The 115,343-nt window shown below is 38.0% G+C and carries 112 protein-coding genes and 4 pseudogenes (2 of these 116 running past the window's edge); 100 read left to right on the top strand and 16 right to left on the bottom strand.

Annotated elements, in window-relative coordinates; genetic code table 11:
* Positions 1-389, top strand: partial view of a glucosaminidase domain-containing protein gene (locus ABOA58_RS10245; RefSeq protein WP_350302191.1) — the 3' portion only. 226 nt of this gene lie to the left of the window's left edge; only the last 389 of its 615 coding nucleotides appear in the window; its start codon lies off the left edge, out of view; it ends in the stop codon at positions 387-389.
* Between the two features lie 225 nt (positions 390-614).
* Here the strand turns inward: ABOA58_RS10245 and lexA are convergent, their stop codons facing one another.
* Positions 615-1,238 (bottom strand): transcriptional repressor LexA, encoded by a 624-nt coding sequence (gene lexA, locus ABOA58_RS10250; protein ID WP_101221643.1) that lies wholly within the window; start codon positions 1,236-1,238, stop codon positions 615-617.
* 155 nt (positions 1,239-1,393) lie between these two features.
* On the opposite strand from lexA, the gene yneA reads away from it, so the two are divergent.
* The 16 genes from yneA (at position 1,394) to ABOA58_RS10330 (ending at position 22,368) form a co-directional block, all read left to right on the top strand.
* Positions 1,394-1,705: a cell division suppressor protein YneA gene (gene yneA / locus ABOA58_RS10255; protein WP_137020070.1), complete on the top strand. Its 312-nt coding sequence runs from the start codon at positions 1,394-1,396 to the stop codon at positions 1,703-1,705.
* 19 nt (positions 1,706-1,724) lie between these two features.
* The gene (locus ABOA58_RS10260; RefSeq protein WP_350302192.1) at positions 1,725-2,381 is read left to right on the top strand and encodes a YneB family resolvase-like protein; all 657 of its coding nucleotides are present in this window, start codon (positions 1,725-1,727) and stop codon (positions 2,379-2,381) included.
* A 65-nt stretch (positions 2,382-2,446) separates the two neighbouring features.
* Positions 2,447-2,680 (top strand): DUF896 domain-containing protein, encoded by a 234-nt coding sequence (locus ABOA58_RS10265; RefSeq protein ID WP_241594277.1) that lies wholly within the window; start codon positions 2,447-2,449, stop codon positions 2,678-2,680.
* A 223-nt stretch (positions 2,681-2,903) separates the two neighbouring features.
* Positions 2,904-4,907, top strand: a complete 2,004-nt coding sequence (tkt, locus tag ABOA58_RS10270; RefSeq protein WP_350302193.1) for a transketolase — start codon at positions 2,904-2,906, stop codon at positions 4,905-4,907.
* A gap of 298 nt (positions 4,908-5,205) precedes the next feature.
* Positions 5,206-5,646, top strand: a complete 441-nt coding sequence (sirA, locus tag ABOA58_RS10275; protein WP_350302194.1) for a sporulation inhibitor of replication protein SirA — start codon at positions 5,206-5,208, stop codon at positions 5,644-5,646.
* 84 nt (positions 5,647-5,730) lie between these two features.
* Complete coding sequence (locus ABOA58_RS10280) at positions 5,731-5,946, top strand: YneF family protein (RefSeq protein ID WP_034312934.1); 216 nt, start codon at positions 5,731-5,733, stop codon at positions 5,944-5,946.
* Positions 5,947-6,128: 182 nt separating this feature from the next.
* Positions 6,129-6,992 (top strand): tyrosine-type recombinase/integrase, encoded by an 864-nt coding sequence (locus ABOA58_RS10285; protein WP_350302195.1) that lies wholly within the window; start codon positions 6,129-6,131, stop codon positions 6,990-6,992.
* A 788-nt stretch (positions 6,993-7,780) separates the two neighbouring features.
* The gene (locus tag ABOA58_RS10290; RefSeq protein ID WP_350302196.1) at positions 7,781-8,767 is read left to right on the top strand and encodes a hypothetical protein; all 987 of its coding nucleotides are present in this window, start codon (positions 7,781-7,783) and stop codon (positions 8,765-8,767) included.
* 63 nt (positions 8,768-8,830) lie between these two features.
* A complete protein-coding gene (locus ABOA58_RS10295) occupies positions 8,831-9,574 on the top strand; it encodes a hypothetical protein (RefSeq protein ID WP_350302197.1) in 744 nt (247 codons plus the stop codon).
* Positions 9,575-10,014: 440 nt separating this feature from the next.
* Positions 10,015-10,557, top strand: coding sequence for a hypothetical protein (locus ABOA58_RS10300; protein WP_350302198.1), 543 nt, complete (start codon positions 10,015-10,017; stop codon positions 10,555-10,557).
* 493 nt (positions 10,558-11,050) lie between these two features.
* Complete coding sequence (locus tag ABOA58_RS10305) at positions 11,051-14,170, top strand: Ig-like domain-containing protein (RefSeq protein ID WP_350302199.1); 3,120 nt, start codon at positions 11,051-11,053, stop codon at positions 14,168-14,170.
* 669 nt (positions 14,171-14,839) lie between these two features.
* Positions 14,840-15,412 (top strand): sunset domain-containing protein, encoded by a 573-nt coding sequence (locus ABOA58_RS10310; RefSeq protein ID WP_350302200.1) that lies wholly within the window; start codon positions 14,840-14,842, stop codon positions 15,410-15,412.
* 219 nt (positions 15,413-15,631) lie between these two features.
* The gene (locus ABOA58_RS10315; protein ID WP_350302201.1) at positions 15,632-17,743 is read left to right on the top strand and encodes an Ig-like domain-containing protein; all 2,112 of its coding nucleotides are present in this window, start codon (positions 15,632-15,634) and stop codon (positions 17,741-17,743) included.
* Between the two features lie 503 nt (positions 17,744-18,246).
* Complete coding sequence (locus tag ABOA58_RS10320) at positions 18,247-19,479, top strand: phospholipase D family protein (protein ID WP_350302202.1); 1,233 nt, start codon at positions 18,247-18,249, stop codon at positions 19,477-19,479.
* A 294-nt stretch (positions 19,480-19,773) separates the two neighbouring features.
* On the top strand, positions 19,774-20,358 hold the full coding sequence (locus tag ABOA58_RS10325) for a recombinase family protein (protein ID WP_350302203.1): 585 nt from the start codon (positions 19,774-19,776) through the stop codon (positions 20,356-20,358).
* 291 nt (positions 20,359-20,649) lie between these two features.
* The gene (locus tag ABOA58_RS10330) at positions 20,650-22,368 is read left to right on the top strand and encodes an ATP-dependent nuclease (RefSeq protein ID WP_350302204.1); all 1,719 of its coding nucleotides are present in this window, start codon (positions 20,650-20,652) and stop codon (positions 22,366-22,368) included.
* A gap of 197 nt (positions 22,369-22,565) precedes the next feature.
* On the opposite strand, the gene ABOA58_RS10335 is transcribed toward ABOA58_RS10330, so the two are convergent.
* On the bottom strand, positions 22,566-23,456 hold the full coding sequence (locus ABOA58_RS10335; RefSeq protein ID WP_350302205.1) for a hypothetical protein: 891 nt from the start codon (positions 23,454-23,456) through the stop codon (positions 22,566-22,568).
* 195 nt (positions 23,457-23,651) lie between these two features.
* Here ABOA58_RS10335 and ABOA58_RS10340 point away from each other — a divergent pair.
* Both ABOA58_RS10340 and ABOA58_RS10345 read left to right on the top strand, forming a co-directional pair.
* Positions 23,652-23,759, top strand: a pseudogene (locus ABOA58_RS10340) (YneF family protein); the annotation flags it as partial.
* A gap of 962 nt (positions 23,760-24,721) precedes the next feature.
* The gene (locus tag ABOA58_RS10345; RefSeq protein ID WP_350302206.1) at positions 24,722-24,886 is read left to right on the top strand and encodes a hypothetical protein; all 165 of its coding nucleotides are present in this window, start codon (positions 24,722-24,724) and stop codon (positions 24,884-24,886) included.
* A gap of 196 nt (positions 24,887-25,082) precedes the next feature.
* On the opposite strand, the gene ABOA58_RS10350 is transcribed toward ABOA58_RS10345, so the two are convergent.
* The gene (locus ABOA58_RS10350; protein ID WP_350302207.1) at positions 25,083-25,352 is read right to left on the bottom strand and encodes a hypothetical protein; all 270 of its coding nucleotides are present in this window, start codon (positions 25,350-25,352) and stop codon (positions 25,083-25,085) included.
* A 428-nt stretch (positions 25,353-25,780) separates the two neighbouring features.
* Here ABOA58_RS10350 and ABOA58_RS10355 point away from each other — a divergent pair, with 428 nt between their 5' ends.
* From ABOA58_RS10355 to ABOA58_RS10365, 3 genes and pseudogenes are all read left to right on the top strand, one after another.
* A complete protein-coding gene (locus tag ABOA58_RS10355; protein ID WP_350302208.1) occupies positions 25,781-26,293 on the top strand; it encodes a hypothetical protein in 513 nt (170 codons plus the stop codon).
* Positions 26,294-26,871: 578 nt separating this feature from the next.
* A complete protein-coding gene (locus tag ABOA58_RS10360) occupies positions 26,872-27,135 on the top strand; it encodes a hypothetical protein (RefSeq protein WP_350302209.1) in 264 nt (87 codons plus the stop codon).
* A gap of 158 nt (positions 27,136-27,293) precedes the next feature.
* Positions 27,294-27,380 (top strand): annotated as a pseudogene (locus ABOA58_RS10365) (YneF family protein); the annotation flags it as partial.
* A 319-nt stretch (positions 27,381-27,699) separates the two neighbouring features.
* Here the strand turns inward: ABOA58_RS10365 and ABOA58_RS10370 are convergent.
* From ABOA58_RS10370 to ABOA58_RS10380, 3 genes are read right to left on the bottom strand one after another with little or no spacing between them, the layout of a single operon-like run.
* On the bottom strand, positions 27,700-28,836 hold the full coding sequence (locus ABOA58_RS10370) for a zinc-dependent alcohol dehydrogenase (RefSeq protein WP_350302210.1): 1,137 nt from the start codon (positions 28,834-28,836) through the stop codon (positions 27,700-27,702).
* A gap of 13 nt (positions 28,837-28,849) precedes the next feature.
* The gene (locus tag ABOA58_RS10375) at positions 28,850-29,212 is read right to left on the bottom strand and encodes a spore coat protein (protein WP_350302211.1); all 363 of its coding nucleotides are present in this window, start codon (positions 29,210-29,212) and stop codon (positions 28,850-28,852) included.
* Positions 29,213-29,223: 11 nt separating this feature from the next.
* On the bottom strand, positions 29,224-29,439 hold the full coding sequence (locus tag ABOA58_RS10380; protein WP_350302212.1) for a spore coat protein: 216 nt from the start codon (positions 29,437-29,439) through the stop codon (positions 29,224-29,226).
* Between the two features lie 184 nt (positions 29,440-29,623).
* Here ABOA58_RS10380 and ABOA58_RS10385 point away from each other — a divergent pair, with 184 nt between their 5' ends.
* From ABOA58_RS10385 to ABOA58_RS10410, 6 genes are all read left to right on the top strand, one after another.
* Positions 29,624-29,830 (top strand): hypothetical protein, encoded by a 207-nt coding sequence (locus ABOA58_RS10385; protein WP_137024438.1) that lies wholly within the window; start codon positions 29,624-29,626, stop codon positions 29,828-29,830.
* Entirely contained in the window at positions 29,827-30,126 is a 300-nt protein-coding gene (locus ABOA58_RS10390; RefSeq protein WP_350302213.1) for a spore coat protein, read from the top strand. The genes ABOA58_RS10385 and ABOA58_RS10390 overlap by 4 nt, the downstream gene beginning before the upstream one ends.
* 177 nt (positions 30,127-30,303) lie before the next feature.
* Positions 30,304-30,723: an RrF2 family transcriptional regulator gene (locus tag ABOA58_RS10395; protein ID WP_101221650.1), complete on the top strand. Its 420-nt coding sequence runs from the start codon at positions 30,304-30,306 to the stop codon at positions 30,721-30,723.
* 100 nt (positions 30,724-30,823) lie between these two features.
* Positions 30,824-31,207: an IDEAL domain-containing protein gene (locus tag ABOA58_RS10400; protein WP_350302214.1), complete on the top strand. Its 384-nt coding sequence runs from the start codon at positions 30,824-30,826 to the stop codon at positions 31,205-31,207.
* A 51-nt stretch (positions 31,208-31,258) separates the two neighbouring features.
* Positions 31,259-31,573 carry a thioredoxin gene (gene trxA / locus ABOA58_RS10405; RefSeq protein ID WP_350302215.1) on the top strand — a complete coding sequence of 105 codons (315 nt, stop codon included), beginning with the start codon at positions 31,259-31,261 and terminating at the stop codon, positions 31,571-31,573.
* 83 nt (positions 31,574-31,656) lie between these two features.
* Complete coding sequence (locus ABOA58_RS10410; RefSeq protein WP_350302216.1) at positions 31,657-32,778, top strand: NADH-dependent flavin oxidoreductase; 1,122 nt, start codon at positions 31,657-31,659, stop codon at positions 32,776-32,778.
* Between the two features lie 482 nt (positions 32,779-33,260).
* Here ABOA58_RS10410 and ABOA58_RS10415 read toward each other — a convergent pair whose 3' ends face one another.
* The 3 genes from ABOA58_RS10415 to ABOA58_RS10425 all read right to left on the bottom strand — a co-directional run bounded on the left by ABOA58_RS10415 (position 33,261) and on the right by ABOA58_RS10425 (position 35,504).
* Complete coding sequence (locus tag ABOA58_RS10415; protein ID WP_350302217.1) at positions 33,261-33,605, bottom strand: hypothetical protein; 345 nt, start codon at positions 33,603-33,605, stop codon at positions 33,261-33,263.
* A 728-nt stretch (positions 33,606-34,333) separates the two neighbouring features.
* Complete coding sequence (locus tag ABOA58_RS10420; RefSeq protein WP_137020082.1) at positions 34,334-34,732, bottom strand: DoxX family protein; 399 nt, start codon at positions 34,730-34,732, stop codon at positions 34,334-34,336.
* A gap of 412 nt (positions 34,733-35,144) precedes the next feature.
* Positions 35,145-35,504, bottom strand: a complete 360-nt coding sequence (locus tag ABOA58_RS10425; RefSeq protein ID WP_350302218.1) for a DUF4183 domain-containing protein — start codon at positions 35,502-35,504, stop codon at positions 35,145-35,147.
* A gap of 135 nt (positions 35,505-35,639) precedes the next feature.
* Between ABOA58_RS10425 and ABOA58_RS10430 the strand changes: the two genes are divergently transcribed.
* Positions 35,640-36,020, top strand: a complete 381-nt coding sequence (locus ABOA58_RS10430) for a DUF4183 domain-containing protein (protein WP_350302219.1) — start codon at positions 35,640-35,642, stop codon at positions 36,018-36,020.
* Positions 36,021-36,205: 185 nt separating this feature from the next.
* Here the strand turns inward: ABOA58_RS10430 and ABOA58_RS10435 are convergent, their stop codons facing one another.
* The gene (locus tag ABOA58_RS10435) at positions 36,206-36,379 is read right to left on the bottom strand and encodes an aspartyl-phosphate phosphatase Spo0E family protein (RefSeq protein ID WP_084737866.1); all 174 of its coding nucleotides are present in this window, start codon (positions 36,377-36,379) and stop codon (positions 36,206-36,208) included.
* A gap of 257 nt (positions 36,380-36,636) precedes the next feature.
* Here ABOA58_RS10435 and ABOA58_RS10440 point away from each other — a divergent pair, with 257 nt between their 5' ends.
* From ABOA58_RS10440 to ABOA58_RS10475, 8 genes are all read left to right on the top strand, one after another.
* Positions 36,637-37,344, top strand: coding sequence for a cytochrome c biogenesis protein CcdA (locus tag ABOA58_RS10440; RefSeq protein WP_350302220.1), 708 nt, complete (start codon positions 36,637-36,639; stop codon positions 37,342-37,344).
* Positions 37,345-37,757: 413 nt separating this feature from the next.
* A complete protein-coding gene (locus tag ABOA58_RS10445; protein WP_137018031.1) occupies positions 37,758-38,234 on the top strand; it encodes a CcdC family protein in 477 nt (158 codons plus the stop codon).
* 153 nt (positions 38,235-38,387) lie between these two features.
* Entirely contained in the window at positions 38,388-39,443 is a 1,056-nt protein-coding gene (locus ABOA58_RS10450) for a YeeE/YedE family protein (protein ID WP_350302221.1), read from the top strand.
* A gap of 40 nt (positions 39,444-39,483) precedes the next feature.
* The gene (locus ABOA58_RS10455) at positions 39,484-39,711 is read left to right on the top strand and encodes a sulfurtransferase TusA family protein (protein ID WP_048685981.1); all 228 of its coding nucleotides are present in this window, start codon (positions 39,484-39,486) and stop codon (positions 39,709-39,711) included.
* Positions 39,712-39,839: 128 nt separating this feature from the next.
* Entirely contained in the window at positions 39,840-40,145 is a 306-nt protein-coding gene (locus tag ABOA58_RS10460; RefSeq protein WP_350302222.1) for a DUF3219 family protein, read from the top strand.
* A gap of 80 nt (positions 40,146-40,225) precedes the next feature.
* Positions 40,226-40,654, top strand: a complete 429-nt coding sequence (locus tag ABOA58_RS10465; RefSeq protein WP_137018029.1) for a DUF2621 domain-containing protein — start codon at positions 40,226-40,228, stop codon at positions 40,652-40,654.
* 162 nt (positions 40,655-40,816) lie between these two features.
* The gene (locus tag ABOA58_RS10470) at positions 40,817-41,962 is read left to right on the top strand and encodes an exonuclease SbcCD subunit D (RefSeq protein ID WP_350302223.1); all 1,146 of its coding nucleotides are present in this window, start codon (positions 40,817-40,819) and stop codon (positions 41,960-41,962) included.
* Positions 41,959-45,090 carry an SbcC/MukB-like Walker B domain-containing protein gene (locus ABOA58_RS10475; protein WP_350302224.1) on the top strand — a complete coding sequence of 1,044 codons (3,132 nt, stop codon included), beginning with the start codon at positions 41,959-41,961 and terminating at the stop codon, positions 45,088-45,090. The genes ABOA58_RS10470 and ABOA58_RS10475 overlap by 4 nt, the downstream gene beginning before the upstream one ends.
* A gap of 64 nt (positions 45,091-45,154) precedes the next feature.
* Here ABOA58_RS10475 and ABOA58_RS10480 read toward each other — a convergent pair whose 3' ends face one another.
* Positions 45,155-45,562 carry an Hsp20/alpha crystallin family protein gene (locus ABOA58_RS10480; RefSeq protein ID WP_170971631.1) on the bottom strand — a complete coding sequence of 136 codons (408 nt, stop codon included), beginning with the start codon at positions 45,560-45,562 and terminating at the stop codon, positions 45,155-45,157.
* 991 nt (positions 45,563-46,553) lie between these two features.
* Here ABOA58_RS10480 and ABOA58_RS10485 point away from each other — a divergent pair.
* From ABOA58_RS10485 to ABOA58_RS10515, 7 genes are all read left to right on the top strand, one after another.
* Positions 46,554-48,152 carry a long-chain-fatty-acid--CoA ligase gene (locus ABOA58_RS10485; protein WP_350302225.1) on the top strand — a complete coding sequence of 533 codons (1,599 nt, stop codon included), beginning with the start codon at positions 46,554-46,556 and terminating at the stop codon, positions 48,150-48,152.
* Positions 48,153-48,245: 93 nt separating this feature from the next.
* On the top strand, positions 48,246-49,514 hold the full coding sequence (locus tag ABOA58_RS10490) for an MFS transporter (protein WP_350302226.1): 1,269 nt from the start codon (positions 48,246-48,248) through the stop codon (positions 49,512-49,514).
* Positions 49,515-49,609: 95 nt separating this feature from the next.
* Positions 49,610-50,782 (top strand): thiolase family protein, encoded by a 1,173-nt coding sequence (locus ABOA58_RS10495; RefSeq protein ID WP_350302227.1) that lies wholly within the window; start codon positions 49,610-49,612, stop codon positions 50,780-50,782.
* A gap of 123 nt (positions 50,783-50,905) precedes the next feature.
* Positions 50,906-52,054 (top strand): acyl-CoA dehydrogenase family protein, encoded by a 1,149-nt coding sequence (locus tag ABOA58_RS10500; protein ID WP_137018020.1) that lies wholly within the window; start codon positions 50,906-50,908, stop codon positions 52,052-52,054.
* A gap of 69 nt (positions 52,055-52,123) precedes the next feature.
* Positions 52,124-53,308 (top strand): thiolase family protein, encoded by a 1,185-nt coding sequence (locus ABOA58_RS10505; protein ID WP_350302228.1) that lies wholly within the window; start codon positions 52,124-52,126, stop codon positions 53,306-53,308.
* Positions 53,309-53,393: 85 nt separating this feature from the next.
* The gene (locus tag ABOA58_RS10510; RefSeq protein ID WP_350302229.1) at positions 53,394-53,798 is read left to right on the top strand and encodes a PaaI family thioesterase; all 405 of its coding nucleotides are present in this window, start codon (positions 53,394-53,396) and stop codon (positions 53,796-53,798) included.
* A gap of 62 nt (positions 53,799-53,860) precedes the next feature.
* Positions 53,861-55,468: a long-chain-fatty-acid--CoA ligase gene (locus ABOA58_RS10515; protein ID WP_350302230.1), complete on the top strand. Its 1,608-nt coding sequence runs from the start codon at positions 53,861-53,863 to the stop codon at positions 55,466-55,468.
* Positions 55,469-55,563: 95 nt separating this feature from the next.
* On the opposite strand, the gene ABOA58_RS10520 is transcribed toward ABOA58_RS10515, so the two are convergent.
* The gene (locus ABOA58_RS10520; RefSeq protein WP_350302231.1) at positions 55,564-56,316 is read right to left on the bottom strand and encodes a hypothetical protein; all 753 of its coding nucleotides are present in this window, start codon (positions 56,314-56,316) and stop codon (positions 55,564-55,566) included.
* A 263-nt stretch (positions 56,317-56,579) separates the two neighbouring features.
* On the opposite strand from ABOA58_RS10520, the pseudogene ABOA58_RS10525 reads away from it, so the two are divergent.
* The 6 genes and pseudogenes from ABOA58_RS10525 to ABOA58_RS10550 form a co-directional block, all read left to right on the top strand.
* A pseudogene (locus tag ABOA58_RS10525) lies at positions 56,580-56,696 on the top strand (ATP-binding cassette domain-containing protein); the annotation flags it as partial.
* Positions 56,697-57,003: 307 nt separating this feature from the next.
* Positions 57,004-58,323, top strand: a complete 1,320-nt coding sequence (locus tag ABOA58_RS10530; RefSeq protein WP_350302232.1) for a transcriptional regulator — start codon at positions 57,004-57,006, stop codon at positions 58,321-58,323.
* Positions 58,324-58,364: 41 nt separating this feature from the next.
* Complete coding sequence (locus ABOA58_RS10535; protein ID WP_350302233.1) at positions 58,365-59,843, top strand: M81 family metallopeptidase; 1,479 nt, start codon at positions 58,365-58,367, stop codon at positions 59,841-59,843.
* 24 nt (positions 59,844-59,867) lie between these two features.
* On the top strand, positions 59,868-61,493 hold the full coding sequence (locus tag ABOA58_RS10540; RefSeq protein WP_350302234.1) for an N-acyl-D-amino-acid deacylase family protein: 1,626 nt from the start codon (positions 59,868-59,870) through the stop codon (positions 61,491-61,493).
* Between the two features lie 60 nt (positions 61,494-61,553).
* A complete protein-coding gene (locus tag ABOA58_RS10545) occupies positions 61,554-62,783 on the top strand; it encodes an MFS transporter (RefSeq protein WP_350302235.1) in 1,230 nt (409 codons plus the stop codon).
* 446 nt (positions 62,784-63,229) lie between these two features.
* Positions 63,230-63,805, top strand: a complete 576-nt coding sequence (locus ABOA58_RS10550; protein ID WP_350302236.1) for a hypothetical protein — start codon at positions 63,230-63,232, stop codon at positions 63,803-63,805.
* Positions 63,806-63,963: 158 nt separating this feature from the next.
* Here ABOA58_RS10550 and ABOA58_RS10555 read toward each other — a convergent pair whose 3' ends face one another.
* Complete coding sequence (locus ABOA58_RS10555; protein WP_350302237.1) at positions 63,964-64,380, bottom strand: PaaI family thioesterase; 417 nt, start codon at positions 64,378-64,380, stop codon at positions 63,964-63,966.
* Between the two features lie 1,390 nt (positions 64,381-65,770).
* Between ABOA58_RS10555 and ABOA58_RS10560 the strand changes: the two genes are divergently transcribed.
* The 5 genes from ABOA58_RS10560 to menC all read left to right on the top strand — a co-directional run bounded on the left by ABOA58_RS10560 (position 65,771) and on the right by menC (position 71,511).
* On the top strand, positions 65,771-66,625 hold the full coding sequence (locus ABOA58_RS10560) for a MurR/RpiR family transcriptional regulator (protein ID WP_350302238.1): 855 nt from the start codon (positions 65,771-65,773) through the stop codon (positions 66,623-66,625).
* A 34-nt stretch (positions 66,626-66,659) separates the two neighbouring features.
* Positions 66,660-67,790, top strand: coding sequence for an amidohydrolase (locus tag ABOA58_RS10565; RefSeq protein ID WP_350302239.1), 1,131 nt, complete (start codon positions 66,660-66,662; stop codon positions 67,788-67,790).
* Positions 67,791-67,826: 36 nt separating this feature from the next.
* Positions 67,827-69,311, top strand: coding sequence for an amino acid permease (locus ABOA58_RS10570; RefSeq protein WP_350302240.1), 1,485 nt, complete (start codon positions 67,827-67,829; stop codon positions 69,309-69,311).
* A 156-nt stretch (positions 69,312-69,467) separates the two neighbouring features.
* Positions 69,468-70,298, top strand: a complete 831-nt coding sequence (locus ABOA58_RS10575) for a GNAT family N-acetyltransferase (protein ID WP_350302241.1) — start codon at positions 69,468-69,470, stop codon at positions 70,296-70,298.
* A 97-nt stretch (positions 70,299-70,395) separates the two neighbouring features.
* On the top strand, positions 70,396-71,511 hold the full coding sequence (gene menC, locus ABOA58_RS10580) for an o-succinylbenzoate synthase (RefSeq protein ID WP_350302242.1): 1,116 nt from the start codon (positions 70,396-70,398) through the stop codon (positions 71,509-71,511).
* A gap of 26 nt (positions 71,512-71,537) precedes the next feature.
* Here menC and ABOA58_RS10585 read toward each other — a convergent pair whose 3' ends face one another.
* Complete coding sequence (locus ABOA58_RS10585; protein WP_350302243.1) at positions 71,538-71,660, bottom strand: hypothetical protein; 123 nt, start codon at positions 71,658-71,660, stop codon at positions 71,538-71,540.
* Between the two features lie 204 nt (positions 71,661-71,864).
* Here ABOA58_RS10585 and ABOA58_RS10590 point away from each other — a divergent pair, with 204 nt between their 5' ends.
* From ABOA58_RS10590 to ABOA58_RS10675, 18 genes are all read left to right on the top strand, one after another.
* A complete protein-coding gene (locus ABOA58_RS10590; RefSeq protein ID WP_350302244.1) occupies positions 71,865-72,350 on the top strand; it encodes a peptidoglycan-binding domain-containing protein in 486 nt (161 codons plus the stop codon).
* 503 nt (positions 72,351-72,853) lie between these two features.
* On the top strand, positions 72,854-73,681 hold the full coding sequence (locus ABOA58_RS10595; protein WP_350302245.1) for a MerR family transcriptional regulator: 828 nt from the start codon (positions 72,854-72,856) through the stop codon (positions 73,679-73,681).
* Between the two features lie 127 nt (positions 73,682-73,808).
* Entirely contained in the window at positions 73,809-75,296 is a 1,488-nt protein-coding gene (locus ABOA58_RS10600) for a UbiD family decarboxylase (protein ID WP_350302246.1), read from the top strand.
* 47 nt (positions 75,297-75,343) lie between these two features.
* The gene (locus ABOA58_RS10605; protein WP_350302247.1) at positions 75,344-75,919 is read left to right on the top strand and encodes a non-oxidative hydroxyarylic acid decarboxylases subunit B; all 576 of its coding nucleotides are present in this window, start codon (positions 75,344-75,346) and stop codon (positions 75,917-75,919) included.
* 35 nt (positions 75,920-75,954) lie between these two features.
* Positions 75,955-76,416, top strand: coding sequence for a pyridoxamine 5'-phosphate oxidase family protein (locus ABOA58_RS10610; RefSeq protein WP_434547775.1), 462 nt, complete (start codon positions 75,955-75,957; stop codon positions 76,414-76,416).
* A 278-nt stretch (positions 76,417-76,694) separates the two neighbouring features.
* Positions 76,695-77,528: an alpha/beta fold hydrolase gene (locus ABOA58_RS10615; protein WP_350302248.1), complete on the top strand. Its 834-nt coding sequence runs from the start codon at positions 76,695-76,697 to the stop codon at positions 77,526-77,528.
* 240 nt (positions 77,529-77,768) lie between these two features.
* Entirely contained in the window at positions 77,769-78,455 is a 687-nt protein-coding gene (locus tag ABOA58_RS10620) for a cyclase family protein (protein ID WP_350302249.1), read from the top strand.
* Between the two features lie 14 nt (positions 78,456-78,469).
* Positions 78,470-79,189: a carboxymuconolactone decarboxylase family protein gene (locus ABOA58_RS10625; protein WP_350302250.1), complete on the top strand. Its 720-nt coding sequence runs from the start codon at positions 78,470-78,472 to the stop codon at positions 79,187-79,189.
* A gap of 21 nt (positions 79,190-79,210) precedes the next feature.
* The gene (locus tag ABOA58_RS10630) at positions 79,211-79,900 is read left to right on the top strand and encodes a CoA transferase subunit A (protein WP_350302251.1); all 690 of its coding nucleotides are present in this window, start codon (positions 79,211-79,213) and stop codon (positions 79,898-79,900) included.
* A complete protein-coding gene (locus ABOA58_RS10635; protein WP_350302252.1) occupies positions 79,893-80,525 on the top strand; it encodes a 3-oxoacid CoA-transferase subunit B in 633 nt (210 codons plus the stop codon). The genes ABOA58_RS10630 and ABOA58_RS10635 overlap by 8 nt, the downstream gene beginning before the upstream one ends.
* Before the next feature lie 20 nt (positions 80,526-80,545).
* On the top strand, positions 80,546-81,661 hold the full coding sequence (locus ABOA58_RS10640) for a muconate cycloisomerase family protein (protein ID WP_350302253.1): 1,116 nt from the start codon (positions 80,546-80,548) through the stop codon (positions 81,659-81,661).
* Between the two features lie 75 nt (positions 81,662-81,736).
* Positions 81,737-82,075: a DUF3870 domain-containing protein gene (locus ABOA58_RS10645; RefSeq protein WP_048687694.1), complete on the top strand. Its 339-nt coding sequence runs from the start codon at positions 81,737-81,739 to the stop codon at positions 82,073-82,075.
* 4 nt (positions 82,076-82,079) lie between these two features.
* The gene (locus tag ABOA58_RS10650) at positions 82,080-83,273 is read left to right on the top strand and encodes a thiolase family protein (RefSeq protein WP_350302254.1); all 1,194 of its coding nucleotides are present in this window, start codon (positions 82,080-82,082) and stop codon (positions 83,271-83,273) included.
* A gap of 26 nt (positions 83,274-83,299) precedes the next feature.
* Complete coding sequence (locus tag ABOA58_RS10655) at positions 83,300-84,112, top strand: dioxygenase (protein WP_350302255.1); 813 nt, start codon at positions 83,300-83,302, stop codon at positions 84,110-84,112.
* A 138-nt stretch (positions 84,113-84,250) separates the two neighbouring features.
* A complete protein-coding gene (locus ABOA58_RS10660; RefSeq protein ID WP_350302256.1) occupies positions 84,251-85,618 on the top strand; it encodes an MFS transporter in 1,368 nt (455 codons plus the stop codon).
* Positions 85,619-85,815: 197 nt separating this feature from the next.
* The gene (locus ABOA58_RS10665) at positions 85,816-87,162 is read left to right on the top strand and encodes an MFS transporter (RefSeq protein WP_350302257.1); all 1,347 of its coding nucleotides are present in this window, start codon (positions 85,816-85,818) and stop codon (positions 87,160-87,162) included.
* A 21-nt stretch (positions 87,163-87,183) separates the two neighbouring features.
* Positions 87,184-87,990, top strand: a complete 807-nt coding sequence (locus ABOA58_RS10670) for a sugar phosphate isomerase/epimerase family protein (protein WP_350302258.1) — start codon at positions 87,184-87,186, stop codon at positions 87,988-87,990.
* A 129-nt stretch (positions 87,991-88,119) separates the two neighbouring features.
* The gene (locus tag ABOA58_RS10675) at positions 88,120-88,521 is read left to right on the top strand and encodes a YybH family protein (RefSeq protein WP_350302259.1); all 402 of its coding nucleotides are present in this window, start codon (positions 88,120-88,122) and stop codon (positions 88,519-88,521) included.
* Positions 88,522-88,783: 262 nt separating this feature from the next.
* On the opposite strand, the gene ABOA58_RS10680 is transcribed toward ABOA58_RS10675, so the two are convergent.
* Together ABOA58_RS10680 and ABOA58_RS10685 are read right to left on the bottom strand one after the other, a co-directional pair.
* Entirely contained in the window at positions 88,784-90,217 is a 1,434-nt protein-coding gene (locus ABOA58_RS10680; protein WP_350302260.1) for an aldehyde dehydrogenase family protein, read from the bottom strand.
* Positions 90,218-90,245: 28 nt separating this feature from the next.
* On the bottom strand, positions 90,246-91,880 hold the full coding sequence (locus ABOA58_RS10685) for an acetolactate synthase large subunit (RefSeq protein ID WP_350302261.1): 1,635 nt from the start codon (positions 91,878-91,880) through the stop codon (positions 90,246-90,248).
* A 129-nt stretch (positions 91,881-92,009) separates the two neighbouring features.
* Between ABOA58_RS10685 and ABOA58_RS10690 the strand changes: the two genes are divergently transcribed.
* From ABOA58_RS10690 to ABOA58_RS10825, 27 genes and pseudogenes are all read left to right on the top strand, one after another.
* Positions 92,010-92,138: a hypothetical protein gene (locus ABOA58_RS10690; RefSeq protein ID WP_350302262.1), complete on the top strand. Its 129-nt coding sequence runs from the start codon at positions 92,010-92,012 to the stop codon at positions 92,136-92,138.
* A gap of 135 nt (positions 92,139-92,273) precedes the next feature.
* On the top strand, positions 92,274-92,483 hold the full coding sequence (locus tag ABOA58_RS10695; RefSeq protein WP_350302263.1) for a hypothetical protein: 210 nt from the start codon (positions 92,274-92,276) through the stop codon (positions 92,481-92,483).
* A 15-nt stretch (positions 92,484-92,498) separates the two neighbouring features.
* Positions 92,499-92,732, top strand: a complete 234-nt coding sequence (locus ABOA58_RS10700; RefSeq protein ID WP_350302987.1) for a hypothetical protein — start codon at positions 92,499-92,501, stop codon at positions 92,730-92,732.
* A gap of 436 nt (positions 92,733-93,168) precedes the next feature.
* Complete coding sequence (locus ABOA58_RS10710) at positions 93,169-94,092, top strand: alpha/beta hydrolase (protein WP_350302264.1); 924 nt, start codon at positions 93,169-93,171, stop codon at positions 94,090-94,092.
* 77 nt (positions 94,093-94,169) lie between these two features.
* On the top strand, positions 94,170-95,939 hold the full coding sequence (locus tag ABOA58_RS10715; RefSeq protein ID WP_350302265.1) for a nitrilase-related carbon-nitrogen hydrolase: 1,770 nt from the start codon (positions 94,170-94,172) through the stop codon (positions 95,937-95,939).
* Between the two features lie 135 nt (positions 95,940-96,074).
* Positions 96,075-98,201, top strand: coding sequence for an ATP-binding protein (locus ABOA58_RS10720; protein ID WP_350302266.1), 2,127 nt, complete (start codon positions 96,075-96,077; stop codon positions 98,199-98,201).
* The gene (locus ABOA58_RS10725) at positions 98,176-99,591 is read left to right on the top strand and encodes a sigma-54-dependent transcriptional regulator (protein ID WP_350302267.1); all 1,416 of its coding nucleotides are present in this window, start codon (positions 98,176-98,178) and stop codon (positions 99,589-99,591) included. Before ABOA58_RS10720 ends, ABOA58_RS10725 begins: the two co-directional genes overlap by 26 nt.
* 193 nt (positions 99,592-99,784) lie before the next feature.
* Positions 99,785-100,663, top strand: a complete 879-nt coding sequence (locus tag ABOA58_RS10730; protein WP_350302268.1) for a DUF6282 family protein — start codon at positions 99,785-99,787, stop codon at positions 100,661-100,663.
* A gap of 12 nt (positions 100,664-100,675) precedes the next feature.
* Positions 100,676-102,079, top strand: coding sequence for an FAD-binding oxidoreductase (locus ABOA58_RS10735; RefSeq protein WP_350302269.1), 1,404 nt, complete (start codon positions 100,676-100,678; stop codon positions 102,077-102,079).
* Entirely contained in the window at positions 102,076-103,437 is a 1,362-nt protein-coding gene (locus tag ABOA58_RS10740) for a (Fe-S)-binding protein (RefSeq protein ID WP_350302270.1), read from the top strand. The genes ABOA58_RS10735 and ABOA58_RS10740 overlap by 4 nt, the downstream gene beginning before the upstream one ends.
* A gap of 134 nt (positions 103,438-103,571) precedes the next feature.
* Positions 103,572-104,225, top strand: a complete 654-nt coding sequence (locus ABOA58_RS10745) for an ABC transporter permease (protein ID WP_133349104.1) — start codon at positions 103,572-103,574, stop codon at positions 104,223-104,225.
* A gap of 15 nt (positions 104,226-104,240) precedes the next feature.
* Positions 104,241-105,245, top strand: a complete 1,005-nt coding sequence (locus tag ABOA58_RS10750; RefSeq protein ID WP_350302271.1) for an ABC transporter ATP-binding protein — start codon at positions 104,241-104,243, stop codon at positions 105,243-105,245.
* A 13-nt stretch (positions 105,246-105,258) separates the two neighbouring features.
* Positions 105,259-105,999, top strand: a complete 741-nt coding sequence (locus ABOA58_RS10755; protein WP_350302272.1) for an ABC transporter permease — start codon at positions 105,259-105,261, stop codon at positions 105,997-105,999.
* A gap of 22 nt (positions 106,000-106,021) precedes the next feature.
* Positions 106,022-106,942: a glycine betaine ABC transporter substrate-binding protein gene (locus ABOA58_RS10760; RefSeq protein WP_350302273.1), complete on the top strand. Its 921-nt coding sequence runs from the start codon at positions 106,022-106,024 to the stop codon at positions 106,940-106,942.
* A 1-nt stretch (position 106,943) separates the two neighbouring features.
* A pseudogene (locus ABOA58_RS10765) lies at positions 106,944-107,504 on the top strand (MmgE/PrpD family protein).
* A 53-nt stretch (positions 107,505-107,557) separates the two neighbouring features.
* Complete coding sequence (locus ABOA58_RS10770) at positions 107,558-108,256, top strand: hypothetical protein (protein WP_350302274.1); 699 nt, start codon at positions 107,558-107,560, stop codon at positions 108,254-108,256.
* A gap of 705 nt (positions 108,257-108,961) precedes the next feature.
* On the top strand, positions 108,962-109,222 hold the full coding sequence (locus ABOA58_RS10775) for a metal-sensitive transcriptional regulator (RefSeq protein ID WP_350302275.1): 261 nt from the start codon (positions 108,962-108,964) through the stop codon (positions 109,220-109,222).
* Between the two features lie 40 nt (positions 109,223-109,262).
* Entirely contained in the window at positions 109,263-109,568 is a 306-nt protein-coding gene (locus ABOA58_RS10780) for a monooxygenase (protein ID WP_350302276.1), read from the top strand.
* A 119-nt stretch (positions 109,569-109,687) separates the two neighbouring features.
* Positions 109,688-110,167: a DsrE/DsrF/DrsH-like family protein gene (locus ABOA58_RS10785; RefSeq protein WP_350302277.1), complete on the top strand. Its 480-nt coding sequence runs from the start codon at positions 109,688-109,690 to the stop codon at positions 110,165-110,167.
* A gap of 33 nt (positions 110,168-110,200) precedes the next feature.
* Positions 110,201-110,560, top strand: a complete 360-nt coding sequence (locus ABOA58_RS10790; RefSeq protein WP_413020301.1) for a rhodanese-like domain-containing protein — start codon at positions 110,201-110,203, stop codon at positions 110,558-110,560.
* Between the two features lie 17 nt (positions 110,561-110,577).
* Positions 110,578-110,874 carry a rhodanese-like domain-containing protein gene (locus tag ABOA58_RS10795; RefSeq protein WP_350302279.1) on the top strand — a complete coding sequence of 99 codons (297 nt, stop codon included), beginning with the start codon at positions 110,578-110,580 and terminating at the stop codon, positions 110,872-110,874.
* Between the two features lie 51 nt (positions 110,875-110,925).
* Positions 110,926-111,498 carry a sulfurtransferase TusA family protein gene (locus ABOA58_RS10800; RefSeq protein WP_350302280.1) on the top strand — a complete coding sequence of 191 codons (573 nt, stop codon included), beginning with the start codon at positions 110,926-110,928 and terminating at the stop codon, positions 111,496-111,498.
* 28 nt (positions 111,499-111,526) lie between these two features.
* Positions 111,527-111,922 carry a DsrE/DsrF/DrsH-like family protein gene (locus tag ABOA58_RS10805; RefSeq protein WP_350302281.1) on the top strand — a complete coding sequence of 132 codons (396 nt, stop codon included), beginning with the start codon at positions 111,527-111,529 and terminating at the stop codon, positions 111,920-111,922.
* 47 nt (positions 111,923-111,969) lie between these two features.
* Positions 111,970-113,097, top strand: a complete 1,128-nt coding sequence (locus ABOA58_RS10810) for an MBL fold metallo-hydrolase (protein ID WP_350302282.1) — start codon at positions 111,970-111,972, stop codon at positions 113,095-113,097.
* 41 nt (positions 113,098-113,138) lie between these two features.
* Complete coding sequence (locus ABOA58_RS10815) at positions 113,139-113,366, top strand: sulfurtransferase TusA family protein (RefSeq protein ID WP_350302283.1); 228 nt, start codon at positions 113,139-113,141, stop codon at positions 113,364-113,366.
* Positions 113,367-113,416: 50 nt separating this feature from the next.
* Positions 113,417-114,196, top strand: coding sequence for a sulfite exporter TauE/SafE family protein (locus tag ABOA58_RS10820; protein WP_350302284.1), 780 nt, complete (start codon positions 113,417-113,419; stop codon positions 114,194-114,196).
* Between the two features lie 285 nt (positions 114,197-114,481).
* On the top strand, positions 114,482-115,343 hold the start of the coding sequence (locus tag ABOA58_RS10825; RefSeq protein ID WP_350302285.1) for an Ig-like domain-containing protein. It continues 1,121 nt past the right edge of the window; only the first 862 of its 1,983 coding nucleotides appear in the window; its start codon is at positions 114,482-114,484; the stop codon falls past the right edge of the window.

Below are 115,343 nucleotides of genomic sequence, written 5' to 3' on the forward strand. Positions count from 1 at the left end.
AAGTATGGAACAAATTCAGAAAATACCCATCTTGGGAAGAAAGTCTTCGAGATCTTGCCAATTTATATGTAAAGGGGACTTCATGGAATAGAAGTCTTTATACAGCTGTCATTGGAGAAAAAGATTACAGAAAAGCACTCAAAGCAATATTCGATGCGGGGTACGCCTCGGATCCCAAATATATTGAAAAACTGGTGAACCTTATCGAAACAAGCGATTTAACAAAATATGATGCAAGCATTGAAGAGGTTTATCATATTGTCCAAAAAGGGGATACCGTCTCTGCGCTTGCAAAAGCATACGGTTCTACACAAGTGCAGATTCAACAGTGGAATGGCTTGGTCGATCTTAACCTCATTAAAGTGAACCAAAGATTACGAGTGAAGTGAATTTTAACTGGGAGCGGTAGTTAAAGCTCTCTTTTTTATTGTAATCAGATTGTTACTAAAGTAAATATTAGGCGATAGTATAACTTCCATCCGTAATAAAGGATGTTTAAATTCCCATGAAAACCTGATTCTATTAAAAAATATATCAATATCTACTCTTCCATATGCATATTGAGAGAATTCGGGACATAAATTAAACAAACAAAAAAAGCGCTGTTAGCGCTTTTAGTGTATTTGTCTATATAAGCCTATTACTTTTCCAAGTATCGAAACATCTCGTAAAATAATTGGTTCCATATTCGAGTTCTCAGGCTGAAGCCTTATGTAATCCGGTTCCTTAAAGAATCGTTTTACAGTGGCTTCATCATCTTCCGTCATTGCCACGACGATATCTCCATTATTGGCATTGCTTTGTTGTTTCACGATGACATAATCCCCATCATGAATTCCTGCTTCGATCATACTTTCACCCATGATTTCCAGCATGAATACATGGTCATCATGTGGAACCATGCTTTCGGGAAGCGGAAAGTATTCTTCTATGTTCTCAATGGCCGTTATCGGCATTCCCGCTGTTACTTTTCCAAGTAACGGCACGTTCACGACATTGACTTTGGGAATATTGTTCGCTTCCTCCAAATTCATTATTTCAATGGCCCTTGGCTTGGTTGGGTCACGTCTAATCAGGCCTTTGCTTTCCAGGCGTGATAAATGTCCGTGTACTGTTGAACTTGAAGCAAGTCCCACTGCTTCGCCAATCTCCCGTACGGAAGGTGGATACCCTTTTTGGCGGACCTCTTCTTTAATGAAATCAAGAATATCTTGCTGCCGTTTTGATAGTTTAGTCATTTGTGCACCTCTTCCCCAATGTTCTTTGCTACATTATAGCATGGCCCCCAACTCTATACAAACATAAGTTCGAATTTTGTTGTTGACTGAAACAAACGTTCGTATTATAATTTGACCATAACATACGAACGAACATTCGCTTTGGAGGGATATTTATGAAAAATTTATACAAAAATTATATTTATACGATTCTATTAGCGGGATCAGTATTCATCTTTTCAATTTTATTCTCTTGTACATTGAACAATGATCCAAAAAAGGATTTCCTTTCTATAGAAGTAAGTGAGGGTGATACCCTATGGGGAATTGCCGAAGAATATGAAGAAGCAAATTTGACAAAAAAAGAATTCATTGGTTGGATAGAAGAGCATAATGGAGTCAGGGCGGATTCAATTAAACCTGGTCAAGTCATCGTCATACCGGTTAAAGGGGAAGAACTTGTCCAGAATTTGGCCAGTGAGCAGTAAGTAGTGAAGGTAGGGTATTATGAAGGCGGTAATCTATTGTAGGGTAAGCACAGAAAAAGAGTCACAGGAAACATCATTGGCAAGGCAGGAAGATGAATTAGTCAAATTGGCAGAAAAGATGGATGTTGAAGTCATTTCCATAATAAAAGAGCAGGCAAGTGGTTATGAGTTGAATCGGGATGGCATTTTTGACATGCTCGAACTATTTAAAACTAAAGAAGCTGAAGTACTATTAATTCAGGATGAAACAAGGCTGGGAAGAGGGAATGCCAAAATAGCCCTTTTCCATGTCATCCTTAAAGAAGATGTGAAAATTTATACGCTCTCACATGACGGGGAGCTTGAGTTATCGGATTCGGATGCCATGGTCATCCAGATAGTCGGTATTGTAGAAGAATACCAAAGGAAACTACATAATCTTAAAATAAAGCGCGGGATGATAAGAGCCGTTGAAAAAGGGTACCGTCCTCAAAAAAACCTTCAGAATCAAAGGAATTCCACTGGAAGGGACCGTATGGAAATTCCTATTGAAGAAATTATTAAACTTCGGGCCAATGGATTGACATTTGCAGAAATCGCAGCCACTTTAAGGGGCTTTGGATACAATGTTTCCAAGGCTACTGTGAACAGGCGTTTTCTCGAACATCAACTGAATAAAAAGGAAAGTCAATCTTAGAACTTGTAATTTCGCTTTTTTTTTAATACCATGACAATATCCGGAGATTATGAAGGAGCGAAATTATGTTATCAAAAGAAAAAATAACCCGTATTAATGAACTTTCTAAAAAGGCAAAGACTGAAGGTTTGACGGAAGTTGAGGCGAAAGAGCAAACCCAATTGAGAAGCGAGTATTTGGAAACATTCAGAAAGTCCATGACCGATACGTTGGAGCATGTGAAAGTCGTTGATCCAGAAGGTAATGACGTCACTCCTCAAAAGATAAAAAATATAAAAGAAAAAAGAAACTTACATTAATGCTTGAATTCCTCTCATGGAACGAGGATCCTATTAGCATTTAGGAGTAAAAAGGGAGTGCATGCATGTATGTATTCTCCTATTTAGTTTAATCTAAATAGGGGGCTTCTCTTATTTCTAGAAAATTTTAATATTGAGGCAGTAAATAGTGATTTTAGTTGTGATATTATGCTTGTCACTATAATATAAAGAGGTACATTACAGGAAGGGATGTTTTTACAATATGTTAGATAAATTAGATGCACTTTCTATCAATACGATTCGTACATTATCAATTGATGCAATTGAAAAGGCTAATTCCGGCCATCCAGGTATGCCAATGGGGGCAGCGCCGATGGCGTATAAACTATGGACCGAATATATGAACCATAACCCGAAAAATCCAGATTGGTTTAATAGAGATCGCTTTGTTCTTTCAGCTGGACATGGTTCTATGCTGTTATACAGCCTTCTTCATTTATCGGGCTATGGCTTATCTATCGATGATTTGAAAAGCTTCCGTCAATGGGGCAGTAAAACTCCAGGACATCCTGAATTCGGACATACGGCTGGTGTAGATGCAACTACCGGGCCGCTTGGACAAGGTATCGCAATGGCAGTCGGAATGGCAATGGCTGAACGTCACTTGGCAGAAAGCTATAACCGCGATTCTTATAATGTGGTCGATCATTATACATATAGCATTTGTGGAGATGGAGATTTAATGGAAGGTGTTTCTGCAGAAGCCGCTTCATTAGCTGGACATCTACAACTCGGAAGACTTGTTGTTTTATATGATTCTAATGATATTTCCCTTGACGGCGACTTAAGTCAATCATTTAGTGAAAGCGTAGCAGACCGGTTCAAATCTTATGGATGGCAATATATACGCGTTGAGGATGGCAATGATCTTCAGGAAATTGCTAAAGCGATTGAAGAAGCGAAAACCGACGATGCACGCCCAACATTAATCGAAGTGAAAACGGTTATTGGTTACGGTTCACCAAACCGTTCAGGTAAATCCGCTGTTCACGGCGCACCGCTTGGTGCAGATGAGCTTAAATTGACAAAAGAAGCATATAAATGGACATTCGAAGAGGACTTCCATGTTCCGGAAGAAGTGTATTCACACTTCAATGAAGCTGTTGTTGATGCAGGCGCTCAAAAAGAAGAAGCTTGGAATGAATTGTTCAAAAATTACAAAGAAGCACATCCTGAGTTAGCACAGCAATTGGAGCTGGCCATCAAAGGTGAACTGCCTGCTGAATGGGATCAGGAAATTCCGGTCTATGAAGAAGGTAAAACATTAGCTTCCCGTGCTTCAAGTGGGGAAGTGCTAAATGCGATTGCCAAACGGGTCCCTAGCTTCATTGGGGGTTCTGCGGATTTAGCCGGATCTAATAATACTGCCATCAAAGGTGAGACTGATCTATTACCTGGTAATTACAGCGGCCGTAATATATGGTTCGGTGTACGTGAATTCGCTATGGGTGCGGCTTTAAATGGAATGGCACTTCATGGTGGATTAAAAGTATACGGGGGAACATTCTTCGTATTCTCTGATTATCTACGTCCTGCCATTAGAATGGCAGCACTAATGGGACTGCCTGTAAACTATGTATTCACTCATGACAGCATTGCTGTAGGGGAAGACGGACCGACTCATGAGCCAATCGAACAATTGGCATCATTGCGTGCAATGCCTAACCTAGGGGTAATCCGTCCAGCTGATGGCAATGAAACGGCAGCAGCGTGGAAAGTGGCTATGGAGTCTACAAATAAACCAACTGCCCTTGTACTGACTCGTCAAGGATTGCCAACAATTAAAGACACTTCCGAAACTGCGTATGAAGGTGTTTCAAAAGGTGCTTACATCATCTCTGCTTCTAAGAAAGAAGTAGCCGATGCATTACTTCTTGCGACTGGTTCCGAAGTGAACTTGGCTGTGGAAGCACAGAAAGCTTTAGCGAACGAAGGAATTGATGTTTCTGTTATCAGCATGCCATCATGGGATCGATTTGAAACTCAATCTAAAGAATATAAACAAAGCGTAATCAATCCGGCAGTGAAGAAACGTCTAGCTATCGAAGTGGCTTCACCGTTTGGTTGGGATCGTTATGCAGGTGATGAGGGTGAAATATTGGCCATCAATCATTTCGGAGCTTCTGCACCAGGCGGCAAGATCATGGAGGAATTCGGTTTCACTGTAGAAAATGTAGTTGCTCGCGTTAAGGAAATGCTTAACTAATAGTAATGGAGAACTGACACCAACTAGTTTGGTGTCAGTTTTTTTATCAAAAACAATCCTGATTTATATTGCGTGCTCCTATTCCTAAAGGGAAATCTTCCATTCGACAAAAAAAGAAGAAAATTTCTCCAGCAAACAACATATCTTTTTAGTTTGTCAATATATAATGAGAATAAATAAATTTCGTTTAAATGTGTCAGTTAAAGGGGAAAGTTATCAATAGTGGAAAATAGTGGAGAGGTACCTGGTGGTTAGTTGTTTTCGTGACCAAAATAGGAAAGCTAGGAGGCATTGGCTGATGAGAACCTATCAAATTTATTTAATCGAAGATGAATTTGCCCATCATTATTATGGAAGAGAAAAGCTATTTTTCAATTTGTTTTTGGAGTATATTCAAGCAAAGGGCAGACTGAAGAGTATTTTGCAAAAACAAATCGAATATGTCACCAAAACAGTCCCGATTATCCAGTTGCAGTTAGCTATTGAACAACGTTTGCAAAAAAAGATGAATTATTGGTCTCAAAATGGAAAATACTATTTAGAAAAAACAAACGGATCAAGTAAAGCCGTTTTAATCATTCAGCATGATTCCATTACTCTAAAAGCTGAAGGAGACTATGAAGCGGAGACGGCTTTCTTTGAAAGTATTCGAAAATATGAAGCGAGTTTTCTGGCCATTGATTTTGAACATGAAAAATACGGTTGGTTAAAACCGATAAAAGAAAGAAAATTTGTCTAAATGGGGGACTTTTCAGTAGCGGGTATTGTATAATAACCTTTGGTCTAGTACACTGATGTTAGACAACACGAAGGAGGAAATAGTATGTGGGTTTACATTCTAGTTGGCGTACTGGCATTGATTGCTGGAGTAGTGCTGGGATTTTTCATCGCTCGTAAATACATGATGGATTACTTAAAGAAAAATCCGCCAATTAACGAACAGATGCTGAAAATGATGATGATGCAAATGGGTATGAAACCATCCCAAAAGAAAATTAATCAAATGATGAGCGCCATGAATAAACAACAAACAAAATAAGATAGCATGAAACTTTGATATATCAATGTTTATTGCAATCATTTGTTAAACATATTCTATGCTGTTATAGATTTTGGTTAAACCTTCATCATTACTTTGCTTAGATTATGGTTAATCATTCTTATAATCCAAATTAAGACCACTTTTTGTTGAAAGATTAAGCAGAAGGGTGGTCTTTTTTCGTGTTGTTAGAAGATGTAATAGATGAGTATTTATATCATTGTATGGCTAAAGGATTTACCAAAAAGACAATGATTAATAAGCGACAGGAATATAAGCAGTTAAAGATTTTTTTAAAAGTAAAGAGAGCCATAACAGAACTGGAAACTGTTACAGTTTTTGATTTGAGGGCGTATGTGCGTGGAAAGCAGAAAGACGGTTTGAAGCCACAGAGTATTGTTTCCATGTCAAGGATGGTGTCTGCCTTCTTTAATTGGTGTGTAAGTGAAGAATATTTAAAAGAGAATCCTATGAAGAAAGTGGAAATCCCCAAAGTTCCAAAACTTGTGTTGAAGGGGTTCACTACTGATGAAGTAACAGCTATGATAAATGCCTTTACGTACAAGAATTATATTAGTATCAGAAACAAAGGGATGATTGCTATGATGGCTGACACAGGTATGCGTAGTATGGAAATAAGGGGATTGAAAGTAGAGAACGTAAAGGAATCAACAATACTGGTGTATGGTAAAGGCAATAAGGAACGTATTGTTTTCGTATCACCTGCACTAAAGAGAATCTTGATTAAGTATGAAAGAATGAGAAAAATGTACGTACAAGATAAGATTACAACTGACAATTATTTTCTGTCTTATAAAGGCACAGAAATATCTCATGTTGGTTTGTGGAACATGATTAAAAAAGCAGGGGATATAGTTGGAATTGATGGCAAGAGATTATCCCCACACACATTTAGGCATTTTTATAGTGTTCAATGCTTGATGGCAGGAATTGATATTTATAGCCTTTCACGATTACTTGGACATAGTGATGTGTCTACTACTCAACGATACTTGCATTCTTTAAATGATGAGCAGTTATTGTAAAAAGCTGTGGCATCAAGTCCGTTAATGAATCTAGGCAATAACAAGGAATGAATAGTAATAAGTCGGAAAAAGTAAATTTGGTAGGACAACAGCCTTAACAAGGGATTGTACAAGGGAAAAGGCGTAAAAGTAGTTATCTATACCCTTTGATGGATTCTTTGAAGTCTGTTGTTTAAAGTGAGTATAATTGGTGGTTATTTAAACCAAGATACGTCATATATTTCATTATTAAAGAATGGAGGATGAGTATTTTGGTAAAAAGAATACATGACCTAACAAAACCAGAAATTCAACTTGTTTACAGTCATAGAACTTAGCGATGAGAAAGATAAGAATGGAAAGAAGAAGTGGAAGTGTCAATGTGAGTGTGGAAATATTAGATATATACTTACACCATATTTGTTGAATCCAAATAAATATAAATCATGTGGTTGTGCCAAAGGTCAATTGTTAAGAGAAGCAAGAATACTCATGGGATGTCTAATACAAGGATTTATCATATTTGGGAAGCGATGAAGTACAGGTGTGGAAATCCAAACACGACTCAATTTATGTATTATGGTGGTCGTGGCATTAAAATATGTGAAGAATGGAAAAGTTCATTTAAAACATTTTATGAATGGTCTTTAAACAATGGTTACACAGATGTTTTATCAATTGACAGAATTGATGTTAATGGAAACTATGAACCGTCTAATTGTAGGTGGGCAACTCAAAAATAGCAGATGAACAATTTAAGACGAAACATTGATTTTGATTGGCTCCCGTTTTAGAAGTAAATTTAAAAGATGTTTAAAATTGTGATTTTATCAAAGTTGGAAAGATTTATTTTAATAATTATATGTAAAAAGCAAAGCACACTCACTATAAAAATGGGTGTGTTTCTTGATAGAGGGGCGTGCCTTATCACCAGAAACATGGTTTTGTCTTCAGATTCAATGAGTAGCAGTCCCACCCCCACACTCGAAGTGCTATTTGTAATGATAAGCGTATTAGAGTTTTGTTCTCTAGCCTGTGAAACTCCGTTTCAGCGTACTTTCTTTGATAACAAAATAAACATTACTAATAATATCATTTTCCTTGAAGAGTTTGATTGTATTGTAGATAAACTGTTGTCTAAATACCCACAAGCAGATAAGCATTGTAAAGACGGCACTAGACTATTCTTTGGTGGTAAGGAAATTATTGAACTGAACTTTAATAATAGGTTAAAGGTTAATGATTACTTGAAAAAGAATCCCAATGATTTTGGTGGGACAAAGAAGAATCTAGTAATATATCCTGCCAAAAACACCAAACAGATACAAACCGATGAACACAAACAAGGTAAAGAAACAGCAGATAACATAGAATTAATACAACAAAGAAATATCAAGGAGTTACGAAAGAAAATAAGAACCAAACCAAAAATTGTTTACAGTAATTTCGAGCTTTTCGATTACCTAAAACAACAGGATTTACGTGCATATATAGGAATCCAACATAAACGAAATTTTCTAGACATTTTTCATGAAGAAACTGAACCAAGTGCTTCTATTTTTGAATCCAATAAGAATAATGGACACCAATTATATAAATGTTTTTCAACAAGTAATCCTTTCGATGGAACGATTATCCAAGTTACTGAACGTTTATTAAAATGCTCCATATTGGAAGTGAAAGCATTTCTAATGGAGCTATATCAAGTAGAAATAAAAGAGAGTGAGCAACAAAAAGAGTTAAAAGAAGTCATTGATATATATAAAGAGCTTCTACAATCTGATGATTTAGAATAATTATATCCAAACTTTTACAAAGTATTTAATCGAAATGGTTATTTGCAAGATTTGTACATACTGTTGGATTTGGTTAAAGAGTATTTACCTTCAGGAAAAGACCCTAGATTATTGTTTTTTCACTCCTTAGAAACCATTTCGAAAAAATTTAATAAGAGTAAGAGTGTCACACATACGAGAATGAACTTCCTTACCTTTTTTAATTTGATTTCGAAATTGAATTTTGACGAAATTCCAAAGGAACTTTTTGAATATCAGCTAAAGTCGAAAAAAAGAAAAGGTCATAAGTATTTAAACTCTACATACGAATTGAACATTTATAGTTATCAATTTTTTAATAGACTCGATGACATGTGTGCATTGTGGATAGAAAAAGGGTGTACAACAAAAACGGTGAATTATGAGGGTATTTTAAGGAATTTTGGAAGGGAGGAAGCCGATAGAGTTTTTCCTCAGGATAAGGGAAAAATAATCCCCTCACTCAATAAAGAGGTTGTACATAGAATACATAAAACAACGTTAGAGTTGATAGAAACTTATGGATGGACAACAGAACAAGAGGTATTAGATAATGTTAAGTTGTATTTTAAAGGTCAGCAAGAATTTAAACAAAAACAATTTAAAATCTGTTTTGGCGAATTACTAGACGGTTATGACCTCGAAAGAATCAGGTTAAACAAAGAGCTAAAAAAGAAATTGGAAATAGAAGGTAAGGGTTACGGATTTATAATAAAACGCAGAGAATATATCGAGGAAATAATGATAGATATACCAGAAAGTTACGAAAACCATGAAATTTTCGATTAACCTTAGGTGAAAGCTACATAACACAAATCCTAAAATGGGAAAACGTAATGTTAATCGAGCATTTCAAACACAAAGTAATAAGTTGGAAACCCCATTACTATATGGGGTTTTTCTATATAAAAGTGAGGTTTTACCAAAAAATAGTATTCTGCTCCCACGACATGTTAAATATTTATCACGTGTGAATATTCATAATTAGTCATAAAAGACTGTCTGTTGACACGCTTTCTACGTGTGTTTTTTTATTTTTCGACACGTGGCTATATATCTATTTTAATTTGCTTTTTAATGGTAAAATCATCCTGTATTACGTATAAATAGTTAAATAGGGGAGTGGAGAGGGCAAATGAAATAGTGAAAGCTGTGAAAAAGACTGTTTTATAGCATGTTAAATTTAAAGGGATGCTACAAAAGATTTATCAGAAGAAAAACAAAAGTTAATGGGGAAGGAAGCTATGGGTTTCTGGGCTAATATATCTATCTTATTGCTTCTTGCTACAATAGTTTTTATAATTACTGGCATTGTTTTTCTATTTATGAAAAATGGAAAAGCTAAGAAGGTATTTAAAGCATCAGGTGTTACTTTTTCGGTATTTATAGTAAGCCTTATTTTTTCGGTGGCATTTAATGGTACAGATGATGATTCACCACATACAAATGTTGACACCGATTCACCTTCCGCAAACACTAAAGAGAATAATTCAGATAGTGAAACTGTACCAGAAAACAAACCTACAATTAGCTCTGCTGATTCTAATGATGATATTGAAGGTCAGTCTCCGTATACTGAGGATGAACTTGAAGCAGACCCTAAAGCACCTTCAACATATCCTAATGATTATAATGAAGACGGAGAATTTGTACCAGAAGGTGGACCGACTGATAACCCTGCTGATTACAATTCAAATGGTGAGTACAAACCAGTTGATGATATGACACAAGAAGAAATTCAACAAGAATTGGAAGATATGTTAGGAAATTAATCTGGCTTAACTTATAAGAAAAGAATCTGTTCAGCAACGGTGCATTGCAGACCGAACCAAAAAGACCACAGTAAAGTGGTCTTTTTCTGTAGACTTTAGAGTGCCTGCTGTGAAGAAAGTTTATACGGAGCGATGAACGATAAAACACTAGTTAAAAGAGGTTATACAAGCTGATTAACTTTTTTAATGTATAATGTTAACTCTTTTTTTGGAAATTTTTCTCATCCCCTCATTTATTTTAATATGCTAAAATTAGCATGGTTCTAATTGACTGACTTACCAAAGGAGGATAATAATGGTTAAATGAAATTTAAAATTATACTACAAATCTGTTCTCATTCACTAATACATAGGATAGGTATGCAGTAATTTAATTTGTGGGTCGTTTCCACAACACTCAAAGCTATGCCTACTAGTTTAGCTAAAACTAAAGCGGATAAAGCGATGAGATGTTTAAATAAAAAATAATTGTTTTCGGAAAAGGGGTATATACATGTTTCAAAGGATAGGAAAAATAATGGTAGTCTTATCATTAGTAATGTCTTTTGTATTAGTTAATTCAACTGCTATATTTGCATCAACAGATATTGATACTACGAAACCAACTATTAAAAGTATAAAACTAGATAAAGACACCGTTGAACCAGGTGGTCAAATACGTGTACAAGTAGAAGCAGAAGACCTAGAGTCAGGGGTAAAACAGGTATATGTAAAACTAAAAAGGGCGGTTGGAGGAGTAGAATCAACTATATTTTTGACTTATAATGAAAAAACTCAAAGATACGAGGGAACATTCAACGTTCCTAGTAATGCAGGAAATGGAAAATGGGAACTGTTTTTCATCTATGCGAATGATAAAGCGGGAAATGAGTATTATACAAGTATTAAAGAAGGAAGCGAATTGTATCGAACATTCACAGTAACTGGTGGATTCGATGATACTACGAAACCAACTATTAAAAGTACAAAAATAGATAAAGAAACTGTTCAGGCTGGTGGGCAAGTAGGTATCCAAGTAGAAGCAGAAGATTTAGAGTCAGGTATAAAGACAACATATGTGAAATTGCAAAAAGAAGGTGGGGGTGTAGAGAGAACTATATTTTTGACTTATAATGAAAAAACTCAAAGATACGAGGGAACATACAATGTTCCTAGTGATGCAGGAAATGGAAAATGGGAACTGTTTTTCATCTATGCGAATGATAAAGCGGGAAATGAGTATTATACAAGTATTAAAGAAGGAAGCGAATTGTATCGAACATTCACAGTAACTGGTGGATTCGATGATACTACGAAACCAACTATTAAAAGTACAAAAATAGATAAAGAAACTGTTCAGGCTGGTGGGCAAGTAGGTATCCAAGTAGAAGCAGAAGATTTAGAGTCAGGTATAAAGACAACATATGTGAAATTGCAAAAAGAAGGTGGGGGTGTAGAGAGAACTATATTTTTGACTTATAATGAAAAAACTCAAAGATACGAGGGAACATACAATGTTCCTAGTGATGCAGGAAATGGAAAATGGGAACTGTTTTTCATCTATGCGAATGATAAAGCGGGAAATGAGTATTATACAAGCACTACTAGAGAAAGAAATGAATTGTATCAATCTTTCAATATAGTTAAAGATATCATTCCTCCAAATCTTCCACAGGTTAATGAAATAAATGATAAAGATAAGTATGTGACGGGAACAGCAGAAGCAGGTTCAACGATTACAGTTAAAGCAGGAACGACAGTAATAGGAACAGGGATAGCTAAGGAAGATGGAACATTCTCAGTATCTATAGTTTTACAAAAAGCAGGATCAAAATTAACAATTAAAGCAACAGATAATGCAGGAAATACGAGTGAAACAAGTGAAGTCACCGTAAAAGATGTGACAGCTCCAAATTCACCTACAGTAAATGAAGTAACAGAAACATCAACAAGTGTTACTGGAACAGCAGAAGCAGGTTCAACGATTACAGTTAAAGCAGGAACGACAGTAATAGGAACAGGGATAGCTAAGGAAGATGGAACATTCTCAGTATCTATAGTTTTACAAAAAGCAGGAACAAAATTAACAATTAAAGCAACAGATAATGCAGGAAATACGAGTGAAACAACTGAAGTCACCGTAAAAGATGTGACAGCTCCAAATTCACCTACGGTAAATGAAGTAACAGAAACATCAACAAGTGTTACTGGAACAGCGGAAGCAGGTTCAACGATTACAGTTAAAGCAGGAACGACAGTAATAGGAACAGGGATAGCTAAGGAAGATGGAACATTCTCAGTATCTATAGTTTTACAAAAAGCAGGAACAAAATTAACAATTAAAGCAACAGATAATGCAGGAAATACGAGTGAAACAAGTGAAGTCACCGTAAAAGATGTGACAGCTCCAAATTCACCTACGGTAAATGAAGTAACAGAAACATCAACAAGTGTTACTGGAACAGCAGAAGCAGGTTCAACGATTACAGTTAAAGCAGGAACAACGGTATTAGGAACAGGCACTGTTGATGCCGAAGGTAAATATACAGTAACGATAGAGAAACAAAAAGCAGGAACTAAATTAACAGTGACCGCTACGGATGATGCAGGAAATGTAAGTGAAGTGAAGGAAGTCACCGTAAAAGATGTGACAGCTCCTACAGTACCAAGTGTGAATGCTGTATATGATAATGCTACTGTTATTACTGGTAAAGCTGAATCAAATGCAAAAGTATATGCGATGGTAGGAAGCAAGAAAATTGGCGAAGCAACTGCAAAAAATGGAGCATATACGATTAACATTGCAAAGCAAAAAGCAGGAACAAGCATTTCTGTTTATGCGGTTGATTTGGCAGGAAATAAGAGTGTGAGTAAAACAGTTAAGGTGTTAGACAAAACAGCACCGTCCATTCCAACAGTCAATGCAGTATATGATAATGCTACTGTTATTAGTGGCAAAGCTGAAACAAATGCAAAAGTATATGCAATGGTGGGAAGCAAGAAAATCGGAGAAGCAACTGCTAAAAATGGTGTATATACAATTAAAATCACAAAGCAAAAAGCAGGCACAAGCATTTCTGTTTATGCAGTAGATACAGCGGGTAATAAGAGTGCGAGTAAAACGGTTAAGGTAATAGACAAGACTCCTCCTACAGTACCAAGTGTGAATGCTGTATATGATAATGCTACTGTTATTACTGGTAAAGCTGAAACAAATGCAAAGGTTTATGTAATGGTGGGAAGCAAGAAAATCGGAGAAGCAACTGCAAAAAATAGTGCATATACGATTAAGATTGCAAAGCAAAAAGCAGGCACAAGCATTTCTGTTTATGCAGTAGATACAGCGGGTAATAAGAGTGGAAGCAAAACGGTTAAGGTAATAGACAAGACTGCACCAAGCATTCCAACAGTTAATAAAATAACAAGTAAGACACTAACCGTAACTGGAAAGAGTGAAAAGGGAGCAACTATTTATATTTACAATGGAAGTAAGAAAATTGGGCAAGGAATAGTGGATAGTCGAGGAAACTATAAAGTGAAAATCAAGGCACAAAAGAAGGGGTCAACCTTAAAGGTTTACGCTCAAGACAAATCAGGCAACAAGAGTAAGAGTAAAACCGTAAAAGTGAGCTAGCTAGTATCAAGATAAAGTTAGATAAATTTGCTATGTAAAGCTACCTGTTTATAGATTTTGCGGTAATACTGAACCAAGTATTACCGCTTTTTTTAAACTATGATTTGTAATAAAAGGGTGGGTAAGACAAAAGAAATTTTTTAAACTCACATTTAGAGTGCGTGTAATCTTGGTAAATAAAAAAGGAAGGAAGTCCTCATTAATAAGCAAAGTTTGAACCACGATAGAATAATAGTTTTAGTTACCTTGAGAATTTGCTTTTGTATCTATCCCAATTAGTTATTACAAAAACACCAGAGGAAATTGAAGGTGTCAGACAATCTATAATAAAGTCCAGACAGTCTTATAATAAGTAATCTTTTTGGGAAATTTTTCTCCTCTCCTCATTTATCCAATTATATGATAGTATTATCATGGTTCTAATCGACTAGTATACCTGAGGAGGATAGAAATGGCTAATTAAAAATTATAGAGCCTGTATGTACTATTTCCCTACTCAATCAACAATACATAGAAGTTATGTAGAAAAAATTTGGAGGTCTAGCTAAAACTAAAGCAATATAGATAAGAGAGCAGAGTACGACCGATTGAGCTTTTGTAGGTAGTAACAAAAGGGAATTTATAAAGTGAGATGATAAAAACTCACTATCAGAGAGTTGGAGGTAAATTGTGCGATTAATAAAAATACTATTTTGGTTATGTCTTATATTTTTTGTTATATCACTTTTGGTTTACACTATTCAGTGTATAATTTCTGCTTGGTGGAATATTCTTCTCATTATTATTATCTTATTAACCCTGTGGTGGTATAAAATTCGAAGAAAAAATCAGAAGTCAGTTTGGCAAGGAGTTATAATAATTATTCTTTCTTTACTTTTACTAGCCTGGTTTTTAATTCCTTGTATATTTGGACACTTTAAAGATTTGGAAGAGGAACCTGAAACTGATACCGAAATGAACCATCATCAAGTATTGACCGATGATGAGGAAGATAAAGAGAAAAAACAACAAGCAGAAAAAGAAAAAGAACAACAAGTAGAAAGAGAAAAAGAGCAACAAGCAGAAAGAGAAAAAGTACAAAAACAACAAGCGTGTTCAAACATTCGAGGTAATGTTTCAAGTTCAGGTACTAAGATTTACCATGTGCCCTCAGGACAATTCTATGATAAGACTGAACCTGAAGAAACCTTCTGTACAGAAGCTGAAGCAAAATCTGCTGGGTATAGAAAATCAAAACTATAAATTATTTTGCGGTAATACTGTTTATGTATAACCGCTTTTTTACCTATTTATCTAGATAGCTAGGCAGGATGAAAGAAAGGTTTTAAACACATCTCTCGGTAGAAGTGTTCCAATATCAAAAATATTCTAGACTAGCATTTGGAGTAAACATGAATAATATTACAAAATCCACTTATTTTCGATATAATACTAAAGTAATCAAACATTGGAGGACATTAAATGAAGAATCAGTTAGTAAAACATTTCTTATCCGTTTTTATAATCATATCTTTAGTGTGTTCTTTTACCAATAAGAATGTGTTGGCGAATGCAGATACAACACCACCGATATTGGAAAAAGTAGAGATTAATACCAAAAAGGTACATGCTGGAGAAGAGGTGACTGTTTATATTACTCCAAAGGATGATATATCAGGAGTTCAGTATATAGCTTTGATTAATCAAAGTCCATCAAATACACAAACAGTCGGAAGAAACCTCTGGAGTACTGATGAACAAGGGAGATATGTTTATACATTTAAGGTTGGAGAAAATGCAGAGGCTGGAAAATGGAAGATAAATAGTATTTCTTTAATAGATAATGCTAATAATACATCTACATTTTGGTATGGAACAGACTACATAATTGATTATGAAGTAATAAATCCAAGTGCAGATACAACACCACCGATATTGGAAAAAGTAGAGATTAATACCAAAAAGGTGCATGCTGGAGAAGAGGTGACTGTTTATATTACTCCAAAGGATGATATATCAGGAGTTCAGTATATAGCTTTGATTAATCAAAGTCCATCAAATACACAAACAGTCGGAAGAAACCTCTGGAGTACTGATGAACAAGGGAGATATGTTTATACATTTAAGGTTGGAGAAAATGCAGAGGCTGGAAAATGGAAGATAAATAGTATTTCTTTAATAGATAATGCTAATAATACATCTACATTTTGGTATGGAACAGACTACATAATTGATTATGAAGTAATAAATCCAAGTGCAGATACAACACCACCGATATTGGAAAAAGTAGAGATTAATACCAAAAAGGTGCATGCTGGAGAAGAGGTGACTGTTTATATTACTCCAAAGGATGATATATCAGGAGTTCAGTATATAGCTTTGATTAATCAAAGTCCATCAAATACACAAACAGTCGGAAGAAACCTCTGGAGTACTGATGAACAAGGGAGATATGTTTATACATTTAAGGTTGGAGAAAATGCAGAGGCTGGAAAATGGAAGATAAATAGTATTTCTTTAATAGATAATGCTAATAATACATCTACATTTTGGTATGGAACAGACTACATAATTGATTATGAAGTAATAAATCCAAGTGCAGATACAATTCCACCTAGTCAACCTATAATAAACCAAGTAACGGAAAATTCAACAAGTATGACAGGAACAGCAGAAGTGGGTTCTTCTATTACAATCAAAGCAGGAATGACCGTAATAGGAACAGCGACTGTTGATACTGAAGGCAACTATACGGTTACGATACCAAAACAAAAAGCTGGAACGAAATTAACAGTAACGGCAACAGATGAGGCAGGGAACATCAGTGAAGTAAAAGAAGTGACGGTGAAAGACGTAACAGCTCCATCAGTCCCAACAGTCAATACTGTATATGATAACGCTACTGTTATTAGTGGCAAAGCTGAATCAAGTGCAAAAGTATATGCAATGGTGGGAAGCAAGAAAATCGGAGAAGCAACTGCAAAAAATGGAGCATATACGATTAAGATTGCAAAACAAAAAGCAGGAACAAGCATTTCTGTTTATGCTACAGATACTTCAGTTAATAAGAGTGGAAGTAAAACAGTTAAAGTTATAGATAAAACTCCACCAAGCACACCAACAGTCAATACTGTATATGATAACGCTACTGTTATTAGTGGCAAAGCTGAATCAAGTGCAAAAGTATATGCAATGGTGGGAAGCAAGAAAATCGGAGAAGCAACTGCAAAAAATGGAGCATATACGATTAAGATTGCAAAACAAAAAGCAGGAACAAGCATTTCTGTTTATGCTACAGATACTTCAGTTAATAAGAGTGGAAGTAAAACAGTTAAAGTTATAGATAAAACTCCACCAAGCACCCCAACATTGAATAAAATTACAAGTAAGACAGTAACGGTAACTGGTAAAGGCGAAAAAAGAGTATCTATTTATATTTACAATGGAAGTAAGAAGATTGGGCAAGGAATAGTGGATGGTCGAGGATATTTTAAAGTGAAAATTAAGGCACAAAAGAAGGGTTCGTCATTAAAGGTATACGCTCAAGACAAATCAGGTAACAAGAGTAAGAGTAAAACGGTAAAGGTCAGCTAGTATCAAGATAAAATCAGATAAATTTGCTATTTAGCTACCTGTTTATAGATTTTGCGGTAATACTGAACCAAGTATTACCGCTTTTTTTTATCTATTTATATACCTAGATAGCTAGGATAGATAAAAGAGAGGTTTTATAAGTAAAGTATTCTATCCACACGATAGTGTTAAATATTATCACGTGTGATTCTTATGAAACACATGTCAATTGAGATGTTTCTACGTGTGAATTGTTTATACAACTAATGGGGCATTTAGTGAAAAAAGAAGGACTCTTCTAAGAACGTAAAGAAGTTAAAACTAATATTTTTCATGTAGGTTATATTAACAATTCTGTTTCGAATCTAATCTACACCGATTATAATAATTTTCCTCCCCATTAGTTTTTTTTGGTTAAAACGAAACCTGTATGGGAAAGGGTGAGGGGAAAAATGGTTTTTTACCTCTATCTAAATAAAAAATGTTATATTTAACATATCATTACATATATAAGGCGGAATGTTATGGCGATACAATTGTTACATAAAAATATTGGCGGAGAATTTTTCAAATTCTTAGAAGAAACAACAAAAAACATTTATATTATGTCTCCTTTTATTAGTTATCCTACTGCTCACCGACTAGCCACCTGGTTAGAAGAAACAGAACATAGGATAGATTGTAAAATTATCACTCGATTTAATAGAGAGGAGTTTATACAAGGAGCTAACAGTATTAAGGGATTAGAAAGACTCCTTGAAGCTGGTGCTGATTTATTTGCACTTCAGCACTTGCATACGAAACTATACGTTTTTGATAAGGAAAATATTATCATGGGGTCAGCTAACTTTACATTAAGTGGTTTTTTTAAAAATCACGAATTGGGTTTATTAATCAAAAATGAAATTCAGTTTAGTCAGCAATGTGTGGATTATTTTGTAGAAATATTAACTCAAATACATGAAAAAGGTGATTACAGAATTACAAAGGACTTGCTAAAAAAAGAATTAGAATATGTTACAAACGCTACGACAAGGCTTGGAAAAATGAAAAAATCATCTAATCCTAATGAGTATAATCAAAAGCGTTGGGGTGCGGTTATAGACGTAAATGAAAACTCAATCCAAAGTACTCCCAATTACAATTTCAAAGAACATTTTGACATACTTGAGGATATAACAACCCAAGATTTAAGTGATGAGGAATTATTCACTGGTGCTAGGATAAAATTTGAGGGGAACAGTACTAGCAGAATTTCCAATAAGGATGTTTATGTTAAAAGAAAAAAATTACTCCATGAATATCTTAACAGAACTTTTTACCCTCGAAAGCCTAGCAGTATCCAAGAAGGTGAATACATTTTTATTGCACTTTTAAGTAAAGATAAATACGGTAATGATACTCCGCTTATAGTTGGTTACGCTACTACCTTAGCTTTTAAAGAAGAAAATGTAATAAATGAAACTGACTTTAATTCCAAAAAATGGAATGTTAGGTATCCTTACTATATTCAATTTACAGATGGAAAATTTTTAAAAACACCTATAGAAAATGGAATTTCATTAATAGAATTATGCAATGAACTAAAGCATAAGGTGTATCCAAACACACAAAATTCACCTCAAGTATCAATAACCGAAATTTTAAAAAGACATCACCAAAAAGCCCATATTAAAATCACTAATGAAGCAAAGCGGTTCTTAAAAACGAGATTAGATAAGCTTTTTGATGAACAAGGATATGATTCTATTTTATAGTCCGATGTATTTTAGTTTTTATGAAAGATTATTAACATAAAAGATAGGTTTTATATAGCTATGGGTGCTTTACTTCACTTAGGAGTAAAGCCTTTTTGATGTACTAATTGTAAAGATGTTTGAAAGAGAACAATTTCCGTATTACCTATAGACTAAACATAAACGGTAACGAACATGTGAAAAAGGAAACTTAGATGTATCAAGGGATTCAAGACTTCTGTTCATTACCGTTTGACTATTACTGTAATTATTAATAAAATGTTACTATAGATTAACGGTATTGGAGTGGTTTTAATGAAAACGGTTGGCTATATAAGAGTAAGTAGTGAAGGGCAAAACATTGCACGACAAAAGAAATCATTAAAAGAAGTGGGTTGTACAGAGTTTTATATTGAAAAACTAAGTGGTGCTACAATGGAGCGACCAGAGTTACAAAGAATGCTTGAAGAACTTGAAGAAGGTGACATGGTAATCATCCATGAAATAAGTCGCTTATCACGTTCAACTAAAGACTTACTAGCAATCGTTGAAACTATTCAAAGCAAAGGTGCAGGATTGAAGTCTATTACCGATAAGTGGTTAGACCTCTCTGACGATAACCCTATGAGTGAGCTCCTATTCACTATATTTTCAGGTTTAGCACAGTTTGAGCGTAAGATGATTAAGCAACGTCAAAAGGAAGGTATTGAGATAGCAAAAAGTGAAGGGAAATTCAAAGGACGTAAAACGAAGCTAATTGAAGGAGGTAAGGAAGAACAACGAATGAAAGCGATAATTGAAGCCTATAACAGGGGTAAATCTATTAATGATATTCGCACAACCTTTAAGGTAGGTACAGGAACGATATATAGATTATTAGAGAGGGAAGGTATTAAGTAAAAAGAGGAAGGCAACCAAAATGTTGTTTTCCTCTTTTTATTTTGGTTACTATTTTAAGGTTCATGTTCTTGGAGTAATGCTCACAGTAGGCGAAAAGAAACAGCCATAGAGCTACCAGAAACAAAGTATGGTATGAGTCTGAACCAGAGCTTAACCCTATCTTGTTTTCTGCTAAGGAGCTGGCTCAATAAATATAGTTACAAGAAATAAGTCGTATTTCAGAAGAACAAACACCCATAAAGAGGATATATATGGTAAAATATAGACTAAAATACTTAGGGGGAATGTTTGGTGAGATTAACAAATTTTAGTGTAACAAATTATAAGGTTTTTAAAGATACCTTTACCATTGATTTTTCAAAAGACTCAATTGCAATTTTAACTGGAAGAAATAATACAGGTAAATCTACTATATTAGAAGCTATCAACTGTTTCTTTCAAAAAGCGTCTAAAACAAATGCTATTGCTAATGATTGCTTCTCGGAAGCGAATGAGGAAATTGTACTAAATGCTGTATTTGAGTCTGGTGAAGATAAAATCACCATTATAAAGAAGTATACTGAGGGTACTGCTCCTAAATTTTATGATGGAAGTGGTGATGTAATTAATGGAAGCCACGATTTGAAAGATACCCTTGAAGAAATCTTAAACAATAAACCTTATTACATAACCCCAGCTATGTTACCAGATGATATTAGTGATTTAATTCAAAATATATATACAGAGATACTTAAAAATAATTTAGAAAAAATAGAGGGTAATGAAGGCAACGCAGAAGAAAAAGAATTAGCTGAAGAGTATGCTAAACTCAAAAAGTCGTACCCAGAGTTTTTAAGGAAACTTAAATTAAGTACGGATAGACTACTTGAACAAGTAAGTGGTGATGTTTCCGATAACTTACGAACTTTATTTTCAAACGAACATTTATCTTTAAAAGTAGTAGGTGGAGAGAGTGAAGGTTTTTCAGCATCTGAAATATTAAAGTCTACAAGTTCAAATGTACATATTGACAATAAAAAAAAACCTAATATGCCATTAGCAAATCAAGGAACTGGTTTACAAAGGATGAGTCTAATATACCTCATTCAAAACATGATAGAGAAAAAACTAATGGGTGAAAGTGATAATAAGTTATTACTAATAGATGAGCCAGAAGCTTTCTTACACCCAGAAGCGGTTCGAGCACTAAGTCGTTCCTTATATAAAATTGGTGAAAAAATGCCACTCATGATTTCTACTCATTCTCCAATACTTATAGATTTATCTGAGGGACATACCTCTATTCAAGTATTCCGTGTTGGAGATAAAGAAGCAATTCAATTATATAAATCTATTAGTGACCAATTTGATGCAGATGATATTAAAAATATGAAGATTTTAAACTATGTAGATTCATATGTAAACGAATTTTTCTTTGCGGATAAAGTAGTAATTGTTGAAGGGGATACTGAGTATATTGCTTTTAAACACCTCGCAAAACAAAAGAATGAAAATTTGCACATAATTCGTGCTAGAGGTAAAGATACAATTGGGACTTTGATGAAAATTCTTAATCAGTTTAACTCTAATTATGATGTTTTACATGATGTAGATAATCATACTAAGCACTCCTCTTCAACATTAAAAGGTCAATTTACGAAGTGTAAAAAAATATTTAAACTTAAAGAAGGTAGTAACATAAGGATTTTCTGTTCAATAGCAAACTTTGAAAATGCCATTGATATTGGAGACGTACCAAATAATAAAAAAACGCAGACAATTTATGAAATATTACATGGAATCTCTGATACAGATGAGTTTGCTAAGCCTAGAAGGATAGTAGAGAATTTATTTGAACAAATAATAAACCGAGATGAAGAGAAACCTTTGGATATTGGTTTTCGTAGAATAAATGCTGAACAGGATTATGATGATTTCTTTATTGAATTGATTCAACAAAAAACTGATGAAGAAATGGAAGCGAAGAAGAAAGAAGAGGAAGAAAAAGTAGTTACTCATCTGATTAAATAATTAACTTGTTGACTCAAAGGGTGTCACTTAAAAAGAAGTTCCTTAAATTTAAGGAACTTCTTTTTATATTAAATGAATAGCAACCTATAATCACAGACTTTAAGAGCGTTTTTATGTTTTATTTGGTTACAGAACTGACACATTTTTTGGTCACCGCAATGCTCACATTGCTCACTCAGAGGGGATAATCTTATAATTTAATCTTTTATAACAAGTTTATCTTCTAAATAAATATTCTTTAAAACTATTGGGTTTTCAAAATCTGATTTAACCTCAATAATTTGAATTTCTTTTTTTATTGTATTTTTCTTTTTATCAAAAGGAGCGATAATTATATTATCACCATATTCATCAATAACTAAGTATTCTTGATTATTATGTTTCAACATAAAATAACTTCTTTCAGTCTTAGCTTCATTAATACCTATCAAAGATACAACTGGATTTAATATAAGAAAGAATGAAATGATGAAAAAAACTCTAGCTGTAGGTATATATTTAATTGCATATTTAAAATTAGTAAAAGTAAAACCTTCTTCTTCTATATATTCTACTTTTTTTTGCAATTTATTTTTATAACCTTGTACTTCCTTATGCTGACTTATGGGTGAAACAAAAATCCAGACTAATATTATAAAAAGAATAATTGGTATTACAATGAAATCTTCTAGTAAAAACATTAAAAACATACCTATAATTAATAAAGGTGAAAATGGATACAGTAATAATTTTGTTATAGGTGATGGATATAATTTAATTATTGCTCGGGTGTTATCATAAAGGGAGTAAACAGTAAAAACTATTCCTGCAAAAATTGATACGGCTATTATTATTGTTACAATGTCAACTTGATTAATAAAAATCTCAGTTATACCGTAATATGAATATTTTCCTTTTTGAAATGAATATGCCATAAAATATCCAAATAAAGTACACATTGCAATTAAAAAACTAGTATCAAACCAATTAAATTTGCTATCTTCCACAATTACCTCTGGTACCTCTGGTTTTGATGGTCTTTCATAACTTCTCCTTCTTAAACGTATAACTTGTCTTGTACTATACCTATTTTTATTTGAGTATCCCATCTTAATCTCCTATGCTTAATACTATTGAGTTTATTTTAGCAAAGGGGAGTGAAATTTCCTACCTTTGTTTTCCAAGAGAGATTAACCGAGTTTCTTCTATATATATGAATCCATCATGGACAAGTTAAGAAGATAATGATATATTTTTCTTAACAAAATAAGTGGTCGGATTTAATGATGATAAGGGTTGAGAACCTTAACGAACAAATGCTGAAAATGATGATGATGCAAATGGGTATGAAACCATCCCAAAAGAAAATTAATCAAATGATGAGCGCCATGAATAAACAACAAACAAAATAAGTTAGCATGAATCCTTGATATATCAATGTTCTTGGAAGATTGGATGCAAAATTTTATATAATATCGAAATGGTTGATCCATTTAGACTGAATCCTTCCACCGATTTTATATAAAATTTTGGTTTATCTTTCATTTTTGTTTCTTAAGCCACTTTTTCTGAATGAATGATTCAGTAAAGGTGGTTTTTGTTTTGGAATTGATAGATATAATTGAAGAGTATGATTATCATTGTTTAGCAAAAGGATTTACGAAGAAAACGATGATTAACAAGCGACAAGAGCTTAAACAAATGAGGATCCTTTAAGCAGCTTTTTGTGAGCTTTTGGCCTTTCAACTCACCTCATTGGATTTCCTGTTATATATTCCTCTTTTACACAACAATTTAAAAAAACTGAACCATCTTATGCATCGATATAATACTTGCAGCTTGTAAACCAGCCTTTTGTTTACTCCTAATATAAGCTTTTAAATCAAAGAGATACCATTATGATTGTCAAAGGGAAAGGAATAAGGAGAGGATAGTATTCATCAGTCCGGCTCTTAAAAAGGTACTGATCAAGTATGAAAGATATAGAAAGGAATATATCATGGATAAGGAAATAAAAGAAGATTGTTATTTCCTTAAAATTAGCACATGCAGATAAGCTGGATGAAATGTTGACTTATATCCTAAGCAAGAAGATGGTGAATTATTAATGACCATCAATAGGCTGTTACTAGAAATGAAGATGATCAATGAAAACTTTACATATGGTAATTACAATCAGAATAAGGTCAGTAACTAAATGGATATTAAAGAAGCTTATATAGAAGAATTTTTCAACCTTACAAAACGTACATTCGTTAGACAGACTTGAACGTAAAATTATGATTTATTGGAATAAAGTTAAGACAGTGTGTATTGGAAAAGGTGATGTAACAGAAGAACTAGGCTAACTACCAAGGATGAAATTCAATTAATCATGCAAGTTGAAGATGAGGTAATGATTGAATTAGGTTGTGAGGATAAGCAGGATATAGTTAAGAAGGAAATGTGGAAATACAATAAGAAAGAAGTCAATAAGATTCTAACAGAGAAAGCTAACATTATTAGGAATGTAGGTAAACTTACACGAAATAGCCAATAAAGTTGTTTTCTAGCTCACTTTCCAAGTGCAGGAAAGTTCCTTGGATCAGAACGCTATGAAAAAAGATAATTTGCGTCCAAACTTCAACCTGGATTCCTATAGTGTAGAACTATTAGAAAGAGAAGATTTAGTATTGAAGGCATCCGAGTAATCGGGTGTTTTGTATTTGGATGAACTTTATACATAGAAAAAGCACTTAACCTAAATGGTCGAGTGCTTTTTGAGTCTTATTTAATACTTCTTTATTCTTATTAATGAAAACTTTATTTCTTAATATCATTTCTTTATTATTAAGCTCATCAATCAGTTCGGTAGTATTGTCCAGTTTCTCTAGAAGTGAGACTATTGATGGCATTGCTAATAATTCATGGAAAGCTATGTTTGTTTTAGTAGATAAGATTTTTAGCTCAGTAAGTTGACGAGGAGATAAAAAAGACTCAAATGGTTGCCTTTCATTTATTTCCATGATTGTACCCTCCATATGATGATGAATTATTAAATTGTAATTTAATTATAAAATAGATAAGTTCAATAAATGTATTAATCATGTAAAGATTCGATGAATTGCAGAATAAAGGAGGGATTTGAGTAATTGGGTGTTTTTTTATTTTTGCGAAAATACATAGTCGAAAGTATCACTTTCCCTAAGATACCGTATGGGAAAGATGATCAAATTGAATTAAATGCTAAATCCATAAACTAAGAGATAAGCTGAGAGAGATACCAAAACCATTCAACCCTAGGTCAAGTTACGATGCTCCTAAGATTTATAGAAACCTCAGTGAGAAAATGTTACTGAACTATTATTCGAATAAAACTTTATTTACCATGAAATATATGGTTATGGTAGTTTTATATAGTGGTAAATTTAGACAGGGGAGATGTTAATGTATTATGGGTTTTAAAAAAGGTATGATTTCCATTATTTCTTTTGTTTTATTTGTAGGTATTGTATTTTCACCGATTTCTATCCAAACAAATCAATCGTCGGCATATGCTGCTATTGTTGAAGAAAATGATGAAATTAAGTTAAACTTAGATTATGCTAAAGAAAATGGTCTATCGACTGCTGAAGTTAACAATCTCCAACAGGCACTTATTGGAATTTCTTCAGATGATTTAAAAGAAATTGAAAGCGCAACAGCATCATTAGAGAAAGAAATACTTAAACAAGACGATTTTATTCAAATAAACGAACTATCAGCGTCAGCTATAGGTAGACATTCTCCACCGCCTTCAGGTTTCGAAAAGGCTTTAAAACTTGTATTTGGGGCTGTTGTTGGGATGACTGTTGCTACTTTAATAGTTCAAGACTTGTATAAATTAGGAGCTTATTCTGCTTGCCACAAATGGGGTAAAAAGAAACCTAAAGTTAAAAAGGCATGTAAAGCACTAGGATACTGGTAAAATATCCGAAACTAAGGGGGAAACACATTGTTTGACATACCTGACTTTTCGAGAATAAAAATGCTGAAATTATCGTTACATTCTTTGCTTTTATGCATTTTATTAAGCTTAGTTAGTTTAATTATCAACGATGTTTTTTCAATTATCGTTGATAAAAGAATTAATTTAAATTTATTTTTTATTCCAATAATCATGGTTTTTTGGGTTTTGATAGCAGTTAAAAAACCAACATACCAAAAATGATTTCTGGATAGGAGTCTGGGCACAATGCTCAGACTTTTTATATTTGTCTAAATAAGGGAGTGTTAACCGTGAATCAATTCATGCATGACATGACCCGTATGACAGAAAGAGAGTCTAATTGAGTATTGGTGGTTATGGTTAATATAATTACTATTACAGCAATGTACGGATCGATAGTTAAGTGTAAGTAGGACTAAGAAGTTAAGGACATGATGAGTATGCAACTACTTAAGCTATGCAGTAAGAGTGGAGAACTAATGACTCAAGGTAATGGTGCTATGTGTGATGAGTGTAAGGATAAGGGGAAGGGTCGAATTTAAAAGGGGATATTTAAAATGACAACTCAAACAATTGAAATCAAAAAAATATTCGTATCAGTCGATAATGCTGCACAGTGGATTGTGTTAGAAGAAGAAATGCAAGCAGGGTTCAATTATCGACTTGCTTCAATTGAAGACCTTCATGATTACGTAGCTGGCACAGGTGAGATATTTACATACAACGTTGAAACTGCAGAAGGTGTTGCTAAATGGCATACTGAAGAATTTCACGAAGAGTCTCCAATGGATTACATCTGTAAATATCGGGTGATTAACTAATTAATAACAGATACCTTCCTTTTATTATAAGAGAAGAAAGATAAACCTAAAACTAGTAGTAGGAATAAAAAGTTATAGACAAAATTCAATTTAAAGGTATATTTTTCTCAACAGAAGAAGTGAGCCTAAAGGGAACAAAAAATGTATCAGGGTTTTTCATGATGATGATGCAAATGGGTATGAAACCATCCCAAAAGAAAATTAATCAAATGATGAGCGCCATGAATAAACAACAAACAAAATAAGTTAGCAATTATAAGATAAGCAATTCATAACTACCTTGAAGAGTGAATCTTTCATCATAAATTTTCCTTGTTTTTGCTTTATCTTTCGTTACTAATCCGAAACTTCTTTCTCTGGTGGGAACTAAATCAGAGAGAGGGGTTTTTTGTGTTGGTAGGGGATAAGCAAGAGGGCAATCAGGGAGCATGAAAGGTTTCATATAGAGGAAATCTAGTTCATGAGACTTTCAAAACACAGGATTCATCAAATTCAGAAACTTACTATATTTCATGTATGGTTTCTGAATTTGAGTGCCTGCCCATTCAATTTTACATATAATACTTACGGTTTTAAGACGACTTTAATGCATCCGTCTGTCCTTGTATCGAATACTTGGTAACCATGTTTAGCTTGATCCAATGGTAGTACGTGGGTTACGACATCGCCGGGATCCACTTTTCCTTCGGATATGAGTTTATAGAGATATGGCATATAAGGAATAACAGGAGCTTGTCCGGTCTTAATATCCACGTTTCTTTGAAAAATATCTCCTAGCGGAAATCCGTTATAACGCCCACCGTAAACACCGGTAATTTGAATGGTTCCTGCTTTACGTACGGCTTGGGAAGCAATTACAAGACCACCCATGGCACCTCCGTGTAACTTAAGGCCTGTTGCAAGATATTCCATAGGCGTCATTTTACCGCTCATGCCCGAACAATCAATTACGATATCAGCTCCGCCTTTAGTTATTTCTTTGAGATATTCGCCAACGTTTTCATATTGTTCAAAATTAACCGTTTCAACTTTATTTGTCCTTTTTGCATGTTCTAAGCGATAGTTGAGATAATCGACGGCTATGACCCTTTTCGCTCCTTTAAACCAAGCGAATTTTTGAGCGAGTAATCCAACGGGACCACAGCCCAAAATGATGACTGTATCACCAGGTTTAACTCCTGCATGGTCTACACTCCAAAATGCAGTTGAAGCGGCATCGGCGAGTAATACCAATTTCTCATCTTCGACCTCACAGTCTTCTGGAATCTTAAAGGGAGTGAAATTCCCATAAGGAACCCGCATGTATTCCGCTTGTCCACCCGCATACCCACCTGTTGTTTCTGAATATCCAAAAAAGCCTCCCATTTCCCCATGAGGATTTGAATTATCGCACTGACTTGTAAGATCGTTGTCGCAATACCAGCAGCTTCCACAACTAACATTAAATGGGATGATTACACGATCTCCCTTTTTCAATTTATTTACACCCGGACCAACTTCCTCGACAACCCCCATTGGCTCATGGCCAATAACATAATCCGTTGGCATATTAGGAATCATTTGATGAATCAAGTGCAAATCCGAACCGCAAATGGCTGAAGTTGTAATTTTTACGATAATATCATCTGAATTTTTGATATGGGGATCCTTAACCTCTTTAACCTGCACGTTTTTACTGCCCTGGTAAGTTACGGCTTTCATAAAATTTCCTCCTCTATTTATTCGGCGTCGCAAACATACCGAGTCTATCTGTATCGTTAGGAAATAACTTCATCCCAGCGATGCTGACTGCCATATCAGCTGATTTCAGATCCAATTCAACTTGCTTTCCAACATCATTTGGATAGAGCCAGCCTTTACTTATCATTAAATCGGTTATTGCTGCATGTAAATCAATGGATTGCTCCATTTGCCGGTATAATGCTTTTCGCAATTCTGGACTTGCTGTTTCTGACAAAGCGATACCATACGTATGAATACCGCTTTTGACCGTCAGTAGGAAATCCAGGGCAAAAGAGGAATCTGCCATTTCAGGCATATGTTCAGCACCTTGGGGATCTAAAAAGTCCATTTCCATTAAAGCTCACCTCATTGTTTATAGTTTGTTTGGGCACCTTCGTAAAAAGTCTTTAGTTCATTAATGGCTACTATGGATTGTTGTACGTCCTTTTCCATTAATGCTTTCAAATCATTATCAAAACAAATTCCTTGCATCAATTTGGATTTCATTAAGCATATTGTTTTAAAATTTATTATTTCATGCGTCTCCATGGTCTCGTGAAATGCGAGCTTTTCATTTTCCATTCACTCACCTCCTAAGTCTAGGTAACAAAAGTAATTTTCCCTATTCAACACTCAGGTATACAGAGGACTATATGTTGTTTTCCAATTGGTTTTAACCTTCTAAAAAAATGAAAAGGAATGAATAAGAGCTTTTGAACAACGAAAGATAAGTAAGTGATTGTTACTGAAAGGAGAGATACTTCTAGTGGAAAAGTTGGGACTGCATGAAACGTTAGAACTGCATGAAATATTGAATTTCAAAAGCCTTTGTCTATCAAAAGCTTCTACAATGAATGGGTTAGTCCAAGATACGGAATTAAAAAACATTCTTTTACAAGACATGAGCAACGGAAGAGAGCATATTCAAAAATTACAGGAAATCCTGGTAAACCAAGGCGAGGGAAGACAATGACTAACTTTTTGCAAAATATGGCGGGGATGGGTGGTATGACCGATCAGGTGATTGCTACTGACTTTCTGAATTCTGCCAAATCAGGAATAAGGAATACGGCTTTCGCCATAACAGAAACAGCTTCACCTGAATTGAGGGCTGCATTACGGGAACAGCTTAGGGTTGCTGTAGAAACACACGGGGTCATTAGTGATTATATGATCTCGAAAGGTTATTATCATCCCGGGGATATCAGTGAACAATCACAAGTGAATATAAGAGCGGCAAATACTGCAATTACCCTTTCGCAACAATAAGTAGTAACCAATTGTTGAAGATGGTCAATGAAGCCTCCTATCCTAAGTGGATAGGGGGAATTTCAATGCAATGAAAAAGTAATCAACAAAGTTTAGGACTCGGTTGAGTTTTTTGAGTTGACTTTATCAACTGTAAACATTAAAATTACAGTAATCTCCTTGAGGAGGATGCGAAAAGTGAATAGTGATTTTACAATAGCTGTGCATAGTTTGGTCTATTTAGCTTATCTACCAGATCATATGGCAAGCAGTGAGTCTATCGCAGAAAACGTTTGTACAAACTCGGCAAGGATTCGGAAAATGATGAGCTGCTTAAGAAAAAAGGGATTTGTTAAAACGAAAGAAGGTGTGGGCGGAGGCTATATTCTAGACTGTAATCCTGAAGAGGTAAGTTTGGCAGATATTTATATAACGGTCTCACATGGAACCTTGAAACCGAAATGGTGTACAGGTGATCCGGAGAAAAAATGTGTCATATCCTCCAATACCCAGGTAGTCATGGATCAAATATTCGATGAAGCAGAATTGTATTTTGAAAAATATTTGGAAGATATAACTCTCAGCACTTTTTTGGAAAAAATTAAACAATGTCCGTGATATTGATTTAGTTTTTTCTTTGCACAAAATGTATATTTTATTAATACAGTTAATAACTATAGTTTTAATATTAAATGAACATAAAAGGGGTGTTAAGGAAATGGTTGAAAACAATCTGTTCAAAAATGGGGATTGGGTACAGGGAAAATCAAGAGATGGAGAACTTATCCATGGTTTCGTTGAAAACGTGAGCGATAATCGTGAAATTGTTAAAGTGAATGTGGTGGAAAGTGACAATGAAAAAGCGGTTGGAAAATCGATTTGGATTCCAAGTAGATGGACTGAAAAGCTGCCGGATCTAGAAATCAGTAACGAAACACATCTTTTGGCTTTAATTGATTTGGCTTTACTTTCTAAAGATGAAACATGGTTCATGGAGTTATCCGGTAAATTGGAATCCATCAAAATCCATCCTAAAATGAATGCCAGGAAATCAGAGGCTTTTATCCCGGGAAATAGAATCGCAAATTTTGATTTAAAATAGATGGTGAGTAAAGACCATAAATATTTCGGATAATACAAGGAGGAAATGATCATGACAATAGAACATGTTACAGATGATAATTTTGCTAGTGAAATCAAGGAAGGTTTAGTATTGGTTGATTTTTGGGCACCGTGGTGCGGTCCGTGCAAAATGATTGCCCCAGTTCTTAATGAAATCGATGAGGAAATGGGTGATAAGGTTAAGATCGTAAAACTTAATGTGGATGAAAATTCAAATACGACAAGCGAATATGGAGTGATGGGAATTCCAGCGCTTATTCTATTCAAAGATGGAGAAAAGGCAGATCAAGCTATTGGCTTCCAGCCAAAAGAAGCCATTTCGGCATTAATCGAAAAGTATGCATGATATTTAAATTAGTTTGCGGATTTGATTTGATTTGATTTGATTTATTATACAAACCGGTGGGTTACAAAATGGAGGATTACTAAATGAATTCTAAATATACACCATTATTTGAATCGTTCAATTTAGGAAAGGGAATAGAATTGAAAAATCGATTGGTGATGGCGCCTATGACAAATTTCTCTTCTAATTCTGACGGTACCGTTACCGACGCAGAAGTTAATTATTATGAACGCCGGTCAAGCGGTGTCGGCATGGTTATAACGGCATGTACTTACGTGACGGCTAATGGCAAAGGTTTTCACGGGGAATTTGGCGGAGATCAGGATGAATTGATACCTAGTCTAAGTCGTTTGGCATCAGCGATTAAAGCGAAAGGGGCAAAGGCAATTCTCCAGATTTTTCATGGCGGCCGAGAGGTTCCACCGGAATTAGTAGATGGCGATGTTGTCAGTGCAAGCAATATACCGTCGGAAGGCGAAGGGAAGGCAGTTCCGCGTCCACTTTCTGAAAAGGAAATAGAATCGATCATTCTCGACTTTGGTGAAACCACCCGACGTGCCATTGAAGCGGGATTTGACGGAGTGGAAATTCACGGTGCTAATGGTTACTTGCTTCAGCAATTCTTTTCGCCTCATTCAAACCATCGTGAAGACAAGTGGGGCGGTTCTCTTGAAAAGCGCCTGACTTTTCCATTAGCGGTTGTGGATGAAGTGAAAAAGGCTGTTGCTGAACATGCCAAGGATCACTTCATCGTAGGATATCGTTTTTCACCGGAGGAGCCGGAAACACCAGGAATCACCATGGATGATACTCTAGCATTAATTGATGGACTTGTAACAAAGGATTTGGATTATCTTCATGTTTCATTAATGGATTTCTGGTCGAAAGCAAGACGGGGAGCCGACCTTGACCGACCTCGGATAGAAATTATAAAAGAACGTATCGGAGATCAAGTTCCCGTCATTGGAGTTGGTTCCATCTATACAGCGGATGATGCGATCAAAGCACTGCAATCCGGGATTCCGTTAATTGCATTAGGCCGTGAAATCATAATCGATCCTGAATGGGTACAAAAAGTGGAACAAGGCAGGGAAGCAGATATCGTGACAAAAATAAACAAAGATAATCAGCTGCAACTTGATATTCCAGATCCATTATGGCAAGCAATCATCCACTCTCCAGGATGGTTTCCAGGGGTAGAATAAAGTAAAAAATAAAAAATGCATTATACTTCAAAAAACCCCGGATAAGGAACACATATAAAAGTGTTCCTTATCCGGGGTTTTTAATGTTTATGGAAGGGGAGTGGTTTTCAAGTTGAATCCTTAAGAATGAATAACTATTTCTAAGCTGTTTCGGAAAATAAAAAAGGGAAAGACTTTCGAATTTTTATTAATCAGCAATTAAGTCTCACCGGCAGATACATTCGGAAATTTTGTGAGGATAGGGGCTATCTTTACGGAACACGTGAATAAGGTTAGGAAGGACGTTAGGTAACACCAGAAGAGCAACCATTAATTAATGGCTGCTCTTCTGGTGTTACCTTCTTTTTAACTGAATAGCTAATATCAAAGATATTTGCAGAGAAATGATAAGTAAAAGAGACAACATATAATCACTATCTAAAGATGCATTATAGCTAAAGATAAAAAATAAGATCACTGATATTATTAGAATGAAAATGAAATTAATAATGATTTGCCTCATGGTCCCCCCCCATTTTTAAAGTTGTTGCAGCAATTGATGCAAAAGTGCTGATTTGCCCTGGTTTAGTAACTTCTAAGTCATATATAACCATAAATTCCGATCCAGAATCTATAACTTTAGCCTCCTCTTCAATTAATCGTCTTGAAACTTCAACAGGTAAATCCTCGGATTCTTCTTGAGTATTGCCGACTTCATTTACAAGATAATTCAACTCTTCTGGTGTCAGTCTTTCTTCGCTAAGGCTTGTACCATTTTCCTCGGCAAATCCTGTTGCAGCAAGACTAAAAGAAAATAAAAATACTGTCACAAAAGATAAAATCCTCATTTATTTTTCCCCCTTTTTCATTGATCTTTTTATTACTGTATTTTTCTGTTTTCAAGTGCTAAGGAATATTCATCGAAGTAAGGTTTATGAAAGAGTAAATGATTATGTCATCACTCGGGGATTTATATTGTTTATCTAGGTATGATCTTTTTTTACTAGAGTCTATATATCGATCGTTTGTTTACTGAAAGCCATAGGAACAAAATAAAGTACCATTGATTTCTATTATCTTCAGTCAGGATGGGATAGGAGCACTTTAACTGTCTCTGAGGGAATATATAACTTAGTTCTATAAAAAAATAGCGTTTCTTTTGATTCATTGAGGACACACCGGAGATAAAAAAACATGAGGTTATGATCATTCTTATTATTACTGTACTCTATTATTCTTGATTATGAGTCTTAGTTTTTAGACATGATATTTCAAATTAGGAACTATTGTTTTCAATCCAAAATTTTCTTATGTAAGAACATAAAGAATAGGATTCGATGGTACTCTATAATTCAATGGCATTATTCCAATATTGAAACCATCTTATTTAAATATGGGACAACCTATGTTCCAATTTCCTCAACACTGTAATCGAAGTATCCATTATTCGAGTTATAAGCTTTGATAACCGATAGAAAAATTTCTGGACAAGGGGGAAAAAGAAAAAACACGGAGTGGATTAAACCAACTCCGTGTTACCCGTAATGTAGGGATTTAGCAAACCCAAGCGATTTCCTTAAAATAGAAAGGAATCAAGTGAGTATGGGCCAGCTCCCGTTAACGCTATGCCAATCGCCACTGCAAGGATGGCAAGATTATATTCATAACCGTTTTGAGTTGCCCAGTAACCATTTGGTCCATGGACTTTAACGATCGCAACGAGCATAGTAAGTGCAATTAATATACCTGCAAAGGGTGTAAAGAGACCTAAAGCAAATAAAGCTCCGCCAATAAGTTCTGATAGACCAGCAAATAGGGCCATGGTAACTCCTGGCTTCATGCCAATCGAATCAAACCAGCCTCCTGTACCTTTCAAGCCATGACCGCCAAACCAACCAAATAATTTTTGAGCCCCATGACCAACAAACGATAAACCGATTACTACCCGTATAACTAATAAGCCTATACCAATCATTTATGATTCCTCCTGGAATTTATTTTGAATTTAGATATCTTTAATTCGAGATTTATACTTAAAAAATAAGGGGTGTTATCTCGAATTAATTTATCTTTAATTAAAGATAATATTATTTTAGTGATTTGTCAAACATAATTTTATCTCTAATGCTTATTTCAATAGGGAGGGTTTTGGAAAACAGGTGAGCTTAGCCTGGAGCAGAACAATAAACCACTTTACTCATGCGTTTTACGCGTTAATCGTGAGTTTCGCACTTTTACTCGTCAAATTTGCTGATTTACTCGTGAGTTCTACGCAATTACTCGTATATTACTCAATTTTACTCATGAACAGTATATGAAATTCAATTTCAATTTTATTGTAGGTGCCGACCTGGAATTAAGGAATCGTTTAGGAACAGGCCGCTCATTTAAATAATGAACATTTGCAATATGATTGGTGTCCCTTTTATTGGGATATCAATCGTATTCAATTTAAGTTTTCCTTTTTCAACGGTGTAATTATCGTGGGGCTGCAATACGCCATTTATGAATAAATTCATATAGGATACTTTTGATGGATCCAGTATTACCTGATTTTCTATGTCAGTTATTCCGTCTTTTTCTTCATAAATCCGTTGGCAGCCATTTGCAATAGCATAAAATTCATAAGAAATGATTCTTTTTGGGATTCTCGTGCGAACTTCGTTGGGAGAGCACATAGGGAAAAACAACAAAGGTCTCGGGATTTCTGGATCCTCTTTAATGAATCGGCAATATTTACTGTTCATTTCTAAAACTCTCCCCTTTTCTTATCTCCTATACATTTTATAAAAAGTAAGGATTATCGTGAGGACCATTTTTGAAAATTGTCTATACAATTCCTTTCGCAAAGTCATAGCATGGAGAGAAGAGAGGTGAATATTTTGCCGTTAAAAATAATGAAGTTAGCGATTGCGGCTACCTCGGTGATTAATGTGAATCCACTGATCACGCGATTATTTTATGAGGCGACTGCCACATCGACTGGTCCAACCACGCTTTCAATTGATCCAGCAAGTTTTTTCTCGGATACTGGTGATCCTGCGACTGTACTGCCTGCATTAAGTGCGGAAAACAGTTCATATGAGGTGTTTATTAATGGGGTGCTGCAAATGGAGGATTTAACAACATACACACCAGGTGCCACTGGGGTAGGAAGTCTTGTGATCACTGTTCCGGACGGTTCTTCCATCTTAGCTGGATCTCCTATTGTTCTTGTTGTGACAAACTATGCACCGACATCCGATGTTGATATTGCAACATGATTTCTATGCATTATTTTAAATGAAAAAACAGGAAAACAGGCAGTGCCCATAGCGCTTGCCTGTTTTTTAATATAGCAAAGGATATGCCTATGTATTCAAATTGAGAAAGAATGTAAAAAGGGGAGATTGACAGCAAAATAAATCATATAATAACATATGTGGTTATCAATGGGAGAGGTACTGGGTTAAAAATTTGTACCGGTTTTATAAAAAAGTTCATTATATTTATTTAATAATTGATCAAGTTGCTGGCTGTATTCAACGGCAACATGTGAGTTTAAACCATCTTTAGCGACAATCTTTATAAGTTCATTTCTCTTCAATTCAATCTGTTCGAGAAATTCATTCTTTTTAGCCATTATATTTCCTTTCTGGCCCCAACATATTTTCATGGTACCATTAATTTATGTGTTCGTTGTAAAATCTGTATGAATATAACAATTATATCGGCTTGGACTAATGAATTCAAATAAGTTATCTTATGGAAAATTAAACCGTCGCCCCATTCTGTTTTTAGGCAATTGGCTGTCATGAAATATTCACAGTTCCATAAATGTATTTTTTTATCTTATTTGTTACAATGTTTATAGGTTGACATACATAGGAGTGAGCTTATTTGAATGATATTAATATGTTTTTAGCATTTGGGGCGGGATTCCTGAGTTTTATTTCGCCATGCTGCTTACCGCTATATCCGGCCTTTTTATCTTATATCACTGGTATGAGTGTAGGTGAAATCAAATCCGAGAACGCCATGCTCCAAAGAAGAAGCATGCTGCATACCTTATTCTTCCTGCTTGGGTTTTCTCTGGTTTTTATTGCAATAGGTTTTAGCACATCATACCTAGGTTCTTTCTTCTCGGATTACAAAGAATTAATTCGTCAGATTGGCGCCATCCTGATTATCATTTTTGGTTTATTCATTGTAGGAATCTTTCAGCCGAGATCTTTGATGAAAGACAGCCGCTTTGAATTCAAGAACCGACCTAGCGGATATATAGGTTCCATTCTTATCGGACTTGCCTTTGCCGCTGGATGGACCCCTTGTGCAGGTCCGTTGTTAGGCGCTGTCATTTCACTGGGTGCAACTAATCCTAGTGCTGCCATGAGCTATATGACTGCCTATATTTTAGGATTTGCCATACCGTTTTTCATATTATCCTTCTTTGTCGGAAAATTGAAATGGATCAAAAAGTACAGCCAATACATCATGAAGATTGGCGGATATTTAATGATTATAATGGGGGTGATTTTGTTTTTTGATTGGATGACCAAAATAATTGCAGTCCTGTCTAGACTATTCGGTGGCTTTACGGGTTTTTAGTCCATAATAAGTTATTTTTTCAATAATCTAGTTGATTTCCTGCTATTAGGACTGATGGTGTCAATTTCGTTGATTTTGGGTCTAATGTCAGTCACTAAGCTGTCGGTATATCAAAATTAAATCCTGACCTAAGAAATTAAGAAGGAATTTCAGGCCGCAAAGGGTATAATATGCTCTCTGCTATAGGTGGTCAGCAAAAATATGGTTATCGAAGGCTATAGAAGCCGTGGTGCAAGATTTTATCTTCAAGCCTTTTGACGAGGGCGGGGCATTGGAAGCATCAAAAGGGAGCTTATTTAAGAACACCTCCTTGTTTATCTCAAATAGGTAATATATACTTTGTTTATAAATTGAAGTCATATATAATTTTTAATGGTACTTACCTATTTTTAGTTTAAAGGGATGGTTAATAGATGATATATATATCAACAGGTATAGCGATTGTGATGGCTATAGGTGTTTTCATATTACGTATGAAGGAAACGAAAAAACCAGTGAATGAAAAGAAAATCATCTTACCGCCGCTGTTTATGAGTACGGGTGCTTTAATGTTTATTTTCCCGATGTTCCGTGTTACTCGATACGAATTGCTGGAGGCTATTGTTGCAGGGATGTTATTTTCCATCTTATTGATTAAAACATCTAAATTTGAAGTAAGAGATGAAAAAATTTATATTCTGCGCTCTAAAGCGTTCATATTTATATTGATTGGGCTCATGGTGATTCGACTGGTGGCAAAACTGATGCTAGGGAGCACGATAGAAATCGGTGTATTGAGCGGAATGTTTTTCTTACTTGCTTTCGCGATGATCGTTCCGTGGAGAATTGCCATGCTTTACCAATATAAAAAAGTTAAAGCAGCCAGTTTCGGCGGAAGCAGTATGGTGTGATAATCTAAAAAACCTGAGTCGATATTCATGATGACTCGGGTTTTTCATTTGCCTGGAAACTTTTCATGAGTAAAAAAATATGCAAAAACCTAGTAATTTCATCCGGATTATATTATATTAGTATTATTATTTTATTTAAGGAGGAAACGGTACATGTTACAAATGATTGTGTTTGGGATTATTTGTGGTTTACTGCTGGGATTTGTGCTTCAAAGAGGCCGTTTCTGTGTTGTTGGTGCATATCGTGATTTGATTTTAGCTAAAGATGGACGGATGTTTTTGGCTACTTTTGTTGTAATAGCAATACAAAGTATTGGTGTTTATGCATTGAATGATACAGGAGTCATTCAGTTTGGAAATGATGGTTTTCCATGGTTGGGAACAATTGTGGGTGGCTTTATTTTTGGTATTGGTATGGTTCTGGCAGGGGGTTGTGCCACTGGAACATGGTATCGTGCCGGAGAGGGCATGATCGGAAGTTGGGTTGCCCTTTTTGGATATATGCTAGGGGCAGCAATGACGAAATATGGTGTATGGAAAGTGGCAGGGGATAATCTGTTATCTTATCGTACAAATGATACGTATATTCATGAAACGTTAAATGTTTCGCCTTGGGTGCTTGTGATTATTGTGACACTCTTGGTTGGCATATTGGTGATTCGTGAATTGAGAAAGCCGAAACTGCCAATTTTTAAAATGAAACCGAAAAAAACGGGATTGGCCCACATCTTATTCGAGAAACGTTGGCATCCTTTTGTTACAGCATTATTGGTGGGCCTTATTGCAATCATGGCATGGCCGCTAAGTGCAATGACAGGCCGAATGTTCGGACTTGGAATTACAGCGCCTTCCGCGAACATTTTAACTTTCCTTATAACCGGAGATGATGCGTTAATCGATTGGGGTACGTTTTTAGTATTGGGCATTTTCCTTGGTGCTTTCATTGCAGCCAAAGGGAGCGGGGAATTCCGTTGGCGTTTGCCTGATATGAAAACGTTACGTAACAATGCAATTGGCGGTGTAACCATGGGATTCGGCGCAAGTGTTGCCGGGGGATGCACAATCGGAAATGGTCTGGTGAACTCGGCGCTATTTGCTTGGCAAGGTTGGATCGCAATTGTCTTTTTCCTGCTGGGTACATGGTTAGCAACTTATTTCACGATTATCCGTAAGCAAAAGCAGACAGCAGCTGCATCCAAAGCGGCTTAAGAGACGAGCCGAAAATTTTTGATCAAGGAGTGGAATATAAATGGCAAAGGTATTGGAAACGACTGGGATGGTATGTCCATTCCCTTTAGTGGAAGCAAAAGAAGCGATAGTGGACATGGCAAAAGGAGAGGAATTGATCATTAATTTCGATTGCACACAAGCAACGGAGAGCATTCCGCGTTGGGCTGCTACTGAAGGTCATGAAATCACGGAGTTTGAGCAAATCGATGACGCTAAATGGCGAATAATCGTGAAAAAGGGAAAGTAAATTGATTGGAAAAAAACGTGCTCGGGTTTCCTGTGCACGTTTTTCTATTTTACAAGGTTGAATGATTGGCGCTGGAAGCTCCCAGTGATAACATGGCTTTAACCACTTTTTTTAAGGAGATGTTGATAATGGTAGACGAGGTCATTTTAAACGATGTTCCAATTCATGTTACTGATTTTCATGCTGAAAATGTAAAGGATTCTGAAGGTAAGGAAATGAGGAAAATCAGTTTCAATTTCAAGGTTACACATAATGAATATCATGATATTACAACACTGCTTTATCAAATGGTATTTGATATAAAGATACCACAGTCAAACGAGGAGTTTAGAGCAGAGATCTTTAACTATGCAACTTCGGTAACGAATCTATATGAAGAAAATGCGGTGGGGGATTTTTCGCTTGTCTTGCTGGAAGTGAACGGTCCAGAATGATTGCATTGCCAGTCTTGTAAAGATATGGGTTACTGTCTATAATAATAGTGACGATCATTCTATACATATGAGGTGGTACTTTGCTTAGCGGATGGTTTTTATGGTTTATTCTATTTTGGGTAGCCCTGTTAATTATATTGATGAGCATAGGTGGCTTTTTCATGTTTCGAAAGTTCCTGAAAAGATTTCCCAAAGAAGATGGGAAATCCGATATGGATTGGGAAGAATACTATTTGGAGCAAACAAAGCACTTATGGTCAAAGCAGCAAAAGGAATTACTAGAAGATTTAGTGAGCCCTGTGCCAGAACTTTTTCGTGATGTTGCACGTCATAAAATCGCAGGGAAAATCGGAGAGTTGGCGTTAAAGGAAAAAGCGGGCGATATTACGGAAGATTTAGTAATACGCGGCTATATCATTGCCACACCAAAACGTGACCATAAATTTTTACAAAAAAAATTAGCTGAAAGAAAGGTGAATATGGGTCCATATGAACACTTATTCAGCTAATGATGAAAAAAGCAGACTCTTTTGGAGTTTGCTTTTTTTATTCTGAATAATTCAAAAGAATGGTGCGGTGTGGTAAAAATTAGAACGTCTGTACCCAAACCATGCTATTCGTAAAATTTTTGATATAATAATAGTAAGTAAAAATTAGGACGGAGTGAAACTATGAAATTTATCCATACGGCTGATTGGCATTTAGGGAAAATCGTTCACGGGGTACATATGACAGATGACCAAAGGCATGCGCTCTTGCAATTCATAGAAATTGTCGAAGAGGAAAAACCGGATGCGGTTGTGATCGCCGGTGATCTTTATGATCGTTCCGTTCCGCCGACTGAAGCGGTGGAGCTTCTTGATGAAATCCTTTATACGATTAATGTGAAAATGAATACACCGATCGTTGCGATATCGGGAAACCATGATTCTGCGGAAAGGCTTGCATTCGGTTCATCATGGTATCGTCATAGTCAGTTATACATTCATGGGAAATTGACAAAAACATGTGAGCCGGTTCGCATCAAAGGCGTGAACTTTTATTGTGTTCCATATGCAGAACCCGGGACGGTTCGCCATCTTTTTGAAGATGATAGTATCCATTCCCATCAAGAAGCGATGAAGCGGATAACCGGAACGATTGCTGAGAATTTCAATAAGGATGAGCCAAATGTCTTCGTAGGACATGCTTTTGTATTAGGCGGAAAAACGAGCGATTCGGAAAGGGTCTTGTCGGTAGGTGGTTCTGGCTGTGTTTCATCCGACTTATTCGATGCGTTTGATTATACGGCACTTGGGCATTTACATAGTCCAGACGCGATACGTCATCCTAAGGTGTTTTACTCTGGATCACTATTAAAATATTCTTTTTCCGAGGCCAAGCAGAATAAGTCGCTTTCCATCGTCGATATGCAAGAAGATGGAAGCTTTGATATACGCTATCGTTCTTTGGCACCCAAGTTCGATATGAGGGAAATATCCGGATCGATGGAAGAGTTGCTTGATCCCGATTTTTATCAATCGCAAAAAAGGGATGACTATTTAAAAATAACACTAAATGATGAAGGGGCACTCATCGATCCCATTAATCGCTTGCGCCAGATTTATCCGAACGTACTACATCTAGAACGTAAATGGGATTTGACCGACCTTAGGAGAAAAAATTCCTTCTCTTCAGTAAAAGATGAACGGAAATCGGAATTGGACCTGTTCGAGACGTTTTATCAAGAAATGACAGATCGGGCCTTTGATTCCAAAAAGCAGGATTTGATGGTTTCGGTAATTGAAGCTGTTAAGAAAGAGGAGGCTTTGAAATGAGACCGGATATTTTAACGATGCAGGCATTCGGACCATATGCAGGAAGGGAAACCATTGATTTTAATTCCCTTGGAGAACGGACCATGTTTGTTATTTCTGGAAAGACAGGCGCAGGGAAAACAACGATATTTGATGGGATTAGTTTTGCGATATATGGTAAAGCCAGCGGTGAAGATCGTAGCGGGCAAGATTTGCGAAGTCAGTTTGCCGAAGATGATATGTTGACGGAAGTCTCATTACAATTTACCCTACGTGGAAAAACGTATTTGGTGACCCGGTCGCCGCAGCAGGAACGCAAGAAAAAAGCAGGTGAAGGAACAACAACGGTTGGAGCAAAGGCTGAATTATATGAGATATTGGCCGAAGGAAAAAAATTGCTGGGTGCAAATGTGCGAGAAGTTGAAGAAAAAATAAAAGTGCTGATTGGACTTGATGCGAATCAATTCCGGCAAATCCTGATGATTCCTCAGAATGAATTCCGAAAACTGTTAACTTCCGACAGCAAGGATAAGGAACAGATCCTTCAGAAATTATTTCATACTGAACTTTATAAACGAATAGAAGAAAAATTAAAAGAAGAGGCTTCCATCCTAAGAAAGCAAAGTGAAAAAAGTGCTCAACGAAGAATTGAATTAATGAAAAGCATCCAGCCTGGCAATCATGAAGAATTGCAGGCGCAATTACAAGGGGAAGAGCCTAATGAACAGCAGGTCTTGCCCTTGTTACGGGAAGTCATTTTGCAAGCAACAGAAAAAAATGAGTATATAAATAAACAAATACAGGAAAAGCAAAAAGCTCGTGATCAAGTAAATCAAGAACTTTCAAAAGCTGTCGATTTATTGAATCGATTTTCGGAAAAAGAAACACTGCGAAAAGAAAAGGAGGCTCTTGAAGCAAAGCTGCCAGAAATGGAACTAGTGAAAGTCCAAATAAAAATGGCACACAAAGCGGCATCGCTTGAAAAGCAGGAACAATACTATTTGCGTATCGGCAAACAAGTACAAGATGCTAATGCCGAACTTCAAAAGTTAAGTGAGCAGTCCGAGAAGTTACGGGCTGAGCGCATTGAGAAGCAGGATTCCTATGATAAGGAAATGTTGAAGGAAAATGAAAGAGAGCAGGCAGTCCGAACTGTTCATCAGCTTGAGCAGGTAAAAGAGGCTGTCATGACTTTTGCAAGCTTGAAAGCACAGGTTACTTTAGACGAAAAAGAGTGGCAAACGAGTAAAAGACTTCGTGAAAAAACTGTTTCGGAACATTTGTCGATTGAAGCGGAAGCAGAGAAAGTCGCTCAAGAAAAAACAGAAGCGGAAAAAGCCGCTGTCCTTTATCGTGATCAGGAAATTGAAGCAGAAAGAAATAATTCATCGTTATCGAAAATTAAAAAGCTTCAAGAAGTTCTTAATGAAATCACTAATACGAAACGGGTTCTGGATGAAAAGAATAATCGGTTCCATGAGTTACAAAGAATACAAACTCAGGAGAAGGAAAAACTGGAAACCCTGAATCGAAACTGGCGATCAGGACAAGCGGGTATGCTTGCCTCCATGCTGCACTCTGGAGAAAATTGTCCTGTTTGCGGTTCGCAAAGTCATCCAAAACCTGCGCAAATGCATGAGCATATGCCGACAGATTTGGAAATGAAAGAGCAAGAAAACAAACTGAAATCTGCGGAACAACAAAAAAGCCAAGCGGAAAGTGAATATTATCAAGCGAAATCCAAATATGATGCACTGGCAGAGTCTTCACAAGAAAAGCTTAGTGACTTACAAAATGACATGCCGGAGTTTAGGTTTGAGGATATTGAAGAGCATTTGACACAGTTTGTACAAAAAGGAAAAGTGCTGCAAGAGCAGCTAAAGGAATTGATGAGGAAAAAGTCTGTATTCAATGATCTGGAAAAAAGGTTGCTGGATTTAAAAGGCAAGTCAACCCAGCTAAAGGAGAATCTGACCTCTTTAGAAAGAAAAGAGGACGAAGGGAAAACCAGGTATATTGAAAACTCTACAAAACTAACAGGATTAACCGATTCCCTGCCAGACGGAATACGGACAGAAGAAGAATATAATGCTGCTTACCAAATGGCTGTAAAAACACAGAAACGCTTACAATCAGCCTTGGAAGATGCACAAAAAAACCTTCAACTGGTGAAGGAAAGAGAATCGGCCATCATTGCAAAAACAGAATCCTTAAGTGGAAATATAGAGGCTTTCAAGACAGAATTGAAAGAGGAGCGGGAAAAGTTAATTACGGAAATGTCCAATCAGGGCTTTTCCAATTATAAAGAATATACGGCAGCAAAAAAATCGGAAGCTGCTCTTGGAAATTTGGAAGACCAAGTTCAGCAGTATAATCAAAATTGGCAAAGTGTATTAAGTCTATTTCATGATTTGGAAATGAAATTAAAAGATGTGACCAAACCGGATCTTGAAGGATTGAGAAAAACTTTCGATTTCATAGATGGAGAATTGGAGTCTTTACGCCTAAATCAGAATGAATTGCAGGCTGAAAAACGGACTAACGAAGAAATCGATAGGAAATTGGCGCAAATCAGGGAAGAACAGAAAAGTTTGGATGAAAGATACAGTATCGTCGGTCATCTGTCTGAGATTTCCAAAGGTCAAAACTCCTTCAAAATAACTTTTGAACGTTATGTACTGGCAGCCTTTTTAGATGATATCCTAAAAGAAGCCAATTCAAGGCTGCTGAAAATGACCAGCGGCAGATATCAGTTATTGCGAAAGCTTGATCCTACACGCAGGAATATCCAGAGCGGTCTGGAGTTATCTGTGTATGATCAATATACAGGACAAGAGAGGCATGTCAAAACCCTTTCGGGAGGAGAGAGCTTTAAGGCCTCCCTTGCACTTGCCTTGGGTCTTGCGGATGTTGTCCAGCAGAATGCTGGCGGAATTTCACTTGAAACGATGTTCATCGATGAAGGTTTCGGTACGCTCGACCCTGAATCACTTGATCATGCAATTGAAGCATTAATGGATATACAAAGCACCGGGAGATTGGTCGGGATAATATCCCATGTCCCGGAATTGAAAGAAAGAATCGATGCCCAGCTTCAAGTCATTTCGACACAAAAAGGAAGTCGGACGTCCTTTTACTTTGCTGGTTAATCAAGAAAAAAGAATGGCTAAGGGGAGGTTCCCCAGGCCATTCTTTTTATTTTTAATGAACGGACTACTCAATGTTAATATCTTCAGCTGTTTTTCCGGGGGAGAACTTATGGATGCGAATCACCAAAATCGGATTCGAGAATTCAGCGGTAATTCTGCGTGAGCAAATCGAAAAGGGGAAAGGGATTTTTCTCTGTGTGGGCAGCTTATCTTCTTTTTTTTCAAGAAATGGCTTATGAGTATCGTCAACTATGATCGATAGCTCATTATCACTTAGGCATACTTTAATATCTTTCACATCATGATCTTCCAAAACCGCTTCCACCATATACTCATCGTCACTTTCGTATATATCAATTGAAAAAAGTTGATGATCCAACGCACAAGTTTCCGGATCCAGAAAAAAACTTTTTACCCATTCATCAAACTTTTCAACCTCATTCATTTGCGATCCATGTTGATTGTCTTGCATGTTGATACCCCCGGTTTTCCTTTGAGGTATTATATGTTGGAGCATGAAGAATGGTGATTGAAAAAGTGAAATTGATGATGATAAAAGATACCGGATAAAAATGAAAAAGCAACCAATGCAAAGGAACGATGGGTATGTGGGTATAAAAGGGAATCAAAAATTAGAAGGAATTCAATAAAAAAGTGATGACCAATTCTAAATTAGTTGGTCATTTGTTTATAAACAATCAAGTTGTCGATCATGTCATTAAAGTTAATACAATTAAAAATGTCATATTAAATGTATTTTTTAAATAATTCACCAAAAATAATTGCAACCCTGAAAATACCTTGGATCTGTTTCCTCTTAAGCAAACTTTGTTATAAATTCAGCAGAACCAAAACATTTCTGAATGGTCAACTCTTATATTTATGTTGCAATGAAATGGAAGATACTTGTTTCACTCAAGCTCTTATAAGGACCTATATCGGCCGGTTAATATATAAACAACTAGGTATATAAGTATAATGGGCCAAGCATAAATTACAAACTTTATTTGAAAGTCTATAAAGTTTGTCTCCGTAGAATCGACTAACATATATAGAGCTGAAATAACTGGTGGAATTAATACACTCGTAAGCAAAGTTTAAAAAAATATTACACTTGCCCATCCTTAGCTGGATGGGCTTTTCAAATTTTATAATACAGCATGGATAAGGTCTAAATCACGATTTGTGAGTAGTTATAATCTATAATATGGTAAAAACCTATTTTTTAATATCGTTAGAAAACCAATAAGAGCCTATTTAAATTCAAAAATGAATTATTGGCATTTTCGATGAATCCTCTACAGAAAGGCATTATATGCTAATAAAATTCATTAATGAATTTAATATTTTTGATACTAAGCGATTTTACACAAAATTAGGACTTGGCATGCAAGTTGCATAATCATATAAGTATAAAACAAACATGTGCGATATGAAATTCGTTTATGTGTGGAGGGATAATGGTGCGAAAAACGATAAATAAACCATGGGAGCAGTGGTATGTTGAAAGAATGAAATCTATGAAGCTACCGGAAATATCCGTCTATTCACTGCTTGATATAACAGCAAGTAAGTTTCCACACCATACAGCCATCATTTATGAAGACCAGTCAATGGATTATAAGAATTTAAAATTGCAGGTAGACAAACTTGCTGGTAAATGGAGAGAAATGGGCTTTGTTAAAGGTGAACGGATTGGTCTGATGATGGCAAACCACCCTTATTTCATTATCAGTTATTACGCTGCCCAGGCACTAGGTCTGTTGGTAGTCCAAATTAATCCCATGTATAAACCGCGGGAACTATTGCAAATTTTAATAGACTCAAATACCAAGAATATTGTATTTGACCATACGGCCGCAGTTACAATCGAAGAAACGAAAGCGATATATGAATTTGATGTTTGCATTGATACGGAGAAAGATCAAAACGGGTCTTATTCCCTTCAAACGATGATTAAGACCGGTGACGCCATTAAGAAGCCCGAAATGATAAGCCCTCATGAAGATACTGCAGTCATCCAATATACTGGTGGCACCACTGGGAAGATGAAGGGTGTCATGCTCACTCACCATAATTTAACCTCCAATGTCGTGCAGAGCTTTGAAATGTATGGTGATTCCTTGAAACCTGGCGAAGAAATCGTTTTGGCAGCTACGCCCCTTTACCATGTTTATGCCATGACAAGTGCAATGAATCTCGGTATCTATATTGGAGCTGCCATCCTCTTATTTCCCAAATTCGAACTTGAAGATGTACTTGCAAAAATAAAAAAGCATCGTCCGACATTCTTTCCAGGAGTTCCAAAAATGTATAATGCATTTGTCAATCATCCTGGAATTGAAAATTATGGACTGAATTGTTTAAAAAGCTGTTCTTGTGGATCGGCGCCCCTGCCGGTTGAAGTAATTAAGCGATTTGAGGAGCTGACCGGTGCCAAAATCGGAGAGGGTTTCGGTTTGTCGGAGGCCTCACCTTCCACTCATCGTAATCCGCCTTTCGGAAAAAGGAAAATAGGAAGCATTGGCATCCCTTTTCCAGGCACGGACTGTATGATCATTGACGATGAAAATAATGAAGTGCCTAACACATGCGTCGGGGAGTTGCTCATAAAAGGCCCGCAAATCATGAAGGGTTATTGGAATAACGAAGCCGAAACCAAAAAGGCCCTACAGAATGACTGGCTATATACTGGCGATCTTGCTGTGATGGATGACGAAGGTTATTTCTATATCGTCGGCAGGAAAAAAGAAATGATCATCGTCGGCGGATTCAATATTTACCCCCAGGAGGTAGAAGGGGTTCTGTATGAACATCCGGCAGTTAAAGAGGCAGCTGTGGTGGGCATCCCCCATAAAGAAAAAGGTGAAATAGTGAAAGCATTCATCGTACCTAAAGAAAGCGCTTCCGTGGATCTTGAAGAAATAGAAGGATATTGTTATACCCAATTGACGCCTTATAAGGTACCAAAAGTATTTGAATTGAGAAAAGAACTTCCGCGAAATACAGTGGGTAAACTTTTAAAAAGATTGTTAGTTAAAGAGGAATTAGAAAAGGATTGAAAGAGGGGGAATATGGTTCCAACATCTAAGTTGAAGCTTACGTTGGAAGGCATGCCAGTTTGTGAACAAAAATAAAGAAGAGGAGGGATTCATATGCGGTGGGTTGTTCTCATTCTATTATTCTTTGGAGCCGTCATCAATTTTGCAGATAAATCGATCGTAGGTCTCGCAGCTGTTCCCATCATGAAGGAATTCAATCTTACCTATGCGGAGTGGGGTCTTGTTGGAAGCAGTTATTATTGGCTATACCCAGTAACAGGGATTTTTGGGGCAGCATGGGCTGATCGGCTGGGGGCTAAAAAAGTGCTTGGGTTCATCATGCTGACATGGACCGTTTTGCAATTCGGGGTCTTAGCCATCACTGCTCTTCCATTATTAATTCTATACAGGATTTTGCTGGGTGCATTCGAAGGGCCTTATAGCCCAATTGCTTACAGTCATGCCGATAAGTGGTTTCCGCCAAAACTGAAAGGCTTTGCCAATTCGGTAGTTGTTGGCGGAGGAACCGTTGGTGCGATGATCGTGGCACCGATCCTCGTTTCCTTAATTACGATATTCGGCTGGAAGGTTGCCTTTGCAGCACTTGGTGCAGCAAGCCTTGTTTGGTTCTTCCTCTTTCAATTTTTAACAAAGGAAAATCCGGTTGAAGTATACGAAAATGTACAAAAGAAAAAGAAACAAAAACTGGAAAAAATAAAAGTGAAAGACTTTTTGCTGCTATTGGCTTCACCTACTGCTTTGTTTACTACGCTCGCTTATTTTTCAACGTATATTTTAGTTGTTTGGTTTTCTGTTTGGCTCCCGATTTATTTAGTGGAAGCCGTAAAAATGTCTCCAGGTCAAATGGGAACCAGCGTTGCGATAATCGGAGTCGTTTCCGTATGTATTTATATGGGTGTTTCGATGGCTTCCGATCATTTATTCAAGAAGAACCAGAATTGGCGATCATCAAGGGTATTCGTCGTCGCGGGCGCCATGATTCTTGGTGCATTGTTCTTTTCCTCAATCATGGTATTTCAAAATCCAATCTGGGTGATAGTCGCCATGTGTTTAGCAAAGGGCCTTACATATGCCATCTTACCGATCGGACCAACGATCATGATCAATGAAATGCAGGAGCGGGGGGGATTGATGACTAGCATCTTAACATCATCAGGAAATCTAGCGGGAATTGTTGCGCCTCTATTAACTGGCTATATCATAAGTTTAGCTGGAGGAAATCAACTATTAGGTTATAACCTTTCGATATTGTTCATGGCAATCCTTGTCCTGGCTTTTGGCATCCTGTTTGCGATATTCGTTAAACCGGCCGGGAAACTTAAAAATAAAAGGTCTGATAACTTTGACCTTAAGTCCTCATAAGCAGGGTCGAACCTGCTAACATTCAATGAAACTAGTGAAGAGAAGGAATGCCTTCAAATAATGGTGTGAATATAAGGAAAAGGAGCGGATGGGAAATGAATAGAGATGCTGTCATAGTTTCTGCAGTTCGAACAGCAATTGGAAAGCAGGGAGGTGCACTTGCATCGGTTCCTGCCCATGTATTTGGAGCAGAAGTGATGAAAGAAGCCTTGAAACGAGCGAATGTCGAACCTCGAATGATAGATGATGTAATCATGGGGAATGTGTTAAGCGGGGGTGGAAACATTGCCAGGTTAACTGCACTCGAAACTGGCCTCTCGATTCATCTTCCGGGACTGACTGTCGACCGTCAATGCGGCTCGGGAATAAATGCTGTCAACTTGGCTGCACAAGCAATCCGGGCTGGCGAAGGCGATGTCTATATCGCCGGTGGGGTCGAGAGCATGAGCAGGGCGCCATACTTGATGGACCGACCGGAAAAACCATACAGTTCAAAGCCACCGCAGTTCAGAAAGTCCCGGTTGTCCCCGAAAGCGATCGGCGATCCCCCGATGGGAATCACGGCTGAAAACTTAGCGGAAAAATATGAGGTCAGCAGGGAAGAACAAGATGAATTCGCTCTGCAAAGCCAAAAAAATATGGCCAGAGCCGTGGAAGAGGGCCGTTTCAATGAGCAAATTACGCCTATTTACATTCCCGTCAGAAAAGGTGACGATATCGAATTTAAATTGGATGAACATCCACGACCGCAAATAACGAAAGAGGGGCTAGCCAAATTATCACCTGCTTTTTTAGAAGGCGGGTCCGTGACTGCAGGCAATAGTTCGGGATTGAATGATGCCGCATCAGCATTGGTCATCATGTCGAGGGAAAAAGCGGTGGAATTGGGGATTAAGCCTTTAGCGACGATCAGGGCACAGGCCGTTGCAGGGGTAGATCCAAATTATATGGGAATAGGACCTGTTCCAGCTATAAGAAAGGTAATGGATAAATCAGGGCTTTTCTTAAATGAAATGGACATCATTGAAATTAATGAAGCATTCGCCGCTCAAGTCATTGCTTGCAATAGGGAGCTTGATATGAATCCCGCCAGAGTGAATGTGAACGGGGGAGCCATTGCACATGGACACCCACTAGGTGCGACGGGTGCCATCCTCATTACGAAAGCGGTTTATGAATTGAAGCGTTCTGCCGGAAGGTTTGCTCTTATTACGGCTTGCATTGGAGGCGGACAGGGAATTGCTACGATAATTGAACGTGAAGCTTGATTTTGTAAGTGTGTTTAGCCCGTTAAATGGTTAGAAAACACAGCATTCAGCTCTATATGCCCTATTAAGAAAACTTGTACAATGGCTGCTATACATGAACAGACCTAAGGAGGAAATAAACTCATGACAATCACTTTAACCAAGGAAATGCAGCAAATGAAGGAAATGATCCGTAATTTTGTTGAAAGGGAAGTGGAACCCTACGCCATACAAATTGAAGAAGAAGATGCCATCCCTGAGCATTTGGTGGAAAAAGCAAAAGACCTTGGCTTATTCGGGATAAGCATCCCCGAACAATACGGTGGAATTGGCTTAAATTCGGTGGGAAAGGCTACCGTATTAGAGCAGTTAGGAAGGACACATAATGGTTTCGTTTCATTAATAAGCGCTCACACCGGGATTGGAAGTACAGGTTTGGTTAAGCTTGCATCCGAACATTTGAAAAATAAATACTTGCCAGAAATGGCAGCAGGCACGAAAATTGGTGCCTTTGCTTTATCTGAACCCGGAGCGGGATCGGATGCAACCAATTTGGCAACAAGTGCAGAAAAGAAGGGTGATTACTGGGTGATGAACGGGACGAAACATTTCATCACGAATGGGCCGATTGCTGATGTTTATACAGTATTCGCTCTAACGGATAAAGATAAAGGGGCAAAGGGAGGGATTACAGCTTTTTTAGTAGAAAGAGATTTTCCTGGTTTGACTGTCGGCAAAAAGGACAAAAAAATGGGGTTGAGAGGATCATATACCTCACAGGTCATTTTTGAGGATTGTATCATACCCGAAGAAAATGTGATCGGCGAAGTGGGAATGGGATATATCTCTGCCCTTAAAATTTTAGCTGAAGGGCGGGTCGGATTGGCTGCAAGAGCAGTGGGGTCAAGTGGTAAATTAATTGAATTATCAGCCAAATATGCAAAAGAGCGCATTCAATTCGGTAAACCAATCGCAGACAACCAAGCGATTCAATGGATGCTTGCTGATATGGCAACCGAAACGGAAGCGGCAAGGGCATTGACGATGATGGCGGCACAAAAGATTGATGAAGGAAAAAAAGTGATCAAGGAAGCGTCTATGGCAAAACTGTTCGCTTCAGACGTTTTTAATCGGGTGGCGGATAAAGCGGTTCAAATTCATGGCGGAATGGGATATATGGCCGAATATCCAGTTGAACGTTTTTATCGGGATGCCCGCATAACGAAGATCTATGAAGGAACGAATGAAATCCAACGTTTAATCATTGCTAGGAATGTCTTGGAAGAGTGTTAAGTGTTTACTGTTTTATTCGGGCAGGTAATCTTTTGCCCAGGTATCCGGATTTTAAGGGGGAGGAACGAAATGGGTGAAGATATCGTGATCGTGAGTGCTGTACGAACACCAATTGGAAGGTACGGTGGTGCATTTAAAGAGATCAGTTCCGGTCATTTGGCGAGCATTGCCATTAAAGAAGCGATCAAGCGGGCGAATATTGCAGCTGAACAAGTGGATGAAGTCATTTTCGGGGAAGTTAGGCAGACGACCGAATCCTCGAATGTAGCGAGAGTTGCAGCACTGCGCTCAGGAATTCCGGATTCGGCACCGGCTTTTACGGTAAACCGCTTATGTGCATCCGGGATGCAGGCCATTACCTCAGCAGCGCAGCAAATAAGCTCAGGTCAAGCCAATATAGTCGTTGCCGGCGGTACGGAAAGCATGAGCCGCGCACCTCTTTATTTAAGAAGTGCCCGTTTTGGGGGAGACAGGACTAAGCTAGTGGATTCAAATACTGAAGCGGGACAGCAGCCTCAAGAAATTTATGGAAAAGGTTTGGGGATGGGAATCACCGCTGAAAATGTGGCACAGCGATACAACATTTCCAGAGAAGAACAAGATGCCTTTTCAGTGGAAAGTCAACGAAGAGCGGCGAAAGCGATAGAAGAAGGAAAGTTCAAAGATGAGATTGTTCCTGTTCAAGTTTCTGACAGGAAGAGTACGGTTACGATTGAAACGGATGAATATCCGCGCCCGGACACCACAATGGAAAAACTTGCAGGCTTAAAACCGTCATTCAGGGAAAACGGAACAGTCACTGCCGGTAATGCTTGTGGCCGTAATGACGGGGCAGCAGCATTGGTATTAATGAAAGCCAGTGAAGCGGAAAGGTTGCAAGTACAGCCAATCGCAAAGATTGTCGATTGGGCGACTGCCGGAGTTTCTCCTGAAGTGATGGGAATTGGTCCAGTACCAGCAGTTGGAAAACTTATGGAGCGTACCGGAAAAAAAGTTGAAGATATTGGGCTTTTCGAATTAAATGAAGCGTTCGCTTCACAGGCGTTGGCAGTAATCAGAGATTTATCGCTAGATGAAAACAAGGTTAATGTAAATGGGGGAGCCATTGCACTTGGGCACCCAGTCGGATCGACGGGCGCCCGGATCGTGACAACGCTAATACATGAACTGATTCGCAGGAAAGAAAGATATGGCGTTGCTACACTTTGTGTTGGCGGCGGACAGGGAATGGCTATCATGATTGAAACGATATAGGTCAACGATAAAGGAGTGGAAACCCCATACGTTTCTGCTCCTTTCCATATTAAAGTGAATTGCGCAAAAGTGAGGGGGAGGAAGATTGCCTGTTGAAGTGGAGGATATTAGGAACCAATTCGAAAGTAGTGCATTCTTTTCACATATAGGGTTTGAAATCATTCGATTTGAAGAAGGGAATGTAACGATAAAGTTAAACATTGAAGAACATTTACTTAATGTTAATGGAACACTGCACGGGGGCATTCATGCCACCATGCTGGATACCATTCTAGGAATGGTGACTCGTTCCGTCACCAAATCTAAAGTCGTGACGACAAGCTTAACAGTACATTATTTAGCCAGCATATCGAGCGGGGAATTGTTTGCGGAAGCAAAGGTCCTTCAAAAAGGATACAAAATTGCCTTTACTGAAGGAGAAATAAAAGATCCTGAAGGCAACATCATTGCAAAGGGTACAGGAATTTTTAAAATCATTCGTGATAAATGAGGCAAGGATATCAAGTCGGCTGACAAGTGACTATGCTCCATTTTAATAGAAAAGAATGAGGTGTGAAAAAATTGACTAGAGCTTGGCATGGATTTTATCCGAAAGAAACTCCTGCTGAAATTGACATTCCAACATTGTCATTATATGGACTCCTTGAACGTTCAGCCCAACTTTACCCAACCTGCAAAGCCGTAATAGATGGGGATCGGGAAATGACATATATGGAATTAAAGGATGCCTCAGATCGTTTTGCTGTGAATTTAGACAACCGTGGATTTCAAAAAGACGATCGTATAGCAATCATGCTGCCAAATTGTCTAGAATATATCATTGCCTATTATGCCATTCATCGTTTGGGAGGTATGGTCGTTCAAGTGAACCCGCTGTATCAGTCGGGTGAATTGGATTATATATTACGGGATTCAGAAGCCAATTGGTTCATTGGGCGTGAGGAACAGCGGGAAAAATTAGTGCTAACAAGTTTTTCTGATAGGTTAACGTTCATATCAGCCGAGCAATTAATGGAAACTGGAACGGATTTATCAAGGAAAGATAAGAAACTTCCTGCCCTGGCTATAGACCCCAAGGAAGCTGTGGCTGTTCTTCAATATACAGGAGGGACTACAGGGAAATCAAAAGGGGTCATGCTCACGCATTTTAATTTGATCTCGAATGTACTTCAAGACTTTGCCTTCACGGCAAATGCGCTTCAACTCCAAAGGCCTGGCGAACGGATGCTTGGCTTGACCCCATTATTCCATGTGTTTGGTAATGGACGATTGAATAGTGCCATATATGCCGGATCAATTTATATCACATTAGAGCAATTTGAAATAAATAAGGTGGTAGATTTGATTCGAACACATCGGCCAACCATTTTTCCTGGTGTCCCGACCATGTATATTGCTTTACTGAATCACCCGGATTTAACGGCGGACGATTTAAGCTGCTTAAAGTACTGCAGCTGTGGTTCTGCCCCGCTCCCGATAGAAATCATTCAACAGTTCGAAAAAAAATTACGGGTTACAATATTTGAAGGTTTTGGAATGTCGGAAACTTCCCCCACTACCCACCGCAATCCAGTCATAGGACAGAAAAAACCAGGAAGTATCGGAATTCCATACCCTAATACCGATGCTAAAATCGTCAATCTGAAAACAGGTATTGATGAATTGCCAGCAGGAGAAACAGGCGAACTGATCATTAAAGGTCCGCAAGTAATGAGGGGATATTGGAAAAATCCAGAGGCAACGGCAACAGCTTTGCGAGATGGATGGCTTTACACTGGGGATATCGCGACGATGGATGAAGACGGATATTTTTATATCGTAGGCAGGAAGAAAGATATGATCATTGCAAGCGGTTATAATGTTTATCCAATTGAAGTCGAGGATATTATTTATCAGCATCCAGCCGTAAAAGAGACATGTGTATATGGAGTACCGGATTCATACCGAGGGGAAACGGTAAAAGCGGTTATAGTCTTAAAAAGAGGAAAGTCAGTCTCGGAGCAGGAAATCAGGGAGTATTGCATGCAACGATTGGCCAGATATAAAGTGCCGCGAAGTTTTGAGTTCAGGGAGCAACTGCCAAAATCAGCTGTCGGGAAAATATTGCGTAGAATATTAATGGAGGAAGCAACGCAGAGCCCTACTGCCGGGGAGAGATAAGCATAACAGTTATCGTAAGGGAGCTCAGATGAAACCTTAAATAAGTGAAACCTTTTTTCGAGGTTCCCCTTATTTAGGGTTTATAGACTATAAAACTACTTTCCTTTTAGGGGAATATCAAATGAAGTCCCATCCACCAATAATTCATGAGACTCACCATCCGCTATATCATCGGTAGTGAATGAAAAGGAATCGAGCCGATCTAAGTTTGCCTCGGGATCAACCAATAAACCAATTGTGCCTTTTCTCAATTCTCCTGGTTGGTAATCTGAACGACTTACTTTTTTTGTCCCTATAAAAGTATCCCCCGAATGGATGAAATTTTTAGAAGGCACATCATATGTAAGATCATCATTGAAAGTAACATTTTCCATGCTGAAGAACTGAAGTTCCTTCGAGTCCTTATTTTCAACAGAATAAGTTATCTCTAGAAAAGAAACCTCTTCATCGATATCCGTTTTAGACAACGCCGCCTGTTGATCGATTTCCTCCATGGATAAATTCTCTTTATAATATATCGAATAGGCCTCTTCAAAACTCAATCCCGTATAGGCCTTGAGCTCCTCCTTTGTTTCATCTGTAAGTGATGATAATTGAATCCTGCGGATATCCTTGACTGTGATGACCATGGGTGCCAATTCAAATGACTCATTAATAGACTTCGTTTCTAGTAATGTGAATGTTCCCCAATTTTTTTGGTGAACCTTATCGCCGACTTTTTTTAGATGGATCCCGCCATATTCCTCTACCTCAGGAATTTTGGATTCCTTGGCTTCCGCATTTTTCCCTTTTTCGGTTTTCTCGCTCTTGAAAAAATTGAAGGCAATTACACTTAAACAAATAAGCAATAATCCAACTATTGCTGAAATGATCCAACTTTTACGAATACTTCATCACTCCTTGTCTTAAACCATTGATGTCAAAGAATAATATACCATTTTTTTTGCATATGGTGGGATTGGGTATCTGAAGAAATTAAAAGGCAGGAGCCCAGTAGATTTTTCTGGGTACATGTCCTTAAGGCTGCTTATTTAAATAAAATGTCTAACTTTTTGGGTTCACTGGGACGAGGTTACATATCGTATGCCAGCTACCATTCAGTTAACTATAGTCCCCCCTTGTTCAGGACATTAATTTTGAACTTAAACAAGAAAAGGTACTCGGTCTCGTTGGGGAAAGTGGCAGTGGTAAAACCGTTACAAGTATGTTCATCTTACAGCTACTTGAATGGTTAGTTATTTTCCTATTAATATTTCATCTTAATAGAAAAAATCCTATTCAAAATTCAAGCAAATGGCCAACTGGATAAAGGGAGTTTTAAACTAACGGGGTTTATTTGAAGTGAATATAATGTACGAAGATATAGTATCCTCTAGTGGAAATGGAATGGAGAAAGATCAAATAAATAACTGACTGCTCAAAAAACGTAATTCGGTCCATTAACAGACATTTACTTTTAATATTTTGATAGTTAAAGTTATAAACAATAATAAAAACTTACTATTCAGTATTATTTGAAAATAGGTGGAGGATGAATGAATACAAAAGTATTAGTTATAGGTCCTTTAGATTTAGTAGAACTAGTGTTTACCATCGGCCAATCGTACTCCGACATTACCATGTTCCCTGCACCGTACAAACATGAACAGGAAACAATAGATGTGATAAAAAAAAGAGTCGATGAGGCGGATGTTTTATTCTTTTTAGGCACCATCCCTTATCAAATAGCAAAGAATCAAAATATTACTAAGCCTATGGTTTTTATTCCTTCAACAGGTACATCTTTGTATCGTACTCTTTTTAAGATCATTACAGAAACCTCATTTAATCCAATTAAGGAACCGTTGAGGATTAGTATAGACACATTGCCAACTAGAGAAGTAAAAGAATGTTTGGAGGATTTAGAAATATATCCAGAAAAGCTGTTTCTGAAATCCGATCAAAAAGCAGATGAATTGGTTCATTTTCATTATGAACTATGGAAAAATAATCAAACTCAAGTGGCCGTTACATGTGTTAAATCCGTATACGAATCGTTAAAAGGGCTAGGGGTGCTAGTATTCAGGGTTGTCCCTACTATGTCTGCTATTCGAACTAGCCTGAATAATGTTCTTTTAGAAGGGAAGGCCCTGCTTCAAAGCGATACACAAATTGCAATTGGAATCCTGCATTTTAATAACTTGCTTTCTTCTTTAAAAAAGCCCATATCAGAATATGGAGAACAGCGAAAAAAGGCTGTACTGCAAAATCTTCTTATAGATTTTTGTGAAGAGGCCCAGGCTATTTTTGATTGGTCAGAACGAGATGAAGTGCGATTTATAACCACTCGGGGCGCCATTGAAAGGACTACCCATAAATATAAAAAAGCTCCGTTGTTAGATGAGATAGCCATGAAAATCGATGTAGAGACCACCATCGGAATAGGATTCGGACATACAGCAAACGAAGCGGAAGTGAGTGCTCGTAAAGCACTTATGAAAGCGAAAGTTAATAAACCGAGTTGCTTTGTGGTTGACATGGATGGAACTGTTTTTGGACCTGTTGGAAAAGATGGGAGATTGAAATATTCCTTGCGGAGTGATGATCCACATCTAATGAACTTAGCAAAAACAGCTGGACTCAGTATTGCAACCATAAACAAATTACTTTCCTTTTGTGAGTACTTTGGCAATAGATGCATCACAGCAAATGATCTTGCTAACGGACTAGGTTTAACCATTAGGAGCGCAAGGAGAATCCTGAATACCCTTGAAAATACGAATCTAGCTGTCATCGTAGGTGAGGAACAGCCCATACACCGGGGAAGACCCCGACAGCTGTATGAATTTCAATTTTCCAAGGAGTCAGTCAGATAGGATTTTTATTAGTCATTACGAGTGAAGAAAGGGGTAATTTTATGAGAATAGCAATCGGTCAGTTGGCCCATGAAACGAATACGTTTTCTCGAGTAAGAACGACAGTCGACTTATTTAAAGTCTGGGAATGGACCCAAGGAGAGGAACTTCTCGAAAGGCATACTGATGTATTAGATTATTTGGGTGGGATGATCAATCGGGGAGAAGAGTTGGGGATTGAAATTGTGCCGACCTTTGCAGCCATGGCCAATCCTTCAGGAACGATAACACAGGAAACGTTCCAAAAAGCAAAAAATCTATTAATATCTAGCATTATGAATTCTGGCAAACTGGATGGGATTTGTCTATTTCTTCATGGAGCAGGAGTAGCAGAAGGAATTGACGATATTGAAGGTGAAATTTTATCGGAATTAAGAAGCATTTTGGGATCAGAAATACCAATTGTAGTTGCTTTGGACCTGCATGGCAATATTACGGAAACCATGGTTAAAGAAGCTAATGTACTACTCGGCAATATAGATTACCCTCATACGGATTCCTATGAAAGGGGGACTGAAGCGATTGATTTAACTGCTCGCATCATTCAAGGGAAAGTAAACCCGGAAATGGCTCTAACGAAATTACCATTACTTATCCCTACTACAACCTCCTACTTTTCTCCGATTAAAGAAATCAATGAATGGTGCGAAGAATGGGAAAAGCATCCTGAGGTGCTTGATTGCACCTTATTTCACGGCTTTCCCTATTCAGATATCCCTCACGCAGGAGTTTCTGTAATTACCATTACGAATAATGAACCCTCTTTAGCACAAAAAATTTCAGATGATATAGCTGTTAGAATTTTTGAGAAGAAAGATGAATTTTTTCCTATATTACCGACACCAAAGAAAGCCATTTCATATGCTTTCTCCCGAACTGAAATGCCAATCATCATTAATGAAGCTTCTGATAACCCTGGTGCAGGTACACCAGGCGATGGGACCTTTTTATTGAAAGAAATGATTGAAGCAAACATTCCAAATAGCTGCTTTGGATTTATTTTTGATCCGGAAGTAGCAAAAATGGCCCATAAAGAAGGTGTGGGTTCCCTAATTCATGTCGAATTAGGTGGTAAAACAGATACATTACATGGTAACCCTCTAAAAATATCAGCTTATGTAAAAAGCCTTTCTGATGGCAAGTTTATTCAATCCTCACCGATGTGGAATGGAAGCAAAGTGAACTTGGGGAGAAGTGCAAGATTAACGGTTGGAAATGTGGATATCATTGTATGCTCTGTAAATTCACAGACGTTTGATGAACAAATTTTCCTCCTACATGGAATAGATGTTGAGAAATCAAGTATTGTTGGTTTGAAATCATCACACCATTTCCGGGCAGCCTTCATGCCTATTGCTAAAGAAATAATAACGGTTGATTCGCCAGGGTTAAGCAGTGCAAAGTTATCAACCTTTGATTACAAGAATATAACCAGACCGATTTACCCTTTTGATTCTATTTTGAATCATCTATTAGTCTAACTAACATAAAAAGGATGTGATCAAATGCTAGACGTGATAATAAAAAATGGAAGGGTTTATGATGGAACAGGGAACCCTTGGACTAAAACTGACATTGGAATAGAGGATGGGAGAATTACTATTATCGGGAATTTAAGCAGCGAACAGGCTGAGCAAATTATTGATGCCAATGGGTTGGCAGTTTCACCAGGATTTATTGATCCACATGTCCATTCCGATTTACTTTGCACCGTTCCGGAAGTTCATAAAATAAAGGCACTTCAGGGTGTGACTACAGAATTATTTGGACAGGATGGCATTTCTGTCGCTCCTGTATCAGAAGAAACAAAGCCGTTATGGCAAAAACAATTAAGTGGACTAAATGGCGATATTGGGGAGTGGCCATGGAATAGCATAGATGAATATTTTTCATTTCTAGAAAAGTCAAAAATAATAGGCAACGCAGCTTACCTGGTACCCCATGGCGCGGTTCGTTCCTTGGTCATGGGATTTGAGGATAGAGTGGCTACTAAACAGGAACTGGAAAAAATGCGTTTGCTGGTCGAGGAAGGAATGCGTATGGGAGCAGTAGGCTTGTCCTCAGGATTGGTATATCCCCCAAATGTTTTCTCCAATAAGGAAGAATTGATTGAAATATGTAAGGGTACCGCGAAATATGACGGCTGTTTCGTTGTCCATATTCGGAATGAAAGCATTCATTCTTTATCAGCTTTGGATGAAGTCATAGATGTTTCCAGACAATCCGGTGTAAGATTGCATATTTCCCATTTTAAGATAATCGGCCAGGGAAATAGGGATAAATTTAAGAAAGCACTGGACAAGATGAATGCCGCTAGACAGGAAGGTATTGAAATTACCTTTGATCAATATCCATATTCAGCCGCTTCAACCGTTTTTCATGCCATACTTCCACCTTGGATGCATTCAGGGGGAACGGAAGAAACGCTGATACGATTGAGTATTCCAGAAATCAGAAAAAGAATCTCAGATGAATTTAAAACAAACACAGAGTATGAAAATTGGGTTTTGAATTGTGGCTGGAAAAATATCATTATTACATCCGTTCAAACGGATTCTAATAAATGCTTAGAAGGTAAGAACATGATTGAAATTTCAGAAATTAGGCAACAATCCCCTGAAGATGCCGCATTTGATATTCTCATTGAGGAAAAAGGGAATGTAGCAATGGTTATTCATTGGGGCTTTGCGGAAGATGTTTTGCTGAGTATGTGTCATCCACTACAAGTGGTGGGATCGGATGGGATTTTTGGAGGTAAGCCGCATCCTCGATTATATGGGACATTTCCGAGAGTATTAGGCAAATATGTTAGGGAAGAAGGAGCTTTGACGCTTGAACAAGCGATTCGTCGAATGACAGGTGCTCCTGCGCAGTTAATGAGATTAAAGGATAGGGGGTTAATAAAAGAGGGATATCAGGCAGATATTGTTATATTTGATCACGAAATAATTAAAGATCGAGCTACATTTGAAGAGCCGCTATTAGAGCCTGAGGGCATACATGTGGTTTATATAAATGGGAAATTAACCGTTTATCATGGGGAATACACAGGAGCACGAGATGGAAAGGTAATTAGAAGGTTCCAAAGTTCAAAAATAGATAAAGTGGCAACATTTAGGATCGATAGATAATCCCTATCAATTCGCCTATGGAAAGAAAAATGAAGGATTAGTAGAAAAGGGAGGAATAAGATGAAGCGTTACATTGGAGGGTCCCAAAATAAACACTTTATACTATTTTTGCTGTTCGTTGGTTATCTGGTTGATTATTTGGATCGGATGGTCATGAGTGTGGCTGTTGTATCTATTAAGGAAGAATTTAATTTGGATGCTGCCGCTGTCGGGGCAATCTTGAGTAGCTTCTTCTTATCCTATGCTATCATGCAAATACCAGGAGGGTGGCTAACGGATAAACTGGGTTCCAGAAAAGTCTTAATATGGTCCATCATTGTTTGGTCTGTTTTTACAGTATTTACCGGTTTTGCCTGGTCTCTTATTTCGTTACTTGTTATACGTTTTCTCTTCGGGCTTGGTCAAGGAGGGTATCCTTCCGCTTCCCAAAAGGGGATTGCGGATTATTTTCCCCGCGAAGAAAGGCCAAAGGCTTCTGCTTACTTAATGTCATCCAATTACTTTGGAATGGCACTTGCCCCACTGGTGGCCGCGCCGATGATATTATTTATGGGCTGGAGAAACATGTTTTATGTAATCGGGTTGCTAGGAATATTGTTAACGATAGCTTTCTGGGTATATTTTAAACCAAAAGAAAGCACTGCTTCAAACAAAACATTAAAAGAGAATAGTGTTCCCATGAAGGAATTACTGACGAATTCTGGCTTGTGGAAAATAACTGTGATGTGGTTTGCTGCCGGAATAGTAAATTGGGGACTTTCTTCCTGGATTCCATCCTATTTGATGGAAGCTAGGGGGATGGATCTGTTGTCCATGGGTTTTTATGCAGCGTTACCGGGTATCTCAACTGGAGTTGCTATGTTGTTCAGCGGATGGCTTCTTGACAGGTTTTTTAATAACTTGGAAAAATATTATGCGGCATTTGGCATGCTTATGTCAGGGATATTCCTATATATGATGTTTACCTCGACTTCCATTGTAGCAGCTATGGTATATTTGAATCTTTGCATGGTCTTTAAAAGTTTTGCCTTTACAGTTGCTTTTGCTTTGCCGCATAAAATCATGTCTAAACAGGTTATCGGTTCCGCAATGGGAATAATTAATATGGGGGCACAGGCAGCAGGATTTATATCACCGCTTGTCATGGGCTTTATCATTACACTAACAGGTTCTTACAACGGGGCTTTTTGGTTCTTAATCGCATGTTCCGCAATTTCAATCATCGCTGCGCTTTCCATTAAAAAGAATAATCATATGGAGCAATCAAAAGATGTAGACTTATTAGCATAACACTTGAAAAATTCTTCTTCATACTTATCAAAAAACAATATGAAAATTCAAAAGCCCCGGATAAACTACCCCGGGGTTTTTGAATTTATTTAAGAAGACTTCAAAAAATAAGCATTTTTATCTCACTCTATTCCTTCATTGGAATAAGTGTAGTGTTTTTTTCCAGGTCCTCAGCTACAGTACAAGCCGTTTAATAATAAAGTCATACTATATAATGAAGGGGAAATCTTGAAAAACTGAGAACATGATCGGTAATGGATCCATGGATGCTGGAAATGGTTTAGGAACGACAAATAGCATACCCATACCTATGAAAATTCTTGCCGTTCATGAAACTGCTGCAAAAATCTTTTCCTTATTATTGATTCTTCTATGTACTTGTTTTTTCATCCCTGGAAACCCATCTCTCTAGTAACAAATATTAAAAAAAAGGAGACGTTTAGGGAATGTTATGGCCTATTAACAATGGTGAGGCAAGGATACATCAGACGAATAAGAGTACAATGCTGTCCCGGCAAGAGATAAAAGCCATTGAGTCCTGGATATCTCAAATGGGGAAATTCCAATTTTATAAAACAGCTGGACAAAAAATGTCTTCTGCCAAAAAAACGCTAAGGTTCAAGTATAAAATCATTGGGCATGGATTTAACCGAGTTGTCTATGATTTAAATAATGGCTATATATTAAAAGTTGCATTTTCGGAAGTAGGATTACTAAGCAATGCAAATGAAGCTTATATATATAATAACTGTAATGAGAAAGTCAAAAAGTATTTTTGTCCGGTTAAGGAGCATGGGACGGGCTGGATTATCATGAAGAAGCTGGACACGAAAGTGCCGTTTGCAATCAATGAATATACGAAACTGATCAAGTTGGAATTAAAACTCCTGAAGTACGGGATTATCCCAATAGATTTACGATTGGATAATGTCGGATATAACGAGAATGATGAAATGGTCGTCATTGATTACGGTCTGTTCACCATGGATCTCAAAAGCCCTTTGCTGCGATGGTTAGTTTGATGATGGGGATACTTCAAGTAAATATATAATGGAGCTCACAATGAAGTAATTAGGCGAAGCGGTAAATCTTGTGAGCCGTTATTGATTTACCGAATTATTTAATTGAAAGAAGCATGTTACGAAGGGATTTTTTGTGCAACATGCTTTTTTTATTTGGTTTAAAGGACCATAACTGATGACACAACGCTTGCCACTTTTTTATCATTTTGAAATAAATCTGCCAGTACATAAGCTGTTTTTTTTCCGATTCGGTCTACTTTTGCTTCAACTTGTACGTCTCCTAATCTTACTGGTCGATGAAAGGTAGTATGTAAATCAATCGATGCGAAGGATTGTCCGATGCTTAATTTAGATGAGATCGCATAAGCCATTATAATATCTGCTGCAGAAGTGACAAATCCCCCCATTGCGACACCATTTCCGTTTATGAATTTATCATCTACTTTCCATAGTCCCCTAGCAATTCCATCCTGTGCATGATTTGCTTCTATCTGTAACGTTAAATCACAATTCGGAGGCTGTTTCCCCTCTGTTATAACCTGTAAAAGTTCGTGTCCTTTAAATGATTCCCCCATTAAATTGCCCCCCTTGAATAAGTTGAAACTACTGAATATTCTAACATATATCTTAATGTCAATGAAGTTATTGATTTTACAAATAAAGTAATTAGAGACCCGAACCAAGAAATGTAATTTGGTGGTGGATTTGATTTCCACTTCAGGTACTCGCTTTCCGCGGGCGGTCTGGGGAGCCTCCTCGGCTTCCGCCTGCGGGGTCTCCCCTAGACACGTTTTTCCCGCAGGAGTCTCGCACCTTCCGTTCCAATCAACGGGAACGTTTATTAAGAAAAAAATGTAGGCTAGCCTCATCACGAATTATTTTTAGACTGAATTATCCTTCAAGTTTTTTTACTGTAATAAATAATAGCTGTTTTCGCATACTTTGTTGCTATTTACTAAGTAGTGCGGTGTGGTTGATTTCCCCTCCAGATGCTCGCTTTCCGCGGGGCGGGCGGTGAGCCTCCTCGGCGTAAACGCCTGTGGGGTCTCACCTGTCCCGCTGCTCCCGCAGGAGTCTCGCACTTCCGCTCCAATCAACCTTAAATAGTTTCGTTTTAAAAACAACAATCTTTACGAAAAGAGCCTAAATAATAGATTGAAGAAATTTGCGACACTCCTGCCGAAAAACTGGCTAGCCTAGACCCCACAGACGCTTGCGTCGAGGAGGCTTGGCAGGCAGTCGGCAGAAAGGGAGCGGATTTCAGAAATCACAGGGAACGTCCATTAAGAAAAAACTCTAGGATAGTCTCTTCCCGAATTATTTTAAGACTGGATGATCCTTCAAGTTTTTTTACTATAATTCTTAATGGATTGAAGAAATTTGCGACACTCCTGCCGAAAAACTGGCTAGCCTAGACCCCACAGACGCTTGCGTCGAGGAGGCTTGGCAGACAGTCGGCGGAAAGGGAGCGGATTTCAGAAATCACAGGGAACGTCCATTAAGAAAAAACTCTAGGATAGTCTCATCCCGAATTATTTTAAAACTGGATGATCCTTCAAGTTTTTTTACTATAATTCTTAATGGATTGAAGAAATTTGCGACACTCCTGCCGAAAAACTGGCTAGCCGAGACCCCGCAGGCGCTTGTGACGAGGAGGCTTGGCAGGCAGTCGGCGGAAAGGGAGCGGATTTCTGAAATCACGGGGATTTTTTAAAAATAAAAAACTGCAGGCAAAAACGGTCTTTTATTTGGATTTGTCTACAGTCTGCTTTCTTAATAGTCATTTTTTTGCTTACTATCTGATAGGCAAATTGTTACTAGAATTTTGAAGTTAATAATTATCAAAAAAATCAAAAAATCATCTTCTTTTTCTAATTAAATTGTGATAGTGTATAAAACAAAGAAGTATTACCTTCTTCATTTTGTTAAAAAGAAGTATTTGATTCACCAGAAAGGAGTGACATTGTGGAAAATCTACCATTTAAATTATTAGTGAAAGAAAGATTTGACCATCTATCGACAGGTCAAAAAAAGGTTGCCGCTTACCTGATTGAAAATTTGGATCAAGCTGCCTTTAAAACGGCTTTTCAAATTGGTCGGGAAGCGGAGGTCAGTGAAACGACGGTCATTCGGTTTTCCTATTCATTAGGATTTGAAGGGTTTAGTAAAATGCAGGATCGAATTCAAAAACAGCTGCTGCACCAAAATCAAACGGATATATCCAATAGTGATTCCATTCTTAGCATTGATGACAAGCAAGATCCATTTACCAAAGTGATAGAAAACGAAGTTCATATTTTAAGGCACTTATTAGATCATACGAACGTTCAGGATATATGGAAAGCGGTCGATGTCCTGATACAGGCTGACCAAATATTAATTGCAGGGCATCGGATTTCCCATGCTGCTGCCTATTGGTTCTCCTATACGCTAAGTTCATTAAGGGAAAATGTAAGTTTATGTTCTCCAACAGGTGACTTCTATGAAAAGTTTTGTAATCTCACTAACAAGTCTGTGATAGTTGTTTTTTCCCTTCCAAGATATGCGAATGAAACATTAAAAGTTGCGGAGTGTGCAAAAGAACAAGGAGTTTGTTTAATTTCAGTTACAGACCGCCTCCTGTCACCTGTTGGCCGCATCTCTGATATTGCACTGACAACTGAAGAAAACGCAGAAACCGGAACGAATTCAATCGCTTCCGTCATTAGCTTATTGGACTTGGTTATTGCAGGCATACATCAAAAAGACGCAAAACGGATATATACCCACCAGCAAAAATTAGAAGGGCTATATTCAAGTTATGAAGTGTTTAATGAATGAGTTTAAATTCATGTAAAGGGGGAGGTGCATCATTATGAACCCGATTCAATATATTGATCAGCATCAAGAAACATTGATAAAGTCCTACCATGACCTGCATTCCTTGGCTGAGCCAAGCTGGCAGGAGAAAAGGACGTCTAGCTATATTTTAAAATGTCTTAGGGAAGCGGGAATAACCGTAAAAACATTTCAGAGTCATTATGGAATCATTGCCGAGATTCCGGGCTTCTCAAAAAAGGTTGTGGCATTAAGGGCTGATATGGATGCGCTTGTTCAGGAAGTAGATGGAGTTGTAAAGGCAAATCATTCATGTGGACACGACGCACATAGCACAATGGTTTTATATACAGCATTGGCCATTGCCTCCAGCGGAATCCGGCCTAAACACACTCTCCGATTTATATTTCAGCCTGCGGAAGAAAAAGGGGAAGGCGCTCTTCAACTGATCAATGATGGCGCGTTGGAGAATGTTACATATTTATTCGGGATACATGTAAGACCCAGTACGGAGGTTCCTTATATGAAGGCTTCCCCTGTCATTGTCCATGGCTCAGCCGAAACAATAAGGGGAACAATCAAAGGCATTCAGGCCCATGCTTCCCGTCCGCAAGATGGAATAAATGTGATCGAGGCAGCAGCTTTGCTTGTCCAAAAATTACAGCAGATTAATCTGGAAACCGAAACTCCTTATTCCATCAAAATGACTCAATTTGAAACAAACAACAAAGCATCAAATGTCATCCCGGAAACAGCTGTCTTTGCTATTGATGCCAGAGCGCAGTCAAATGATGTAATGGATGAACTGAATCGCTTAACGAAGGATGCTATTGACCAGACAATGGAACAAACTGAAACATCGATCTCCTGGTCTGCGGAAGAATATGTCCCCGCTTCGACCTTGCATGAAAAAGCGATAAAGCTGGCTGAGGCCGCAATAGAAGATATCCTCGGGGCGGAAAATGTCGTTCCGGTCTGTGTTTCTCAAGGAGGCGAGGATTTTCATTTTTATACAGCCAAAAATCCTGAATTAACAGCAACCATGATAGGGTTAGGCTGCGATCTAACGCCTGGTCTGCACCATCCGGATATGAAGTTTAATTTAAAAGCACTTATTTATGGAACGAAAATTTTAATTAACACAGTAATGATGACGGCAGGAGAATAAAATTTTTCACTTAAAAAATTAATGAAGGGGTGTTTTATGGAAAATACCGCACAAACATCACAAACCGGGGACCAAACAGCTGCTGAAGAAAAACAACTGGAGCGAAAACTCAAACCAAGGCATCTTTCCATGATCGCAATCGGCGGAACCATTGGAACAGGGCTATTTTTAGCAAGCGGTTCCATTATTCATACTGCGGGTCCCGGAGGAGCTGTCGCCGCCTATATAATTGCCGGAATCATGGTTTACTTCCTGATGACAAGCTTAGCAGAAATGGCTGCCCTTATTCCTATCACAGGCTCTTTTAGTACCTATACATCAAGGTTTGTCGATCCGGCTTTAGGATTTGCGATCGGTTGGAACTATTGGTATAACAATGCAATCGTAGTGGCGTTGGAATTAGCAGCCTCCTCCCTTATTATGAAATATTGGCTGCCTTCTGTTCCGGGCATCATTTGGAGCGCATTATTTCTTGCACTCATATTTGGCCTGAATATTTTATCGGTAAAAGGATATGGAGAATCAGAATTCTGGTTTGCCATTATAAAGGTTTTGACGATTATCATCTTTATAGCAGTAGGGTTATTAATGATTCTAGGAATCATGGGAGGGGATGCCGTAGGTTTTGAAAATATCACCAAAGGGGAGGCACCGTTTAAGGGAGGCTTTTTATCCATTATAAGTGTCTTTATGGTGGTCGGGTTTGCCTTTCAAGGCACCGAGTTAGTAGGAATTGCAGCCGGCGAGAGTGAAAACCCGAGAAAAAATATACCAAAGGCCATTAAGCAAATCTTCTGGAGACTGCTCTTGTTTTATGTATTGGCAATAATCGTGATTGGATTTTTAATAAGCTATAATGATCCGCGTTTGTTAAGCTCGGATATTGAAGATATTGCGGTAAGTCCCTTTACGCTAGTTTTTCAAAACGCAGGGCTTGCCATCGCTGCCTCCGTTATGAATGTGGTCATTCTTACTTCCGTTCTTTCTGCGGGCAATTCGGCCATGTACGGGGCTTCTCGCGTGCTTTGGGTGCTGGCGAAAGAAGGCAAAGCTCCTTCGTTTCTAAAAAAAGTGAATTCAGGCGGCATTCCAGTGAATGCTGTGTACTTTTCTACCATCGTTGGGATGGCAGCTTTCCTGACCTCTTTTTTCGGTGAAGGTTCGATTTACAATTGGTTATTGAATGCTGCAGGTTTATCCGGCTTTTTATCCTGGTTAGGAATTTCGATTACACATTATCGATTCCGGAAGGCATATATTGCACAAGGAAGAGATTTAAAAGATTTGCCTTATGTATCAAAATGGTACCCATTCGGTCCAATATTAGCGACATTTTTATGTGTTACGGCTATCCTGGGACAAAATTACTCAGCTTTTTTCGGCCCTGAGATTGACTGGTATGGAATTTTAATTTCTTATATCGGGCTTCCATTATTTTTACTGGCTTTTCTAGGTTATAAAATCGTAAAGAAAACAAAAATGACTCCATTGCAAGAGGCTGATTTCAGTAAAGTGGAATAATTTCTTTTGTTGAAAAATAAGAGAGTATTTCGTAAACATAAAGTATTTAAATGATAGCTCCAGTGCCTTGCACGATAAGCCGTCAGCTGTGGAACTTACTTGTCCATCTTATGTTGGGTCGATCAAGGCGCTTGTGCTTTTCATAGGAGGTTAACCATGACGAATACACATGAAATTGCAATTCGTTCTCTTCATCGAATTGAAGAGCTAGAGGAAGTAAGAAAGCTAGAATCCGCCATTTGGGGAGAAACCGACTCAATCCCTTCACACCAAACCATAACTGCTGTGAAAAACGGCGGTTTGGTTATAGGAGCTTATTGCGAGGAGAAACTGATTGGATTTCAATATAGCTTTCCGGGATTCAATGGGCAATCAGCCTATCTTTGTTCACATATTCTGGGAATTGATGAGCAATATCGCAACAAAGGTATAGGGGAAAAGTTAAAGTCAGCACAACGTGAGGAGGCGATAAAGCTCGGCTATTCCCTTATTACCTGGACATACGATCCATTAGAAAGTGTTAATGGGTACTTGAATATAGCCAAGCTTGGCGGGGTATGTTCCACTTATATACCAAACTGCTATGGTGAAATGGAAGATCTTTTAAACAGCGGAATTCCTTCTGACCGCTTTCTTGTCGAATGGCATATTGGTAAAAAGGAGAAAACGGATTCTATCGGACAGGGAATGCCGTTGGACTTTATGATAGAAAACTCGCTTATCCAATGGGATGCCATTGAAGAGGGAGTGCCTGTTCCTTCTTTCACTCTTCCGCTGCCTGAACAAGAATGTGATACAGCTTTTGTGGCCATTCCAAAGGACTTCCGAACAATAAGAGTCACAAACATTCAAGCGGCCAATGAATGGCGGATGAAAACGAGGGACATTTTTACCGATTTATTTCAGCAAGGATGGCAGGTAACAAATTTTATGAAGAATTCCATGAAGGAAATTCCCGTTCAGTTTTATGTGCTATCAAGGAAATAAGCAGGTTTATATTTAAATATGAATTAACAATAAGCTGCTGTCAGCAATTGAAAATGACTGGGGTAAATAGTTTTATCCCCAAAAGGAGAATCTACTAGTGAAAATTAAACAAGTTAATTTAAGGCATCTGAAGCTTGACTTGCTTCACCCCTTTACAACTAGCTTTGGGACGGAATACAATCGGGATTTTATCCTTGTGGAAGCAAAAAGCGATGATGGCATTTCCGGTTGGGCTGAATCGGTTGCGATGCTCGACCCACTGTATAATGAAGAGACCTTAAAAACAAACTGGCATATACTCGAAGATTATCTAATTCCAATTATCCTTAAAAATGAAATCAAGCATCCTGATGAAATTTCCGAAAAATATTTCACCCATATTCGCGGCAATTACATGGCAAAAGCCGCTTTAGAGGGTGCTGTTTGGGATTTGTATGCTAAAAAACAGGGTGCTTCTCTTTCAAAAGTGTTAGGTGGAACAAAAAAGAAAATTGAAGTTGGGGTAAGCATCGGAATAAAGGATTCGATTGATTCGACCCTAGATATAATCGAAGCTCGTCTCGGTGAAGGCTATAAACGCTTTAAACTAAAAATCAAACCGGGCTGGGATGTTGAATTAATAGACAAGGTCCGAAAAGTATATCCTGAAATCCCGCTCATGGCAGATGCAAATTCAGCTTATACCTTACAAGATATAGACCGGTTATCCGCCTTGGATGATTTTAATTTAATGATGATTGAACAGCCGCTTGCCTATAATGATATCATTGACCATGCAGATTTACAGTCAAGGTTAAAAACACCTATTTGCCTGGATGAAAGCATTCACTCATTAGAGGATGCAAGGAAAGCTATTAAATTGGGCAGCTGTAAAATTATTAATATCAAGATTGGCCGTGTCGGAGGTTTGACTGAATCCAGGAAAATCCATGATTTATGTCTTGAACATGAAATTCCGCTATGGTGTGGGGGTATGCTGGAATCAGGCATTGGAAGAGCTCATAATATTGCAATCACATCACTGCCAAACTTCACTCTTCCCGGCGATACCGCAGCTTCCTCCCTCTATTGGGCAGAAGATATTACCGACCCTGAAGTTACAGTGGAAAACGGAATAATCAGTATTCCAGAATTGCCCGGTATTGGCTTTGAACCAAGCATGGAAAAAATCAATAAGTATACTATACACAGTCAAACCTATCATTTAAGTTAGAATGTTGATAGAAACGGCTAGTGTAGTTACTTCCTGCAGCATCTATTTTCCTTACATAAAGGCATGATTCCCGAAAAAGGGAGCATGCCTTTTTTTTCTGCAATCCATTTGCCATTCAAAAAATATATTGTAATTCGACTTTCTGACATGTATTGAACTCCTTTATCCAAGTTTCGTATGAAGTGGTTTGCGTTATGAGATCTACTTTATCTAGGTATCCCACTTATTCGAGCCTTCTGGGACACTTTTTGTTTAGCAAGGACAAAACAGGACATCGGTCGGAAGGGAAATATTAATCTGAAGGGAAATAGTAAAGGTAGTTCGGATGTACAAAAAAAGAGGGAGATGGAGCTATGAAGAAATTACTTACTAGTTTGGCAGTATTGGCAATGGCCCTTGGGATATCTTTTTCCACCGCTTCAGCATCTGCTGGAGGTTTTCACCACCCCGAAAGCTGGGATAAGAATTCTATTTTGCGGAAGGACACTCATGGGGTGGAGGTCAGAAATATGCAGTATATCCTGAATGTCATGGGTTTTTATACGGATTCTGCAGTGGTTGACGTTGATGGTATCTTTGGACCAAAAACCGAAGCGGGAGTGAAGAAATACCAAAAAGAAAACAACTTGAAAGTGGATGGTGTGGTTGGCCCCCGGACGTGGGATAGCTTCTCGCAATATATTAAGAAGAATGGCAATGAAACATATGGAGCAGGCGGAAACATGGGACTCAGAATTAAATGGAAGTACGACAATTCCTCCTATACATCGGGCTCTAAAGCCTATATTTACGGTAATGGAGATACATTAAGCGATCAATATCGATTGTATGCAAATTAAGATACAGGAAATTCCTTTCATATGAAAAACGTGTCCACAAATAGGCACGTTTTTATTTTTTGCTTTCACAAGTTGATTGTATTTGTAAGCTCCTGTTCCTTCTTGGTTATTGTTTGGTCTGATTTTTGATTCCCTTCTAAATAATATTCCTTCCAGAAGAATCAGTTTAAGTCCAAAAACATAACAGCTGGTCATGATGTTACTGCTGACATAGTGAAAAAATCCATAATCCTTCTGATTCAGAGGAGGTATTTTTTTATACTTAATTTATTAGCCTATTAAAAATGTTGATATGATCCATTTTTTCGATAGGCAGGGCCTTTAAAATCCATTCATTTTAAATGGAAAAATGGTAAAGTTAGAGGGGATTGAAGTTTTCTTTAGAATACTGACCCTCTCCAATCGGGTAGCTGCCGAATGGAAGGAGGGAAATTAATAAATTAATATATGATATAAGACTTAGAAAGAAATTTACAAAAAGTATTTGCAGAGGAGTAGCGCATATGGACAATTACTTATCAATCAGTGAAATGGCTTCCATTCACAGTATCTCAAGACAGACTCTCATTTATTACGATAAAATCGATCTATTTAAACCGGTACATATAGATGAACATGGTTATCGATATTATAGTGCAGTTCAGATTCCATTTCTAAGGGAAATTTGCTTTTTGAAGTCGATTGGCATCAAGCTGAATGATATTAAGGATCATATTGGAAACCGAAATTTAACCACTGCCATATCACTTTTGGAGTTTCATCAAGAATTCATAGAAAAAGAAATAAATGCCTTGATGAATACACGTACATTTATTCAACAAAGATTAATGAAATATTCAGAAGCCAAAAATATTAAAAGTGAATTGGATAAACCTATTATAGAAGAATTTCCTGAAAGGCATGTCTTATTTATACCATTTGAAAATGAATTGTGCCGAGAAGAATTACATTTAACGCTGATGAAAGCTTGGAATGTATTAAGTAAACATGAGATGCTTCCGTCAGAGGGATTTGGCACGGTAATTTTAAAGGATAAGCTTGGAACGGATGATGTTTTCGAGGGTGCGGGAATATATACTGCATTACCTTTTATAGATCCTGATATGGATAACATGATGACGTTGCCTGCTGGGCAATATGCATGTGTGTATAAATATGGAATGCCATATAACATTGAGTTTTTAAATGAATTGGTTCAATGGATCAATGAAAATCACTATACAATTATAGGGGACGTTGTGGACGCTTGCTTATTGGATACGACCTTTTACGAGAATGATAGTAGTGTTGATTTTTGTCAGCTGCAAATCCCTGTAGAGAAAATTACTTGAATTTTCAAATATCCATTGACTGTATAGTAGAAATACACTTTAGAATATCATTTGTAACCGATAACATTTAGGTTATTTGAATGACTATACATAGGATACTGATCACAAAGTGACAGGGGGATTTATTATGTCTGAAAAAATGAATAAAGTGAGAGATTTACGTTCTGCGCTGGAACTACTGAAGTCGATTCCAGGACAATTGATTGAAACGGATGAACCAGTCAATCCTCATGCTGAATTATCTGGGGTGTATCGTCATGTCGGTGCAGGCGGGACAGTGATGCGTCCAACAAAGATCGGACCTGCCATGGTTTTCAATCATGTTTTGGGTCATGAAGATTCAAGCGTGGTGATCGGACTTTTAGCCAGCCGGGAAAGAGTCGGCCACATGCTGGATACAAAACCGGAGCTGCTCGGGTTCCTTTTAAATGAAGCTGTAAAAAATCCAATTGATCCAATCACCATTTCGAATGATAAAGCGAAAGCTCAAGAAGTGGTTCACTATGCAGAAGATCCCGATTTCGATATCAGAAAATTAATACCCGCGCCTACGAATACAGAAGAAGATGCAGGCCCGTATATCACCATAGGAATGTGCTATGCCTCCGATTCAGAAACGGGTGAATCTGATATAACGATACACCGATTATGTTTACAAAGTAAAGATGAGATGTCCATGTATTTTGTTCCTGGCCGCCATTTAGAAGTATTCCGTGAAAAGGCTGAAAAAGCAGGAAAACCGTTACCAATTTCCATTAGTATCGGTGTTGACCCTGCTATTGAAGTCGCTGCTTGTTTTGAAGCACCTACGACTCCCCTGGGCTTTAATGAGTTGAGTGTGGCAGGGGCGATCAGGAAAGAAGCGGTAGAATTGGTCCAATGCTTGACCATTGATGAAAAAGCAATCGCGAATGCTGAATATGTAATAGAAGGGGAATTGGTTCCCGGAGTGCGTGTTCGGGAAGATCAAAACACCAATACTGGAAAAGCAATGCCGGAATTCCCTGGTTATACAGGTTCAGCTGTTGCGGACCTGCCTCTAATCAAAGTGAAAGCCGTAACGCACCGAGTCAATCCAATCATGCAAACAGTTATTGGTCCAAGTGAGGAGCATGTTAATATGGCTGGCATTCCAACTGAAGCAAGCATTTTGCAAATGGTGGAAAAGTCCATGCCAGGCAAATTATTGAATGTATATGCCCATACTTCAGGAGGAGGTAAATACATGGCTGTTCTTCAATTCAAGAAAAGTCAGCCAAGTGATGAAGGGCGCCAAAGACAAGCTGCACTATTGGCATTCTCTGCCTTTTCTGAACTTAAGCATGTATTCATCGTGGATGAAGATGTGGATCCCTTCGATAGCAATGATGTTTTATGGGCGTTAAATACTCGTTACCAAGGTGATGTTGATACGGTTTTCATTCCTGGAGTGCGCTGTCACCCGTTAGATCCTACACAAGATCCCGCATACAGCCCTACCATTCAGGAAAAGGGAATTTCCTGTAAAACCATTTTTGACTGCACAGTACCATTTCATTTAAAAGATGAATTTAAAAGGTCCGAATTTAAAGAGGTGGATCCAAGTCGATTCGTTCCTGGATTTTCCAATGCATAAGCTTCTATAAAGTTTCGATTCAATGACTAATGTAAGGAGGGGAATTAATGAAAATCATTGTTGGAATAACAGGAGCGACTGGAGCCATTTTCGGAATTAGGATTCTTCAGATGCTTAAAAGCAGTGAAGTGGAGACCCATTTAATCATGTCCCCGTGGGCACATGCCACCATTCAACATGAAACACCATATTCTGTTAAAGACGTGGAGGGATTAGCTGATCATTCCTATTCTTACAAAGATCAAGCTGCAAGAATATCAAGTGGATCATACCGGGTTGATGGCATGATCGTAGCACCTTGCAGTATGAAAACACTAGCTTCCATTCGCATGGGACTAGCGGATAATTTACTAACGCGATCTGCTGACGTCATGTTGAAAGAAAGAAAAAAATTATTACTAATGACAAGAGAAACCCCTCTGAATACGATTCATTTGGAGAATATGACGGCGCTTTCCAAAATGGGGACCATTATATTCCCTCCGATGCCAGCCTTCTATAATCATCCTGAGAATGTTAACGATATCATTGATCATCTGGCTTATCGGGCGTTAGATCAATTTGAAATCGATACTCACGGCGCGAAACGGTGGAACGGAATGAAAAATCGCACCAAAATATAACAGATTACTAGGGAATTAATGAAAAAGGTGAAAAAATGAATGGGATGGAAATGCCAGTTGAGGTATTCGACTTGTTAAATGGTAAAGAACTTGTCGACAAGCAGCATGAAGCCATGATGCTGTTGACGATAAGTGAAGAAGGCTGGCCTCATACAGCAATGATTAGCGTAGGTGAGATCGTAGCGGTAAGCAGGACCGAATTAAGGATTGGCCTATGGCCGAATACTTCGACTACAGCCAATGTCATTCGTACCCATAAAGCTACACTGGTTTTGTTTTGGAAAGGTAAAGCACAATATATTCGCCTTTCATTAGAGAGATTAAAAGAGCTGCCAAATGTCCAATACAAAAGAGTAAGATTCCACGCAAAAATTGTGGAGGCACGGGAGGATATGGCTAAGTATGCTGAAATAACTTCTGGAATTAAAATCGACTTGAAAAACCCTAAAGAAGTTGTTGAACGTTGGAGTGAGACCATAGAGGATCTCCTTCAATAAAATTCCCAGGTACCGACTTTAAGTTACTGAGAAATCAAAATTATCAAATTATGATTGAAATAAATAGAACTTCATGTAAAATGGAATCATTACATGTATTTATAATTTGCCTATTCATTAACCATTAAAAAAAGCCCTTTTTTAATGAAAATTAATGAACTGACTGGCTATCTTAATTTCTCGATCAAGTTACCTTGATGGTGAAGTTAAGATAGCTTTTTTTATTAAATATGCTGGTTGGTTTATGTTAATAATCATGGAAATTGAGGAGTGACACTATGGAAATGTATGTAAAGGAATTGCGGAACAAAAGAATTCAAATTGCAGATTATCCTGGAAGGAAAGGGCCAATCATCGCCATACATGGTTTAACGGGTAATCATAAGCAAATGCATTATTATGCAGAAATGTTAAAAGGCGAGTACAGAGTCATCTCGATTGACTTAAGAGGAAGGGGAAATAGTTCGAGGGCAGATGTGCAGTCTTCTCTTTTTAAACATGCAGAAGATGTAATTGAGTTAATTCAAGAATTAAAGATTAAAAATCCGATTTTGATAGGATATTCAATGGGAGCCTTCATCTCAAGCGTTGTAGCCAGCAAATTAACCTCGGTACAGGCCTTGATATTATTGGATGGTGCGGCCATTTCCTCTCAACAACAAAGGGACATCGTACAACCATCACTAGTCCGATTAAGTAAAGAATATGAATCTCAGGAAAGTTATATTGCAGAAATTAAGGAAGTCTATAGCCGTTTGGGTATCAAATGGACGGATCACCTGCAAAGTGTGGCGGAGTATGAGGTGCATGAAGTGGATGGTCACTGGGAGAATAAATCATCAGAAGATAGCATTCTTAGGGATTTTGATAGTTTTTATTCTTTTGTCCCTAAAGAAGTTTGTAGACAAATTTCCTGTAAAACCTTATTGGTGTATGCCAGTGGGAAAATAGGGGAATTTCCTCCATTATTTTATGAAGAAGCCTATGCTGATACGAAGAAATATACGCCTGATATCGAAACGATCGTTTCTACATGTAATCACTATACAATGGTGTTTGAAAATAGAGTGGAAATTAACGAAGGAATAAAATCTTTTTTAAATCGAATTTGATTTTTTGCAGTTATTTTTAAAAAAGATATTGAAATTAACAGAAAATAGTGTAATATTAAGAATATATAATAAACTTAATTATTGCCTATTCATTAGCTATTAAAAAATAACCTTTTTTAATAACAACTAGTGAACAACTGGCTACCTTAAACACCTGCTGTCAATTATTGATAGTAATGTTTGGGGTAGCCATTTTTGTCGTGATAATGTAAACGCTTAATGAATTTGGGGGTTTTATGGTTGAAAATCATTGATTTAACATTGGAACTTTACGATGGTCTAGTTACAAATAATGATTTACCTGCAATAGGCATTAAAGATGAACCTCTTGAACAAAAGGGGAAATCTGATTCACTTCCTAAAGGATACCGTTCCAAGTTGATTTCTTTTTCTGACCATAGTGGGACACATGTCGATGTGCCTTCACATTACTTTGAAAACGGGGAGTCGGTTGAAAACATCAATCTGAAGAATATGTTTGGGGATGCCCTCATATTGGATGTAAGCATGTTAAAAGCGACACACGAACCTGTTACGAAAGCTTTACTTGAAGAGGCGGAACGCAGGCAGGGGGTGTACGTAGAAAAAAACGATATCGTCCTCATCAGGACATGGGGGAAATCATGGGGGGAAGAAGGATTTTTTGAAGCGCAGGCCTTAGATGATAGTGTGGCCCAATGGTTTATTGAAAAGCAAATACATATTGTCGGGTTGGATTTGCCCAATGCCGATTTGAACCAGGATTCAGAAAGCGGAATTCATCAAAAATTACTGAACAATGATATATATATCGTTGAAAATCTAGTGAATCTTGAAAAACTGCCTAAGCATTCTCGCTTTCTTTTTTTCGGGATCCCTTTAAAACTAAAAAATGCAACAGCCTCACCTATAAGGGCACTATCGATACTTGATTCACAATTAATATAAAGAGGTGCAGACGAATGAGCGAGGGATTATTGTATTTCAAAGAAGTTTATGATGTGGTACCAGGCTGGGTGCAAAAAATGCACGATTATAGCCCAAATGCACTTGATCACTATACCAACTTACGCAGTAACATCATGCAAGAGGGAGCCTTGACGAGGAAGGAAAAAGATATATTACTGGTTGGCATGAATGCTGCGAGGTTGTATGAACGGAGTATGGTTTACCATACCAAAGGGGCAATCGATGGCGGGGCAACAATACCGGAACTGGTGGAATACCTAATTGTTTCTTACTTATATAACGGAACAGAAGCATTAAAAACAGGAATGAAGTCTTTGGAGTATGCTCTAACACTTAAAGGCATTCGATATCCCGAAATAAGTGGCGATCAAGGAACAGCAGAAGAAATCCTGCTTTATATGATTGAACTATTAGGGGATGAGGAGACGGGATTCGTCTCGAATGTTTTGAAACTGGTTAAATCGGAAGACCAAAACTCCCTCAAAGATTATATATTAAGTGATTCAGTGGTTTCAAAAAGGCTAAAACATCTCCTGATGACAGGCATATTCATTACAGAATTAAAAGGGGAACAGGTTGGGGAATGGATGGAGGCGGCAAGGTTAATTGGAGCTTCGGAAGAACAATTAGCTGAAGTGGGACTAATTTGCTTATTGACTGCCGGAATACCTGCTTGGTTTGAGGCAAGTGATTCATTGATTGAAAATAAGTAACGTGAGATTGGTGGGGAAAACATGACGAAAGTACATCAAGATATAGAAGCAGCTTTATCTTGTGTGAAGAACGGTCATACATTAATGGTAGGTGGATTTGGCTTGATCGGTGCCCCTCTTACATTAATAGATGGTTTGACCAAAAAGGATGTAGCAGGCTTGACAGTAATCAGTAACAATTTAGGCGAGAAAGGAAAAGGTCTGGGAGTTCTCCTAAGCCAGAAGAAAATAAAAAAGGCGATTGGTTCTTATTTTACAAGCAATCGTGAAATTGGGGAGTTCTACCAACGTGGTGAAATTGAATTAGAACTATTGCCACAGGGGACATTAGCGGAATCCATTCGTGCTGGCGGTGCCGGCATAGGCGGTTACTATACGAAAACGAGTGTAGGGACCGATTTAGCTAAAGGAAAAGAAGAAAGGGAAATAAATGGGGCTACATATATTTTTGAACCAGCCATAAGAGCGAATGTAGCTTTGATCAGGGCATGGAAGGCAGATACACTTGGTAATCTTGTTTATTATAAAACGGCTCGAAACTTTAATCCGGTTATGGCAACAGCCGCAGATGTCGTAATTGCGGAAGTGGATGAGATAGTTGAACCTGGAGAACTCCCGCCAGAGGAGATTGTAACACCGCATCTATTCGTCGATGGAATTATTAAGGCAAAGAAAATCCTGACGAAGGAAGGTGTCAAAGGTTATGAGTGACAAAGAATTAATGCAAAATATGATAGCAAGACGCACGGCAAAAGAATTGACGGGCCCTTGTATAGTAAACCTTGGAATCGGGATTCCGACCTTGGTTGCAAAATACATTGATGATGAAAATGTTTTTTTTCATACGGAAAATGGATTACTAGGGGTTGCAGAAGTTGATGAAGATGAAATCGATCCCAATTTAGTTAATGCAGGCAAGTTACCGGTAGGGGAATCGATTGGTGCATCATTCTTTAATAGTGCAGAATCGTTTGCAATGATCCGTGGAGGACACATTGATGTTGCCATCTTGGGTGTTTTGCAGGTAGGTCAAACTGGGGAAATTGCAAATTGGGCGGTACCTGGCAAGAATATCATGGGTGTTGGAGGAGCGATGGACCTGTTGGTTGGTGCCAAAAAAGTGATCGTGACCATGACACATACAAGTAAGGAAGGTAAAAGTAAAGTTTTAAAGAAATGCACCTACCCGATTACTTCCACAAGAAGCGTTGACTTGATTATCACCGAGTTGGCTGTCTTTGAAGTTATAGACAAACAGTTGAAATTGATTGAATTAATGCCAGGTATAACGATCGAAGAAGTAAGAGCAAAAACAGAAGCGGATTTTATCTATTAAATGTTAAAAAGGTGGATTAAATGAAAATACGTTCAGTAGATGTATACATTATTGATTTACCCACAATTCGTCCTCATCAGCTTGCCATGCATACGATCGTGGAACAAACGATCATTCTTGCCCGTGTTATGGATGAAGAGGGTGCGGAAGGTTGGGCGGAAGTGGCGACAATAGGCGGGGCTTCATATGGTGAGGGGACGCCTGAGGCGATCAAAGTGAATATTGATACATATATCGCCCCGCTTATCATTGGTAAAAACCCCGTCCATTATGACAAAATCATGCATGAAGTTTCACTAAATGTTAGAGGAAATAATTTTGCGAAGGCTGTCGTTGAATCAGCCATGGTGGATTTAGTAGCCAGAAGGAGAAACATCCCTGCTTATGAATTATTCGGTGGACAAATTCATAAATCATTGCCGGTGGCATGGACTTTGGCAAGTGGTGATACGAATAAAGATATCGAAGAAGCGAAAGAATCCTTACACCAAAAACGTCATAATATCTTTAAATTGAAAATTGGCAAAGGTAATCCATATAAGAATGTGGAGCATGTATTGAAAATTATTGAAGCCGTGGGAGATCAAGCACGCATTACGGTTGATGTTAATCAAGCATGGGATGAAACAACGGCTACGTATTGCATTGAAGCTTTAGAGGAAGGCGGGGTTTCCATGGTCGAACAGCCGCTGCCAGCTTGGGATAATGAAGGGATGGCAAGGTTGACCGAACGTTTTAAGGTCCCGATCATGGCTGATGAATCATTGAATTCATTACAAGATTCATTCCAAATAGCTAAACATAGGGCAGGTAATTCCTTCGCCTTGAAAATATGTAAACATGGCGGGATGACCCAAACGAAAAAGGTGGCTGCGATTGCCGAAGGTGTAGGCTTTGGTTTGTATGGCGGAACGATGATTGAATCATCATTGGGAACGGCCATTTGTGCACAACTTTATTCAACCATTCCAAAATTTGAATTCGGTACTGAATTATTTGGACCGTTACTTTTCAAAGAAAATATTACGCTAAACCAAATTAAATATGAGAATTTTGAAATAATCATCCCGGATGGGCCAGGATTTGGCATGGAGATAGATATGGAAAAAGTAAAACATTTTTCAAGAGGTCTTTAATTAATATAAACTGGAAAGTGGAATATGGAACACCCACTGGTTTATGCAAGTAATCTTGAGAGGATGTAGTTTTATATGGGACAGCCAACATTATTAATTACCGCCTATGCGAAGGCACCGCAAAATACGAGCATGTACGAAAATTATAAATACGCTGGGATGGTACTGGAAATTCACAAGGAAAGTCACATTATCATTAATGCAGAATTTACGTTTTTAACAACTTTGGCCCAGGATTTTTTTAAGCGAATGATAGTTGGTTTTGATTTTAGTAAAGATATTGATTCCTTAATAGAGAATATTAAAACGGACTTTTTAGCTCCATCGCAGCAGTCGGTGATTGTTGCCTTGAAAATAGCTCACCAAAGATATAAGGATAGTTTAGAAGAAAGAAATAAAAATAGCAGGAGGTAGAAAATTGAGCAATGTAGTTATTATAGACTCGGTTCGCACGGCTATTGGGAAATTAGGGGGAGCATTGGAAAATGTTCCTGCCGATTTCCTGGCAGCTGCTGTCCTTGATGAAGTGATCAAGAGAGCGGATATTCCTAAAGATAGTATTGATGAAGTGATTATGGGACAAGCCAAACAAAGTTCAGATGCGTCAAATTTGGCAAGAGTTGCATCGCTCCGGGCAGGATTTCCTGTGGAAGTACCAGGTTATACCGTACACAGACAATGCGGATCCGGCATCCAGGCGATCAATTCTGCCAGTCAACAAATACAATGCGGATTTGGGGATGTAATCATTGCAGGCGGAGCGGAATCAATGAGCACGGCCCCATACTATATGAGAAATATCCGTTTTGGGTTGAAATCAGGCAATGGACAGTTATTGGACCCGAATACGGAAAGCCAGCCAGGTTCTCAGCCCATTGAAGATTACGGGATGTTAACGATGGGAATGACAGCAGAAAATCTGGCTGAAAAATATTCCATTTCAAGAACTGAACAAGATGAATTTGCTTTAAGGAGCCAAGAAAATGCAAAACGGGCAATTTCTACTGAACTATTTTCGAATGAGATCGTTCCCTATCAAATTAAAACGAAAAAAGGGTTAATGGAATTTAATGTGGATGAGCACCCAAGAGATACCAGTCTGGAAAAGTTGGCTAATTTAAAACCGGTTTTCAAGAAAAATGGAACGGTAACCGCTGGAAATAGTAGTGGAAGGAATGACGGTGCAGCCGCTCTGATCCTTATGTCGGAAGAAGCAGCAAAAAGGCGTGGTAAAAAGCCGAAAGCAAGAATGATCGCACAAGCGGCAGCAGGCGTATCACCGAATTACATGGGGTTGGGGCCTGTCAACTCCACCTTGAAAGCGCTTCAAATATCAGGGCTGAAACTGAATGATATTGATTTAATAGAACTGAACGAAGCCTTTTCCGCACAAGCTTTGGCAGTAATCAAAGAATTGAAGCTTGATATGAATAAGGTGAATCCTAATGGCGGTGCCATTGCCATGGGACATCCAATAGGTGCCACTGGTGCAATTTTAGCAACCAAATTGATACATGAGTTAGAAAGAACCGGAAAAAGATATGGGCTAGTCACACTATGTATAGCAGGTGGATTAGGAATCAGTACCATCATTGAAAATCAACAAATATAAAAAACTTAAAAAATGGAGGAAATATTATGAAAAATCAAAAAGTAATCGACGTTTATAATGGATTGGTAGTTAAATTCAAGGAATTAGTTAGTGAATACGAAATTGATCATAATGACTATCAAGCTCTTGTTGATTGGATGGATCAATTAGGCAGGGCAGGGGAAATTCCGTTATTTATGGATGTTTTCTTTGAAACTCATGCCCTTCAAGAAATGTATAAAAGTGTAAAAGGAACTGAACCTACTATTCTAGGACCTTATTATATTGAAAATACGCCAGTCGTTCAAAATCCCGGAGTGTTGCCACAACGTGAAAATGAACAAGGTGACGTCCTTTACTTTTCAGGATCTGTTAAAGATGTTAATGGAAATCCGTTATCCAATACCAAAATCGATATGTGGCAGGCTGATACAAATGGTGAATACTCATACTTCGCTGAAGGAATCCCAGATGATAATTTACGTGGCGCTTTTTATACGGATGCGAATGGTAATTTTGAAATAAAAACAGTTGTACCGGGTAATTATTCAATTCCTACAGATGGACCTTCTGGTCAATTCTTAAAGTGGATTGATCATCATGCTTTTCGTCCAGCACATTTGCACCTATTATTCCAACCGGAAAATGGCGATAGATTAGTAACGCAAATATATTTTGAAGGCGATGAATATTTAGAAAATGATGTTGCACAAGGTGTTCGCGGAAGCTTAATTACAAAATTAGAAAAACATTCCGGTGCAGAAAAAGGATTGAAAAATGATTATTATACGGCTCATTTAGATTTTGAACTTAGATTACAAGATAAACCTGTTTTCAATAAGGCTGTCGTGAAAAACTAAACATCGATAGGAATATGCATTGTTTGTTAATGGGCAATTTCAAAAGTTATTATCTGATTTTTCGAGTATTTTCCGAGTTCTTATTTTGGAACTCGGAAAATACATTCGAACCGATATTTTTATGATGGGAGGCGGAAAATGCGTAGTGTAGTTGCTTCGGATATCATTGCTGTCAGTAAATTTAACCGCTTTCATTTACTTGTTTTTCTTTGGTGTTTTTATGCCATCGCTTTCGACGGGTATGAAATAGCGATGTATGGTGTGGGATTGCCTTGGATGATGGAAGAGTGGGATTTAACTTCCATTCAGGCAGGGGCAGTCGGCAGTTATTCCTTATTCGGCATGATGATTGGCGCCCTGATTTTAGCACCGATCGCAGATAAATATGGCCGGAAGAATGTTCTCGTCATTTGTATGATTTTGTTCAGCGTATTTACCTTGGGGGCAGGGATTGCACCTAACCTCACATGGTTCACGGTCATGCGTTTCATTGCGGCAATTGGCATGGGAGCCTTGATGCCGAATGTTATATCGCTAATGACTGAATATTCCCCAAAACAAAATCGGGCCATCATTGTAGCTGCGATGTATTGTGGCTATTCAATCGGTGGAATCATGGCATCATTAGTGGGAATGTATATCATTCCTTATACGGATTGGCGTGTATTATACTTTATTGGAATTCTGCCATTACTTACACTTCCAATATTCATGAAGCAGTTTCCTGAATCCCTTTCCTACTATTTAGCAAAGAAGGAAATTGGTAAGGTTATAGAAATCCTCAATAAAGTCAAACCAGAAGGGAATTTTAAAGAAACAGACGATTTCAGACTTAGTGAAGCTGAACAGAGGGGGAAAGGATCTCCAGTAAAAAAACTATTCACGAACAAACGGGCATTCAGTACGGTTTCCATATGGGTTGCTGTGTTCTGTACATTGATGATGGCTTACGGATTAAATACATGGCTTCCAAAAATGATGCAGGATTCCGGATTCAGTATCACCTCAAGCCTTTCATTTAACCTGGTTTTATGCCTTGGTCAAATTGGCGGTTCCTTAGTAGGTGGTTATTATGCTGGAAAAATGGGTCATCGTAAAATTCTTGTTACACTATTCTTATTAGGGGCCGTTACATTTGTCGCATTGAGCGCTACGACTAATACCATCGGAGTATATTTACTGATTTTTATGGGGGGTGCCTGTACTGTTGGTGCCATGAACTTAGCCAATCCGTATATCACAGAATATTACCCCCGTGAAATCCGTACGACGGGTATGGGCTATTCGCAAGCTATCGGCAGGATTGGCTCAATTCTCGCTCCTACTTTAATTGCCTTTCTTCTGTCAACAGGCATGGATCCGAAGGTGGCTTTTGCTACATTTGCCCTGCCAAGTATCATCGCAGCGGTCGGTTATATTCTGGTCCAAGAAAAACATGGATCTTTTGACAGGGTAGTCAAGGAGGACAATGAAGAGGTAGAATCAGAGAAGACTGTAACTATTTAAAGAAATGATTCACAATTCGGAATACAATCCCCTTGGTTGTTTAATTTTGCAACAAGGGGATCTGCAATTCAATGTTTCTAGGGGCTTTTGAAAATATTAAACTAAGGTTATAAGTAATGGAAGGAAACATAGTAGCATTCATGAAATTTAGTAGAACGATGTACTAATATTGGGCATTAGGTTAAGGGGGAAAAATATTGAGCTCAGAATTAAAGGCAATAATAGAAGATCGCACATCGGAACCGGTAACTGACAGATCAAAAAAAAGAAAACAGAAAACTGTTCGATGGTTCATCTTATTTCTAATTGCTTTGGTCACGTGTATTAATTACATCGACCGTGCCATCATTTCGCTTGCGGCTCCGAATATTCAAGCCGATTTACAAATTGATCCGGCTATGATGGGAATCATATTTTCCGTATTTGGCTGGAGCTATACCTTCTCCATGCTATTCAGCGGCTACTTTCTTGATAGATTCGGTCCTAGAAAGGTATACACGGTTTCGCTCATTTTATGGTCTGTATTTACATTCATGGTAGGAACCGCGAAAAATATATCGTCACTTATTACATATCGCATAGGACTGGGTGCCTTTGAATCTCCCTCCATACCTACTAATGCCTGGTGTGTATCCGAGTGGTTTCCTAAAAAAGAACGTGCAACTGCTGTTGGGATTTATACGGGTACCCAATATATTGGGTTAGCCTTCCTGACTCCAGTTTTTACATGGATCATCATAACCTTTGGATGGAATTACCTTTTTTATATCGCCGGAATTATAGGGATTCTTATTGGATTTGTTTGGTATGGATTCTATCGGAACCCTAGGGAACATATGCGGATTTCTCAGGAAGAGCTAAATTATATCAAAGAAGGCGGAGGGATGATCGGAACTGAAGAGAAGCATCCTTTCTCCTGGAGCCGATTAGGCCAACTGCTTAAACACCGTCAAATTTGGGGAATGTTCATCGGGCAATTTTCCATTCAAACTACTTTGTTTTTCTTTATGACTTGGTTTCCATCCTATTTGATTGATGAAAAGGGAATGACGATGTTGAAAACCGGAATTTATGCGAGTATTCCTTACATCGTAGCCATATTAGGAACTCTAATTGGCGGCCGATGTTCCGATTGGATGCTGACACGCGGGGTATCAACAGGATTGGCACGTAAACTTCCCATCATTGTCGGATTGTTACTGTCTTGTTTGATTCTCGGGGGGAATTATACGGATTCACCAAACATAGTCATCACCTTTATGGCGATAGCGTTCTTTGGACAGGGGATGGCATCAACAGTTACCGGAGCCCTTTTAGCTGATATTGCCCCGAAAGGAATGGTAGGCCTAACGGGTTCCTCACTATATTTTGTAGCAAACATTGGCGGGGCATTATCTCCGTTAATCGTAGGTTTAATCATTAGTGCGACACATTCTTATGCAGCAGCGTTAACCTTTATATCCGTAGTGGCCCTAATTGGCGCTTTTGCTTATATCTTCCTTCTCGGAAAAGTACAGCGTATAGAAATCACAATGAAAAAATAAAAGGAGAAAGGCGGAATTACATTGAAACTGAGTTTATGCACTACAGGATTTAAAGAATGGGACATAGAGGAAATAATAAATTGGCTGCTACCGTTGCAAGCGGATGTTAAAGGACTTGAATTATGGAATAAACATATAGAACGATTTCAGGAGAAGCATGGACCATTGGACAAGTTAGCCAAATTACTTGAAAACAATGATTTACAAATACCATCCATTAGTGGATATACGACTTTTTCAAAACTCTGGAACCAAAAAGAACATCAAAACGAAATCAATCAAGCAAGAAAATTGTTAGATATGGCTCATCAATTAAACTGCCCATTAATACGGACTTTCGCAGGACATATAGCATCAAGGAATGCCTCACCAGAGCAATGGTCGGAAACGGCAACCGAATTGAATAAATTAGGACAAATGGCCGATCTATATAGAGTGGATGTAGCAATAGAAATTCACTATGACTCTTTTGCTGATAACCTTGAAGCCATTCAAAAGCTTTTAGAAGATATTGACCATCCACGGATAAAACTGATTTTCGATGGTGCTAACTTATACGTTGATCAATTGAATCCGAAGGAGGTATTGGAATCCATCTTCCCCCATGTCAGCCATGTACATTTAAAAAATTATCACTACAATCATAAAGAGCGATATAAAAACAAACCAGCACCCATTTTTAGTGGGGATGTTGACAATATTCGCTTACTCGAAGAATTGAGAAAGCGGAATTATATAGGCTTTGTTTCTTTGGAATATTTCGGTCAGGAAGGAATGCCTAACTTGCTTGCCTCATTAGAACAATGGAAACAGCAACTGACATATTGATTTCTTTACGGGTATTTTAGCTGAAGATTAAAAATGATTCTTTTCTCTTAATTAGCAGGATATCCCATCAGGGCAGTCGAACATCAATTGGAGCGGTCCAATTAAGAGAAGTTGAATAGGAAGGTGAATATGCAGAATCATGAACTGGAACAAATCATAAAAAATGCGGACAGGGCAATAAATAATGAGGATTTCGATCATTTAATGGAGTTCTATTCAGAGGATGCAACTTTAGTTGTCAAACCTGGAACTTTTGCAAAAGGGAAAGCGGAAATTCGTCGGGCATTCATTGCTATCGCTGAATACTTTAAACATAGTTTAATCGTCAATCAAGATAAGATGGCAATAATCGAAACGGGAGATACGGCATTGGTTGTGGCAAAAGCCCAGCTAAGTGCCAATCAAAAGGAAGATTCCGAATTCTCTATGGAAAGAACCGCGACATATGTATTTAAAAAGGATTCCACGGGTATATGGCGCTGCATAATCGACAACTCTTATGGTGCTGAAATAATCGAAGAATTGAAGTAATAAGTGAAAGCTGCCGTATATGGTGGCTTTTTATTTTTCCAACTAGATTACATCTGTATGTAACTAAGAGGCATTTTGTAAGAGAAAACAAAAATAGCGTTTTTAGTTATTAAAAAATCGCCTATGTATATAAGTGATGATGAAATGATTGTGCCCATTAATAATAAGAACAAAGACTACAATAAAAACATAAATTTACGACAAAACAAGAAGACGAAATCTTTAAGAAATCGCCGTCTCATTTACTAACCGTTAATATTCTTCAATTGTCGCTTATTTTAAAGCTGATAAACTTCTGCTCCATCATTTCATGCATCGCATATTTGACGCCTTCTCGGCCAACTCCGCTGTCCTTCCAGCCACCATAAGGCATATTATCAATCCGGTAAGTTGGGATATCATTGATTACGACTCCACCTGTTTCCAAGCGTTCCGCCGCATAAAAAGCTCGTTCTATGCTCGGAGTCATCACTCCTGAGTTCAATCCGTAACGCGAATCATTTGCATCATTGATGGCATCATCCAGCGTATCGAATGGGAAAATGCAGACAATTGGACCAAATACTTCGAAACGAAATACCTTTGAGTCACGATTTACATTGGTTAAAACGGTAGGCAATAGTACATTGCCTTCCACTGTACCGCCACACTCAATTTTTGCTCCTTCCTGTACTGCCTCGTCAATCCAACTTTGTAGCCGCTCCAATGATTTTTTTGAAATCACCGCTGTAATATTTGTATTTTCCTCCAGAGGGGAACCGATGACAAGCTGCTTTGTCGTACTTACGAATCGATCTAAAAATTGTTGGTATAGTGATTTGTGGACATAAATTCGTTGAATCGAGATACACACCTGCCCATTATTCGTAAATGAACCCATCACACTTCTTTGAATGATTTTATCGATGTCGACTCCTTCATCAATGATGAACGGCGAATTGGATCCGAGTTCAAGGGTAAGCTTACGGAAGCCTGCCTGCTGCTGGATAAGGTGTCCGACCTCTACACTGCCTGTAAAAGTCACTTTTTTTACGTGTGGATGGGTGGTCAATGCCTCACTCAAAACATCCCCTTTGCCCGGTATGATGTTCAATACTCCATCTGGCAACCCTGCTTCTTTAAAAATATCGGCAAGAACCAGTGAACTCAACGGGGTTTGTTCGGCAGGTTTTAACACAATCGAATTTCCAGCCGCAATAGCTGGACCAACTTTATGTGCGACCAGATTAAAAGGAAAGTTAAATGGGGTAATCGCAGTAACGACACCAATCGGGGTGCGAACCGTGAAGCCAAAACGGTTTACCCCGCCCACTGCCGCATCCATCGGGATTTGTTCTCCATAATTGTTCTTGGACGCTTCTGCAGCAAAACGATAGGTCTGAACCGTACGATTCATTTCTTCACGAGCATTTCGAATCGTTTTCGCCGCCTCTAGAGAAATGATTTTCGCAAGTTCTTCACTGCGTTCTTCCATGATTGTTGCAGCTTTAAATAAAATTTCTGCCCGTGCATGAGCCGGGTAGGATCGGTACTTCTGAAAAGCGGCATTTGCCTCAACAATCGCTTCAATGGCATCCGCTGGTTCGGCCTGGCCGATTTGTGCAATTTCTTCATTTGAATGGGGATTAAATAAAGGCTCATACGATTTAGCCTCCCGCCATTTGCCACCGATCCACAATTGCCACTTTTTCTTCATTTGACATTCCTCCAATAATACATGCTCTTTATAATTTACAAATATAATCACCTAGTGTTTTCGATAGCTTGACATTTTCCGAATAATCGACATCCACATCAATCAAGACAATTTCCTGACTCGAAATTGCTTCTTCTAATGCAGGAAGCAATTCATCGGAGTGGGTTACTTTCACTCCTTTAACCCCAAAACTTTTTGCGAATCCTAAAAAGTCCGGGTCTGTAAATTCAATCGCATTCGTACGATCAAATTTATTCAATTGCTTCCACTCAATAAGGCCAAATTTTGAATCATGGAAAATGACAATAACGAAGGCAAGACCCAGACGTTTGGCAGTTGCCAATTCAACCCCATTCATCAGAAATCCACCATCCCCTGTAACCGCAATGACAGGTTTATCAGGTTTTGCCAATTTGGCCGCAATGGCACCGGGAACCGCGATACCCATTGATGCAAAGCCATTAGAAATGATAGTGTGATTAGGCTTTTCCGGCTGATACATCCTGGCAATCCATAATTTATGGGCGCCCACATCCGAAATGACAATGGAATTCCCTTTTTCCGCCTTTTTTATATCGGCAATAATTCGCTGAGGTATGATAGGGCTTCCTGATACTTCATCCGAAGAATGAAGCTTTTCAACAATCTGAGACCTTAACCTTTTAACTTCTGGCCAAAGTTCTTTTTTTGCTACACCAGTAGTCAAGGCTTCTAGCGCCTCTGTGACGTTACCTACCAATTCGGCTTGAACCGGGTAATAAGCATCTATCTCAGCTGCTCTGGCATCAATATGGATAATCGGATTTCTCGCCTCATCGTTCCAATATTTGGGCAAGTACTCGACGAAATCATAGCCGACGGTGATAATGAGATCAGCCAAATCAAACCCGCATAAAACATAATCCCTTGCTTGCATCCCTACTGTAAAAAGGGTCAATGGATGGTCAGAAGGTAAAACTCCTTTGGCCATGAACGAATTCACAACGGGAATTTGCTTTTCTTCTGCAAATTTCCGTAAGGACTCAGCAGCTCCATCGCGAACTACGCCATTACCAGCTAGAATAATCGGCTTTTTAGCGCGATTGATTAATTCGACGGCTTTTTTGATTTCTTCCTCGGCAGGGCGAGATCTTGGCATTGGTGTAACCCTTAGTGGTTCACCTTCTGTATCCATCATCGCCACATCTTCCGGGAGTTCTATATGAACAGCTCCCGGCTTTTCTATGACTGCAGTCTTAAATGCTTTACGGATAATTTCCGGAATAGTATTTGGTACCTTAATTTGTTGATTCCATTTCGTTACTTCCTCAAAAACGCCAATAATGTCCACATATTGATGCGACTCCTTATGAATGCGATCAAGGCCCGCCTGACCTGTAATCGCGACAACAGGTGAATAATCCAGATAAGCATTTCCTATTCCTGTCAATAAATTAGTTGCACCCGGTCCCAATGTGCCCAAGCAGACGCCAGGATTTCCAGTTAGCCGGCCATATATATCTGCCATAAAAGCTGCAGCTTGTTCATGATGAACCAAGATAAATTCAATATCAGAGTTTATTAGAGAATCAATAAGATCCGTATTTTCTTCACCAGGTATCCCAAAAATATACTGAACCCCTTCATTTTCTAAACATCTTACAAACAAATCAGATGCTTTCAAATTATTCCCTCCTCGACCATTTCAATTTCTTTCCCTATATGTTGGCTTTGCCCACTAGAAATTATGTACTTGCGGATTATAAAGAAATTCAGGGTAATAACCTCAATAGTCATAACTAGGAGGGGGAATATGGAAATCGGTTCTAATCTATATAATAATATTGACCGAAATCAGAATCATCACGCCATACTACGGAATTATCCAGTACTAGGCAGGGTGCGATATTTTTTAGAAAAAGTCAGCCCGGAATTTTGGTGAAGAAGGCCTGTTTGTTTGGAAGTTTCGGTTGTAATCAAAATAGAAAGGGGGAGAGCAAATGATTAGCTTTGAGATTAATCATGAGCTGTTGAAGACGCTTTAAATTCAGAGGGTAGAAGAACACCTAAGGGAGATATGGATTCAAAACAATTGAAGCCATTAATATTAATTCTATTAGGATTATTTTTAATAGGGATTGTGGCAACATTCTATATGTATTTTACTCGGCCAAGTGGTGAGGAAATAGTAAATCAATTTGAAGTTGCGGTAAATCAAGGGGATATAGATACGCTTGAAAAACTAGTAAAAGTTAACAAGGAAATGAAACTTACTAAAAAAATCTAGAACAATTAATTACCTATGACAAAGGAAGGAAATCTTAAAACAACGATACAAAGCTTGCCCCCAGGCATTTATACCGTGACAGGATCTGAAAAATATGAGTATGCTGAGATAAATGCTAAAGAGGAAATTAATCTCTTTGAAGATGATACGTTCAGTAAATCTGTTTCTCTTGAATTAACAGGGGAGCAATTAGCAATAGAATCTGATGTTGGAATTCTCTATGGAAAGAACCGCGACATATGTATTTAAAAAGGATTCCACGGGTATATGGCGCTGTATAATCGACAGCTCTTATGGTGCTGAAATAATCGAATAATTGAAGTAATAAGTGAAAGCTGCCGTATATGGTGGCTTTTTATTTTTAATTGTTATAACTTGCTTATAAATATGAAAAAACTAGGATGGTTGATGATGTTAAATTTAATAAGCAATTGAAGCTAATAAGAGTATTTGTATGCATGTTAGATTCAATAGACAGCTCATAACTCTATTTGTCATAAAAATAACTTTCCATGTAAAAAAAATTTAACACATTTTCTGTTTTAATAGATCCTTACTATAACAATTTTGAGAATTCCCTTTTATTTTCTCCATTTTTCTAATTCTAATGGTTAAATATTAAACTGGCACGCTGCTTGCAATAACTAATAATGAAAGCTATTAAAACATTATTGGAGGTAGGGAAATGATAGAGCGTCAAATTCAATTTTATAGTGAAGGTTACAAATTAGATGGCACAGTGTATCTTCCAGACGATTATAAAAAAGGAGAAAAAAGACCGGCTATTATTCCGAATTCTGGATATCAAGGGTTTAATGAATTTTATCCAAAGTTATTTGCGAAAAATTTAACAGCGGCAGGTTATGTCTGCTTTGGATTTGATTATCGGAGCTTCGCAAAAAGTGAAGGTGAAGAAGGTCGCGTTATTTTGGATGAGCAGGTAGAAGATATTCAAAATGCGATAACATTCCTCTCCCTCCAGGAAGAAGTAGATTCAGATAGAATAGGATTAATAGGTTGGGGTATGGGCGGTTCGAATGTGGTCCGTGTGGCCGCAAGAGACAAACGGGTTAAGGCAGTTTCAGCACTAAATGGTTTTTATAATGGTCAAAGATGGTTACGCTCTATTCATTCCTACGTTGAATGGAATGAAATCTTGAAAACGGTTGAAAAAGATCGAGAACAACGGGTATTAACTGGGAAGTCCCAACTTGCAAGTACGTTTATTCATTATCCGCTTGATCCGGCCACAGCGGATTATGTTGAAAAGGAACTGGCCGTTCTGTCCCCATTTGGTAAGCAGACAGTATTGCAGTTTACAGACTCAATAATTAGCATGAACGCAGAATTAGAAGTGAAAAATGTAACGGTGCCGCTTTTCATTGCCCATGGAAAAGAAAACTTATTACATCCGCTTGATGAGGCAAATGAACTGTACGAAGCAGCAAATGAACCGAAAAAACTTTATATAATAAATGGTAAGCATAATGATTTCATGTATCATGAGCATGAAGTTTTCCAAGATTTAATTGAAACGCTTAAAGCTTTCTTTGGTGAAATTCTAATAAAAAAGGAAGAAAATATTAAAGTCATCCAAATGCAAGGGTAAAATAGATAATCGCGTGACAGGTGGCAAATTATTTTGTCATCTGTCTTTTCATATTTTGAATCAAAAGGAGCAACTTTATGGATAATAAGCATCCTTTCAAAGCAGCCATTATTGAGTTTAATCCACTATTAAATCAATTGGACAACAATATTGATCATTTGCTTGAGGCGGTAACAGAAGCAGCGAAGAATGGAGCTAAATTAATTGTCACACCGGAAATGGCTACAACAGGCTATCATTACGAGAATCGTCAGTCTATACTTCCATTTGCAGATACGATCCCGGGGAAAACCACTAAACGTTTTGAAGAAATCGCAAACTTTTACGATACACATATTATCATAGGGATGGCGGAGGTAGATGAAGAAGACGGACTTTGCTATAATTCGGCTGCGCTTGTTGGTCCTATGGGATATATCGGAAAATACAGGAAAGTGCATCAATGGGCAACAGAAGATAGCTGGGCACATTGGGGGGACATGGGCATTCCGGTATACGAGACGTCTATTGGGAGGATTGCAGTCATTATTTGTATGGATTCAAGCTATTTTGAATCGGCCCGGATCGTTGCTGTGAAGGGAGCGGATATTCTTTGCTTTCCGACGAATTCAACAGGTGGATCGCTTTCGATGCTGCAGGCATGGGCTGAAATGAACGGTCTGTACGTCATTGGTGCGAATCGTTCCAATACAGAAACCGATTACCATATGATCGGTGCAAGTGCCATTTGGTCACCTTTAGGTAGGAAACTTGCTGAAACCCCATACGTAGAAAAAAGTCACACGAGAGATGAGACAGTCATTTTATATGCGGATATTGACCCTGCTTTATATGAAAATCCCGCAAAAAAAAGAATAGAAAAACGAAAGCCAGACCTATATTCTGATTTAATGTTGCACGTCGGACCTTGGGAGTATAAAAAATCACCATCAAAGCAAATGGATACCGGGACTTATGAAAAAAAGACTTCTACTGCTTTATTGCAGTATGAACCGGTAATAGGAGATAAAAAAGAAAATCTTAAGAAAATAAAAAACCTCCTGGCGGATGCTAGCTTCAAGGCTAAAAAACAAAAAAGCTTGTTATCACTAGTTATTTGCCCGGAACTTTCCTTAACAGGTCCCGTTAATTCACTTAGCCCTGAGGAAATCCGCAAACTTGCTGAACCCATATATGGAGAAACCATAAGAGAAATGAGAATGCTTTCAACTGAATATCAAATTAATATCATTTTTGGTATGATAGAGGAAGAAAAGAATCTCCTTTATAATACAGTGGTTCTTCTGACGCCAGAGGACGATAGGGTTACCAAAGCCCGTAAAATTCATTTGTCAGAATCGGACGAACGCTGGGCCTCTGCCGGTTGGGAAATGGTAGTAGCAAATGTAACGGATATAGGGCGTGTGGGCCTTATAGTCGGTAGTGATGCTGCATATCCTGAGGTAGCGGGCATTATTGCCGTAAAACGTGCCGATTTTATTGCCATCCCCTCATGCTGGCATGGTGAATTTGGTGCAACACTGGCGCTTCCTGAAAAAATGATGGAAAATAAGTTTCCGATAAATTCGATGACGACATGGGACGCCACGGCAAGATTTTCGCAAACAAAAACACTCATTGCGAATTTTATAGGTTCAGATATTGATTGTAAAGGTGGGAGTGCCGTTTATACACCTGATCCGATTTATGGAAGTGACATTCCCGTAGTTGCCTCTTCTCACAGTGAAGAGGTATTGATAGTGGCTAATTCTAAAATGGGACAAAATTGGTGGTTTGATCAGCATAAGCTATTACTATCAAGAAGGCCGATTTTTTATCGGGAACTGGTAAAGAAGTTACAAATGTAAGCGCTTTGAATCGTTAGTATACTTTAATAATAGGTAACAATTAAAAGTGAGGGTGTTAAGAAGCACAAATAAAAAGTAATTTAATAACAATGTATAAAGTGCTTTTTTCATTTCTCACATATCGAGGTTTTGTAAATGAAAGTATTTCAATCAAGGCTAATGAAGCGTTATGTAACTATTGTTTTAGTTGTCATTTTGTTTGTACTGTCCTCTCTTTATTTGATTGCCATACATGTAATGAATGGATCTGTACGGTCACAAATGGAATATCGAGATGAACTTATAGCCAAAACCCTTGGCAACCAAACAGAGAATATCTTCAAAAATTCAATTTCCGATATGAGACAGGTATCGCCCATTGTTACAAATATTGATAACAAAGCAGAGAATGCTTTTCATGTAGAAATAGAGACGATTTTGGCACAGGATCCACTTTATCTGTTCATAGAAGTATATAAAGAGAATCAGTTGAACCAACGTATTCCGAATGTACCATTTTCTGATTTTATTGAAAATGGTACTATTTTAAAAAGGCTCAGCTGGAGTCAGACAAGCTATATTTCAAATATGATGGAACTGCCTGACGGCCGCAAGACCATTGCGATTGCATATCCATCCATTAATGAAAAGGGAGAATTTAAGGGGAGTGTAGTCGCTTATTTAAATTTAAACATTTTATCAGAACACCTTCAAAAATTTGCAATCGGGGAAGAGGGTGTGAATGCAATAATTGACCGCAATGGAACAATTATTGCACATACCGACCAAAGTTATATTGGCAAATCCATTAAAAATCATGAAGTTGGGATTCATCTTCAAAAAGAAGATATAGATATTTGGAATGGCGAGATTTTCAACAAAGAAATGGCCATTGCGTATCGGCCCATTCTCTTGGGAGATATTAGTTTGATTGTGGGAGAACCGATTAAACAAGCGCTAAAGCCTGCACGAGTGGTCCAAAGTTTACTTTTACAAGGTTTTTCCATCGTTTTCATTATCGCAATAGGACTTGCTATGTTCAGTGCATCAAGAGTGATTCTTCCTGTCACGAAGCTCATCAAGCATGTACAAGAATATAAAGTAGGTAAGCGTAAAGAATTCATTAAAGTGAAAACAAATGATGAAATTGAGGAATTATCGATTGTATTATCAGAGATGGCAACGGAATTGAGGGAAAAAGAAAGAAGTATGTTTTATATCCTGGAGTCCATTCCATATTGTGTTATTACTACGGACAAGGATGGTAGGATTATGACCTTCAATAAAGGAGCAGAAGATTTAATGCTTTATAGCCGGGAAGAAGTATTAAATCAGCTTATTTTTAATTTGCCGATAATACATGATATACAAGAGTTCGTTCTTTTAAAAACGTTTAATGCAGGGAAGTCTTTTGAAGAAGTAGAAAGCTATATTATTGATAAAGAAAAGGGGTATCATGATGTCCGTATTTATGCATCTCTTCTTAAAGGAGAACAAGATGAGTACATCGGCGCCATTCTTGTTATTCGTGATGTAAGTGAAGTGAAGAAGCTTGAAGAATACTTAAAACAAAGTGAACGGCTAGCATCCCTTGGTGAGCTCACTGCTGGGATTGCCCATGAAATAAAAAATCCTTTAAGTATTATTCAGGTTGCTGCAGAAACAATTCGCCTACAAATAGAAGATGAATTTAAAGAAAAAGAAGTGATTGATGAATTGACAGGAGATATTTTAACAGCCTCTGATCGCATGAACAAACTGTTAACTGATTTTCTGAAGCTAACGAAAGATGATGAATATAACAATCATGTTCTGACAGATTTGGTTATGATTACTGATGAATTGCTTAATTTATTAAGAAGAAAATTTAATGATGCAAACCTTATGGTCACAACCGAATACAATTTTAGTAAAGCTCCCGTTTTGGGGGACCGGCATAAATTGACACAATTGCTTTTAAATATATTTTTGAACAGTATTCAAGCGATAAAAGATGAGGGTAATATTCATGTTGCGCTTAAAGAGAAAGGGGCATATTGGCAGCTTTCCATTTCGGATACCGGAGAAGGCATTAGGAAAGAAAAATTAAACTGGGTCTTCAATCCGTTTTATTCCACGAAACCAGAGGGAACAGGTTTAGGTTTATCTATTGCTCACGAAATTATAGTTCAACATGGTGGGAAGATATGGGCGGAAAGCGTATTCTCTCAAGGAACCACAATACATATTGAAATACTAAAACATGAGGAGAATGAATATGAAGAGCATTCTGTTTGTGGATGATGAAATTAGACTTTTGCGTGTTCTATCATTGTCATTTCGCAAGAAGGGATATGAAGTAATTCTTGCTGCCAATGGACAAGAAGCACGAAGAAGAATGAAAGAAGACGGCCCCAACCTTGTTTTCCTCGATTTAAATCTTCCAGATGCAAATGGTTTGGAACTTTTAGAGGAATTCATGGCACTCTATCCTCAAAAGGTATTTGTCATCATGACGGCTTATGGCGATATAGAAAGCGCTGTATCCGCTATAAGGGCAGGTGCATTTGATTATTTAGAAAAACCAGCGAAACTAGAGGAAATAGAACTTGTTATTAACAGAGCTTATACACTACTTGAAGTAAAACAAGAGAATATCCAACTGAAAAGTCAGTTAAACAAACTTGAATCTATAGAGGGCTTTATTAGTATAAGCAAGCAAATGAAGCAGATTTACGAATTAATTGAACGTGTCTCCGCCACTGATGCAACGGTTCTTCTTCATGGGGAAAGCGGAACAGGTAAAAGTATGATCGCCAAGATGATTCATTCCTTAAGTGATCGCAATAACGGTCAATTCATTGCTGTAAACTGCGCTGCTATCCCTGAAAATTTGCTGGAAAGCGAGATTTTCGGTTATGAAAAGGGTGCATTTACCGGTGCCACAGCAAGTCGTGCAGGGAAATTTGAAGCAGCACAAAATGGTACTATCTTCTTGGATGAAATTGGCGAAGTGCCACTTACGCTTCAAGCTAAGCTTCTTCAAGTCGTGCAGGAGAAATCCTTCATGCGTCTTGGTAGCAATCAATTAAAACAAGTAGACGTTCGAATTATTTCTGCAACAAATCGTAATTTGAAACAAATGGTACAAGAGGGGAATTTCCGTGAAGATTTGTATTATCGCTTGAATATTATAGATATGCATATTCCGGCACTTAGAGAAAGAAAAGAAGATGTTCCCCTTCTGGTTGGGGAATTTTTGGAGAAGCACCGTAAAAAAATGAAGAAAAATTTTCGAGTGTCACCTCAGCTTATGAATATATTGAAAGCATATGAATGGCCAGGAAATGTTCGGGAGCTTCAAAATGCCGTTGAGCGAGCAGCAGTTTTATGTAAGGAGGAAGACTTGTCGTTACAAGATTTCCCTTCTGAAATTAGGGGATCTAGTGAAATGAATGCAGAGTTTCCTTCAATCGTTTCTTTTAATAAAAAGAGAACGCTTCCAGAACAAATGGAAGACATTGAACGGCAATTTATATTGTCTGCGGTTGAAGAGAACGATGGGCAAATTTCCGCAGCAGCCAGAGAGCTGGGAATTTCAAGACAGCGGCTATTTTACAAGATAAATAAGTATCATGAACAAATGAATAAGTCATCTGAAGAAATTAAGCAAAAAAAGGAAGAATTATTTTAATTCTTCTTTTTTTTCGTTTTTCAGATGTTTTTGGCAATCCTCAAAGTTTGTAAAAGTATTTTTTCAAAGCGAAAAATTTTTTTACAAAATATATCAAAAAGATATGTAGAAATTGAAAAAAAGCCCATATATAGTTGGCATGTTACTTGCATTAATTTATTAAAGAATTAACTTTTAAAAAGGAGTGGCATAGATGGATTTTCATCCGTTATTAGAAGGTGCAATAGAGTTACATTGCCATACGTATCCTAGTATTTTCCCAAGAAAGCAGAATGATTGGGAATTTATAGAAGACTTAAAAAAAGCTAAAATGGCAGGTGCCGTATTAAAAGCACATGAGGCATCAACTGTGGACCGCACGACATTAATCCGTTTAAAAGAGCCAGAACTTCATGTTTACGGTGGACTTGTTTTAAATGAATTTACAGGTGGCTTATCACCCAAAGCGGTTGATGCAGCAATAAGGCAAGGTGCCAAAATAATTTGGATGCCGACTATTTCAGCAAATCAGCATTGTTGTAATTTTGCAAAAAAAAAGACCCGCTTTTTCAATAGTGAACGAAGCCTGCCCATTGAAGAAGGTTTAACTATTTTGGATGAGAATAGACAGATAAAACCAGAAGTCATTGAAATTCTGGAACTTATCAGTGAAGCAAATATCACCCTTGCAACAGGTCATCTATCGGAAGAAGAAGTCTCTGTGTTAATTGACGCAGCCAATGAACATCATATCGACAAGATCTTAATTCAGCATGCAGATCTAGGCATTGCCCCAGTATCAATAGAAAAGCAAAAAGAGTTTGCCAAAAAAGGCGCTATAATCGAGAAATGCTATTTAGCCTGCGGTGAGGATTTTCAAGATTTAACGATAACACAAATGGCTAAGTCAATACGGGAAATTGGTCCAGCGTCATGTGTGCTTGTAACAGATTATGGCCAAGAACACAATATTCCGCCAATAGAAGCATTAAGTCGCTTTGTCAGTGCAATGATCGAAGAAGGTATAACAGAAACCGAGATTGAAAGGATGATCATTCATAATCCAAAGCAGCTTTTAGATATTGAAAAGTGAGGATGACAAGTGATGAAAGAGCAGCTATTAAGGCTTATATATACCATCGTTCCAAAAGAAAGGGTACTGACAGATTTAGCGGAGCTTTATTCTTATAGCTTTGATGCATCATTCGGCGGATACTTGCCGGAAATCGTTATTCAACCAAAAAATAAAGTAGAAGTTGCTGACTTGGTCAAGCTTGCAAACGAATTTAAAATTCCTGTTTATCCTAGAGGAGCGGCTACCTCCTTAAGCGGGGGTTCCCTTGCTGTTGAAGGGGGCATGATTCTAGATATGTCACAATTTGAAAAAAAACTTGTGATTGACCGTGAAAATTTACTGGCAATCTCCTCACCAAGTGTAATTACAAGTGACATACAACAAAAGGCAGAAGAGGTAGGCTTATTTTATCCACCGGACCCAAGCAGTTCCCATGTTTCAACAATTGGAGGGAATTTGTTGGAAAATTCAAGTGGTCCAAAAGGCTTGAAATATGGTACTACGAAGGAATATGTAATTGGTTTAGAAGTTGTTACACCAACTGGAGAAATTATTCGCACAGGAGGTCGAACGGTTAAAAATGTGACTGGCTACGATTTAACAAGGCTCATAGTTGGATCGGAAGGCACACTGGGAATTGTAACAGAAGCCATTTTGCGTCTGATACCAAAGCCGCTTGCAAGAAAAACACTTTTAGCTTCATTTGTACGAATTGCTGATTCGGGGCATGCGATAACAAAAATATTATCAAATGGAATATTACCAAGTGCGATGGAATTAATGGATAATGCATGTATTCGTGCGGTTGAAAATTACTCACCAGCAGGTTTGCCCATTGAGGCGGAAGCCATCGTCATTATTGAAGTGGATGGGCATCCAGCGGCAATCGATGAAGAAATAAAAAAATGTGAAGATATCTGTCTTTTACAAGGGGCGACTAGTGTCAAAGTGGCGAAAACAGATGCTGAGCGTGATGAGATTTGGAAAGCGCGTAAAATGGTTTCTCCAGCTATTACACAAATGGGACCAACCAAAATTTCTGAAGATGCGACAGTACCAAGAAGTCAAATCCCCGAGATGATTGAAAAGCTTTATCAAATTCGTGAGAAATATCAGTTGAACCTAGTTGTTTTTGGTCACGCGGGGGACGGTAACCTCCATCCCAATATTATTACAGACAAGAGAAATATCGAAGAAATGAAACGTGTCGAAGATGCAGTCAGTGAAATTTTTGAAGCTGCCATCGAACTTGGCGGTACGCTTTCAGGGGAACATGGGATTGGGATATTAAAATCTCCTTATATGGAATTGGAGCTTGGATCAGATGGATTGCTAATGATGAAAAAAATTAAAGATGCATGGGATCCAAATTCTATATTAAACCCAGGAAAAATATTTCCACAGCCTGGAAAACTAAAGGTGGAATTAACATGAATAAAGCACCTCACGAAAAGGAATTAGCAATTACAGATAAGTTCACTCAAAAATTGCGTGATCTTTCGTATGAAGCAACCAATCAATGTGTGCAATGCGGATATTGTCTTCCTGCTTGTCCAACATATGAATCTATGGGGAAAGAATCACAATCGCCTCGCGGACGAATTAACCTGGTTAAAATGGCTGCAGAGGGAAAAATCGATCTTCAAAAAGATCTAGTTGAGCCAATTGACCTTTGTCTTGGTTGCAGAGCCTGTGAAGTAGCGTGCCCCGTAAATGTACCATACGGACAAATTTATGAGGCAGCTAAAGAAGTCATTACAGAACATCAAAAGCATGAACATCATAAAAAGCAAAAAAATAAACCTAAGATTCAAACAAAAGTGGTCGATTTTACGCTGACCAGTTTATTTCCGCATCGCAATCGTCTTCGTACATTAGGCAATCTAACGTGGCTATATCAAAAAACAAAAATAAATAAAGTGGTGCAAAAAACAAAAATGATTAACAAAGTGTCAGAGCCCATGGGACAGTTTGAAAAGATCCTGCCGGAGCTCGAAGCACCAATCAAACGATATAAATACGGACAAAAATTTCCAGCATTAGGCGAGACAAAAGCAGTAATTGCCTTTTTCCCGGGATGCATCATGGACGCTATCATGTCAAAGATTAATAGGCTAACAATTGAACTGCTTCAAGTAATTGGCTGTGAAGTGATTATTCCGAAAAATCAAAAATGTTGCGGTGCACTTCATTCCCATCAAGGAATGAAGGATGGTGCTGTAAAACTCGCAAAAGCAAATATAGAAGCATTTGAAGCATCCGGTGCCGATTATTATGTCAATAACGCTGGAGGCTGCGGAGCGATGCTTAGTGAGTATAATCACCTTTTTGGCCAAGAACCTGAATGGAAAAAGCGCAGTGAAGCATTTGTAGGGAAATCAAAAGATATTACCGAAATTCTGGTGAAGTTTGGTCCACTCCCGTTTAAAAAAGAATGGAATGGTATTATAACTTATCAAGATTCTTGTCATTTGAGAAATGTCCAGGGAGTATTTCAAGAACCTAGGGAGCTTCTTAGATCCATACCAGGGGCAAGTTTTATGGAGATGGAGGGAAGTGACCGCTGCTGTGCATCCGGCGGTATTTATAATTTAATGAATTTTGATGAATCGATGAAAATATTAGACGAAAAGATGTATAAGGCGGGAAAAACAAACGCAAAAACAATTGTAACAACAAATCCGGGGTGCCTGCTCCAAATGAAACTAGGTGTAGAGAGAAGCGGTACAGGAGATGATGTGGATGCTAAACACATTGTAGAAATATTGGCAGAAGCTTGTTTAATTAAGTAGGAAAACGTTTTTATAAGTGACATTAGACCATATTAAGAAGCAATTTATTTTTACAACTAAATAAAAAAGTGACCTGAATTATGCAAGACTATCAAGTCATAATCGAATCATTTAAATTAAAGGAGGGTAAAAAAGTGGATTTATTGGACTTTATCGGGTCGAACTGGGGAGAGCTTTTAGCAATGACATGGGAGCACATCCAATTAGTTGGATTAGCAGTTGGTGTAGCCATATTACTCGGTGTTCCATTTGGAGTTTATATTACACAGCATGAAAAGTTATCAAATCTTGTACTGGCAGTAGCAGGCATTATTATGACGATACCAAGTATTGCACTGTTCGGTATCATGATTCCGATTTTATCTATCATTAATCAAGGGATTGGGTTTTTACCAGCGTTTATCGCATTGGTCTTGTACTCGCAGCTTCCAATCATCCGTAATACATTCATCGCTGTTAAAAATGTAGATCCCAATATGCGCGACGCTGCAATAGGAATGGGAATGACGGCATGGCAACGTCTTTTAAAAGTTGAAATCCCAATTGCCCTTCCAGTAATTATGGCAGGAATTAGAATGGCCGTTGTATTAACGATTGGAATTGGGGCAATTGCTGCCTATATCGGTGCGGGTGGACTTGGGGTATATATCGCAAGAGGAATATCCACAAGTTACACAGAGATGGTTCAAGCTGGAGCCATTGCCGTTTCAATATTAGCGATCGCTGCTGATTATTTACTAGGTCAGGTACAAAAACGGGTTTCGCCCAAAAAAGCTCATATAGGATAAGAAAGGGGATGACTTATGATTACATTTAAAAATGTGTCGAAGGTATACAAAAGCTCTGGAAAATCGGTGAAGGCAGTAGATAATGTAAATATGACAATTGAAAAAGGAGAAATTTGTGTATTTCTTGGTCCCTCAGGTTGTGGGAAAACAACTCTTTTACGAATGGTTAATCGTTTGGTTTCTATCACAGAGGGGACTATTGAAGTCGGAGGAAAAGATATTTACTCATTGGATCCAATCGAATTGAGACGTTCAATCGGTTATGTAATTCAACAAAATGGTTTGTTTCCGAATATGACAATTGAACAAAACATTAATGTTGTACCAAAGATGCTGGATTGGAACGAAGGGGAAATGAAAAAACGATACAAAGAATTAATGGAGATGATGGGGTTAAACCATGAGGAATACCGAAAGCGTTATCCTTGGGAATTATCAGGCGGACAGCAACAGCGTATTGGAGTGGCAAGGGCGCTGGCGGCAGACCCGCCAGTTATGTTGATGGATGAACCATTTGGGGCACTAGATCCGATTATTCGCGATCGGTTGCAAAATGAATTTTTACGAATTCAAAAAGATGTAAAGAAAACGATCTTATTTATCAGTCACGATATCGATGAGGCTTTGTGTCTTGGGGATAAAATTGCTATATTTAACGATGGCCAAATCATGCAGTATGGAACACCGGATGAGATTTTGTCTAATCCAAAAAATGATTTTGTTAACAACTTTATTGGAAGTGATCGTGAAATTAAACGTTTACAACTATTAACGGTCAGGGATCTATTAAATAAAGCGAAAAAGGTAAATCGAAAAATGAATATGAAAATTGAATCTAGCGAATATGTGGTTAATATTGATGCAGATCTTCGAACAGCACTGTCTCTATTATTATCATCACCAAAAGGGGAAGCTGTGATTTTGGATCATAAAGGACAGCCAAGCGGAGTATTAGGCATTGGTGACTTTGAAGTTTTGACAGGTGTTCACCCTTCGAAATTAAAGTCAATAATTCAATAAGGTGGGTGTCTTAATGAAGGAAATAAACAAGATAGAAATATTGATTCGTGCTTTGTTAGTGTTGATTATGGTTGCACTGCTAGCTTATGCTCTCCAATCAGGTGCATTTCAATATATAAAAGATAACTCTGGTGAACTTCTTCATTTGGCCGGACAGCATTTGAAATTGGTGGCGCTTTCATCCATGGCAGCCATTCTTGTGGCCGTGCCGCTTGGAATTTTTATTACGAGACCACAGTTTAAAAAATTTGAATTTATTGTAGTTAATTTTGCGAATATCGGACAAACAGTGCCAAGTATAGCCATTTTAGCGCTTGTCATGAGTTATTTAGGTTTAGGCTGGCAAACCGCGGTATTTGCGCTGTGGTTCAGCTCACTTCTTCCAATTTTACGGAATACGATTGCTGGAATTCAATCGGTTCCTCCATCGATAATTGATGCTGGAACAGGAATGGGTATGACGCAAAAACTCATTCTTTTCAAGCTTGAACTCCCGAATGCTTCATATGCAATTCTTGCAGGCATTCGTACCGCAACCGTTATTAATGTGGGATCAGCCGCACTTGCCTTCTTAATTGGAGGAGGTGGGTTAGGTGACCTTATATTCACCGGAATCTCACTTTACGATCCAGGCATTATGCTCGCAGGTGCCATGCCCGTTATCTTTTTGGCCATTGCTATTGATTTCTTATTAGGGAAAATTGAAGTAGCCACTACTCCGAGAGGATTGCAAAGAAAAGCTGATTTTATTTAAGACAATAAAGGGGGAAGTAAAAATGAAAAAGTTTAGCATGTTATTTTGTGTCGCACTTCTTGCCTGTATGCTTACAGCATGCAGTTCTTCGGAGTCTAATGCCGGTTCAAATGAAAATAAAGGGAAAATTACAGTGGGAGGAAAGGATTTTACTGAACAGCACATTTTGACACAAATCACTTCTATTTATTTGAAAGAAAAAGGATACAAAGTCGATGAAGCAAGTAGTATGGGCAGTACAGTGGCACGTTCCGCGCTTGAAAATGGACAGCTCGATGTGTACTGGGAGTATACGGGTACAGCACTTATGGTTTATTTAAAGGAACCAGTTGAAACTGATCCCGAAAAGGCATATGAAAAAGTAAAAGAAATCGACAAAAAGAATAAACTTGAATGGTTAAATAAATCCGAATTTAATAACACATATGCTATTTTAATGCGCGAAGATTATGCAAAAGAATTAGGAATCAAATCCATATCGGATCTAGCTGATATTGTAAATCAAGATTCTAGTAAATTAAAATTTGGATCGAACTCTGAGTTCTATGCGCGAAAAGATGGAATGAAAGGCTTAGAGAAAAAATATAATTTTTCTTTACCAGCTAAAAATGTTGTCAAAATGGATACAGGACTTTTATATAACTCCTTAAAAGAAGGCCAGGTTGATGTAGCGGTAGGTTTTGCTACAGATGGACGCATTGAAGGTTTTAAACTTGTTGTGTTAGAAGATGATAGTCAGTTTTTTCCGGCATATAATGGAGCACCGGTCATTCGTCAAGAAGTATTAAAGAAAAATCCGGAATTAAGAGATCTTCTTAATACACTTTCAGATAAGTTAGATTCAGATACAATGAAGAATTTAAATTATCGTGTTGATATTAAGCATGAAGATATTAATGAAGTGGCTAAAACATGGCTGGATGAACAGGGAATGCTAGATTGAGATGAAAGCTAATAATTCGCTCATCACCTATATTGAATCTGAGTCGATTCAGAGTTTAGATAGTGGCACACTAACTTCACTCAAAGAAGCTTTAGCAGACATTATCGCTTGTACCATTGCAGGCCGCAATACGAAAGCAGCAGAGATTGCAAAAGTATTTGCTGTTTCGCAGTGGGGGATGGGAAACAGTTCGCTTTTCCTGTTCCCAGAAAGATTAACGCCTGCCGGAGCAGCTTTTGTTAATGCGACAATGGCAAATGCCCTCGATTAAGATGATGGACATCGCCTCACAAAAGGACATCCCGGCGCTGTCATTTTCCCCGCTGTGCTCGCCGTTGCAGAAGGTAATAATATAAGCGGAGAAGAGTTTTTGACGGCACTCCTTATAGGCTATGAAGTGGGGATCCGTGCAGGTATTGCTGCACACCTGACCCGGCTAGACTATCACTGCACCGGTTCATGGGGAGCAGTTGGAGCTGCCGCAGGTGTTTCGTACATTTTAGGACTTAAGGGTAGAACTCACTGGGCAATGCAGAATATTTCGGTGCTTATTCTCCAATGATGCGTTGCATCGAACATCCTTCTATGTTAAAGGACGGGATCAATTGGGGATGTATGGCTGGGGTAAGTGCAGCTTATTTGGCAAAAGCAGGCTATACAGGGATTCCATCACTAATTACATTAGAAGAAGCAGAAGGACTTACAAACGATTTAGGAAAAAGTTATCGCGTAAATGAACTATATTATAAGCCGTATGCATGCTGTCGGTGGGCACAGCCAGCAATTGAAGCCATTATGGAAATTCAAATTAGAAATATACTAATATCCGAAAATATTAAAAAAATAGTAATTCATACATTCACAGAATCTGCAGCATTATCGAAAGAATATCCAAAAACTACAGAGGAAGCACAGTATAATTTACTTTTTCCTGTTGCAGCATTTCTTTCTTACGGTGAAGTGGGTCCAAAACAAGTACTAGAACATCTGAATGATCCAATTATTCTTAGCATGATGGACAAGATTACAGTAGTAGTGGATCAAAAACTTAACGAAGCATTTCCTGAAAGGGCATTAAGTATGGTTAAAATAGTAATGCAGGATGGTAACACTTATCAATCCGATATTATACAAGCAAGAGGAGACTATGATTATCCGTTAAACGCTGAAGAAAAAAAAGAGAAGTTTTTCTGGCTGACAACGCCAATTCTAGGAAAAGAATCTGCGAAGAGTTTATTAGAATCCATTCAAAGCCTTGAACATTTGAAAAGTATTCGAGAGCTTATACCTACAATAGAGGCAAAGGGTAAATAAAAAATAGTAGTGCAAACCAAGGGATAGGTTTGCACTACTATTTTTTTACTATAATTGGTGGAGTCAGTAGGAACCTTCTAATTAATAGTCATTATGAAATCTAGTTAATAATAGTAGACGATGCCATCTTATATCCAATAGCAGGATAGACATTATGCGGTTCAAGAGATTAATTTTCTAGAGGGAGATTAGATTGGCAATTTCATAAGCTTTCAAAAACATCTATATCAAGACAAGTTTTTCATCACCCCGGTTAAAACGAGTTTGAAGAATTCTCCTCTAAGCTTGATACTAAACTTTATAAGTTAGTTTAACTAGCTTGACAATATACCCCCATAGGTATAATATGAACTCACAAGTTAAAAAAACACAAATTCACGAGTAAAACGTGCAAACTCACGAGTAAATCGCCCAAATTCACGAGTAAAATGCCCAAACTCACGAGTAAAACGCCCAAATTCATGAGAAAAGCACTCAAATTCAAGAATAAAATGCAAACTCACGAGTAAAATACGATTTAATTGGCTAGGGGCTTATAATCATAAGCACGATTAGGTTGATTATGCCTATTGAAACGTTTTTATTAAGAAATCTGACTTGTAAACATCCATGTCATTTCTTCTAATAAACTGGAAGTGAACTAGGAATGCACTTCTTAACGGAAAAGGAGATTAGCCATTGTTGTAAATAGAAGGGAGGCGAAGTATGGAGTATGATAAAAGCAGCATTCATCGCTTGAAGCGGATTGAAGGACAAATCAAGGGTGTTCTTGGCATGATGGAGCAGGGAAAAGATTGCAGGGAAGTCGTCACTCAGTTGTCTGCTACACGTAATGCCATCGATAGGGCCATGGGTGTTATCGTAAGTGCCAATCTTGAGAAATGCGTTCGGGAAAATGTCGTGAAAGGGGAAGGCACTGATCATCTAGTCAAGGAAGCGGTTAATTTACTAATTAAAAGCAGGTAAAAGAATTAGATCCTTTCCTGTAAAAAAAGGAGTGTTATTCATGTCTTATATTTTACAAGTGGATTTTAAAATGGAGGGACCATTTGGTCACGAAATGGTAAAAGAATTTACTGATTTAGCAAAAGGCATTAATGATGAAGAGGGCTTGATCTGGAAGATTTGGACCGAAGACAATGAGGCAAAGGAAGCAGCTGGCATTTATCTGTTTGAAACGAAGGAATCCGCAAGTATGTACTTGACTATGCACACAGCTCGGTTAACAGGATTTGGTATAGAGAAGGTTAATGGAAAAATATTCGAAGTGAATGAAGGTTTGACTTCAATCAATCATGGACCAATTAAATAAAGAAAAACCTATTCCATTCAATTTTAGTGAAGTGGGTTGACGAACTAAATTTTTTAGCATAATATATACCCCGTAGGGTATTTAAGTTAAATGAAATATAAATCAGGGGGAAAACATAAATGACTGAAAAGAAAAGAACGACGATCATATTATTTAGTGGTGATTATGATAAGGCAATGGCTGCTTATATCATTGCAAATGGGGCGGCGGCTTACGATCATGAAGTGACCATCTTCCATACATTCTGGGGATTGAATGCTTTAAGGAAGGATAAGCCGATTTCATTAAAAAAAGGATTTCTTGAAAAAATGTTTGCAAAAATGATGCCGCGTGGTTCTGATAAAATGGGTCTATCAAACATGAACTTTGCTGGGATGGGGCCTAAAATGATCAAACATGTGATGAAAAAGCATAACGCCATGTCACTGCCGAATTTAATTGAGCTGGCCCAAGAACAGGAAATCAAACTAATAGCCTGTACGATGACTATGGATTTATTGGGCTTGCAGCAAGAGGAATTAATGGATGGAATTGAGTATGCAGGTGTTGCGGCTTATTTAGCTGAAGCAGAGGATGGAAATGTAAACTTATTTATATAAATTTGGGTACTGGAGTGAGTCCAATTGGGAACTATATTTAATCTCATCATATTAAGTTTCATCGTTTGGTTTTTATATCAGCGCTTTGTCCCGGCAAAGGGGATAAAAAATATAAATGCGGCTGATTTAAAAGCTCTGTTGAATAATAAAGGAAATAAGCAGTTCATTGATGTCCGTACTTCTAACGAATATAGAGGCAATCACATTAAGGACTTTAAAAATATACCTCTAAGCGAACTTGGCAAAAGGACACAAGAACTTTCAAAGGATAAAGAAGTGGTTGTAATCTGCCAAAGCGGGATGAGGAGCAGTAATGCGAGTAAAGTATTGAAGAAACTCGGGTTTAATGAAGTCACCAACGTAAAAGGCGGCATGAGTTCTTGGCGTGAATAAAAGGAGGATCTAAAAAGATGAAAGAAATTTTACCGAATGAAGTGAATGCATTATTGAAGGGAAACTCGCCAGTACATATTATTGATGTGCGGGAGGTGGATGAAGTAAAGGCAGGGAAAATACCAAATGCTTTGAATATCCCGTTGGGTCTGGTGGAATTTAGAATGCAGGATCTGGATAAATCAAAAGAATATATCATCGTCTGCCGTTCAGGGGGCAGAAGTTCAAGGGCAGCAATGTTACTTGAGGATCATGGATATAAGGTGTTGAACATGATGGGTGGTATGAATGAATGGGAAGGTCCCATAGCATAATTTTATATCCGAATATACCCCCACCCCTAAAAAACACAAGGAGGAAATAAAATGATTAAAACAAATTCCGTTTTGGATGCTAAAGGTTTAGCTTGTCCAATGCCAATCGTAAAAACGAAAAAAGCCATGAATGTTTTGGAAGCGGGGGAAGTTCTTGAAGTTCAAGCAACTGATAAAGGGTCAACCGCCGACATGAAAGCTTGGGCGGAAAGTTCAGGTCACCAATACTTGGGTACGGTTGAAGAAGGAACAACACTAAAACATTATCTTCGGAAAGCAAACGGAGAAGAAACAGCAGTGAAGAAGCATGAAAAAATCGTTTCAAATGAAGAACTCCTTCAACTAATGCAAGAAAACAGAAATACGATCATCCTGGATGTACGAGAATCCGCAGAATATGCTTTTAATCACATTCCAGAAGCAAGATCCCTTCCAATGGGTGAATTGGAACAACGTATGGGTGAACTTGATAAAGAGTCAGAGATTTTCGTGATTTGCCGTACAGGCAGCCGAAGTGATCTTGCTGCACAAAAACTGACGGCGGCCGGTTTTGAACGGGTATTCAATGTTGTACCCGGCATGAGCCAATGGAACGGTCCTTCACAAAAATCCGTGAATGAATAAAAGTGACTACAAAATGTAGGAATATATCATGACGAATAAAGTATCTATAATCGCAAGTAATGGTGGATTATTTGACGCATATAAAGTGTTTAACATCGCAACGGCAGCAGCAGCAACAGATCAAAAAGTGGCCATTTTATTTACTTTCGAAGGCTTGAACTTAATTCATAAAGAAGCGAATGGACAGCTTCCACTCCCTGAAGGTAAAGAGCACTTTGCCGAAGACTTTAAAAAGGCCAATGTTCCTTCCATTCCAGAATTAGTTACCATGGCACAGGAAATGGACGTCAAGTTTATTGGGTGTCAAATGACCATGGACGTTTTGGGCATGGAAAAAGAAGCTTTCGTTGCCGGTATCGAAGTAGGTGGAGCGGTCACATTTTTGGAGTTCGCTAAGAATGCTGATGTTACATTAACCTTTTAATGAAGGAAAAATTTTTGAAATCATTAATACTGTAGGGGGTATAAAATATGGCGTTTAAGCAAATGACAGCCGCTGAGGTTTCAAAGAAAGTAATCAATAAAACCGACTTATTTATTTTGGATGTTCGAAATGAAAGTGACTACAATGATTGGAAAATTGAAGGGGAGAATTTTGAATTCCTTAATATCCCTTACTTTGATCTGCTGGATGGCGTGGAAGAAATACTCGATCAAATCCCGTCCAATAAAGAAATCCTGGTAGTATGTGCAAAGGAAGGCTCATCCGTCATGGTAGCTGAAATGTTATCTGAAGCTGGATTGAATGTTTTTTATTTAAAGGGCGGCATGAAAGCATGGAGTGAACATTTGGAACCAGTGAGGATCGGCGAATTGACCAATGGCGGCGAAATTTTCCAATTTGTTCGACTTGGTAAAGGCTGTTTATCTTACATGGTCGTTTCCAATGGTGAAGCAGCCGTAATTGATTCTACTCGAATGATTGATGCCTACCTTGATTTCGCCGATGATATCGGAGTGAAAATTACACATGTTCTGGATACGCACTTACATGCCGATCATATTTCAGGTGGAAGACGAATAGCGGAATTAACAAATGCAGCTTACTGGCTGCCGCCAAAAGATGCGGCTGAAGTAACTTTTGAATATCAGCCATTAGAAGGCGGGAAAGTGATAACGATTGGTCATACTGCGATTGATATCCAAGCATTATACTCCCCGGGCCATACCATTGGATCTACATCATTTGTGGTCGATCAAAAATACTTGCTAAGCGGGGATATACTATTCATTGATTCGATTGGCAGACCGGACCTAGCTGGGCTGGCTGAGGATTGGGTAGGCGACTTGAGAGAAACACTGTATTCACGTTATAGAGAATTATCAGACGAGTTAATCGTATTGCCATCACATTTCATGATCATTGATGAATTGAATGAAGATGGAAGTGTCGCTAAAAAGTTGGGTGCGCTGTTTGCTGAAAATCACGGATTGAACATTGCAGATGAAACGGAATTCAGAGAGCTTGTAACAGGTAATTTACCGCCTCAGCCAAACGCTTATCAAGAAATTCGCGAAACCAATATGGGGAAAATCGAGCCTGACGATGAAAAACAGCGCGAAATGGAAATTGGGCCTAATCGCTGTGCGGTTCGTTAATACCGATAAAAATAGAAGCAAAAAAATAGGAGGAATGAAATATGAATTCAGATAAAGTGTTAAATGCTAAGGGACTAGCTTGTCCAATGCCGATCGTTAAAACGAGAAAAGCGATGAATGATTTGCAAACCGGGGAAGTGCTGGAAATACATGTAACCGATAAAGGAGCTAAAGCCGACTTAGCCGCTTGGTCAAAATCCGGTGGCCATGAGCTGGTGGAAACGGCAGAAGAAAATGATATACTGAAATTTTGGATTAGAAAAGGCTGATAAAGGAAGGGAACCAATAGGGTTCCCTTCTTTTGAGGGAGGCACTGACAATGGATATCACCTTTATCATTACCATCTTTTTGATTGGTTTTTTAGGTTCATACGTTTCAGGAATGCTCGGCATCGGCGGTTCGATAATAAATTATCCAATGCTGCTGTTTATTCCCCCAATCTTCGGTTTAGCGGCATTTAGTGCCCATGATGTGACAGGTATAAGTGCTGTACAAGTCTTATTCGCTTCCATCGGAGGTATATGGAGCTATCGTAAGAGCGGACATTTAAATAAAACGCTGATTCTCTATATGGGGATCAGTGTGTTAATCGGAAGCGTGGTTGGAAGTTTTGGATCACAATCGATGTCGGAAAACGGAGTGAATATCGTCTATGGCATTTTGGCGTTGATAGCTGCTGTCATGATGTTCATTCCGAAGAAAGGGATAGATGACATTCCTTTGGATCAAGTTACCTTCAACAAATGGCTTGCGGCCATCCTTGCCTTAATCGTAGGTTTAGGTGCCGGGATAGTCGGTGCCGGAGGGGGCTTTCTATTAGTTCCGATCATGCTTATCGTTTTAAGAATACCAACCAGGATAACGATTGCGTCTTCATTAGCTATCACATTCATTTCATCCATTGGTGCAACAGTAGGGAAAATCTCAACGGGACAAGTTGACTTCTATCCGGCATTGATCATGGTAGTTGCTAGTTTAATAGCATCTCCGCTTGGGGCGATGGCCGGTAAAAAAATGAATGTAAAAGTGCTGCAAGTCATACTGGCTTTATTGATTTTAGCGACCGCTGTGAAAACCTGGGTGGGGATCATGTCTTGAGTTACGAGTTGGCCCGACCTTGACAGGAAGGGGGGCGTGGGTCGAATCCAGTAGGAATCATCAATGTTCAAATACGTAAATCCTTAATACATAAGGGTTTGCGTTTTTTTGTTCTCTTATATCTGTTCTGTTTTAACTAGAAATCGAGTAATGCTACCTTGGCTGTGTCTTTCGTTTCAAGTCTTCATTCTATTATTTAAATAACATTGGATAATCTATTAATAAAAACTAATTATGGTAAAATGTAGATGGATTAATAACTAAGTAGAATTGGAGAATGGAATAATGAAATCAATCTTCTTAAAAGCAGGATTATTAACGTGTTTATTGCTCGGTTTGGTTTATGATGAAACCTCCGCCGCGTCAGAATGGTCCTCCAAATGCTCATCATTTGGTGTAATTAAGCAAAATGAAAATCCCTCTTTTCAGCATATTAACTGTTTACTGACGAATGCAGCTTTGGATGCAGAAATCCCTCCTGAAGTTGTAAAGGCTGTAGCTAGAAAAGAAAGTGATTTTTTGCAATTCAAAGAGAAGGACAAACCTAATATCTCTTCTGATGGCGGAATCGGTATCATGCAGGTTACAGATATACCAAAGGAGTATAAAGATGAAGATGAAGAGGAATTAGCATACAAAGAAAAATTAACATACGATATTACCTTCAATATCGAGGAGGGCGTCAAAATCCTTAGTAATAAGTTCGATTACGGACGACTTCCGAAAGTAGAAGGTGCCGGAAGACAGGAAATAGAAAATTGGTATTTCCCTATAATGGCGTACAATGGAACAAAATCTATTAACGGTCCTGTATATCAGAGTAATGGATTGAAAAATACAAAAGCTTATCAAGAAATAGTTTTTTCCTATATTGAAAATGACAGTTTCTTAGGAGGTACTGAATTAGCGCAATTTCCTTTTAAGACAGAACACTTCTCATACGACGCTAACAATAATATAAATTTTTTAAAGGATACCTTTATACTAGCAGTCCCTTTGCATACTTCTGTTTACCTTTTGAAAAAGGGTGACGATGTAGTTGTAACAGGAGGGAATGGGAGTTTAAGGGAACAACCAGCTACTTCCAAAGTCGTAAATAATCTAGCTCCCAAAAATGCCATATTGGAAATCACAGGAGAATTTACAT

This window comes from Peribacillus frigoritolerans, assembly GCF_040250305.1.
Lineage (GTDB): Bacteria > Bacillota > Bacilli > Bacillales > DSM-1321 > Peribacillus.

Coding starts and splice junctions, on each gene's coding strand:
- lexA (WP_101221643.1), bottom strand. CDS start 1,238: ATGACTAAACTATCAAAACGGCAGCAAGATATTCTTGATTTCATTAAA.
- yneA (WP_137020070.1), top strand. CDS start 1,394: ATGAAAAATTTATACAAAAATTATATTTATACGATTCTATTAGCGGGA.
- ABOA58_RS10260 (WP_350302192.1), top strand. CDS start 1,725: ATGAAGGCGGTAATCTATTGTAGGGTAAGCACAGAAAAAGAGTCACAG.
- ABOA58_RS10265 (WP_241594277.1), top strand. CDS start 2,447: ATGTTATCAAAAGAAAAAATAACCCGTATTAATGAACTTTCTAAAAAG.
- tkt (WP_350302193.1), top strand. CDS start 2,904: ATGTTAGATAAATTAGATGCACTTTCTATCAATACGATTCGTACATTA.
- sirA (WP_350302194.1), top strand. CDS start 5,206: ATGAGAACCTATCAAATTTATTTAATCGAAGATGAATTTGCCCATCAT.
- ABOA58_RS10280 (WP_034312934.1), top strand. CDS start 5,731: ATGTGGGTTTACATTCTAGTTGGCGTACTGGCATTGATTGCTGGAGTA.
- ABOA58_RS10290 (WP_350302196.1), top strand. CDS start 7,781: ATGTTTAAAATTGTGATTTTATCAAAGTTGGAAAGATTTATTTTAATA.
- ABOA58_RS10300 (WP_350302198.1), top strand. CDS start 10,015: ATGGGGAAGGAAGCTATGGGTTTCTGGGCTAATATATCTATCTTATTG.
- ABOA58_RS10305 (WP_350302199.1), top strand. CDS start 11,051: ATGTTTCAAAGGATAGGAAAAATAATGGTAGTCTTATCATTAGTAATG.
- ABOA58_RS10315 (WP_350302201.1), top strand. CDS start 15,632: ATGAAGAATCAGTTAGTAAAACATTTCTTATCCGTTTTTATAATCATA.
- ABOA58_RS10320 (WP_350302202.1), top strand. CDS start 18,247: ATGGCGATACAATTGTTACATAAAAATATTGGCGGAGAATTTTTCAAA.
- ABOA58_RS10325 (WP_350302203.1), top strand. CDS start 19,774: ATGAAAACGGTTGGCTATATAAGAGTAAGTAGTGAAGGGCAAAACATT.
- ABOA58_RS10335 (WP_350302205.1), bottom strand. CDS start 23,456: ATGGGATACTCAAATAAAAATAGGTATAGTACAAGACAAGTTATACGT.
- ABOA58_RS10345 (WP_350302206.1), top strand. CDS start 24,722: ATGCAAGTTGAAGATGAGGTAATGATTGAATTAGGTTGTGAGGATAAG.
- ABOA58_RS10350 (WP_350302207.1), bottom strand. CDS start 25,352: ATGGAAATAAATGAAAGGCAACCATTTGAGTCTTTTTTATCTCCTCGT.
- ABOA58_RS10355 (WP_350302208.1), top strand. CDS start 25,781: ATGGGTTTTAAAAAAGGTATGATTTCCATTATTTCTTTTGTTTTATTT.
- ABOA58_RS10360 (WP_350302209.1), top strand. CDS start 26,872: ATGACAACTCAAACAATTGAAATCAAAAAAATATTCGTATCAGTCGAT.
- ABOA58_RS10370 (WP_350302210.1), bottom strand. CDS start 28,836: ATGAAAGCCGTAACTTACCAGGGCAGTAAAAACGTGCAGGTTAAAGAG.
- ABOA58_RS10375 (WP_350302211.1), bottom strand. CDS start 29,212: ATGGAAATGGACTTTTTAGATCCCCAAGGTGCTGAACATATGCCTGAA.
- ABOA58_RS10380 (WP_350302212.1), bottom strand. CDS start 29,439: ATGGAAAATGAAAAGCTCGCATTTCACGAGACCATGGAGACGCATGAA.
- ABOA58_RS10390 (WP_350302213.1), top strand. CDS start 29,827: ATGACTAACTTTTTGCAAAATATGGCGGGGATGGGTGGTATGACCGAT.
- ABOA58_RS10400 (WP_350302214.1), top strand. CDS start 30,824: ATGGTTGAAAACAATCTGTTCAAAAATGGGGATTGGGTACAGGGAAAA.
- trxA (WP_350302215.1), top strand. CDS start 31,259: ATGACAATAGAACATGTTACAGATGATAATTTTGCTAGTGAAATCAAG.
- ABOA58_RS10410 (WP_350302216.1), top strand. CDS start 31,657: ATGAATTCTAAATATACACCATTATTTGAATCGTTCAATTTAGGAAAG.
- ABOA58_RS10415 (WP_350302217.1), bottom strand. CDS start 33,605: ATGAGGATTTTATCTTTTGTGACAGTATTTTTATTTTCTTTTAGTCTT.
- ABOA58_RS10420 (WP_137020082.1), bottom strand. CDS start 34,732: ATGATTGGTATAGGCTTATTAGTTATACGGGTAGTAATCGGTTTATCG.
- ABOA58_RS10425 (WP_350302218.1), bottom strand. CDS start 35,504: ATGAACAGTAAATATTGCCGATTCATTAAAGAGGATCCAGAAATCCCG.
- ABOA58_RS10435 (WP_084737866.1), bottom strand. CDS start 36,379: ATGGCTAAAAAGAATGAATTTCTCGAACAGATTGAATTGAAGAGAAAT.
- ABOA58_RS10445 (WP_137018031.1), top strand. CDS start 37,758: ATGATATATATATCAACAGGTATAGCGATTGTGATGGCTATAGGTGTT.
- ABOA58_RS10450 (WP_350302221.1), top strand. CDS start 38,388: ATGTTACAAATGATTGTGTTTGGGATTATTTGTGGTTTACTGCTGGGA.
- ABOA58_RS10455 (WP_048685981.1), top strand. CDS start 39,484: ATGGCAAAGGTATTGGAAACGACTGGGATGGTATGTCCATTCCCTTTA.
- ABOA58_RS10460 (WP_350302222.1), top strand. CDS start 39,840: ATGGTAGACGAGGTCATTTTAAACGATGTTCCAATTCATGTTACTGAT.
- ABOA58_RS10470 (WP_350302223.1), top strand. CDS start 40,817: ATGAAATTTATCCATACGGCTGATTGGCATTTAGGGAAAATCGTTCAC.
- ABOA58_RS10475 (WP_350302224.1), top strand. CDS start 41,959: ATGAGACCGGATATTTTAACGATGCAGGCATTCGGACCATATGCAGGA.
- ABOA58_RS10480 (WP_170971631.1), bottom strand. CDS start 45,562: ATGCAAGACAATCAACATGGATCGCAAATGAATGAGGTTGAAAAGTTT.
- ABOA58_RS10490 (WP_350302226.1), top strand. CDS start 48,246: ATGCGGTGGGTTGTTCTCATTCTATTATTCTTTGGAGCCGTCATCAAT.
- ABOA58_RS10495 (WP_350302227.1), top strand. CDS start 49,610: ATGAATAGAGATGCTGTCATAGTTTCTGCAGTTCGAACAGCAATTGGA.
- ABOA58_RS10500 (WP_137018020.1), top strand. CDS start 50,906: ATGACAATCACTTTAACCAAGGAAATGCAGCAAATGAAGGAAATGATC.
- ABOA58_RS10505 (WP_350302228.1), top strand. CDS start 52,124: ATGGGTGAAGATATCGTGATCGTGAGTGCTGTACGAACACCAATTGGA.
- ABOA58_RS10530 (WP_350302232.1), top strand. CDS start 57,004: ATGAATACAAAAGTATTAGTTATAGGTCCTTTAGATTTAGTAGAACTA.
- ABOA58_RS10535 (WP_350302233.1), top strand. CDS start 58,365: ATGAGAATAGCAATCGGTCAGTTGGCCCATGAAACGAATACGTTTTCT.
- ABOA58_RS10540 (WP_350302234.1), top strand. CDS start 59,868: ATGCTAGACGTGATAATAAAAAATGGAAGGGTTTATGATGGAACAGGG.
- ABOA58_RS10545 (WP_350302235.1), top strand. CDS start 61,554: ATGAAGCGTTACATTGGAGGGTCCCAAAATAAACACTTTATACTATTT.
- ABOA58_RS10550 (WP_350302236.1), top strand. CDS start 63,230: ATGTTATGGCCTATTAACAATGGTGAGGCAAGGATACATCAGACGAAT.
- ABOA58_RS10555 (WP_350302237.1), bottom strand. CDS start 64,380: ATGGGGGAATCATTTAAAGGACACGAACTTTTACAGGTTATAACAGAG.
- ABOA58_RS10565 (WP_350302239.1), top strand. CDS start 66,660: ATGAACCCGATTCAATATATTGATCAGCATCAAGAAACATTGATAAAG.
- ABOA58_RS10570 (WP_350302240.1), top strand. CDS start 67,827: ATGGAAAATACCGCACAAACATCACAAACCGGGGACCAAACAGCTGCT.
- ABOA58_RS10575 (WP_350302241.1), top strand. CDS start 69,468: ATGACGAATACACATGAAATTGCAATTCGTTCTCTTCATCGAATTGAA.
- ABOA58_RS10585 (WP_350302243.1), bottom strand. CDS start 71,660: ATGTCAGAAAGTCGAATTACAATATATTTTTTGAATGGCAAATGGATT.
- ABOA58_RS10590 (WP_350302244.1), top strand. CDS start 71,865: ATGAAGAAATTACTTACTAGTTTGGCAGTATTGGCAATGGCCCTTGGG.
- ABOA58_RS10595 (WP_350302245.1), top strand. CDS start 72,854: ATGGACAATTACTTATCAATCAGTGAAATGGCTTCCATTCACAGTATC.
- ABOA58_RS10600 (WP_350302246.1), top strand. CDS start 73,809: ATGTCTGAAAAAATGAATAAAGTGAGAGATTTACGTTCTGCGCTGGAA.
- ABOA58_RS10605 (WP_350302247.1), top strand. CDS start 75,344: ATGAAAATCATTGTTGGAATAACAGGAGCGACTGGAGCCATTTTCGGA.
- ABOA58_RS10610 (WP_434547775.1), top strand. CDS start 75,955: ATGAATGGGATGGAAATGCCAGTTGAGGTATTCGACTTGTTAAATGGT.
- ABOA58_RS10615 (WP_350302248.1), top strand. CDS start 76,695: ATGGAAATGTATGTAAAGGAATTGCGGAACAAAAGAATTCAAATTGCA.
- ABOA58_RS10625 (WP_350302250.1), top strand. CDS start 78,470: ATGAGCGAGGGATTATTGTATTTCAAAGAAGTTTATGATGTGGTACCA.
- ABOA58_RS10630 (WP_350302251.1), top strand. CDS start 79,211: ATGACGAAAGTACATCAAGATATAGAAGCAGCTTTATCTTGTGTGAAG.
- ABOA58_RS10635 (WP_350302252.1), top strand. CDS start 79,893: ATGAGTGACAAAGAATTAATGCAAAATATGATAGCAAGACGCACGGCA.
- ABOA58_RS10640 (WP_350302253.1), top strand. CDS start 80,546: ATGAAAATACGTTCAGTAGATGTATACATTATTGATTTACCCACAATT.
- ABOA58_RS10645 (WP_048687694.1), top strand. CDS start 81,737: ATGGGACAGCCAACATTATTAATTACCGCCTATGCGAAGGCACCGCAA.
- ABOA58_RS10655 (WP_350302255.1), top strand. CDS start 83,300: ATGAAAAATCAAAAAGTAATCGACGTTTATAATGGATTGGTAGTTAAA.
- ABOA58_RS10660 (WP_350302256.1), top strand. CDS start 84,251: ATGCGTAGTGTAGTTGCTTCGGATATCATTGCTGTCAGTAAATTTAAC.
- ABOA58_RS10675 (WP_350302259.1), top strand. CDS start 88,120: ATGCAGAATCATGAACTGGAACAAATCATAAAAAATGCGGACAGGGCA.
- ABOA58_RS10680 (WP_350302260.1), bottom strand. CDS start 90,217: ATGAAGAAAAAGTGGCAATTGTGGATCGGTGGCAAATGGCGGGAGGCT.
- ABOA58_RS10690 (WP_350302262.1), top strand. CDS start 92,010: ATGGAAATCGGTTCTAATCTATATAATAATATTGACCGAAATCAGAAT.
- ABOA58_RS10695 (WP_350302263.1), top strand. CDS start 92,274: ATGGATTCAAAACAATTGAAGCCATTAATATTAATTCTATTAGGATTA.
- ABOA58_RS10700 (WP_350302987.1), top strand. CDS start 92,499: ATGACAAAGGAAGGAAATCTTAAAACAACGATACAAAGCTTGCCCCCA.
- ABOA58_RS10710 (WP_350302264.1), top strand. CDS start 93,169: ATGATAGAGCGTCAAATTCAATTTTATAGTGAAGGTTACAAATTAGAT.
- ABOA58_RS10715 (WP_350302265.1), top strand. CDS start 94,170: ATGGATAATAAGCATCCTTTCAAAGCAGCCATTATTGAGTTTAATCCA.
- ABOA58_RS10720 (WP_350302266.1), top strand. CDS start 96,075: ATGAAAGTATTTCAATCAAGGCTAATGAAGCGTTATGTAACTATTGTT.
- ABOA58_RS10725 (WP_350302267.1), top strand. CDS start 98,176: ATGAAGAGCATTCTGTTTGTGGATGATGAAATTAGACTTTTGCGTGTT.
- ABOA58_RS10730 (WP_350302268.1), top strand. CDS start 99,785: ATGGATTTTCATCCGTTATTAGAAGGTGCAATAGAGTTACATTGCCAT.
- ABOA58_RS10735 (WP_350302269.1), top strand. CDS start 100,676: ATGAAAGAGCAGCTATTAAGGCTTATATATACCATCGTTCCAAAAGAA.
- ABOA58_RS10740 (WP_350302270.1), top strand. CDS start 102,076: ATGAATAAAGCACCTCACGAAAAGGAATTAGCAATTACAGATAAGTTC.
- ABOA58_RS10750 (WP_350302271.1), top strand. CDS start 104,241: ATGATTACATTTAAAAATGTGTCGAAGGTATACAAAAGCTCTGGAAAA.
- ABOA58_RS10755 (WP_350302272.1), top strand. CDS start 105,259: ATGAAGGAAATAAACAAGATAGAAATATTGATTCGTGCTTTGTTAGTG.
- ABOA58_RS10760 (WP_350302273.1), top strand. CDS start 106,022: ATGAAAAAGTTTAGCATGTTATTTTGTGTCGCACTTCTTGCCTGTATG.
- ABOA58_RS10770 (WP_350302274.1), top strand. CDS start 107,558: ATGGCTGGGGTAAGTGCAGCTTATTTGGCAAAAGCAGGCTATACAGGG.
- ABOA58_RS10775 (WP_350302275.1), top strand. CDS start 108,962: ATGGAGTATGATAAAAGCAGCATTCATCGCTTGAAGCGGATTGAAGGA.
- ABOA58_RS10780 (WP_350302276.1), top strand. CDS start 109,263: ATGTCTTATATTTTACAAGTGGATTTTAAAATGGAGGGACCATTTGGT.
- ABOA58_RS10785 (WP_350302277.1), top strand. CDS start 109,688: ATGACTGAAAAGAAAAGAACGACGATCATATTATTTAGTGGTGATTAT.
- ABOA58_RS10795 (WP_350302279.1), top strand. CDS start 110,578: ATGAAAGAAATTTTACCGAATGAAGTGAATGCATTATTGAAGGGAAAC.
- ABOA58_RS10800 (WP_350302280.1), top strand. CDS start 110,926: ATGATTAAAACAAATTCCGTTTTGGATGCTAAAGGTTTAGCTTGTCCA.
- ABOA58_RS10805 (WP_350302281.1), top strand. CDS start 111,527: ATGACGAATAAAGTATCTATAATCGCAAGTAATGGTGGATTATTTGAC.
- ABOA58_RS10810 (WP_350302282.1), top strand. CDS start 111,970: ATGGCGTTTAAGCAAATGACAGCCGCTGAGGTTTCAAAGAAAGTAATC.
- ABOA58_RS10815 (WP_350302283.1), top strand. CDS start 113,139: ATGAATTCAGATAAAGTGTTAAATGCTAAGGGACTAGCTTGTCCAATG.
- ABOA58_RS10820 (WP_350302284.1), top strand. CDS start 113,417: ATGGATATCACCTTTATCATTACCATCTTTTTGATTGGTTTTTTAGGT.